109 protein-coding genes and 2 tRNA genes (2 of these 111 running past the window's edge) are annotated in these 115,343 nt (G+C 32.0%); 45 read left to right on the forward strand and 66 right to left on the reverse strand.

The features are described 5' to 3' along the window. The 4 genes from J8L88_RS11780 to folP form a co-directional block, all read right to left on the reverse strand. Window positions 1-85, reverse strand: partial view of a DUF3667 domain-containing protein gene (locus tag J8L88_RS11780; protein WP_027392504.1) — the start only. 692 nt of this gene lie to the left of the window's left edge; only the first 85 of its 777 coding nucleotides appear in the window; its start codon is at window positions 83-85; its stop codon lies beyond the left edge, outside the window. A 32-nt stretch (window positions 86-117) separates the two neighbouring features. Further along, complete coding sequence (locus tag J8L88_RS11785) at window positions 118-912, reverse strand: DUF3667 domain-containing protein (protein WP_051336052.1); 795 nt, start codon at window positions 910-912, stop codon at window positions 118-120. Next, on the reverse strand, window positions 912-1,688 hold the full coding sequence (locus J8L88_RS11790; RefSeq protein WP_211060817.1) for a diadenylate cyclase: 777 nt from the start codon (window positions 1,686-1,688) through the stop codon (window positions 912-914). The genes J8L88_RS11785 and J8L88_RS11790 overlap by 1 nt, the downstream gene beginning before the upstream one ends. A 79-nt stretch (window positions 1,689-1,767) precedes the next feature. Next, window positions 1,768-2,598, reverse strand: a complete 831-nt coding sequence (folP, locus tag J8L88_RS11795; RefSeq protein ID WP_211060818.1) for a dihydropteroate synthase — start codon at window positions 2,596-2,598, stop codon at window positions 1,768-1,770. An 83-nt stretch (window positions 2,599-2,681) separates the two neighbouring features. Here folP and J8L88_RS11800 point away from each other — a divergent pair, with 83 nt between their 5' ends. The 8 genes from J8L88_RS11800 (at window position 2,682) to J8L88_RS11835 (ending at window position 10,896) form a co-directional block, all read left to right on the forward strand. Further along, the gene (locus tag J8L88_RS11800; protein ID WP_027392501.1) at window positions 2,682-3,224 is read left to right on the forward strand and encodes a DUF1599 domain-containing protein; all 543 of its coding nucleotides are present in this window, start codon (window positions 2,682-2,684) and stop codon (window positions 3,222-3,224) included. A gap of 87 nt (window positions 3,225-3,311) precedes the next feature. Beyond that, window positions 3,312-5,051, forward strand: coding sequence for a BT_3928 family protein (locus J8L88_RS11805; protein ID WP_247666468.1), 1,740 nt, complete (start codon window positions 3,312-3,314; stop codon window positions 5,049-5,051). 2 nt (window positions 5,052-5,053) lie between these two features. Then, window positions 5,054-6,124: an ABC transporter permease gene (locus J8L88_RS11810; protein ID WP_027392499.1), complete on the forward strand. Its 1,071-nt coding sequence runs from the start codon at window positions 5,054-5,056 to the stop codon at window positions 6,122-6,124. Between the two features lie 54 nt (window positions 6,125-6,178). Then, the gene (tpiA, locus tag J8L88_RS11815) at window positions 6,179-6,931 is read left to right on the forward strand and encodes a triose-phosphate isomerase (RefSeq protein WP_211060819.1); all 753 of its coding nucleotides are present in this window, start codon (window positions 6,179-6,181) and stop codon (window positions 6,929-6,931) included. Window positions 6,932-7,025: 94 nt separating this feature from the next. Further along, window positions 7,026-7,865, forward strand: coding sequence for a 50S ribosomal protein L11 methyltransferase (gene prmA, locus J8L88_RS11820; protein WP_211060820.1), 840 nt, complete (start codon window positions 7,026-7,028; stop codon window positions 7,863-7,865). 57 nt (window positions 7,866-7,922) lie between these two features. After that, complete coding sequence (locus tag J8L88_RS11825) at window positions 7,923-8,198, forward strand: ATP-dependent Clp protease adaptor ClpS (protein WP_027392496.1); 276 nt, start codon at window positions 7,923-7,925, stop codon at window positions 8,196-8,198. A gap of 610 nt (window positions 8,199-8,808) precedes the next feature. Beyond that, the gene (locus J8L88_RS11830; protein WP_027392495.1) at window positions 8,809-9,654 is read left to right on the forward strand and encodes a M57 family metalloprotease; all 846 of its coding nucleotides are present in this window, start codon (window positions 8,809-8,811) and stop codon (window positions 9,652-9,654) included. A 369-nt stretch (window positions 9,655-10,023) separates the two neighbouring features. Then, window positions 10,024-10,896, forward strand: a complete 873-nt coding sequence (locus J8L88_RS11835) for a M57 family metalloprotease (RefSeq protein WP_211060821.1) — start codon at window positions 10,024-10,026, stop codon at window positions 10,894-10,896. An 80-nt stretch (window positions 10,897-10,976) separates the two neighbouring features. Here J8L88_RS11835 and J8L88_RS11840 read toward each other — a convergent pair whose 3' ends face one another. The 3 genes from J8L88_RS11840 to J8L88_RS11850 all read right to left on the reverse strand — a co-directional run bounded on the left by J8L88_RS11840 (window position 10,977) and on the right by J8L88_RS11850 (window position 15,064). Then, entirely contained in the window at window positions 10,977-13,460 is a 2,484-nt protein-coding gene (locus tag J8L88_RS11840) for a TonB-dependent receptor domain-containing protein (RefSeq protein WP_211060822.1), read from the reverse strand. Window positions 13,461-13,571: 111 nt separating this feature from the next. Beyond that, entirely contained in the window at window positions 13,572-14,483 is a 912-nt protein-coding gene (locus J8L88_RS11845) for a FecR family protein (protein ID WP_211060823.1), read from the reverse strand. A 71-nt stretch (window positions 14,484-14,554) separates the two neighbouring features. After that, window positions 14,555-15,064, reverse strand: a complete 510-nt coding sequence (locus tag J8L88_RS11850; RefSeq protein ID WP_027392492.1) for an RNA polymerase sigma factor — start codon at window positions 15,062-15,064, stop codon at window positions 14,555-14,557. 297 nt (window positions 15,065-15,361) lie between these two features. Between J8L88_RS11850 and J8L88_RS11855 the strand changes: the two genes are divergently transcribed. Next, complete coding sequence (locus tag J8L88_RS11855; RefSeq protein WP_211060824.1) at window positions 15,362-18,775, forward strand: T9SS type A sorting domain-containing protein; 3,414 nt, start codon at window positions 15,362-15,364, stop codon at window positions 18,773-18,775. A gap of 157 nt (window positions 18,776-18,932) precedes the next feature. Here J8L88_RS11855 and J8L88_RS11860 read toward each other — a convergent pair whose 3' ends face one another. After that, on the reverse strand, window positions 18,933-19,349 hold the full coding sequence (locus J8L88_RS11860; protein ID WP_211060825.1) for a hypothetical protein: 417 nt from the start codon (window positions 19,347-19,349) through the stop codon (window positions 18,933-18,935). Continuing rightward, window positions 19,346-20,257 (reverse strand): M28 family metallopeptidase, encoded by a 912-nt coding sequence (locus J8L88_RS11865; RefSeq protein WP_211060826.1) that lies wholly within the window; start codon window positions 20,255-20,257, stop codon window positions 19,346-19,348. Before J8L88_RS11865 ends, J8L88_RS11860 begins: the two co-directional genes overlap by 4 nt. Before the next feature lie 201 nt (window positions 20,258-20,458). Here J8L88_RS11865 and J8L88_RS11870 point away from each other — a divergent pair, with 201 nt between their 5' ends. Together J8L88_RS11870 and J8L88_RS11875 are read left to right on the forward strand one after the other, a co-directional pair. Then, window positions 20,459-21,256, forward strand: coding sequence for a sensor histidine kinase (locus J8L88_RS11870; RefSeq protein WP_211060827.1), 798 nt, complete (start codon window positions 20,459-20,461; stop codon window positions 21,254-21,256). Beyond that, window positions 21,253-21,957: a LytTR family DNA-binding domain-containing protein gene (locus J8L88_RS11875; protein WP_211060828.1), complete on the forward strand. Its 705-nt coding sequence runs from the start codon at window positions 21,253-21,255 to the stop codon at window positions 21,955-21,957. Before J8L88_RS11870 ends, J8L88_RS11875 begins: the two co-directional genes overlap by 4 nt. Window positions 21,958-21,989: 32 nt before the next feature. Here J8L88_RS11875 and J8L88_RS11880 read toward each other — a convergent pair whose 3' ends face one another. Continuing rightward, window positions 21,990-22,718: an NUDIX domain-containing protein gene (locus tag J8L88_RS11880; RefSeq protein ID WP_211060829.1), complete on the reverse strand. Its 729-nt coding sequence runs from the start codon at window positions 22,716-22,718 to the stop codon at window positions 21,990-21,992. Window positions 22,719-22,795: 77 nt separating this feature from the next. Here J8L88_RS11880 and galK point away from each other — a divergent pair, with 77 nt between their 5' ends. Next, a complete protein-coding gene (galK, locus tag J8L88_RS11885; protein ID WP_211060830.1) occupies window positions 22,796-23,947 on the forward strand; it encodes a galactokinase in 1,152 nt (383 codons plus the stop codon). A gap of 2 nt (window positions 23,948-23,949) precedes the next feature. Next, entirely contained in the window at window positions 23,950-24,990 is a 1,041-nt protein-coding gene (locus J8L88_RS11890; protein WP_211060831.1) for a UDP-glucose--hexose-1-phosphate uridylyltransferase, read from the forward strand. Window positions 24,991-25,104: 114 nt separating this feature from the next. On the opposite strand, the gene J8L88_RS11895 is transcribed toward J8L88_RS11890, so the two are convergent. The 4 genes from J8L88_RS11895 to J8L88_RS11910 all read right to left on the reverse strand — a co-directional run bounded on the left by J8L88_RS11895 (window position 25,105) and on the right by J8L88_RS11910 (window position 29,816). After that, window positions 25,105-27,399 carry an FdhF/YdeP family oxidoreductase gene (locus J8L88_RS11895; RefSeq protein ID WP_211060832.1) on the reverse strand — a complete coding sequence of 765 codons (2,295 nt, stop codon included), beginning with the start codon at window positions 27,397-27,399 and terminating at the stop codon, window positions 25,105-25,107. A gap of 668 nt (window positions 27,400-28,067) precedes the next feature. Then, a tRNA-Arg gene (locus J8L88_RS11900) sits at window positions 28,068-28,141 on the reverse strand. A 44-nt stretch (window positions 28,142-28,185) separates the two neighbouring features. Next, window positions 28,186-28,413, reverse strand: a complete 228-nt coding sequence (locus J8L88_RS11905) for a putative signal transducing protein (RefSeq protein ID WP_211060833.1) — start codon at window positions 28,411-28,413, stop codon at window positions 28,186-28,188. A gap of 62 nt (window positions 28,414-28,475) precedes the next feature. Next, window positions 28,476-29,816 (reverse strand): SPFH domain-containing protein, encoded by a 1,341-nt coding sequence (locus J8L88_RS11910; RefSeq protein WP_211060834.1) that lies wholly within the window; start codon window positions 29,814-29,816, stop codon window positions 28,476-28,478. A 378-nt stretch (window positions 29,817-30,194) separates the two neighbouring features. Between J8L88_RS11910 and J8L88_RS11915 the strand changes: the two genes are divergently transcribed. After that, window positions 30,195-30,707: an adenine phosphoribosyltransferase gene (locus J8L88_RS11915; RefSeq protein ID WP_027392437.1), complete on the forward strand. Its 513-nt coding sequence runs from the start codon at window positions 30,195-30,197 to the stop codon at window positions 30,705-30,707. A 61-nt stretch (window positions 30,708-30,768) separates the two neighbouring features. Here J8L88_RS11915 and J8L88_RS11920 read toward each other — a convergent pair whose 3' ends face one another. From J8L88_RS11920 to J8L88_RS11930, 4 genes are all read right to left on the reverse strand, one after another. Further along, window positions 30,769-31,590 (reverse strand): hypothetical protein, encoded by an 822-nt coding sequence (locus J8L88_RS11920; protein ID WP_211060835.1) that lies wholly within the window; start codon window positions 31,588-31,590, stop codon window positions 30,769-30,771. A 127-nt stretch (window positions 31,591-31,717) separates the two neighbouring features. Continuing rightward, on the reverse strand, window positions 31,718-31,867 hold the full coding sequence (locus J8L88_RS23555; protein WP_027392435.1) for a hypothetical protein: 150 nt from the start codon (window positions 31,865-31,867) through the stop codon (window positions 31,718-31,720). Between the two features lie 66 nt (window positions 31,868-31,933). Beyond that, window positions 31,934-33,961, reverse strand: coding sequence for a M56 family metallopeptidase (locus J8L88_RS11925; protein WP_118387047.1), 2,028 nt, complete (start codon window positions 33,959-33,961; stop codon window positions 31,934-31,936). Window positions 33,962-33,965: 4 nt separating this feature from the next. Then, entirely contained in the window at window positions 33,966-34,322 is a 357-nt protein-coding gene (locus J8L88_RS11930) for a BlaI/MecI/CopY family transcriptional regulator (protein WP_211060836.1), read from the reverse strand. Between the two features lie 183 nt (window positions 34,323-34,505). Here J8L88_RS11930 and J8L88_RS11935 point away from each other — a divergent pair, with 183 nt between their 5' ends. Further along, a complete protein-coding gene (locus tag J8L88_RS11935) occupies window positions 34,506-35,459 on the forward strand; it encodes a calcium/sodium antiporter (RefSeq protein ID WP_027392432.1) in 954 nt (317 codons plus the stop codon). A 297-nt stretch (window positions 35,460-35,756) separates the two neighbouring features. Here the strand turns inward: J8L88_RS11935 and J8L88_RS11940 are convergent, their stop codons facing one another. Then, window positions 35,757-36,779, reverse strand: a complete 1,023-nt coding sequence (locus J8L88_RS11940; protein WP_027392431.1) for a glutamine synthetase beta-grasp domain-containing protein — start codon at window positions 36,777-36,779, stop codon at window positions 35,757-35,759. A gap of 219 nt (window positions 36,780-36,998) precedes the next feature. On the opposite strand from J8L88_RS11940, the gene J8L88_RS11945 reads away from it, so the two are divergent. The 8 genes from J8L88_RS11945 to J8L88_RS11980 all read left to right on the forward strand — a co-directional run bounded on the left by J8L88_RS11945 (window position 36,999) and on the right by J8L88_RS11980 (window position 46,783). After that, entirely contained in the window at window positions 36,999-39,185 is a 2,187-nt protein-coding gene (locus J8L88_RS11945; protein ID WP_027392430.1) for a glutamine synthetase III, read from the forward strand. A 335-nt stretch (window positions 39,186-39,520) separates the two neighbouring features. Further along, on the forward strand, window positions 39,521-40,711 hold the full coding sequence (locus tag J8L88_RS11950) for a hypothetical protein (protein ID WP_035084888.1): 1,191 nt from the start codon (window positions 39,521-39,523) through the stop codon (window positions 40,709-40,711). 83 nt (window positions 40,712-40,794) lie between these two features. Continuing rightward, window positions 40,795-41,310: a hypothetical protein gene (locus J8L88_RS11955; protein ID WP_027392428.1), complete on the forward strand. Its 516-nt coding sequence runs from the start codon at window positions 40,795-40,797 to the stop codon at window positions 41,308-41,310. Between the two features lie 20 nt (window positions 41,311-41,330). Continuing rightward, the gene (locus J8L88_RS11960; RefSeq protein WP_211060837.1) at window positions 41,331-42,053 is read left to right on the forward strand and encodes a CsgE family curli-type amyloid fiber assembly protein; all 723 of its coding nucleotides are present in this window, start codon (window positions 41,331-41,333) and stop codon (window positions 42,051-42,053) included. Between the two features lie 16 nt (window positions 42,054-42,069). Continuing rightward, on the forward strand, window positions 42,070-42,477 hold the full coding sequence (locus J8L88_RS11965) for a curli production assembly/transport component CsgF (protein WP_027392426.1): 408 nt from the start codon (window positions 42,070-42,072) through the stop codon (window positions 42,475-42,477). A 6-nt stretch (window positions 42,478-42,483) separates the two neighbouring features. Next, complete coding sequence (locus J8L88_RS11970; protein WP_118387037.1) at window positions 42,484-43,959, forward strand: CsgG/HfaB family protein; 1,476 nt, start codon at window positions 42,484-42,486, stop codon at window positions 43,957-43,959. 13 nt (window positions 43,960-43,972) lie between these two features. After that, window positions 43,973-45,463, forward strand: a complete 1,491-nt coding sequence (locus J8L88_RS11975; protein ID WP_247666469.1) for a carboxypeptidase regulatory-like domain-containing protein — start codon at window positions 43,973-43,975, stop codon at window positions 45,461-45,463. A gap of 138 nt (window positions 45,464-45,601) precedes the next feature. Continuing rightward, window positions 45,602-46,783 carry an AIR synthase related protein gene (locus J8L88_RS11980; RefSeq protein WP_211060838.1) on the forward strand — a complete coding sequence of 394 codons (1,182 nt, stop codon included), beginning with the start codon at window positions 45,602-45,604 and terminating at the stop codon, window positions 46,781-46,783. A gap of 86 nt (window positions 46,784-46,869) precedes the next feature. On the opposite strand, the gene J8L88_RS11985 is transcribed toward J8L88_RS11980, so the two are convergent. Then, the gene (locus J8L88_RS11985; protein ID WP_118387031.1) at window positions 46,870-47,358 is read right to left on the reverse strand and encodes a peptide-methionine (S)-S-oxide reductase; all 489 of its coding nucleotides are present in this window, start codon (window positions 47,356-47,358) and stop codon (window positions 46,870-46,872) included. Between the two features lie 60 nt (window positions 47,359-47,418). On the opposite strand from J8L88_RS11985, the gene J8L88_RS11990 reads away from it, so the two are divergent. Next, window positions 47,419-47,913, forward strand: coding sequence for a DUF1648 domain-containing protein (locus tag J8L88_RS11990; RefSeq protein ID WP_035084879.1), 495 nt, complete (start codon window positions 47,419-47,421; stop codon window positions 47,911-47,913). A 68-nt stretch (window positions 47,914-47,981) separates the two neighbouring features. On the opposite strand, the gene J8L88_RS11995 is transcribed toward J8L88_RS11990, so the two are convergent. Continuing rightward, window positions 47,982-48,158 carry a hypothetical protein gene (locus J8L88_RS11995; RefSeq protein WP_155839637.1) on the reverse strand — a complete coding sequence of 59 codons (177 nt, stop codon included), beginning with the start codon at window positions 48,156-48,158 and terminating at the stop codon, window positions 47,982-47,984. A 109-nt stretch (window positions 48,159-48,267) separates the two neighbouring features. After that, window positions 48,268-48,639: a hypothetical protein gene (locus J8L88_RS12000; protein ID WP_211060839.1), complete on the reverse strand. Its 372-nt coding sequence runs from the start codon at window positions 48,637-48,639 to the stop codon at window positions 48,268-48,270. 122 nt (window positions 48,640-48,761) lie between these two features. Between J8L88_RS12000 and prfA the strand changes: the two genes are divergently transcribed. Then, complete coding sequence (gene prfA / locus J8L88_RS12005) at window positions 48,762-49,838, forward strand: peptide chain release factor 1 (protein ID WP_027392420.1); 1,077 nt, start codon at window positions 48,762-48,764, stop codon at window positions 49,836-49,838. 123 nt (window positions 49,839-49,961) lie between these two features. Here the strand turns inward: prfA and J8L88_RS12010 are convergent, their stop codons facing one another. The 5 genes from J8L88_RS12010 to folE form a co-directional block, all read right to left on the reverse strand. Next, entirely contained in the window at window positions 49,962-50,816 is an 855-nt protein-coding gene (locus J8L88_RS12010; RefSeq protein ID WP_118387025.1) for a polysaccharide lyase family 7 protein, read from the reverse strand. Between the two features lie 492 nt (window positions 50,817-51,308). Continuing rightward, window positions 51,309-52,259 (reverse strand): prolipoprotein diacylglyceryl transferase, encoded by a 951-nt coding sequence (gene lgt / locus J8L88_RS12015; RefSeq protein ID WP_027392418.1) that lies wholly within the window; start codon window positions 52,257-52,259, stop codon window positions 51,309-51,311. 95 nt (window positions 52,260-52,354) lie between these two features. Continuing rightward, the gene (gene yidD / locus J8L88_RS12020) at window positions 52,355-52,624 is read right to left on the reverse strand and encodes a membrane protein insertion efficiency factor YidD (protein ID WP_211060840.1); all 270 of its coding nucleotides are present in this window, start codon (window positions 52,622-52,624) and stop codon (window positions 52,355-52,357) included. Window positions 52,625-52,638: 14 nt separating this feature from the next. Next, complete coding sequence (cysS, locus tag J8L88_RS12025) at window positions 52,639-54,135, reverse strand: cysteine--tRNA ligase (protein ID WP_027392416.1); 1,497 nt, start codon at window positions 54,133-54,135, stop codon at window positions 52,639-52,641. Between the two features lie 44 nt (window positions 54,136-54,179). Further along, entirely contained in the window at window positions 54,180-54,857 is a 678-nt protein-coding gene (gene folE, locus J8L88_RS12030) for a GTP cyclohydrolase I FolE (protein ID WP_027392415.1), read from the reverse strand. A gap of 375 nt (window positions 54,858-55,232) precedes the next feature. Here folE and J8L88_RS12035 point away from each other — a divergent pair, with 375 nt between their 5' ends. Beyond that, complete coding sequence (locus J8L88_RS12035; protein ID WP_247666470.1) at window positions 55,233-56,765, forward strand: T9SS type B sorting domain-containing protein; 1,533 nt, start codon at window positions 55,233-55,235, stop codon at window positions 56,763-56,765. 203 nt (window positions 56,766-56,968) lie between these two features. Continuing rightward, window positions 56,969-60,694, forward strand: a complete 3,726-nt coding sequence (locus J8L88_RS12040) for a T9SS type B sorting domain-containing protein (protein WP_211060841.1) — start codon at window positions 56,969-56,971, stop codon at window positions 60,692-60,694. Between the two features lie 78 nt (window positions 60,695-60,772). On the opposite strand, the gene J8L88_RS12045 is transcribed toward J8L88_RS12040, so the two are convergent. Both J8L88_RS12045 and J8L88_RS12050 read right to left on the reverse strand, forming a co-directional pair. After that, entirely contained in the window at window positions 60,773-62,281 is a 1,509-nt protein-coding gene (locus J8L88_RS12045; protein ID WP_211060842.1) for an OmpP1/FadL family transporter, read from the reverse strand. Window positions 62,282-62,428: 147 nt separating this feature from the next. Then, window positions 62,429-63,496, reverse strand: a complete 1,068-nt coding sequence (locus J8L88_RS12050; protein ID WP_211060843.1) for a hypothetical protein — start codon at window positions 63,494-63,496, stop codon at window positions 62,429-62,431. 99 nt (window positions 63,497-63,595) lie between these two features. Between J8L88_RS12050 and proS the strand changes: the two genes are divergently transcribed. The 4 genes from proS to J8L88_RS12070 all read left to right on the forward strand — a co-directional run bounded on the left by proS (window position 63,596) and on the right by J8L88_RS12070 (window position 66,219). Continuing rightward, complete coding sequence (gene proS, locus J8L88_RS12055) at window positions 63,596-65,074, forward strand: proline--tRNA ligase (protein WP_027392410.1); 1,479 nt, start codon at window positions 63,596-63,598, stop codon at window positions 65,072-65,074. Window positions 65,075-65,153: 79 nt separating this feature from the next. Then, window positions 65,154-65,225: transfer RNA gene (locus tag J8L88_RS12060), tRNA-Glu, on the forward strand. A gap of 35 nt (window positions 65,226-65,260) precedes the next feature. Then, window positions 65,261-65,509 (forward strand): 30S ribosomal protein S20, encoded by a 249-nt coding sequence (gene rpsT / locus J8L88_RS12065; RefSeq protein WP_027392409.1) that lies wholly within the window; start codon window positions 65,261-65,263, stop codon window positions 65,507-65,509. Between the two features lie 146 nt (window positions 65,510-65,655). After that, entirely contained in the window at window positions 65,656-66,219 is a 564-nt protein-coding gene (locus J8L88_RS12070; protein WP_118387013.1) for a hypothetical protein, read from the forward strand. Here J8L88_RS12070 and J8L88_RS12075 read toward each other — a convergent pair. The 3 genes from J8L88_RS12075 to J8L88_RS12085 form a co-directional block, all read right to left on the reverse strand. Then, the gene (locus J8L88_RS12075) at window positions 66,216-67,457 is read right to left on the reverse strand and encodes a glycosyltransferase family 4 protein (protein ID WP_211060844.1); all 1,242 of its coding nucleotides are present in this window, start codon (window positions 67,455-67,457) and stop codon (window positions 66,216-66,218) included. The two genes, J8L88_RS12070 and J8L88_RS12075, sit on opposite strands and share 4 nt — an antisense overlap. Window positions 67,458-67,533: 76 nt before the next feature. Then, window positions 67,534-68,313 carry a zinc ribbon domain-containing protein gene (locus J8L88_RS12080; RefSeq protein ID WP_027392406.1) on the reverse strand — a complete coding sequence of 260 codons (780 nt, stop codon included), beginning with the start codon at window positions 68,311-68,313 and terminating at the stop codon, window positions 67,534-67,536. Between the two features lie 3 nt (window positions 68,314-68,316). Continuing rightward, window positions 68,317-69,411, reverse strand: coding sequence for a Nif3-like dinuclear metal center hexameric protein (locus tag J8L88_RS12085; protein ID WP_027392405.1), 1,095 nt, complete (start codon window positions 69,409-69,411; stop codon window positions 68,317-68,319). Between the two features lie 110 nt (window positions 69,412-69,521). Between J8L88_RS12085 and lpxK the strand changes: the two genes are divergently transcribed. Next, the gene (gene lpxK / locus J8L88_RS12090) at window positions 69,522-70,529 is read left to right on the forward strand and encodes a tetraacyldisaccharide 4'-kinase (protein ID WP_211060845.1); all 1,008 of its coding nucleotides are present in this window, start codon (window positions 69,522-69,524) and stop codon (window positions 70,527-70,529) included. Between the two features lie 104 nt (window positions 70,530-70,633). Here lpxK and J8L88_RS12095 read toward each other — a convergent pair whose 3' ends face one another. Genes J8L88_RS12095 through lipA form a run of 3 tightly spaced genes read right to left on the reverse strand, consistent with a single transcriptional unit; the run spans window position 70,634 to window position 74,784 of the window. Further along, window positions 70,634-72,856 (reverse strand): response regulator, encoded by a 2,223-nt coding sequence (locus J8L88_RS12095; protein ID WP_027392403.1) that lies wholly within the window; start codon window positions 72,854-72,856, stop codon window positions 70,634-70,636. 28 nt (window positions 72,857-72,884) lie between these two features. Then, complete coding sequence (gap, locus tag J8L88_RS12100; protein WP_211060846.1) at window positions 72,885-73,889, reverse strand: type I glyceraldehyde-3-phosphate dehydrogenase; 1,005 nt, start codon at window positions 73,887-73,889, stop codon at window positions 72,885-72,887. A gap of 22 nt (window positions 73,890-73,911) precedes the next feature. Beyond that, the gene (gene lipA, locus J8L88_RS12105; RefSeq protein ID WP_211060847.1) at window positions 73,912-74,784 is read right to left on the reverse strand and encodes a lipoyl synthase; all 873 of its coding nucleotides are present in this window, start codon (window positions 74,782-74,784) and stop codon (window positions 73,912-73,914) included. Between the two features lie 575 nt (window positions 74,785-75,359). Here lipA and J8L88_RS12110 point away from each other — a divergent pair. Further along, window positions 75,360-75,593: a hypothetical protein gene (locus tag J8L88_RS12110; protein ID WP_027392400.1), complete on the forward strand. Its 234-nt coding sequence runs from the start codon at window positions 75,360-75,362 to the stop codon at window positions 75,591-75,593. A 56-nt stretch (window positions 75,594-75,649) separates the two neighbouring features. On the opposite strand, the gene J8L88_RS12115 is transcribed toward J8L88_RS12110, so the two are convergent. The 4 genes from J8L88_RS12115 to J8L88_RS12130 form a co-directional block, all read right to left on the reverse strand. Then, complete coding sequence (locus tag J8L88_RS12115) at window positions 75,650-76,222, reverse strand: RNA polymerase sigma factor (protein WP_027392399.1); 573 nt, start codon at window positions 76,220-76,222, stop codon at window positions 75,650-75,652. 33 nt (window positions 76,223-76,255) lie between these two features. Then, on the reverse strand, window positions 76,256-76,462 hold the full coding sequence (locus J8L88_RS12120; protein ID WP_027392398.1) for a hypothetical protein: 207 nt from the start codon (window positions 76,460-76,462) through the stop codon (window positions 76,256-76,258). 105 nt (window positions 76,463-76,567) lie between these two features. Next, window positions 76,568-77,620: a UDP-N-acetylmuramate dehydrogenase gene (gene murB, locus J8L88_RS12125; RefSeq protein WP_211060879.1), complete on the reverse strand. Its 1,053-nt coding sequence runs from the start codon at window positions 77,618-77,620 to the stop codon at window positions 76,568-76,570. Window positions 77,621-77,652: 32 nt separating this feature from the next. Next, window positions 77,653-78,882 carry a pyridoxal phosphate-dependent aminotransferase gene (locus J8L88_RS12130; protein ID WP_051336042.1) on the reverse strand — a complete coding sequence of 410 codons (1,230 nt, stop codon included), beginning with the start codon at window positions 78,880-78,882 and terminating at the stop codon, window positions 77,653-77,655. Window positions 78,883-78,986: 104 nt separating this feature from the next. Between J8L88_RS12130 and J8L88_RS12135 the strand changes: the two genes are divergently transcribed. Further along, window positions 78,987-80,366, forward strand: coding sequence for an aspartyl protease family protein (locus J8L88_RS12135; protein ID WP_211060848.1), 1,380 nt, complete (start codon window positions 78,987-78,989; stop codon window positions 80,364-80,366). Window positions 80,367-80,419: 53 nt separating this feature from the next. Here the strand turns inward: J8L88_RS12135 and J8L88_RS12140 are convergent, their stop codons facing one another. Further along, on the reverse strand, window positions 80,420-80,824 hold the full coding sequence (locus J8L88_RS12140; RefSeq protein WP_027392395.1) for a DUF1573 domain-containing protein: 405 nt from the start codon (window positions 80,822-80,824) through the stop codon (window positions 80,420-80,422). Between the two features lie 126 nt (window positions 80,825-80,950). Between J8L88_RS12140 and J8L88_RS12145 the strand changes: the two genes are divergently transcribed. After that, entirely contained in the window at window positions 80,951-83,584 is a 2,634-nt protein-coding gene (locus J8L88_RS12145) for a valine--tRNA ligase (RefSeq protein ID WP_211060849.1), read from the forward strand. 53 nt (window positions 83,585-83,637) lie between these two features. On the opposite strand, the gene J8L88_RS12150 is transcribed toward J8L88_RS12145, so the two are convergent. The 6 genes from J8L88_RS12150 to rsfS form a co-directional block, all read right to left on the reverse strand. Further along, window positions 83,638-83,907: an acyl-CoA-binding protein gene (locus J8L88_RS12150; protein ID WP_027392393.1), complete on the reverse strand. Its 270-nt coding sequence runs from the start codon at window positions 83,905-83,907 to the stop codon at window positions 83,638-83,640. A gap of 2 nt (window positions 83,908-83,909) precedes the next feature. Beyond that, window positions 83,910-84,557, reverse strand: a complete 648-nt coding sequence (locus tag J8L88_RS12155) for a phosphatidylserine decarboxylase family protein (RefSeq protein WP_211060850.1) — start codon at window positions 84,555-84,557, stop codon at window positions 83,910-83,912. Then, on the reverse strand, window positions 84,547-85,356 hold the full coding sequence (locus J8L88_RS12160) for a phosphatidate cytidylyltransferase (protein WP_108803398.1): 810 nt from the start codon (window positions 85,354-85,356) through the stop codon (window positions 84,547-84,549). The genes J8L88_RS12155 and J8L88_RS12160 overlap by 11 nt, the downstream gene beginning before the upstream one ends. A 1-nt stretch (window position 85,357) precedes the next feature. Continuing rightward, window positions 85,358-85,969, reverse strand: coding sequence for an LUD domain-containing protein (locus tag J8L88_RS12165; RefSeq protein WP_027392390.1), 612 nt, complete (start codon window positions 85,967-85,969; stop codon window positions 85,358-85,360). 119 nt (window positions 85,970-86,088) lie between these two features. Beyond that, on the reverse strand, window positions 86,089-88,035 hold the full coding sequence (gene ftsH / locus J8L88_RS12170) for an ATP-dependent zinc metalloprotease FtsH (RefSeq protein WP_118386994.1): 1,947 nt from the start codon (window positions 88,033-88,035) through the stop codon (window positions 86,089-86,091). An 11-nt stretch (window positions 88,036-88,046) separates the two neighbouring features. Then, window positions 88,047-88,418 carry a ribosome silencing factor gene (gene rsfS, locus J8L88_RS12175; protein ID WP_027392388.1) on the reverse strand — a complete coding sequence of 124 codons (372 nt, stop codon included), beginning with the start codon at window positions 88,416-88,418 and terminating at the stop codon, window positions 88,047-88,049. Between the two features lie 90 nt (window positions 88,419-88,508). Between rsfS and J8L88_RS12180 the strand changes: the two genes are divergently transcribed. After that, the gene (locus tag J8L88_RS12180; RefSeq protein WP_211060851.1) at window positions 88,509-89,240 is read left to right on the forward strand and encodes a biotin--[acetyl-CoA-carboxylase] ligase; all 732 of its coding nucleotides are present in this window, start codon (window positions 88,509-88,511) and stop codon (window positions 89,238-89,240) included. Window positions 89,241-89,249: 9 nt separating this feature from the next. On the opposite strand, the gene J8L88_RS12185 is transcribed toward J8L88_RS12180, so the two are convergent. Beyond that, window positions 89,250-89,642, reverse strand: coding sequence for an SRPBCC family protein (locus tag J8L88_RS12185; RefSeq protein WP_211060852.1), 393 nt, complete (start codon window positions 89,640-89,642; stop codon window positions 89,250-89,252). A gap of 12 nt (window positions 89,643-89,654) precedes the next feature. Then, window positions 89,655-90,296 carry an orotate phosphoribosyltransferase gene (gene pyrE / locus J8L88_RS12190; protein WP_027392385.1) on the reverse strand — a complete coding sequence of 214 codons (642 nt, stop codon included), beginning with the start codon at window positions 90,294-90,296 and terminating at the stop codon, window positions 89,655-89,657. Between the two features lie 8 nt (window positions 90,297-90,304). Between pyrE and J8L88_RS12195 the strand changes: the two genes are divergently transcribed. Both J8L88_RS12195 and J8L88_RS12200 read left to right on the forward strand, forming a co-directional pair. Further along, window positions 90,305-90,910, forward strand: coding sequence for an NUDIX hydrolase (locus J8L88_RS12195; RefSeq protein WP_211060853.1), 606 nt, complete (start codon window positions 90,305-90,307; stop codon window positions 90,908-90,910). A gap of 81 nt (window positions 90,911-90,991) precedes the next feature. After that, window positions 90,992-91,960 carry a hypothetical protein gene (locus tag J8L88_RS12200; RefSeq protein WP_118386990.1) on the forward strand — a complete coding sequence of 323 codons (969 nt, stop codon included), beginning with the start codon at window positions 90,992-90,994 and terminating at the stop codon, window positions 91,958-91,960. 52 nt (window positions 91,961-92,012) lie between these two features. Here J8L88_RS12200 and J8L88_RS12205 read toward each other — a convergent pair whose 3' ends face one another. From J8L88_RS12205 to J8L88_RS12235, 7 genes are all read right to left on the reverse strand, one after another. Beyond that, window positions 92,013-93,116 carry a DUF4056 domain-containing protein gene (locus J8L88_RS12205; RefSeq protein WP_051336040.1) on the reverse strand — a complete coding sequence of 368 codons (1,104 nt, stop codon included), beginning with the start codon at window positions 93,114-93,116 and terminating at the stop codon, window positions 92,013-92,015. An 18-nt stretch (window positions 93,117-93,134) separates the two neighbouring features. After that, on the reverse strand, window positions 93,135-93,890 hold the full coding sequence (locus J8L88_RS12210; RefSeq protein WP_035084862.1) for a M48 family metallopeptidase: 756 nt from the start codon (window positions 93,888-93,890) through the stop codon (window positions 93,135-93,137). Further along, the gene (locus J8L88_RS12215) at window positions 93,857-94,960 is read right to left on the reverse strand and encodes a glycosyltransferase family 2 protein (protein ID WP_027392381.1); all 1,104 of its coding nucleotides are present in this window, start codon (window positions 94,958-94,960) and stop codon (window positions 93,857-93,859) included. The genes J8L88_RS12210 and J8L88_RS12215 overlap by 34 nt, the downstream gene beginning before the upstream one ends. After that, a complete protein-coding gene (locus J8L88_RS12220; RefSeq protein WP_027392380.1) occupies window positions 94,957-95,577 on the reverse strand; it encodes a 1-acyl-sn-glycerol-3-phosphate acyltransferase in 621 nt (206 codons plus the stop codon). Before J8L88_RS12220 ends, J8L88_RS12215 begins: the two co-directional genes overlap by 4 nt. Next, complete coding sequence (locus tag J8L88_RS12225) at window positions 95,574-96,224, reverse strand: carotenoid biosynthesis protein (RefSeq protein ID WP_158594455.1); 651 nt, start codon at window positions 96,222-96,224, stop codon at window positions 95,574-95,576. The genes J8L88_RS12220 and J8L88_RS12225 overlap by 4 nt, the downstream gene beginning before the upstream one ends. Window positions 96,225-96,361: 137 nt before the next feature. Beyond that, a complete protein-coding gene (locus J8L88_RS12230) occupies window positions 96,362-97,060 on the reverse strand; it encodes a lycopene cyclase domain-containing protein (protein WP_035084859.1) in 699 nt (232 codons plus the stop codon). 25 nt (window positions 97,061-97,085) lie between these two features. Further along, window positions 97,086-97,922: a phytoene/squalene synthase family protein gene (locus tag J8L88_RS12235; protein WP_027392379.1), complete on the reverse strand. Its 837-nt coding sequence runs from the start codon at window positions 97,920-97,922 to the stop codon at window positions 97,086-97,088. A gap of 564 nt (window positions 97,923-98,486) precedes the next feature. Here J8L88_RS12235 and J8L88_RS12240 point away from each other — a divergent pair. Next, window positions 98,487-99,404, forward strand: a complete 918-nt coding sequence (locus J8L88_RS12240; protein WP_211060854.1) for a hypothetical protein — start codon at window positions 98,487-98,489, stop codon at window positions 99,402-99,404. After that, a complete protein-coding gene (locus J8L88_RS12245) occupies window positions 99,401-100,081 on the forward strand; it encodes an ATP-binding cassette domain-containing protein (protein WP_211060855.1) in 681 nt (226 codons plus the stop codon). The genes J8L88_RS12240 and J8L88_RS12245 overlap by 4 nt, the downstream gene beginning before the upstream one ends. 2 nt (window positions 100,082-100,083) lie before the next feature. Here J8L88_RS12245 and J8L88_RS12250 read toward each other — a convergent pair whose 3' ends face one another. Further along, window positions 100,084-101,829, reverse strand: coding sequence for a M14 family metallopeptidase (locus J8L88_RS12250; RefSeq protein ID WP_211060856.1), 1,746 nt, complete (start codon window positions 101,827-101,829; stop codon window positions 100,084-100,086). A 151-nt stretch (window positions 101,830-101,980) separates the two neighbouring features. Here J8L88_RS12250 and J8L88_RS12255 point away from each other — a divergent pair, with 151 nt between their 5' ends. After that, window positions 101,981-103,579, forward strand: a complete 1,599-nt coding sequence (locus J8L88_RS12255) for a SulP family inorganic anion transporter (protein ID WP_027392375.1) — start codon at window positions 101,981-101,983, stop codon at window positions 103,577-103,579. Window positions 103,580-103,592: 13 nt separating this feature from the next. Here the strand turns inward: J8L88_RS12255 and J8L88_RS12260 are convergent, their stop codons facing one another. The 8 genes from J8L88_RS12260 to J8L88_RS12295 form a co-directional block, all read right to left on the reverse strand. After that, window positions 103,593-104,417 (reverse strand): class I SAM-dependent methyltransferase, encoded by an 825-nt coding sequence (locus tag J8L88_RS12260; RefSeq protein ID WP_027392374.1) that lies wholly within the window; start codon window positions 104,415-104,417, stop codon window positions 103,593-103,595. A gap of 96 nt (window positions 104,418-104,513) precedes the next feature. Beyond that, complete coding sequence (locus tag J8L88_RS12265; RefSeq protein WP_027392373.1) at window positions 104,514-104,855, reverse strand: hypothetical protein; 342 nt, start codon at window positions 104,853-104,855, stop codon at window positions 104,514-104,516. Between the two features lie 341 nt (window positions 104,856-105,196). After that, a complete protein-coding gene (locus tag J8L88_RS12270; RefSeq protein ID WP_211060857.1) occupies window positions 105,197-106,390 on the reverse strand; it encodes a DUF1501 domain-containing protein in 1,194 nt (397 codons plus the stop codon). A gap of 10 nt (window positions 106,391-106,400) precedes the next feature. Further along, window positions 106,401-107,795, reverse strand: a complete 1,395-nt coding sequence (locus J8L88_RS12275) for a DUF1800 family protein (RefSeq protein ID WP_211060858.1) — start codon at window positions 107,793-107,795, stop codon at window positions 106,401-106,403. Window positions 107,796-107,851: 56 nt separating this feature from the next. After that, the gene (locus J8L88_RS12280) at window positions 107,852-108,244 is read right to left on the reverse strand and encodes a VOC family protein (RefSeq protein ID WP_118386974.1); all 393 of its coding nucleotides are present in this window, start codon (window positions 108,242-108,244) and stop codon (window positions 107,852-107,854) included. After that, window positions 108,244-108,984 (reverse strand): hypothetical protein, encoded by a 741-nt coding sequence (locus J8L88_RS12285; RefSeq protein ID WP_211060859.1) that lies wholly within the window; start codon window positions 108,982-108,984, stop codon window positions 108,244-108,246. Before J8L88_RS12285 ends, J8L88_RS12280 begins: the two co-directional genes overlap by 1 nt. A gap of 29 nt (window positions 108,985-109,013) precedes the next feature. Further along, complete coding sequence (gene coaD / locus J8L88_RS12290) at window positions 109,014-109,475, reverse strand: pantetheine-phosphate adenylyltransferase (RefSeq protein WP_211060860.1); 462 nt, start codon at window positions 109,473-109,475, stop codon at window positions 109,014-109,016. An 87-nt stretch (window positions 109,476-109,562) separates the two neighbouring features. Then, window positions 109,563-110,540, reverse strand: coding sequence for a D-alanine--D-alanine ligase (locus tag J8L88_RS12295; protein ID WP_211060861.1), 978 nt, complete (start codon window positions 110,538-110,540; stop codon window positions 109,563-109,565). A gap of 94 nt (window positions 110,541-110,634) precedes the next feature. Here J8L88_RS12295 and J8L88_RS12300 point away from each other — a divergent pair, with 94 nt between their 5' ends. The 3 genes from J8L88_RS12300 to J8L88_RS12310 all read left to right on the forward strand — a co-directional run bounded on the left by J8L88_RS12300 (window position 110,635) and on the right by J8L88_RS12310 (window position 112,599). After that, window positions 110,635-111,213, forward strand: coding sequence for a PASTA domain-containing protein (locus J8L88_RS12300; protein WP_035084849.1), 579 nt, complete (start codon window positions 110,635-110,637; stop codon window positions 111,211-111,213). 25 nt (window positions 111,214-111,238) lie between these two features. Beyond that, window positions 111,239-112,288, forward strand: a complete 1,050-nt coding sequence (locus tag J8L88_RS12305; protein ID WP_247666472.1) for an RluA family pseudouridine synthase — start codon at window positions 111,239-111,241, stop codon at window positions 112,286-112,288. A 119-nt stretch (window positions 112,289-112,407) separates the two neighbouring features. Next, a complete protein-coding gene (locus J8L88_RS12310; protein WP_027392365.1) occupies window positions 112,408-112,599 on the forward strand; it encodes a cold-shock protein in 192 nt (63 codons plus the stop codon). Window positions 112,600-112,688: 89 nt separating this feature from the next. Here J8L88_RS12310 and J8L88_RS12315 read toward each other — a convergent pair whose 3' ends face one another. After that, window positions 112,689-114,053, reverse strand: a complete 1,365-nt coding sequence (locus J8L88_RS12315) for a glycoside hydrolase family 71/99-like protein (protein WP_211060862.1) — start codon at window positions 114,051-114,053, stop codon at window positions 112,689-112,691. A gap of 341 nt (window positions 114,054-114,394) precedes the next feature. On the opposite strand from J8L88_RS12315, the gene yaaA reads away from it, so the two are divergent. After that, window positions 114,395-115,156: a peroxide stress protein YaaA gene (gene yaaA / locus J8L88_RS12320; RefSeq protein WP_211060863.1), complete on the forward strand. Its 762-nt coding sequence runs from the start codon at window positions 114,395-114,397 to the stop codon at window positions 115,154-115,156. Window positions 115,157-115,194: 38 nt separating this feature from the next. On the opposite strand, the gene J8L88_RS12325 is transcribed toward yaaA, so the two are convergent. Beyond that, a protein-coding gene (locus J8L88_RS12325) for a response regulator transcription factor (protein ID WP_211060864.1) crosses the window boundary here: on the reverse strand, window positions 115,195-115,343 show its 3' portion. 226 nt of this gene lie beyond the right edge of the window; the window shows 149 of its 375 coding nt (coding positions 227-375); its start codon lies beyond the right edge, outside the window — the gene reads right to left on this strand; it ends in the stop codon at window positions 115,195-115,197.

Below are 115,343 nucleotides of genomic sequence, written 5' to 3' on the forward strand. Positions count from 1 at the left end.
TAGCACCACAGTTAGAACAGAAATTAACATTTTTTATATTATCTCCACAGTTCTTACAATTATTAACTGCAACAGTTTTATCCATTATATATTACGCTTGTTTTTTTAAAATATTAATTAAATAGAAGATGTTGATTCACCGGTCATAACACCTGTTTTCATCATTACAATTGCTACGATTATGCTAAAAATCACAAATAAAACAGACATAATTATAATAAAAAACAAGGTCTTAATTAGCATTTTTTTTAGATTTATCTCATAAAGACTTTTAAGTACGTATGCAATATAAATAATGGAAACGGGGAACTGAACCCATAGAATTAAGTATATGTTTTTAACGGTTAGAAGTAGTGGTAAAGTAATAAAACTTATAACCATAGTAATATGTGAGTACGCATATAAGTAGATTACAAAATGTTCAGTAAGGTTATATTTTTTATAGTTTATAAATACCAGTCGCGATATCAAAGCTAGAATCGGTATGGTTAAAAATGAGATCACAGATTGATATTCAAACGAAAAATCAGAAGCTACTTTTGAGGCTTTAATTTGATTGGCATCTGTAAATACATTCGAGAAGATTACATCTTTATACTTACCGAGAATGAAACTATATAAACTTGATATAGTTAGAGAAATAGCAAAGTAACTAAAAACATTTACATATCTTTTTCTTAGACCATGAATGAATCCGTCAATTACAGTATTCGGTTGGGTGAATAGGTGTATAAATGTTCTTATAAATGAATTGTCAAGATTAAGAAATCGATCACTAAATTCTTGAGTTAAGTTTTTAAATGTGATGCGTTTCGTTATTTTTTTAGCACCACAATCAGGGCAAAAGGAGTAGTGATCAATCTGAAAACCACAATTTTTACAATGATTTATATTAGTTGGGTAGTTGCTCATTATTGTAAATCCCTTGTTATTTTTTCAATCAATTCTTCAGGAGTTTTAAAAATTACAAACTCTCCATTTTTAACATAAGATATTTGCCCCGTTTCTTCACTTACAATTAATGCTAGTGCATCTGTTTTTTCTGTTATACCTATAGCTGCCCGATGTCTTAATCCAAAACGTAAAGGAATGTTTCTGTCGTTAGTCACAGGGAGAATTACTCGTGTAGCAACAATTCTATTATCTTCTACAATCATAGCACCATCGTGTAATGGACTATTTTTATAAAAAATGCTTTCTATTATTGGTGTCTTTACTAAAATATCAAGTTCATCTCCTGATGTTTTTACAAAATCTAATGATGTATTCCTCTTAATTACTATTAATGCACCAGTGAATGTGTCTCCCATTTTCGTGCAAGCTTTAACAATAGCAGCAACATCCGTAAGACTATCTTCTGGAGTGTCTCTAATAAATTTTAGTTGTCTTAGAAATTTTCTTCGTCTTCCAAAATTTGTAGATCCAATCATTAATAAGAATTTTCTTATTTCTTGCTGAAAAACAACAATTAAAGCAAACATTCCCACCCCAATAAACTCTCCTAAGACACTACTTAGCATTTCCATGGCTAGAAACTGCGTAAGCTTCCAAACCAAGTAAATCATTACGATACCTATAAAAATGTTAATTGCTGCTGTTCCCTTAACCAACTTATAGATATAGTATAGCAAGAGTGCCACGAGTACGATATCTAGGACATCTAATATTCTAAGGTTGATTAAATCCAAATGCGGTCTTTTTGTAAAAATAGAAAAATTAGTGAAACTCTGATTTGAAAAGCTTGAAAAAGCATCGTTTTAAAAAACTTTAAGTCTGTACTTTATATTTGTTCATTAGTGTAATACATTCCATAGCTTCTTTTACATCGTGTACCCTTAAAATCGAAGCACCTTTTAGTAACGCAATAGTGTTTAAGGATGTTGTGCCATTTAAAGATTTAGATGGGTCAATTTTTAATGATTTGTAAATCATTGATTTTCTTGATACGCCTATTAGAATTGGTAATCCTTGAAGGTTGAATAAATCAAGTTTTTTTAGGAGCTCAAAGTTTTGGTCGATATTTTTTGCAAAACCAAAACCAGGGTCGATAATAATATCGTTAATTCCTTCTTTTCTGGCTTCGATTATTTTTTTAGAAAAATAAAGCTGCACGTCCTTAATCAGATTATCATATTGATTTAAAGATTTCATGGTTTGTGGTGTACCTTTCATATGCATCATAATATAAGGGACTTTGAGCTTACCGACAGTTTTAATCATCTCTTTGTCTAGACTACCAGCAGAGATATCATTGATAATTGATGCACCAGCTTCTATACATTGTTTTGCAATTTTACTTCTAAAGGTATCAATCGATAAAATAGTATTAGGAAACTTAGAGAGAAGTAATGTAATTATTGGTAAAATTCTATTCTCTTCTTCTTCGATCGAAATATGATCTGCACCTGGTCTAGATGAATATGCTCCAAGATCTATAAAGGTCGCTCCTTCTTGCAGCATTTTTTCGGTTTGATGTAAAATCTGTGATTCGTCTTTGTATTTTCCTCCATCATAAAAAGAATCTGGTGTTAGATTTAAAATACCCATCACTTTTGGAGTAGAGAGATCGATTAAAGAACCTTTGCAATTAATAGTCATAGAAGAGTTTATACTATATTTTTAATGTTTATTTGGTATAATTGCCATATTAAAGCGAAATTTACGCAAAATTCAACAGTAATATGCAAGATACGTCAACACAATATGACGCGGTAATTAAGAAATGTCGTGATCTCTTCATTAATAAAATGAAAGACTACGGTAGCGCTTGGAGAATTCTAAGATTACCATCACTTACAGATCAAATTTTTATAAAGGCACAACGAATTAGAGGTTTACAGGAGAATGCTGTAAGAAAAGTAGATGAAGGAGAGGTTTCTGAATTTATTGGAATTATAAATTATAGCCTTATGGCTTTAATACAATTAGAAAATGGAATTGCAGAACAACCGGATTTGTCGACAGATACAGCTACAGAATTGTATGATAGACATATTGATATTACAAAGACACTAATGATGAATAAAAATCATGATTATGGGGAAGCTTGGCGTGATATGAGGGTTAGTTCATTGACTGATTTAATTATTCAAAAATTGTTACGAGTAAAACAAATTGAAGATAATAAAGGTAAAACATTGGTGAGTGAAGGAATCGATGCGAATTATCAAGATATGATTAACTATGCAGTTTTTGCGATGATCCATTTAGGTGAAGCGAAATAATGCAGGTTTTATAAAATACTGTTAAACTAAAAGTAACAAGATGTAAACCTATTATCTTGTTCAAAATAAATTATAATTACTATTCTAATGATGAAAATACTTGTTGGTTTTTCCAGAATATTTGTAGCAGCTCTTTTCTTATTTTCAGGCTTTATTAAACTTAATGATCCTTTAGGATTCTCCTATAAACTACAAGAATATTTTAGTGAAGGCGTATTAAATATGGAGTTCTTGATTCCAATTGCTTTACTTATGGCAGTATTCCTTTGTATTTTTGAGATAATAGTTGGAATTACGTTGCTTTTAGGGTATCTACCCAAGTTTACGGTATGGTCATTATTGGGTATGATTATCTTTTTTACATTTCTCACCTTTTATTCGGCATACTTTAATAAAGTCACTGATTGCGGATGTTTTGGGGATGCGCTGCCATTAACTCCTTGGGAATCTTTTACTAAAGATATTATTCTATTAGTGTTTATTCTAATATTATTCTTTGGAAGAAAATATATAACTCCTATTCTCCCGGAAGCTTCTCATAAATGGATTGTGTTTGTTTCTTTTACGGCCTGTTTAGCATTTTCGTATCACGTATTAATGCATTTGCCTTCATTCGATTTTAGAGCTTATAAAATAGGAACAAATATAGAAGAAGGAATGTCAGTTCCGGATGGGGCTCCAGAGGCAGAGTTTAAGTACTCTTGGAAGTTTGACGTAAATGGTAAAGAAGAAATTGTAACGACTAGTGGAGAATATCCACAAGTTGATGGCAAGTATATCGGTGTAGAAACAGAAATGATTAATGAAGGATACATACCACCTATTCATGATTTTGCCATTGAAAAAGATGGAGAAGATTATACCACAGAATTTTTAGAAAAAGAAAATGTTGTGCTTATTGTAATGTATAATTTATCAAAAAGTGAAGGAGAAGGAATGAACAAGATAAAAGGGCTTACTGATAAGGCTATGGCTCAAGGGTATGATGTAATAGGTCTTACAGCATCTTCTCCTCAAGAAGTTTCTCAGAAAAAACAACAGTATAATTTAAGTTTTGATTTTTATAGTACTGATGAAACTGCTCTTAAAACAATATTAAGATCAAATCCTGGAATAGTAAAACTAAATACGGGAACCATTACAGAAAAACTGCACTGGAATGATGCTGATCAGTTAATTTTGGAAAAAGTAGAACCGCCTAAACCTAGAATTAATGTACGATTAAAATCTCAGTTAGATAGTATCGCTAAACTAGACCAAAAGTTTAGAAAATTAATGCAAGCTAAGACAGTAGAGGAGCGAGATAGTATTGCTAAGTTAGTTGGAGCAACAGAAAAGGAAGTAACTACAGATCTATGGCAACAACAGAGTGCAATAGATTCTTCGAATACAGTGTTTATAGAACAAATCTTTAAAAAACATGGATACCCTGGTAAAAGTTTAGTGGGAGAACCGACCAATAAAACCGCTTGGTTTGTGATTCAGCATTCTAATAAAATAAATGAATACCTTCCATTGATTAAAAAAGCTGGAGAAGAAGATGAAATTCCTTTTAGGTTAGTAGCTATGATGGAAGACCGACATCTAATGAGCATTGGTGAAGAACAAGTATATGGTACCCAAGGAACAACATTGAATCATAATACGAATACACCAATCAAGATTATTTGGCCAATTAAAGATGTCGAAAATGTTAATCAACGCCGAAAAGATGCGGGATATAATACTACAATAGAGGAATATGCTAAAAGATTATATGGAGATACTTTTAAATATAAAGTCTATACATTAGAAGAGGTCGAAAAGTTGAAAGAAAAGACAAATTAGTAATGACTAAATACTTCTATAAATTTGGGTATGCATTACTTACTTTATTAGGAGTAATTACTGTTATATTTCTTCTGTTTACTATTCTTCCTGGAGATCCGGCGCAAATGATGATGGGACAGAATGAAAATAAAGAACAATTAGACATTATTAATAAAAAATATGGCTTTGATCTTCCTTTGAGTACACAATATAGATATTATCTTAATGATCTTTCGCCAGTTTCATTTCATAGTATAGAAGAAAATGACTTTTCATTTTTTGACACCGAAAAATATACAGGCCTTTCATTATTTACAATTGGTAAAACAAAAACAGTTCTTAAGTACCCATATTTAAGAGAGTCCTTTCAGAAGAACGGTAAAAAAGTAAGTCAGGTGATTAAAGAAACCTTACCAAATACAGCAGTACTTGCTGTGTCTGCTATTTTAATAGCTATATTTCTAGGGATTTCTATGGGTATCGTTAGTGCATTGACTAAGGATCAATGGGCAGATCGATTAATTCAATTGATAAGTACTATTGGTATGAGTGTCCCTTCTTTCTTTAGTGCTATTATTTTTGCTTGGTTGTTTGGTTATGTCTTACACGAGTATACCAACCTTAATATGACAGGAAGTTTATATGAAGTAGATGATTTTGGAGAAGGAACTTATATTCAATGGAAAAATTTAATATTGCCTGCAATAGTTTTGGGAGTACGACCATTAGCAGTAGTAACTCAATTAATGAGGAATTCATTATTAGAAGTGATGAGTCAGGATTATATACGTACAGCTAAGGCAAAAGGCTTATCACTGTTTCAGGTAATTAAAAGACATGCATTAAAAAATGCGTTAAATCCTGTAGTGACGGCTATTTCTGGTTGGTTTGCATCCATGTTAGCAGGAGCCGTTTTCGTAGAATATATTTTTGGTTGGAACGGTCTTGGTAAAGAAATAGTAGATGCATTAAATACATCAGACCTTCCTATTATTATGGGAGCTGTAATCGTAATCTCCTCTGTATTTATCTTAATCAATATATTTGTAGATCTTATATACAGGTGGCTAGACCCTAGAATAAGGGTGTAAGTATCTTTTTTAGAATTGTAACCAAATAAAAACCACACACATAAATTAAAATTAATGAGAACAAAAATTGTAGCAGGAAACTGGAAAATGAATAAAAATCTTGCGGAGACAGGAGTTTTACTTTCAGAATTAAAGGCAAAATTTGAAGATTCACCAGAAGCTAAAATAATCGTAGCTCCAACCTTTACAAATCTTTATTATGCTTTCGAAGAACTTAAAGAAGTTGATATCGATGTAGCAGCACAAAATATGCATCAAGAAGAAAGTGGCGCATTTACAGGAGAGATTTCTGCGGATATGTTAAAAAGTGTAGGTGTAGAAACAGTTATACTTGGTCATAGTGAGCGTAGAGCTTATTTTGGGGAAACAGATGAGTTGTTAGAAGAGAAAGTAAATACAGCGTTGAAGTATAAAATGACTATTATCTTTTGTTTTGGAGAAGAACTAGAAGATCGTAAAAGCGGAAACCATTTTAATGTAGTAGAAGGGCAATTAAAAAATGCTTTATTTGAATTAGATAATGATGCTTGGAAGCATATTGTTTTAGCATATGAGCCAGTTTGGGCGATAGGAACAGGAGAAACTGCAAGTCCAGAACAAGCACAAGAAATGCATGCTTTTATTCGTAAAACTATAGGAGACGCCTTTAATACAGAAATTGCAGAAAATGTTTCTATATTGTATGGAGGAAGTGTAAAACCTGCAAATGCTAAAGAGATTTTTGCAAAACCAGATGTAGATGGAGGACTAATAGGAGGAGCTTCATTAGACCCTGATAGTTTTGCAGCTATCGCTAATTCATTTTAAATTATATTTTTGAAAATAAATAAGAGGTATTCGTAGGTGCGAATACCTTTTTTGTTAGTCAAAGTATTAACTTTGCTGCCTAATTTAAATAAAGATGACTACACCTATATACATAGGCTATTATTTTAATATTTCACCATTGCAGCCCGCTACAGAAATTCTGATAGCAGAATTAGGGAATGCTGGTTTTGAGAGTTTTGTTGAAACAGAAAAGGGGTTAGAGGCCTTTATCCAAAAGGAGGAATGGAAAGAGAGTATTTTAGATGACATTTATATACTAAGCTCCGATGAATTCGAAATTACTTTTTCTACTAAAGAAATAGAACAGGTAAATTGGAACAAGGAGTGGGAGAAGAATTTCACTCCAATCGTAGTCGATGATACTTGTGGTGTAAGAGCACCTTTTCATGAAAAGCCAGAATTACAATATGATATCGTGATAGAACCGAAAATGTCCTTTGGAACAGGTCATCATGAGACAACTCATATGATGATTCAGCACTTACTTAAACAAGATTTACAAGATAAAAAGGTTTTAGATATGGGATGTGGAACTGGTGTTTTGGCAATTTTAGCAGAGATGAAAGGAGCACAACCTATAGATGCAATCGATATTGATAATTGGTGTTATTTAAATACAATTGAAAACGTAGAGCGAAATAATTGTAAACATATTACCGCTTATGAAGGAGATGCTGCGTTATTACTGGGTAAAAAGTATGATGTAGTGATAGCTAATATTAATAGAAATATATTGTTGAAAGATATTTCTACCTATGCCAATACATTATGTACTGATGGTGTTCTTTTGTTAAGTGGTTTTTATAAAGAGGATTTAGAGTTAATTACGAAGCAATGCAAAGACAATAATTTGGAGTTTGTTGAGTGTTTTGATAGAAATAATTGGATAGCAGCTGGTTACAGGTTAAAATAATGTGAGAGACGATAATTTTTTCTTTTCGAAATAGTATATTTGCATAAAATTAATGAGATGAGCACTCAAGAAAAGGTTTTAGAAGAAGTTTTAGAAAAAACAGTAGAACAAAATAATAATGAAATTGTTTTGTATAACGATGATGTCAATACATTTGATCATGTCATTGAAACATTAATATATACGTGCGAACACACACCAGTTCAAGCAGAACAATGTGCAATGTTAGTTCATTATAAAGGAAAATGTACGGTAAAGACAGGAGTTTACGAAGAATTGGTGCCTAGATGTTCCAAGTTACTTCAAGCTGGATTAAGTGCCGAAATCGTATAGAAAAGTATATTCATAGGAATAATTGTTCAATAACATTGTTTATTGAACTTTTTTTTGCCCAAAAATTACAATATATATCATGATGATACTAAGTTATTGAGGTTCCATATTTGTCTATTTCTTTAGAAGAATGAAGTTTTATAAGATTAGACCACATATTTTTTTTTGAAAAACAAGTGCTAAAGCCGATATTAATTTTTTTTTAACACTTTTTAGTTAAAAATTTATAATATGAAAGAAAAAGACTACATTTTTTGTGAAAAATAAAATACTTATGAATTCTATAACATCTCTTATATTATCATAATTTTTTGCTTAATCGCTAAGTTGAGTGCTAATTTTAAATATGCATTTAATCGGTTTTATTGTGTAATTTAAGGATATGTATTTGTTATTAATTACACTACTTTATTGAATTAAATATATGTATTTGCCTTATTATTAGAGGATTGTTTAAATATTTAACTGATATTTTAAAAAAATTATCATATCTTCAACCCGCTTAAAATTTAAAAAGGTTCAAAGCTTTACTAAATTAAATGCAGGCAAAATAAATTTTGTTGAAGATTTATTTTGTTAATAGTAACTACACAAACTCAACTTTTTAAAAATGAAGAAAATCAAAGTATTAGCGCTTTGCGCTATCGCGGCTGGTGTAATCACATCTTGCCAAAAAGACGAAATTAACAACGAAACACAACCTGAAACTGCAGCATTGACAAAAGCCCATTTGGATGCACTTGCTGATGCTGGACTTAATATTGCGGATGCCGAGTATTTTACAATGGAAGGTCTTCCAGGAGATCCAGCTGTACAAGGTGTTAAAGCTTCTGATGTTTTTATTCCATTAACAGAATTAACTTCTGGTATGCACGCATTAGGTAATGCAGAAGACGGAGTTAATAAGCAATACAGAACTAACAATTTGGTTACTGGTTCCAATCGTAGCTTTAGAGTTGTTGGATATACGGGATCTTGTTGTGCGTTAACGAGCAAAATGAGAACTGCTTTACAATGGGCTGTTAATAATTATAATAGATTAAATACATCTCTTAACTTATCTCTTGTTTTCCAAAGTAACTTTAATAACACCGATATGGTTGTTTATAATAATGGCCGTAGTGGTGGAGGTGGATCTGCTGGATTCCCATCTGGTGGACAAGCATTTAAAAGAGTTCAGATCAATGCTGGTACGGATTCTTTTAGTACAAATGTAGTAGAGCACGTAATGACTCACGAAATCGGTCACTCTGTTGGATTCCGTCACCAAGATTGGAGAACTCGTCAGAGTTGTGGACAAAATACTAATGAAGGAACTGCTGGAGTTGGAGCAATCTTAATTAACGGTACTCCAAGTTCTGATAGAGCGGATTCTATAATGTTAGCTTGTTTTAGTTCTGGAGAAGACGGAGAATTCACAAGTACAGATATTACTGCTTTAAACGCTTTATACTAAAACTAAGTATACAGTAAAAATTATATAAGATAAAGGCTTTGAATCTTTTTATAAGACCATCTTGATAAAATTTCAAGGTGGTTTTTTTTATGAAGGATATTGAAAATAAGATTGTTATAGATTTGTTTTCTTAAATTATGGAATTGGTATTTTCGTGCCTTTTTAAGGTTTTTTAATAAATTTATTTTATAGTTTTTTCGTATTTGTAATAAATTATTCAAGGTTTTTGTTGTTTCATTGAAATAAATGTATAACTTGCAAGCTGCAAAAATTTTCAAAAAAGTTCAAAGCTTTCACAAAAATATTTGCTTACAGAATAGATTTTAAAACGGATCTATTCTGTAATAATACACAAACTCAACAATTTAAATGAAAAAATTAAAATTTTTAGCGCTTTGCGCTATGGCTGCGGGTGTGGTTACATCTTGCCAAAAAGACGAAATCACAAATGATGAACAACCAGTTTCATTAGAATTAAGTAAAGATTTACAGGATAAAATATGGGCTACAGGAGTTAATCCTGGTAATGCTACTATTGAAAAGATTACACTTCTTAATGGAATAGAAGAGGAATACGTTCTTTCTGGAGATATTATGATGAAACTTTCTGAGATTGAGAAAGGAAGTTATGATTTAGAAGATTCAGAAGATGGTGTTAATAAGCAATACAGAACGAATAACTTAGTTTCTACTGCTAACAGAACTATTGATATTTTAGGATATACAGGATCTGGTAATGCATTAACGAGTAATATGCAGACAGGTTTACAATGGGCTGTTAATAACTATAACAGAATTAGTACTACTTTAAATTTTAGATTAACTTTTGGAACTAATTTCCAAGCTGCTGATATGGTTGTTTATAACAATAATGGTAGCGGAGCTGGTGGTCAAGCAGAATTTCCAGAAGGAGGAAGACCAGGAAAGTTTATCCAAATCTTAAATGGAACTGGAACTTTCGGTGGAAGTAACGTAAATAATGTTAATGAGCATGTAATCGGACACGAAATAGGTCACGCTCTAGGTTTTAGACATACTGATTATGCTCGTAGAAGATGTGATAACAGTAACGAAGGAACTGCTGGTAGTATCGGAGCAATTAATATTCCTGGTACACCTACTGCAAATCAGTGGGGTCAGAGCGGTTTAGATTCAGGTTCTTTAATGATCTCTTGTTTTGACGGCAGTGAAGATGGAGAATTTAGTAGCTTTGACATCGTAGCTTTAGAATATTTATACTAATAATAAATTATAGTATAAAATAAAGCTTTGAACTTTTTATAGACCATTCCAAACTTGTTGTTTGGGATGGTTTTTTTGTTTTAAAAATCTATTCTAAAAGATATATTAGGTGTAATTCCGGCAGAAAAGGTGTTTACTTCTTGCAGTAAGTAAGTGTTATTATCAAATCTAACACTATATGTTCGATTTAAAGTATTCTCTCTATCATAAAGATTAAATAAGGATAAACCTATTTTGCTTTGCCAAGCGTCATTTTTTGATAAATTAAATTTATAAGAGGCAGAAAAATCTAAACGATGATAAGTGTCTAACCGATCACTATTGACTTCTCCGTAGTCAATAAGAATAAATTCATTAGTTTCTGTAATACCTAAAGCGGGAGTATAAGGTCGACCAGTTCTTGCAGTCCATCCTAATGAAAATTCGAAATTATTCCATTGATAGCTGTGTATCCAAGATAAGTAGTGTTTAATGTCAAAATTACCTCGAAAATATTGGTTGTCATTTACATTTTCAAATCTGAAATCTTGATCTGTGTATGAATACCCAATCCAAGTTCTATAATTTTTTATTCTTTTTTTGATTAATACATCTATTCCAAAAACTTTACTTTCTCCCGTTTCTAAGTCTAAAACCCCATTAAAACCATTAGCAAATGAAGTAAGTCCGCTAGTTGATTTATGATATCCTTCAATATCAATATACCAGTCGTTTTTGTTAATAGTAAATCCAGTAGATATTTGATCACTACTAAGCATGGATACAAACTCTGAATCCGCCAATAACCATATTTGATTATCTAGGTTAAAATCATTTGGTAAATAATTAGATATTTGGCTAATTACTTGATTCTTTCTTTCGGCAGCCAATTTTGTTATGATGTTTTTTGATAGGTTGACCTCTAAGTTTATTCTAGGTTCCCAATATGTTTTATTAAGAACAGAGAAATAATTACCTCTAAATCCGGCGCTTATTTTAAGTTTTTCATTGGCGTTAAATTTATATTCTCCGAATATGGCATGGGTAATATTACTGTTACTTTCATCAAAAGAAAAATTGTCAAAAGAATAGTCAGCTTTATATGCTACATCATTGGTTGAAAAATCATAACCAGAAGCAAAACTGTGTTTAGTATTTATTGTCCAATTAGTATGAATAGAGGCACCAGAATCTCTAATTGTATTCTCCTCTACTATATTATTATCAAAGAACAGAAACCCATCAATACTTGCTCTAGATTCTCTTAATCCGTTATAGTTAAAATCATAATTAGAAAAATAGATATTAGCTGAATGAGAAAAATTATGGTTCCACTTTTTTTCCCATTTTATATTAGCTCCTTGATTTACAAATTCTAAATTGTCTTTTTGGATTTCATCAAATGGTTCGCTAAATCCTTGGATATTTTTAATGTTGAGTGTGTAGTTAAGGTCATTATTGGTAAAAATCGAACTAATTACTAATTTGTCATCTTTAGATAAGTCTAGAATTGCTTTGACAGTTAGATCAGTAAAATAAAATACGTTTTCATTTTCTACAGTTTCTTGATCCAGTTTTTGATTGTCTACAAAAAATCGAATACTTTGAAACGCACGATCAGAATAGCTGCGAAATGTAGATGTTTCAATAAAGTCAGTAAACGCTCTTCTTGCGGATATAATCACGCCAAAATCATCATCAATAGGAGCTTCGATATAAGCATCAACATTAGTCATATTAAAACCAAAACCAAAGCCGAAATCTTTTGGAATCTCATTTTTGGATTCGATATCTACAACTCCAGAAATTCTATTTCCATATTTAGCTTCAGTACTGCTTCTGTAGAGTTTAATGTTTTCAGTTATGTATGGATTGAAAATGGATAATAAATCAAAAAAATGACCTGAACTATACATTTTTATTCCATCCCATAAAATTAAATTATGATCAGGTGTGCCACCTCTAATATGTAATCCAGAAGCGGTTTCAGTAGGGCTTTGAATACCAGGAAGAAATTGAAGTGTTTGTAGTACATCGGGTTCTACTAGTCTAGGTAAAATTCCTAGCTTACTGGGGTCTATGTTTACTGCACTACTAGCTCCTTGTCTAGATATCCCAGAAGTCACATACTCTGTAATTACTACTTCGCCTAATTGGAAATCATCCTCGGATAGTAGTATTTTGATACAATCACTATTTTCTAATTCTTTAGCAATAAACTGTTTGTTTTTGTACCCTAAAAATTGGATATTAATGGTGTCATTGGGGTTTGATAAGAATAATTGAAAATAACCTTTATGATTTGATGTTGTAGATTTAGCTTGGTTTTTATTATTAATAAAAGCTTCTGGTAGCGGTTCTTTTGTTAAGTTGTCTAATAAATACCCACAAATTGAAATTCTTCCTTTTTGATTCTTTTTTCTTATTACATAATACCTGTCATTGATTTTTTCAAAAAGAATAGAGGTTTGAGATTGAATCTCTTTAAGAACTTCTTCTAGAGATGTTATTTCAGAAATATTGATTGATTCGTTTTTTACTATTTCAGGATTAAAGGAGAATTTAATTTCATTGGATTTTTCCAAGATTTTTAAAAACTCTTGTAGTGATATATTCTCATATCTTTTGTTGACCGTAGTTTGAGAAAAACAGTTAATATAAATAAGTACAAAAAAAGATAAAAAAAAAGATTTCATTTATTCCTTAACGAGAACTATGTGGTTTTCGTTGTTAAAAGTATATGAAATTTCCATAGGAACAAAGATTGTTTTTAAAGCTAGTTCAATATCATTGTGATTGTAGCTACCTGTAAAACGTTTATCTTGATTAATGTTTTTCTTATCAAAAGAAATTTTAAACTGATTTTCTAAAGATTGTATTACTTGTTTTAAGGGAGTGTTTGTAAAGGTTGTTTCTCCAGACATCCAACTAGGTTCCGTTATTTCGGTCTCCCAATTTTCAACTATGTTATCTGCAACTCTAAAGGCTTTTCCTTTGGTAAGAATAACTTCTTTAGCAGTATTATGCTCTATAGCTTTTACTTTACCTTCAGAACATATTACCTCGAAATAATCTTTTTGTGCATTAACATTAAATTGTGTTCCTAGTACTTTAACCTTTCCGGATTCAGTTTCTACAACGAAATTAGATCCTTTTTTAACTTTGAAAAAAGCTTCTCCTGTCAGGGTAACTTTTCTGTGATTTTCCCAATCTGATTCCTTGAATTTTAATTCCGATTTTGAATTTAAAACGACTTCAGATCCATCTAAAAGCTCAATGGTGATTTGTTCTCCATAATCTGTAGCGTGAGTAGTAGTATTGTTAAAGAAAAAAAAGAGTCCTATAAGAGCTAGCAGGGCCGCCGCGGCGCCATAAGTCCATTTAGTAATAAAAGTTCTTACTTTTGGTTTTTCTTGTAATTCATTTTTAATAGTGTTAAAAACTTCTTTCTTGTTGTAGTTAGGAGATTGTAATTTATCTATTTTATCAATAATAGTGATGTATTTTTGATAATCTTTTGATTTTTCAAATTCCGCTTTCTCCTTATCATTTAGATCGTTATTTAACCACCTTGCTAAAAATGTCTCGTCTGAATATGGATTTTTCATTAATTTTTCTTCTACTTCGTTTAGGCTTCCTTAATTATTAACAGGCTTATACTATATTACCCTACAAATGATTACAAAATATCTCCTAATTTTTGCCTTAAGCTTAATAAAGCATAATGTATTCGCTTTTCTATAGCTTTAACGGAAACTCCTGTAATTTCGGCAATTTCTTTATATGATTTTTTATCAATTCGTGATAATAAAAATGTTTCTCTTTGTTTTTTGGGGAGACTATTTATTGCATCATTAAGCTTAATCATAAATTCTTTCTCTTCAATAATAAATTGAGGATCTTGATTGTTAAGATCTGAATGAGGTCTTTGTTCGTATCTTAACACAACCTTTTTATGAGCAATATGATTTAATAAGTTGTTATTTGCTACTGTGTATAAATAAGATTTGGCTTTGAAAAAAACTACTTTTTTACAGTTCTTCCATAACTTTATAAATGCATCTTGTATTATATCTTCTGCTAAATCAATATCTCCACATTTATAATAAATAATATTCCGCAGTGACTCAGAACAATCATCAAAGATTGATTCAAAATTTTTTTCATCACAAACAGATTTCTTTTCCATATATTTTTCGAAGATATTTATTTTATTGATATATCAAAACAGAATATAGTTTACTCTCTAAAAAATAGTACTCTATCTTTTAAGAAACACATTTTATGATTTTTAATTTTATGTATTAATGAGAAAATTATGATATTTTAAGTGAAATAGTGTATTTGATTGATTATCAGTATGTTTTTAGTTTTTGGTTTTGAAAAAAAATAGAGTATGTTAGCGAGGTAAAAAAAACAGTAGAAAAGTAGGGTTTTATCTTTTTTACCTGTTTATTATAGAAGTAACTCAACAAAATTTGTTAAAATGAAAAAAATTATTCTTTTAGTTGTAGCATTATCTTTCTCTTATTTGGGTAGTGCTCAGTTTAATTCAAAGGCTCCTTGGATGAAGGAGTTAAATGCGCAAAAAAAGTCCTCTGGGACAGATGAGCCCCTTAAGTTTCAGGAAATTGTTGATGCGTTCAATGAGTATTGGAAGGATAAAGATCATACCAAAAAAGGTTCCGGATATAAGCCTTTTAAAAGATGGGAAGATTTTTGGAAAGACTGCTTAAACGATGATGGAACTCTAATGACTGCAAAACAAATATGGGATTCTGGATTACAGAAAAAAGCATTACAAAGTAAAATGGCTGATGATAGTAATTGGGTAGCATTAGGGCCAGATGATATTATTGATAGATCATTTTCAAGTGCAAATATTGGTAGGGTAAATGTTGTTATTGTGGATCCAGTTGATACTAATAAATATTATGCAGGAACACCTGCTGGTGGAATATGGAGATCTTTAGACGCAGGAGCATCTTGGACTCCTTTGTCTGATGAATTACCACAGATTGGGGTTTCGGCGATTGCTATAGATCCTGTAGATACCGATATTATATATATCGGAACTGGTGATGATGATGCTAACGATACCGTTAGTGTTGGAGTCTTGAAATCAACGGATGGAGGTCAGACTTGGAATACAACAGGATTAAATTTTACAGTATCTAGTGCTAATAACGTTAGTGAAATATATTTAGATCCAACTGATAGGAATAAAGTATTCGTTTCTACAAGTAGAGGATTTTATAAGTCGACTAATGCTGGGACTAGTTTTGTTAGGGTTTTTAATTCAGACTTAAATGATATGAAATTAAAGCCTGGAGATTCTAACATCATTTATGCTGTTTCGGATTCACAAGTTTTTAAATCTGTGGATAATGGAGATTCTTTTTTAACTATCTCTAGTGGATTGCCACTTTCAAGTACAAATACAAGATATGCTATTGATGTAACACCAGCTGATCCTAATTATGTTTATGTATTAAGTGCAGGAGCTGGTAGTGCTTTTCAAGGGTTGTATAAATCAACTGATAGTGGTACTACATTTACAAAAACTGCTACTACTGAAAATGTTTTCGGAGCAGGACAGGCTTGGTATGATATGGCGTTGGCTGTTTCTGATACTGATGCTGATGAGGTTTATACAGGAGAGTTGGATGTTTGGAAATCAACAGACGGAGGTGATAATTTCACTCAGGTTAATAACTGGTCGGTAAGAACAGCATCTTATACGCATGCGGATATTCACTTTTTAAGATTTTTTAATGGAGAATTGTATTGTGGTAGTGACGGAGGTATTTTTAAATCTACTAATGGTGGAACGACTTTTTCTGATCTAACGCAAAAAATGCAAATAGGACAGTTTTATGAGATAGCAGTTTCTAAAGCTAATGGAAAATCTAAGAAAATGGCTGGAGGTTTGCAGGATAATGGAAGTTTTGGTTTAACAACCTCTGGAGAATGGAATGTTTATGGAGGCGGTGATGGAATGGATGCGGCTATCGATCCTAATAACGATAATAATTATTATGGTTTTATGCAAAATGGTCAGAATCTTTGGATATCTACTAACGGTGGATTAACTCAAACTGCAAGAGTTGCGCAACCATCAGGTTCAACAGGAAATTGGATAACTCCTCTTTTAATGAATAAAGAAAGTGAGTTATATGCTGCTTATAATGCTATTTATAGATTAGATGGTAATGCTTTTACTCAGGTTTCCCCTAATTTCACAGGCAGTTCTGACACTAGAAACAGAATAGATCAATTTGAAATAGACCCTTCAAATTCTGATATTATGTTTGTTACAATTAATGAAACAATGTGGAAAAGTATAGATAGAGGTCTAACTTTTTCTGAAGTTGAAACTTTTGCTCTATCTGTTACTTCTGTAACGGTACATAGTAGTGATAGTAATATTGTTTATGTTACTACTTCTGGGAGATCAGGTAAAGTGTATGTATCTAATAATGGAGGGGAAGATTTTACTGATATAACAGGAGATTTACCAAGTATTCCTAAGCTTGTTATTAAACATCAAGATTTACATTCAGATAATCCCTTATTTGTAGGTACCTCTACTGGTGTATATAGAACAGATGATACTACTCCTGGCGTATGGGAAGCATTTGATAATAATTTACCAAATGTTCCTGTTAGGGATTTAGAAATTAATGTAAACGATGCCAATATTACGGCGGCTACTTATGGTAGAGGTGTTTGGCAATCAACAATACCAGTTGAATTAGCACAAGATGATATTCGTTTAGTAGCAATCAATTCTCCAGGAACAGAAATTAATTGTGGAGCAATATCTCCATCATTTACTGTTAAGAATAATGGAGTAAATCCAATTTCTTCAATTGCTATAGAATATATTGTAGATGGTAATTCTAATACAACTTCTTGGACGGGTAATATTAATTCTAACGAAACAGCAATTATAGACTTACCTGAAATGAATTTAGATTTAGGAATTCATAGTATAAGTGTTATCGCCTCGGTTACTAACGATACTAATGATGGTAATGATTCAATTGAAGTGAGTTTTAATACAAATAGTAGTTTTGATATCGCTCAAGGAGTTAATGATTTTGAGGATAGTGAAGATGAGTTGTTAACTAGTGGAGGTGTTTTATGGGAGCGAGGTGTTCCTGCTGGAGCTATTTTAAATACAGCTGCTTCTGGGCAGAATGCGTACGCAACGAATTTGGATGGTAATTATATTGATGGTACAACCAGTTATTTAGTTTCTAATTGTTATGATATGACAACTGTAGGAGATAATCCTGTTCTAAAATTTAATATGGCATTTGATATTGAATTAGATTGGGATTATATCAATGTTGAGTATTCAACTGATGGGGGAGCTGTTTGGAATATTTTAGGAACTGCTAGTGACCCAAATTGGTACAATAGTAATACTGCGGTTAATTTAAGTAATTGTTCTACTTGTCCTGGAGCTCAGTGGACTGGAAGAGATGCTACTATGAAAGAATATAGTTATGATTTATCTGCTTTTTCAAGTGAAAATAATTTCGTTTTTAGATTTAACTTCGTATCAGATGGTGCAGTTAATAATGAAGGAGTAGTTATTGATGATGTAATAATTGAAGGTAATACATTAAGTGTTGGTGAATTTGAAAATACTCCTGTGTTGAGTCTTTTCCCAAATCCTTCTAGCGATGTGTTTAATATCCAGTGGAGAAATGCTAATAATGTATCATATACAGTTACAGATTTAGCTGGAAAATTAATTGCTTCTAGAAACGCGGTTAGTTCTTCTGAAAATACTGCACAAATTAATTTATCTAGTTTTGCGAAAGGAATGTATTTCTTAAATGTAAATTTAGATGGCGTAGAAGAAACAATGAAGCTTATTAAGAACTAAGAATATTAATGATTTAGAAATAAAATTTCTAAAGCTGTTATAATTTTACAAAGGCTACCAGATAATAAAATCTGGTAGCCTTTTTGTTTAAGATGATTCGTTATCAAATTTTTATCGATATCATTATTTAATATAAAAGTTAAAATATATTATTAGATTAAATGTTGTGAGGTTTTTTATTTAATATCGGAAATATTAGTTTCCTCTTAATGAATAATAAAATACCTAAAATGAGGTATGATATGCTTTTTAATCCATACCCTATGGTAAATTGATAATATGCGCCTGATGGAATACCTCCACCTGGTTCTATGAGAATTAAAGCATTCAAAAATATTCTAATGACACCATAGCAAATAATCAGGATGCTCCAGTACTTTATGATTTTTTTTAAAGTTTTTTTCTGGTTTAAAAAAATATAACCAAAAGGTAAGAGGAAAATAATACTGAGCAATAATGGGTAATATAAACCTATAATCATGTACTCTAATCCTTTGTTAAGAATGAGTACAAAACTAATTAGTAATAGTATTTCGTATATATTATATTTTACAAACTTTTTTGATGATTTCATTGCACAAGAGATTTAAAAATTTGAAAAATAAATTCTGTAGATGATGCTAAATACTCAAAATTTACGGTGTCATAAGTATCCATATTAGTATGGATATAAGGTGTTGTGTCTCGTTTAGCATACTCTTCTGTGATTCCGAGGGTATTAAATCCTAAATCAATGAAAGATTGATGATCCGAGGATCCTATTTTAGTCACCTGAATAGGAATGTTATATTTTTGTGCGTTTCTCTGATATAAATTTTTTAGGATAGGTGATGGGAGTTCTATTTCAATACCAAGATTATTATCGTCATCCCAACCCATCATATCTATCGTATGAATAGAGTGTATTTCTTTACCACTATTTTTTAACATTTTGGCATATGCCTTGCTTCCTACTGTTCCATCTTCTTCTTGATCAAATAGTACCACGATAAAGTTTTTATTACGTGTTTTAAGTTGCATAAGTTTATATGCAATTGTTAAACTCAGAGTAACTCCTGTTGCATTATCAATAGCTCCAGGACAATTTCGTTCAGAATCATAATGACTTCCAAATAAGATGTATTCTTTACTTTTTGTTGTTGCAGGTAATATGGCCGATACATTGACCCCATTCATCGGTTGTAAAAACAGATCAAGAAACAGGTTTCCGTTTGTGGTTTTGTAACGATGGTTTTCGACTTTCCATCCTATTTTGGATAGATAATTAGATAAGTAGTCAGCAGTTAATTTACGTTCTTCTGGTGATGCTCTTTGTGTTATATATATGTTTTCATTTATAGGTTTTTCTCCTGTAAGTTTCATCATAATTTCTTTTTGTATTAATATCGTATCTAAGTTATTCTCCGAGTCAGTTTGAGTGAAACTTAAAAATGGTATAAGAACAAGGTTATATCGTATAATTTTTAGAAGTAGTTGCTTCATATGGCGTTTGGTTTTATCCAAAGGTATAAGGGGCATTTTTAATATTCTAAATATTATGACAGATACCAATAATAAGAGGGTCAATTCTTAAAGTATATATATAAAGATCAATTCATACAGTATTTTAAAGGATTCGACGATGATTTTAGCTTGTCTGTCCAATTGGTTGATTTAGAATGTCAAAAACAATACTTTTGATAGATGTTACGACCTTTTCTTAAATATTACCAAATCATAATTCCTCTTTTAGTGATAATTATCTCTTTGATTGGAATGGTTCGATTTAAGAGATTAGGAGAAATGTCTCGACTTGAGATTCATGATTATTATTTTCGTGTATTTCAGCTTGTGTTTTTTCTTTCTATTGTGTTTTTTGTAGTGCGCTGGGTCTTTAATCTTTGGAAAGAATACCAGACGTTAAAGAATGATAAAAATGAAGCAGAACTTATGCTCTTGAAGAGTAAGATAGACCCTCATTTTTTCTTTAATACATTAAACAATTTGTACGGTTTAGCTATAGAAAAATCTGATCAAGCTCCAGAAGTAATATTAAAACTTTCTGAAATCATGCGATATACTATTTATGAAGGAGAACATAAATACGTAACGTTAAAAAAGGAAATTGAATATCTAGAGCAGTATTTAGAAATTCATAAATTACGATACAAGAAGCAAGTTGATATTTTTTTTGAACAGAAAATTGATGATGATCAAGTAAAAATAGCCCCTTTAATGTTTATTATTTTATTAGAGAATGCCATAAAGCATGGAGCCGAAAGTATGGTCGATAGTGCATACATTAGGATAAATCTTACTGTTATGGGAAATGATGTGTGTTTTGGAATAGAAAATAATTTTAAGTCAAGAACTGAAAAAGTAACGGGTATTGGTTTGAAGAATTTAAGAAGAAGATTGCAGTTATTATACCCTAAAAGGCATGAATTAGTAATGATATCTCGTGAAACCGAATATAAGGCAATACTTAAAATTAAAATATGATTAGATATGTTATTTTAGATGATGAGCCAATTGCACATCGCATAATAGAAGGTTTTGCACAAAAGCTAAATCAATTAAAAAAGGTTGGGAGCGCTTATGATGCTTTTGAAGCTATTACTATGCTGCAAAAAAATAGTGTAGATCTTTTGTTTTTAGATATAAATATGCCTGAGTTAAGCGGATTCGAATTTTTGAAAACTCTTTCTAATGCACCTAAAATAATTGTTACTTCTGCGCATAAAGAATTTGCTTTAGAAGGATACGAATTTGATATTACTGATTATTTATTAAAACCATTTTCTTTTGAGCGATTTCTAAAGGCTGTTAATAAAGTAATTCTTTTTAAAAAGAATGAGATATACATAAAAGGTCCTGAAAAGAATCAATATATATTTATTAAATCAGGTAAGAAACAATATCAAATATCTTTAGATGATATTCTTTTCATTGAAGCTTCTGGGAATTATAGTAAAGTTTATTTAATAGATGAAATGGTTCTTACATTACGTAAAATTTCAACTTTCGAGAAAGAGTTACCAGTTAGATTTCTGAGAGTTCATAATTCTTTTATTGTATCTAAAAATAAGGTAAACGCTATAGAAGGGAATAAAATCATAATAAACGATCATAACGTTCCAATTGGTCAAACTTATAAGAGTACTATAAGTAGATTATTTACTTCTGGAGGTAATCAATTATAATTATTTTAAAGGCGAATTGAGTTTTATAAGGCTTATTGAGTACTGTTTTTTAGTATTGGCGCATCAAAACCATTTGATTTAAGCTGTTCATATTTTTCAGGATCGAACTGATATAAAAATGCACCTTTTTTAGATGAAGATTTATCTTTTTTCTTTGTGTTTTTTAATAAATCTAATGATAATATCTTTTTTCTGAAGTTACGTGCATCAAATTTTTTTTGAAAAATTTCTTCGTATAATAATTGTATTTGAGGCAAAGTAAAGTTATTAGGTAGTAGTTCGAATCCTAACGGGAAAAATTTAGCTTTATTCCTTAATCTTTCTAGTGCATCGGCAACCATTGTATTGTGATCCAATATAAGATTAGGTAATTCATTTAATGGGAACCAAAATGCTCCGTGTTTCTCAACTAGATCCTTATTGTCTTGATCTATTCGGATCAAAGCATATTGTGCTATACAAATACATCTAGCTCCAGGATCTCGATGTACGTCTGAGTATGTTTTCAGTTCTTCAGTAAAAATTTGTTCTAGGCCTGTAATGTCTTTTAAAATTCTATTAGTTGCTTGGTCCGAGTTTTCATCAGATCTAACAAAACTACCAATTAATGACCAAGAACCTCTCAAAGGCTCAATTTCTCTCTTAAAAACTAGAAGTTTTAAGATTCCATTGTCAAAACCAAAAATAATACAATCAATAGCAACAAATATTTTCTCTTTGTTCTCGTACCATCGATTCTGTTGATTTTTAGCAAAATCCATAAAAATATTATTGATAAATATAATAAATGTATTTTTTACATTTATTATATTTGTTACTTAAATTTGATATCTATATCATGAACAAAGAAAACAATTTTAATCCTGAGATCATAGTTGATTCTCCTGGACGTATAAACTTCATTGGCGGGCATACTGATTATAATAATGGATTTGTACTTCCTGCAGCAATTGACAAAAAAATAAAATTCGAATTTAAAAAGAACGGAACATCCAATATATGTAATGTTCTGAGTAAGAATTATAATAAATTTCTTGTTGTCGATCTTGCTAAAATCAAGCCCAGTAAAGAAGGTTGGGAGAATTATATTCTTGGAGTATTACAACAATTATTAGATCGATCAGATCGTGTTAGGGGATTTGATTGTGTTATAAGTAGTGAATTACCTATAGGATCTGGATTAAGTTCTTCCGCGGCCTTAGAATGTGGATTTGCTTATGGAATTAATGAATTATTTGATCTTAAATTATCGAAATTAGAAATAGCACAGTTATGCAGAGATGCAGAACATGAATATGTAGGGACTAAATGTGGAATCATGGATCAATATGCCTCTGTTTTTGGCAAAGAGAATATGGTTTTGTTTTTAGATTGTCTCTCTTTAGAATATCAGTTGATTCCTATGCAATTAATAGATTATAGTGTTTTAATTATCAATACTAATGTAGAGCATAACCTTTCTACCAGTCACTATAATAAAAGAAGGGAAGAGTGTGAAGAAGGAGTTGAGGTGATTAGAGAAAAATACAGCTCGATTTCTTCTTTAAGAGAAGTGACGCTAAGTATGTTGGAAGAAGTAAAGAAAGAAATGTCACCTGTCGTATACCAAAGATGTTTATATGTCATCCAGGAAAACGAGCGCGTACAAAAAGCAGCAGAATATTTAAAAAGTAACAATTTTAAAAATTTCGGAGAACTGTTATATCAATGTCACGAAGGATTAAGATATCAATATGAAATTAGCTGTAATGAACTGGATTTTTTGGTTGATTTCTCTAAAGGAAAGAACTTTGTTTTGGGTTCAAGAATGATGGGAGGTGGTTTTGGTGGATGTACCGTTAATATAATTCATAAGGATTTTGTAGATACCTATATAGAAGAAATAGGCTGGGCTTATGAAGATAAGTTCAATGTAAAATTAGATGCTTTTAAGGTAGCACCTAGTAACGGAACAAGTCACCAGTTACTTACTGTTAAAGAAAATCAATAAAGATGGAAGAAGTGATAAATAATAATCCGCATAGAAGATATAATATATTGACAGGAGATTGGGTGTTGGTATCTCCTCATAGGACTAAAAGACCTTGGCAAGGAAAACAAGAAACTGTGATTGTAAAAAAAATGGCTTCTTACGATGAGACCTGCTATTTGTGCCCAACAAATACGAGAATGAGTGGTAATAAGAATCCAGATTACAAAGATCCTTTTTCTTTTGTAAATGATTTTTCTGCATTATTATCAGATACTCCAGAACAAAATTATGATAACGGTCTTTTACAAGGTAGTTCTGAGCGAGGCATTTGTAAAGTGGTTTGTTTTTCACCTGATCATTCATTGACATTGCCTTTGATGAAAGAAGAAAACATACAAAAGGTAATTAAACTATGGAAAAAGGAATATAAAGAACTAGGAGAACTGCCATATATTAATCACATACAGATATTCGAAAATAAAGGAGATGTTATGGGATGTAGTAATCCGCATCCACATGGTCAAATATGGGCTCAAGAATCCATCCCTCTGGAATCTTCTAAAAAGACAAAACAACAGGATGAATATTGGGGTAAACATCAAAAGAGTTTGTTGCTATCTTATCTAGAGCAAGAACTAGAGACGAAAGAAAGAATAATCTTCGAAAATGAGGACTTCGTTTCTTTAGTTCCTTATTGGGCAGTGTGGCCTTATGAAACTTTAGTGTTGCCAAAAAGACATATACAGAACCTAAATCAATTAACAGAAGAAGAGATTGTCTCTTTTGCAAGTATTATTAAAGACATAACCATTAGATACGATAATTTATTTAACGTGAGTTTTCCATATTCTGCGGGGATTCATCAATCTCCTACTGATCAGGATAGTCATCCAGAATGGCATTTTCATATGTCATTTTACCCGCCATTATTGCGGTCAGCAACTGTAAAGAAATTTATGGTTGGTTATGAGATGTTTGCAGATCCGCAACGTGATATTACGGCAGAACAAGCAGCAGAAATGCTAAGGTCTTTACCTTCTGCACACTTCAGTAATAAGTAACGTTAGATTCTTGATGTAAGGTGCGTCAAGAATATATTTTGATTATTTCTGATTTCTATCCAAAAAAAGAAAAGGTGTTTGTTTGGAGTGTTGATTTTGTAAAATATATGACATTTATTTCTTTACTATTTTTACTACAACAGATTTACTAATAGGAGTATTGCTTTTATCAGCATAATGGTTATGCGGCACTAAGATATTTGTTTCCGGAAAGTAAGTAGCAATATTTCCTTTTGGGATATTATAAGATATTATTTTGAAATTTTCGGCTTTTCGAGTTATGGTATCATACGTACTGGTTAGATCAACAATTTCTAATGGAATAAAACCAAATTCTTTTATATCATCTGAGTTCATTAATACTACTCTTCGTTCATTAAAAATGCCACGGTATCGGTCATTCATTCCGTAAATGGTAGTGTTAAATTGATCATGTGAGCGTATGGTCATCATCAGAAATTCATCCTGTTGTAGTTGATGAGTGGGTAAGGAGCAATTACTAAATTGTGCCTTTCCATTTGGTAGTTTGCTAAAATCTAATTTGCGTACATTATTTGGTAAGTAAAAACCGGATCCTTTGGATTTTTCTTCTAATCCTTTAAAATCGCTAATAACTTCTTGCAACTTTGTTCTAATAGAAGTATAATCAGTACTTAAATTTAACCAGTCTACTGAATGGTTTCCTTTAAAATATGCGTGTGCAATGCTTCCAACAATTTCAGGTTCACTTTTCAGGTTTTCAGAAGGTGGTTGTAGCATCCCTTTTGATCTATGTACTTTACCCATACTGTTTTCTACGGTAAAAAACCTTGGTTTTCCGTCTTTTTTGTCAAATTCAGACCTTCCTAAAGTTGGTAGAATCAATGATGTTTTACCAGCTGTTGTATGTGTGCGGTTTAGTTTAGTGCTTACCTGTACTGTTAATTCGCAATTTTGTAAAGCATCTGCTGCATATTGCGTATCGGATACTGCGGAGACAAAATTTCCGCCTAGAGCAAAAAAGACTTTAGCTTTCCCTTCATGCATAGCTTTTATTGAGTGTACAGTATCTAATCCTTCTTTAGTAGGTGGTGTAAACCCAAAAACTTTTTTGACCGCATCATTAAATGCTTTTGATGCATGATGCACGATTCCAACAGATCGATCTCCTTGTACATTGCTATGACCTCTAACAGGGCATGTTCCTGCTCCTGGTTTTCCAAGACTTCCTTTTAATAATAATAAGTTTACACATTCCTTGATGTTCTCAACTCCATTCTTATGTTGTGTAAGCCCCATTGCCCAGCAAATAATGATTCTTTGTTTATTTGCTAATAAGTTTACTACTTTATTTATTAATAAAACTGAAACTCCAGATTGTTTAATGAGTTCGTTTTCATCGAAACTCTGTAAATGCTCTAAAAACGATTGATAGCCTTGTGTATAAGTTTCAATAAAATTATGATCGAAGATATCATTAGTTTCCTGATCTAGCGCTGCAAGTTTTATTAGAATAGCTTTTAACAAAGCTACATCTTGATTTATTTTTACTTGCAAGTGAATATCTGTTAGTGCTTCACCACCAGCGATAATACCTTTTATTTCTTGAGGATTTTTAAATCGGATAAGTCCTGCCTCTTCAAGTGGATTTATACTTACGATTTTGCCACCTTGCTCTTTGCACTTTTGTAACGCTGATAGCATACGAGGGTGATTGGTGCCTGGGTTTTGTCCGAGTACCATAATTACTTCGGCTTTTTCAAAATCATCTAAAGTAACAGAGCCTTTACCAATTCCTAAAGTTTCTTTTAGTGCTACGCCACTTGACTCGTGACACATATTAGAACAGTCAGGCATATTATTAGTACCAAAAGCTCTTATAAAAAGCCCGTACAAAAAGGCAGCTTCGTTACTGGATCTGCCAGAAGTATAGAACACAGCTTCATTAGGGTCATTTAATTCGTGTAGTTGTTCTGCAATTAAGTTAAATGCTTTGTCCCAACTTATAGGTTGATAATGGATGCTGTCTGGGTATAAAACCATTGGTTCTGTAATTCGTCCACTCTTTCCGATTTCATAATCTGTCCATTGCGAAATTTCTTCTACAGAATACTTTGAAAAAAAATTGGCATCAACCTTTTTATTGGTAGCTTCTTCGGCTAATGCTTTTGCGCCATTTTCACAATATTCGCCTACTTTAGAAGGTTTTTCTGGATCCGGCCAGGCACAACCTGGACAATCAAAACCTTCCTTTTGATTCATTTGAGCGAGTCCTGTGAAAGATTTCACTATTCCCATTTCTTTAAAAGCGTGCTTGAGCGCTACTGTAACTGCTTTGGTACCTGCAGCATATGTCGAAGGTTCCTTTAATATTAACTTAGAAAATGCTGTTGATCCAGTTACGGAAATGTCTCTTTTAGAATGACTCATCTAGATTAAAGAAGAAATTAATAAAATTTAATATACAATTATTGATGTAATAAATACAATAGTTCTTGAAAATAAATATTACTAGGAAATGTGTTTACTGAAGTAAGCTTGTAGCTTAAAAGATGAATTAGGCTATGTATGTAATAGTAATGTTCTGGGATGTAGTTTTTTGCTTTCTCAAGTTTTCTAATGGTAAAAAAGCCTGCAAAAAAATGCAGACCTTTTATCGATGCTCCCCAGGCATCTAGAGTTCAAACTTTTCGATGTACGAATTGTTTGAAATTGAAAAATCGAATTTTATCAATTACTGTCTTGAAAAAAATGAAGTCAATTTTATTTTCTTGTTAAAGTACGAAGTGCGCAACCGTGGTCTTGAGTATGACCGCATTCGCCTGCGTAGTATGTATAGATCATGTTTCCGCCGATGATTTGTTTAAACTCAAGCTTAGAAATGACTTCTTTGTTTAGTTTTAGTTTTTGCAGTTTACTGTTTTTTTTCATCTTTATTAATAGTTTAAAGGATTATTTAATTACCGATAAAACTATGCCTGAAGAGGGGTGAAATGGTGAAGCCTTATAAACTTTTACTTTTAAAATGATAAAACGGTATTTAGGAGAATAAAAAAAGCGGACAAAAAGTTAATTTTAACTTGTTTGTCCGCTTAAAGTGACCTCGGCAGGATTCAAACCTGCAACCTCTTGAGCCGTAATCAAGTGCACTATTCAGTTATGCTACGAGGCCTTTTTTGCGGGTGCAAATATATGAGTATTTAATAAAATATAAAACTATTTTGAAATTTCTTTTTTAAAATTTTCAATGATTTCACTAGCTTTTTTGGCATCATCGTTATAAATGAATAGCTCAGTTGAACCTTCAATAGCTCCAAAACCTGCTAACCTTCCAGATTCTTTGTGATCTTTTATAATAAAATGAATATTTATTTCATCTAATAAATAAGCTAGTCTGTTAATTATGATAGATGTTCCTGTATATATATTTATATGCTTTTCCATATGTATTATGTTTATTTAGTTATTAGCGGAATGAAAATGTTTCATTCCGCTTTTTTTTAATGTTACTCTTTGGATGTTTTTTGTGACATCATCTTTTTGGCAAGATCAGCACCAATCAAAGATTGTAGTAGGTTGCCGTTGGTTCCCGATTTACTTCCATCTTGGATATAAATCTCTGGAAGCTGTAAATCTTTAAGCTGTTTCGCAACATTGACAGAGGTTTTAAATTCCCACTCCGCTCGTTCCTGTGGCGTAAGTCCTGCTGTTACTAGTTTTGCGTTTTCATAAGATTGTGCATCGGCCATGGTTTTCTGAGTTTTGGCCTTAAACTGTGCCACCTCATAATTTTTACGCTCCTCAATAAGGTTAAATTCTGCTACTTTGGCTTTTGTTTCGGCTTCAATAGTTTTCTGAATTTGCTCTTTTTCTAATCTAGCTCTTTCTGCGGCTTTTTCAGCTTCACCTCGTGCAGTTTCTTTTTGAGCACGATAAAATTCACGTTCTGCTTGTTGTTTTTCTAACTGAGTCTGCGCAACTTCTTCTTTTTGTAACTGAAGACGTTTGTCAAATTCTGGTTCCCAGTCTATTTCTGTAACAACAGCTTGTACAACCGTTAGACCGTATCCTTTTAACGAGTTTCCTTTTTCTCTAACAGGTTCTCCATTATGATATTTAATTCTAAAACGTTTTTGCTTTGATTCCTTGTTAACAATTGTTCGGACTGTAGCACTATCACCAATGGTTTCTCTGTTTTCATTAGCAATAAACTCCTCTAGAACATACATTCCATTTTCTAATTGATCTTTAAAATATCTATCAAAATCCGAAGCTTGTCCAGATATATAATCTTGAGCATCCATAAGCTTACAGGTGTTTTTAATAGATTGGTCGATATTAGGAATGATTCTGGATCTAATCAAGTTTCTTTCGGTTTTGTTACGATCAGCAACAGATAAAAATTGATTTTGATCTGCTGTATTGATACTGATAACTACCGAAGTTGCAATTCTGGCTTTTACTGCATCACTAAACGCCCAATATTTAGCTTTGTCAACATTAGCGTATTTACTTTGCTCTCCTAATTCATTTTTCTTGTTAGGGATTACATATTTAATAGGTAATTCGAATTGAATAGGGATTAATCGTCCCCACATTTTAGTATGTATTCCTTGATGTACAACCGCTTTTTGACTCCCCCAAGGATACTGAACTGCATAAGCGGTTCCTGGTTCTGCATAAAAGAACATTCCCGAAATTACACTCATGACTAATCCAATTATAATCATTGAGATATTTCTTTTTCGAGTGAATTTATGTAGTGTTTTTGATTCTTTAAAAAAAGGTTTGATGATAAAGATGGTGATTCCTATAAACACCATGATAATTCCTAGATATGTTAGCATAGTTATGATGTATTAAATTTTATTAATTAATTATTTAGTTAATAAGTGTACATCGTTGACTACATGATTTCTATGCTTTTAATAGTGAAAAAGTTGGTTTAATTAATTCTCGTGCATGTAAGATATATAGGTTGTTGTAATTAGAAAAATATTTATATTAAAATCTATAGAGGTAAATTGATACTGTAAGCTTAAAGATGATTTTAGTTTTGGATTGAAACCTAATATGTTTATTTGTTGTTTTAAATTGTAATATAATATTTATTTTTTTAGGTATAAATGTAATTTTTCAAGAGGTGTTTTTGAGATGATTTTTTAATTGTAGACCATTTTCATAATTTTTGGTACTCTTTTTTCTAATTTCATTATTTTGCGTTCATGAATTTAGAAGAATTAATTAGAGATGTTCCTGATTTTCCGAAGGCTGGTATTGTTTTTAAAGATATTACACCGCTTTTAGCGAACTCAGAAGCTTTAGTGTATTGTGCGGATCGATTAGCTGAACAATGTCCTACGGGTGTAAAAATTGATAAAGTTATTGGTATTGAAGCAAGAGGTTTTATGTTAGGCTGTATGATTGCAGAACGATTAGCCGCGGGTTTTATTCCGGTGCGTAAGAAAGGGAAGTTACCTTCTGAAGTAATTTCAAAAAGCTATGGGTTAGAATATGGAGAAGATATTTTAGAGATCCATAAAGATGCAATCAAACCGGGGGATAACATTTTGATACATGATGATGTTTTAGCAACGGGAGGGACAGCAAATGCTGTTTGCCAACTTGTAACAGAACTCGGTGGAAATATAGTACAATGTAATTTTATAATGGAATTAGGCTTTCTAAATGGGAAGGAAAAACTTAACTGTAATGTAGCTTCGTTGTTAAGTTATTAATAAAAAAGAAACAGCTTTCAGTATTATAACCTGAAAGCCGTTTCTTTAATAATTTGGAATCTTATTTTTTAGAAGTTGCGATAATAGCACCGTCTTTTGCTTTGTCACCATATAAACTTATTGCAGTAGTAGCTTTTAGGAAGTCTACTGCTTCTAGTTTATCTGCTTTAGCTAATTCGTCCAATGTTTTAAAATCAGATTCTTTTCCGTCAATGATTATTAGCTTTTCTATGTCTGGATCATCTATAAAACTAAACTTTTTAGATTTGCTAAAATGCGAAGGGAATTGTTGTCCATTAAAAATTAGGTTTCCGTTTTCATCTTCTTCAAATTCGAAAGAGTTCATGATTTGATTTTTTAAACTACCTATATCAAAATGTTTTCCATTAAAAAATATGGAGTCACCTTCTTTGTCAAAATCAAAGTTAAATCTAAAGTTTTGGTTTTTTAAAATACTATCTAAATCAAAGTTTTGTTTGTTAAAACCAATCTGGTTTCTCCAAGAAGAAATGTCAAACATGCCAGAGTTAGTAATGTAAAGATTTCCATTTTTATACCCAAGCTCAACATCAGATATGGGTTCGGATGATGATGAGGAGTATTTGCTCTTAGCATTTCCTTTTTTTAGAACAATGTTTAAACTAGTGATTTCATTTTGACTATTAAACTCTATATTTTCAATAATTAGTTCAATACCATTTTCTAAAAAAAACATTTTAAGGTCCTCTAACTCCTTTTCAGTGGTGTTCTTGTTTATTGTTGCTATAATTTCATTAAACTCAGATACTAACTGTTGAGGTGTGTTTGTAGTCGATCCTGAGGTGAATGCTGATAGGGAAAGTATACCTAGTATACCCATTCCAAAAATGATCCATTTTTTCATACTAAATATTATTTTGATTTTCGATTTTTAATTGAAATGAATTCAATATAAATACGAAAAAGGAAAATGGATGTTGCAGAATATAATTCTTTCTTATCTGAGCTTGTTGTTTGTATTTAAGTGAATACTAAAGAGCTCTTTTGGTTACATATAATCTCCAACCAAAAATTAGCATTTGTAGTTTAGAAGCTTTACTAAGATCCAGTTGTCGTTTTGTAAAACTAGGAAGTAATAGTTTGTTTAATTTTGCTAAAAATATAAAAAGCTGTTTTTTCATATCTCTAAAATAAAAAAACTCACTTAAATTTAAGTGAGTTTTTAAGTAATTGTGATATTGATTTCGTTATTTCAATATAACTTCTACAACACCATTTTCTCCTTTAGAACCAAATTTAGTGATTGCTTTTAAGGATTTATAGACATTTACAGATGCTATATTATCCGGATTTATGTTGGTGAGTTCACTGTATTTAGATTCTTTTCCATTAATAAAAATTAAGGGCTTCGGTTCGTTGTCATTAGATGATCCAATTTGGATATCCTCTTTATCTATTCTAATATCAAAACCAGTTTCTTTTTTCGCGCTCTTTTTTGTTGTAATATGAATGACACCATCTTCTCCTTTTTTTCCATATTTCATTACATTTTCTTTTCCTTTGGATACATCTATACTTTGTATCTCATCAGTCTTCAGCTTTTTCACTTCTTTTTTACTAGCTTCTTTTCCATCGATAATGTATAAAGGGTCTTTATCAGAATCATTATCAAAATCAAAAAGTGTTTTGCTACCGTTGGAGTGAAAAGATAAATGACTTTGATTGTCATCAGTTTTTATGAAAATTGTGTTTTTTCCATCTTTTTTTCGTGATACTTTTCTTTTTTTCTTTTTATCACCTTCTACAATAAAAATACTTTCTTCGTCATCATCAGAATTAATTTCTATAATATGTGTATCACTATGTTTACTTCCCTTATTCTTGCTGATCCAAATGTTATTGCTGGATTGTCCGATGTTTATTTTGTCTTCTTTACTATTATAGGATAAAACTAATGGTGTAATTGGAGAATCATTTGATAATGAAAAATTAGCATTACTGTTTTTAGATGATACATCAACACTTATACTAGTGATGTCATTATTACTGTCGCGTTCGACATCACTAAAAGTCACTTTTACGTTATATTCATTTTTTAAAATCCGCTTTATTTTTTCAAGATCTTTTTTTGTGGATTTCTTATTGATTACAAACTCAATCGTATTTTTCTTACTTTTTGCAAGGACTTCTTTTTTTACACCGGTTTTGTTTTCTTCAATATTTTCTTGTTTAGGGAACTTGGTTGATAGGATTACTTTTTCTTTGTTAGGTGTATTATTGGTTGGGTACTCTTTTTTAGAATCCTCTTTCTTTTTTACAGGAAATTTCTCCTTTTTAATAATATTATCAGTTTCATTAGGTGCTATATCTTCTATAGTAGTTGTGGCTTGATCAGAAGTTTTGTTTTGGATATATTGTATTTCTGTTTTAGTGTTAAAACTCCATAAAAATAAACTTAGCAATGGTAAGATGATTGTTGCTTTCCATAAATTTTGATTTTTTGATTCCTTTTTGTTTAGCATAACGATTCGTTTTTTGATTAATGATTGATAAAAATTATTGGTGATAGATGAATAATTATTAGATGATACTTTGACCAGTGTTAATTGATACTCTTTTTTTGAAGGAATATCTCGTACGGCCTCTTGATCAGCGATAAATTCTAAATTTTGCTGTAAACTTTTTTTGTATATCCAAGAAAAAGGGTTGATCCACTGAAATATCACAAAAACATTGGCGATCAGTATATCTAGTGTATGATATTGTTTGGCATGAATTTTTTCATGTTTTATGATCATTTCTAGTTCTTTAGATTCGTGTAATGTGGGATTGAATATGATGTATTTAAAGAAAGAAAATGGAGCGATATCTTCTTCGGTTTTTAAGAAAGAAAACCCATTATTTCGTTTATTAGGACTTTTTTTAAATATCCTTTGTAAGGATACAAGTTGAAAAATAAATCGTATTAATAAAATGGAGGTAATAGTGATATATGTGCTAAAGATTATAACCCACCAGTCTATCGACGTTGTCTGATTTTCGGAAATAGAAGCAGTTGAAGAATTAACTTCTATTATCTGAAAATTAGGTTGTTCTATAAATTCTATTGTTGTGAATTCTAAGAGTGGTAGTAATAGAGCGCTTACAATTCCTGTAAGTAAGAAGTGTCTATTAACTGTAAAGAAAGTGTCCTTTCTTAAAAGAAAAAAATAAACAAGATAAAATAAGGATAATACAATACTGGACTTAACTAAATAGATTAAAAAAGCTTCCATAAGTTTATTTTTTTTGTTCGATTACATCTAAAATCTCTCTCAACTCTTCTGCGGTTATTTTCTCTTCTTTAGCAAAAAAAGAAACCATGTTTTTGTAAGAGTCATTAAAGTATTGACTCATCGCTTTACTAACAAAGTTGTTTCTGTACATTTCTTTTGTAATAACAGGGAAGTATTGGTGTGTTTTTCCATATGCTTTATGATCAATGTACCCTTTTTCTTCAAGGTTTCTTATGATAGTCGATACTGTATTATAATGAACAGTATTTTTTAATTCAGCTTGAACCTCTTTAGCAAAAGCTTTTTCTAATTTCCATAGCGCTTGCATGATCTCCTCTTCCTTATTAGTAAGTTTTTCCATTTTATCTTTTTATATGAGCTCAAATATATAACTACATAATTAGTTTCACAACTATTTTTATAGTTATTTAACTATTTTAATAGTTTTCATTTGTTTTTTAAGCAGAGTTACTACTAAAAAATGATTGTTATATTCATTACATATGGTATACTTATTTTATATTCGCAAACAAATTAACAGCATATGATTCAGAGTGTACTTTTTGTAATTATAGGATTTGTACTTCTTGTAGTTGGAGGAGAATATTTAGTGCGTTCTTCGGTAGCATTGTCGTTTAGATTAAAGCTTTCAAAAATGGTGATAGGCCTTACAGTAGTCTCTTTTGCTACTTCTGCGCCAGAGTTGTTAGTTAGTTTACAGGCTGCTTTAGGAGGCTCTGCTGATCTTTCTTTGAGTAATGTGATTGGATCAAACGTTGCTAACATTGGGTTGGTTTTAGGTATTACTGCATTAATTGGTCCATTGGCTATAGATAAAGATTTTTATAAGTTTAATTGGCCAGTGATGATGCTTTTGTCTTTAGTACTTTATTTTTTCTTAGATAATGATGGTGTTCTTACCAGAGTTGAAGGAGGGGTATTATTAGGATCACTTTTTGTGTATATGTTTTTGTTGATAAGAAGAGCAAGAAAGCACGCTGATAAAACGGTAGAAGATGTTGATGATTCGTTAGAAAAGATATCTAATTTTAAAATGATTCTCTGGTTGCTCATTGGTGGTGTAGCTTTGTATTTTGGTTCAGAGTTGTTAGTAGAAGGAGCCAAGGATATAGCAACTAGAATGGGAGTTAGTGAAGCTGTGATTGGTCTTACGATGGTTGCAATTGGGACTAGTGTTCCTGAATTGGCAGCTTCAGTAATTGCAGCATTGAAACAAGAAAAAGCAATTTCTCTAGGAAATCTTATAGGTTCTAATATTTTTAATATCGCATCTGTTTTAGGTGTTACTTCTTTAATTCAACCTATCGCTGTAACAGATACTCGTTTAATGAATATAGATATATTTTGGATGTTAGGATTTGCAATGATTTTATTGCCTTTGGCATTTATTCCTAAAAAAATGGTTTTAGGTAGACCAAAAGGATTTTTGATCTTTTCTTGTTATTGCGTATTTATTGCCTTGGTTTTTTTAAAGTAGATAGTTTTATGTAAGCTTAATGGTTTCTGTTAGTTTGTTTTAAATTGATTTATTTACTGTTAGTTTGATTTTTTCTTGCAATAGAAATTTATACACATATATAGTTATTGCGGGATGTAGCTTATTCTTTTTTTAGGTTTAATAAGATGTAATCTTTGTTTTTAATGAGTTATTAGTACAATGGTAGTTTAAATTGGTATTTTATTTAGGATAAGAGAATAAAAAAGCCTTCAAAGTACTTTGAAGGCTTTTTTGCGTTTAACAAACTTTTAGTTAGTTACACTTGCATCAAATCAATTATGCTGTTACTGCTGAAATATCAGCTGTTTTAACAGTCTTAACGATTCTAGCAGCGATTTTATAAGGATCACCATTAGATGCAGGACGACGATCTTCTAACCATCCTTTCCATCCATTCTCTACAGTGATAATAGGAATTCTTATTGAAGCTCCTCTATCCGATATTCCGTAAGAAAATTCATTAATAGATTGAGTTTCATGTTCTCCTGTTAATCTTTGGTCATTAAATTCACCATAAACAGCGATATGCTCCTTAGTTACTGGTCTAAATGCTTCACAAATAGTTTCGTAAACTTCTTTAGAACCACAAGTTCTTAATACTTCGTTAGAGAAATTAGCGTGCATACCAGAACCATTCCAGTCACCTTTTACTGGTTTTGGGTGGTATTCAATATAGTATCCATATTTTTCTGTAAGTCTATCTAGTAGGTATCTAGCTACCCATATTTCATCCCCCGCTTTCTTAGCTCCTTTAGAGAATAATTGAAATTCCCATTGTCCACTTGCAACTTCTTGGTTGATACCTTCGAAGTTAAGGCCAGCATCAATACATAAATCAGCGTGTTCTTCTACAAAGTCTCTACCGTGAGTATTTCTACCTCCAACAGAACAATAATACATACCTTGTGGTCCAGGATATCCTCCAACAGGGAAACCTAAAGGTAATTGAGTGTTTTTGTCCATAATAAAGTATTCCTGTTCGAAACCAAACCAGAAATCACCATCATCATCAATTGTAGCTCTTGCGTTGGATTCGTGTGGAGTTCCATCAGCATTAAGAACCTCAGTCATTACTAGGTATCCATTTCTTCTTGTTGGATCTGGATAAATAGCAACTGGTTTTAATAAACAGTCAGAAGATCCTCCTTCTGCTTGTTTTGTAGAACTACCGTCAAAAGACCATACAGGACAATCTTCAAGCTTTCCACTAAAATCATCTTCAACTTTTGTTTTACTTCTTAGATTAGCAGTTGGCTTATAACCATCTAACCAAATGTATTCTAATTTAGCTTTACTCATAATTAACACTTTATAAATTGAACTCTTAAAGGTTTCAAAATTAGTTTTATTTTGTGATAACGGAAAAAAAATAGGGGGTCAATTGTAGTTTTTTTATTAATTTTTATCAACACCCTACTTTTTTGCAGGGTATTTTGGTTTTATTTTAATTTTTAAAGAGCATTTTTTTAATATCAACAATAAAAACTTCTTTTATATTTGTAAAAAACTTATTCAATTATGTCAACACTTAGATTCCAAGCATTAAAAGAAGCATTAAATCGTAGTTCTGTGGTAATTACAGAAACAGAACGTAGATCTGTCTTGTTTGGGGAGAATGTATTTAATCAATCAACGATGCTCCAATATTTAACTAAGGACGCTTATAGTAGCGTGATGGATGCGATTGATCATGGAACTAAGATTGATAGAAGAATTGCCGATCAGATTGCATCTGCAATGAAGGATTGGTCATTGTCAAAAGGAGTAACTCATTATACACATTGGTTTCAACCTCTTACAGGAGCAACTGCGGAAAAACATGATGCATTTTTCGAAACTATAGGTAATGGTTTAGGGATAGAAAAGTTTGGTGGTGGTCAGTTGGTACAACAGGAACCTGATGCTTCTTCTTTTCCTCATGGTGGTATCCGTAATACATTCGAGGCTAGAGGTTATACTGCTTGGGATCCTACATCACCTGCATTTATTTATGGAACTACTTTGTGTATACCAACTGTATTTGTTGCTTACACAGGAGAAGCTCTAGATTATAAAACGCCATTGTTAAGGGCTTTACATGCAGTTGATACTGCAGCTACAGCAATTGCGAAGTATTTTGATAAAAATGTAAAAAAAGTAAATGCTTCATTAGGATGGGAGCAAGAATATTTTTTAATAGATCGAGCTTTAGTAGAGTCTCGTCCGGATCTTGTAATGACTGGTAGAACTCTTTTAGGTCATTCTTCTGCCAAAGGGCAGCAGTTGGATGATCATTATTTTGGGAGTATTCCTAATAGGGCTTTGGCTTTTATGAGAGATTTAGAAATTGAATGTATGTTATTGGGTATTCCTGTAAAAACTAGACATAATGAAGTAGCTCCGAATCAATTTGAACTTGCTCCTATTTATGAGGAAACTAATCTAGCAGTTGATCATAATTCTTTATTAATGGATATTATGGAAAAAGTTGCTTCTAGGCATAATCTAAAGGTTCTGCTACACGAAAAACCTTTTGCAGGAGTAAATGGATCCGGTAAGCATAATAATTGGTCATTAAGTACGAATACAGGTGTAAATTTATTAGGACCTGGTAAAACACCAATGAGTAATCTTCAGTTTTTAACATTTTTTATAAATACAATTAAGGCTATTAATGAGCACGAAGAGTTGATGAGAGCAGGAATAGCTTCGGCTAGTAATGATCATCGGTTAGGAGCTAATGAAGCCCCACCTGCTATTATGTCTGTTTTTATAGGAGAGCAACTTACTTCTGTCCTAAAAGAATTAGAAGGTGTTACTGACGGTAAGTTATCTCCAAAAGAAAAAACGGATTTAAAGCTTAATGTAGTTGGTAAAATTCCTGAAATCTTGTTAGATAATACGGATCGTAATAGAACATCTCCTTTTGCGTTTACTGGAAACAAGTTTGAATTCAGAGCAGTTGGATCTAAAGCGAATTGTGCTAATCCGATGACAATACTAAATACTATAGTGGCAAAACAACTTGTGGAATTTAAGAAAGAAGTTGATGTGCTAATCGATAAGAAAAGTCTAAAAAAGGATGAGGCGATCTTTAATGTATTAAGAGAGTATATTAAGCAATCTAAAAGTATTCTTTTTGAAGGTAATGGATATGGAGAGGCTTGGGAGAAAGAAGCTAAAAAGCGAGGTCTTAGTAATAATAAAACAACTCCAGAAGCATTAAAAGCCAAGGTTTCTAAAAAAACAATAGACCTTTTCGAAGAAATGGGTGTAATGAATAAAATAGAAGCAGAGGCACGTTATGAAATCGAAATCGAAGAATATGTAATGCGTATTCAGATTGAAGGTCGGGTATTGGGTGATGTAGCAAGGAATCATATTATTCCTACAGCGATTAAGTATCAAAACATGCTAATTAGTAATGTTTCTGGATTAAAAAATCTCTATGATAAAGATTTTAAGAAATATGCAAAAGAACAGATGGAGATTATAGAAGAAATTTCTAAACATATTGGTGAGATAAATACTAAAGTCAATGAAATGACCGAAGAACGAAGAAAAGCTAACAAATTATCTAATATAGAAAAGAAGGCCTTAGATTATTGTAAGAAAGTAAAACCTCTCTTTGATCAGATTCGATATAGTTGTGATGAATTAGAGTTGTTGGTAGATGATGAGTTGTGGCCTTTAACTAAGTACAGAGAGCTTCTTTTTACTAGATAGGTAAGAATTTACTGACCATTTATTTTTTTTGTTTTATTCTTAACAAAAAATTAATATCTGTTAAACCCTTGACAAAATCATATAAAACTCTGGTTTTTATGGCTTTTCCGTAATGCATTTTGTCGAATTCTTACAGAATATGTAAAAATACCCTTAAGGTTTTCATAAATTTGCTTTGTTCGGCAATAGCGCATAAATATTATTTGCAGAACGACTCCCCCAGATTTTTTATAAGGAAAGAGCGTTAGGTATTGATAAATATCTATCACTCAATCGTACGCCCCAAAATGTTTATTGAGAATTGAATTATTAATCAAATTTAATATATTTTACGTATGAAAAAAGTAATTTTTAGTCTAGCAACTTTATTAAGCGCGTCAGTGATGGTTGCACAGTCAAATGCTAGTAGCGTTGATCAATCGGGTGATATGAATGCTGCTAACATTACGCAAGTAGGTTTAGCAAATACAAACACTACAACTCAATTAGGAGCAGGTAATAATGCAGAAGCTATTCAGGGTAGTGAAGCATTCGCTTCTAGAAACGGAATTGTTACTCAAATGCAAACAGGAGATAAGAATAGCGCATTCGCTCAGCATGAAGAGGACAGAAATGAAGTTTATCAAGTACAAATAGGAAACGGAAATACTGCTTCTGCTACTCAAAATTTATTAAATTTTGGTGGAGATAATCTTTCTGAGCAACTTCAAGAAGGTAATGGTAACAATGCTACGATCTCTCAAGAAGGAGCTGGTTTCTTCGGAAATGGATCATTAAATTATGCTGGTCAAGGTCAGTTTGGAGATGCTAACACAGCAACTACTTCTCAAGGAGGTGAAGAAAACTTTAGTTTAATTATTCAGGATGGTTCTTTTAATACAGCTTCTATGGCGCAAGTAGGAGATGTTAATACTGCTGACCAGAGACAAGTTGGTGAAGCTAACTTAGCAAGTGGAGAGCAGTGGGGAACAAATAATACGTTAATTCAATCACAAACTGGTGGAGGTAACGTAGCTACTTCATTACAAGGTAGTAGTTTCTTTGATTCTAGAGGTGGTGTTGTTGATCAATTACAGTCTGGAGACGAGAATGAGGCATTTGCTCAACACGAAGAAGATAATAATTTTATTATTCAAACTCAGTTAGGTGATGGAAACTCTGTTTCTGCAACTCAAAATTTAGCATTTTTCGGTGGAGATAATATTGCAAGTCAGTTCCAATCAGGTAATGGAAATGTTGCTTCAGCTTCTCAAGAAGGTGACTTCGGTATTTTCGGAGAAGGAAACTTAGTACTTCAAGGACAAATAGGAGATGAAAACATTGCAGAATCTTTACAAAATGGAGCTAGTAATATCAGTGATATTTTCCAATTAGGAGATTCTAACTTTGCACAAGATACTCAGTTTGGAACAGGTAACACTACTTTTGTAACTCAAACTGGAGAGTCTCATAGTAGTATCATTCTTCAAAGTGGAACAGGTAACGCTGCTGTTGTAACACAGAGCGGTTCTGGAGGAGAGCTTTAAGAAATATTTTTAATATATTTGAGAGAGTTACACTGACCTTTAGTTAGTGTAACTCTTTTACTACTTTTAAAACCCTTTTACTAATGAAAAAATACTTCACATTTTATATCATAGCGTTAGGCTTATTTCTCTGTGGAAATTCCTACGCTCAGAATAGCGAGAACCGAGATGAATCATTGGTAGGGAGTCAAGAACGATTCATAACACTGAATCAAATAGAAAGTAATACTAATGTGCAGCTTGCAAGGGAGAGTATGATAAATAATAGCGCAGTATTTATCCAGCAAGTAGGTGCTAATAACCAGGTGTTTTCTAATATAACAGCGGAGCGGTCCGATATTCGTTTAAGTCAGAATGGAGAGCAAAATTTAATTGATATAAATGAAACTTCTCGCGAAATTGAAAAGTTAATAACTCAGAACGGTAATAATAATTCAGTAATAGATTTTTCATTTAACCGAGATATTTCAACAAATCTCGAAATTCTTCAAGAAGGAGATAATCTGTCATTCGAACGATTTGGTAGTAACGAGCTAACTAAAAATTTAAAGTTTAAAATGACGGGTAATGCTCGTACAATTATTGTTAGGAGTTTTTAAACGATATTTTATTACTTCTTATGAACTTTAAACTGGTCATACTGTTTTTTTTGGTATTTCAATTCTCGAATGGTCAGCATACCAATATAGAAGTAGTCGCTAAGATTAAAACAGAAAGAATAGATGATATTGTTTCTATTAGTGCAGAAGCGACAAATGCTACAGAGGTTTATAAAAGTTTAAAATATACATTTTCAGTTTTTAGAACAGACAGTAAAAATAATGTTACTAAAAACAATCAAGAAGAAAGATTTACATTAGAAGCTAATGAACAAAAGAGTCTTGCTGCTACATCTGTAGGTGTCGATGAGCAAGATAAAATTGTGATACTTTTGTTGATTTATGAAGAAGAAACAATAGTGGGTAAAGATCGAATTGCCTTTAATGAAGAAACGAAAAAAAAAGAAAAAGAAGAAGAGTACGTAGAAGATGATGGTATCGAATTAAAAGGTATTGTTATTGAAGAAACAAAAACAAAACCTGGAAAGGATTTTTATGAGTTTTTTTATAATTCTTATACACTGAATAGAATAAATGGTTCTAAAATAGTTGGAGTTTATGAAAAACTTAGTTTTGGTAGAAGTACAATTATCCAGGTTAAAATAGAAGATAGAGTCATTCATGAATTCCTTGGAAAACCAGATGTAGAATATTTAGAGCAAATGTCTAAAATTTCAATACGTCGGGTCTACAAATATTTTAAAGATCTTAAAAAACAAAAAAGAGATATTTTTCAGTATTAATTACTTATTAAAACATATGAAGTCAATCATAGTAACTACTTTGCTTGTTTTCTCAGCTTTTCAATTTAGCTATGGACAAGACTTAGTATATCGGCCAAAAAACCCTGCTTTTGGAGGTGATACTTTTAATTATCAATGGCTGTTAAGTTCTGCAGAGGCCCAGAATACATTTACAGATGAAAATGATCCGAACGCTGATGATAGATCAGAGTTAGAAAGATTTACAGAAAGTCTAAATAACCAATTATTAAGTCAGATATCCAGAACTTTATTTAATGAACAATTCGGACAAGAGGGACTAACTGAAGGTACTTTTAGTTTTGGAACATTGTTTATTGAGATTTTTCCCTCTGGAGAAGGATTGGTGATAAACATTTTAGATACTAGCACCGGAGATCAATCTCAAGTAATAATTCCTAATTAATTTTTAATGCGTCATAAGTTTTATCAAGTAATTCTAGTAATTTCTTGTGTCATATTGTTGTCCGGATGTGGAACCTATTTTAATCAGCCTATTACAATAGAACAAGCAAGAATTGGGGAGGATACACAGTTTACTCAGACTTTAAGAGATTTCCCCAGGCCTACGGAACCTGTAGTGGTAGGAGTGTATAAATTTAGAGATCAAACAGGTCAGTATAAGCCTACTGAAGCAGGAAGTACATTTAGTACCGCTGTTACTCAAGGGGCAACTACCATTTTGGTAAAAGCCTTAGAAGATTCTAAGTGGTTCGTACCTATCGAAAGAGAAAATCTTAGTAATTTATTGAATGAGCGAAATATTATTCGTTCTACTAGAAAAGAATATAGAAAAAATAAAAATTCTAAAGAACCTCAATTACCACCATTATTGTATGCTGGAATTATTTTGGAAGGTGGTATTGTTTCCTATGACTCTAATATCATTACGGGAGGATTGGGAGCAAGATATTTTGGAATAGGTGGTTCTACTCAATATAGACAAGATAGAATTACGGTATATTTAAGAGCTGTTTCTACATCAAGTGGTAAAATTTTAAAAACAGTTTATGTCTCTAAAACAATATTATCACAGGCATTAGATGCTAGTTTTTTTAGATATGTTAAGTTCAGTAGATTGTTAGAAGCCGAAACTGGTTTTACCAAAAATGAACCCGGACAGATAGCGGTTTCTGAAGCGATAGAAAAGGCAGTTGAAGCCTTGATAATAGAAGGTATAGAAGATAAGCTTTGGAGTTCCAAAGCAGAACCAGAAAAAGTAAATGCGTTAGTAGCAGATTATAATGAAGAGAAGAATGAAGCACATAATACTGGGCTCTATGAACGATATTTTAAAGAAAGACGAGGAGAAAAATCATTATTCGCTAACGGAGGAATGGCTCTTATTAGTGGAGATTATAATAACGCGGATTTATCATATTCCATAGGAGTAGGAGGTAAGTGGTATTTTAATCCATACTTAAATGCTAATGCAAGTATTAGTAAGTTTGAATTGCGAAATGAAGGAGCATTCTCAGAGGGGTTTCATGCAATTGATGTAAATGCAGAGTTGACTCTATTGCCTTTTGAAAAACTTACACCTTATTTCTTTGGAGGAATGGGAACTGTAAATAGTGATGATTTTGATAGAACCTTTTTTAAATTTCAATATGGAGGAGGTATCGAATATTTAGTCTCTGATCATATAGGAGTGTCGCTAGGTGCTACCCATAATCTTGTATTAGGTGATAAGTTAGATAATGTTACTCAAGGTAAAAGAGATGATCAATATTTTAATTTTTCTTTAGGTTTAAATTGGTATTTTAAAACTCCTTTGAAAATGGATAAAGAACTTCGTAAACAAAAACGAAGAGAAGATAAAGAGCTTAGAAAACTAAAAAAAAGAAATCGACAAGTAATTGAAAATGGTGAAGTTCCTAAAGGATAAAACCCTGATGAAAATGAAAAAATACATAATAAAAATAATAACAGTATTTATGGTTTTTGCTATCACTTCGTGTAGCGAAGATACAATAGATTTAGAAGGTTTGGGTGCTGTTAGAGGAAGAGTCGTGGCCGTGGGAACCAATGAGCCTCTAGAGAATGTGAAAATATCTACAAACCCTTCTTCAAGCACAGTTTTTACTGATGCTGATGGAGAATATATTATTGAGAATATTCCTTCTGGTGATTATTCTCTTGCCGCTCAGAGAGATGGATTATTAGCGCAATTTGAAGCGATATCAATTATTGCTGATCGAGAGTTGGAGATCGTTTTTGAGATGGATGTAGAGACGGCTGGTAATAGAGCACCTGATGCTGCAATCTTAGATTCGCCAGCAGATAATTCTGTAGATCAACCATTGGAGGTTACATTAGTTTGGACAGGTTCTGATCCTGATGATGATGCTCTTACTTATACGATTACTTTGCGTAATGATGAAAACTCTGAAGTAGAAGTTTTTGAAAATATTACGGATACAACCTATACGCTTACCAATCTTTCCTATAAGGTTAAATATTTTTGGCAAGTAAGTAGTAATGATGGGATAAATGATTCTGTAAACAGTAGTAGTTTTGCTTTTGAAACTATGAGTCCTCCAAATAATCGAATTGTGTATACGAGATCAATCGATGATAACGGAGTAATTTATTCTGCGGATGAACAAGGAAGTACAGAGATCCAACTGACATCAGAAACTAAGAATAGTTTTAGGCCTAGACGTCATGTGGGAACAGGTAAGATTGCTTTTCTACAATCTGTTGGTTCGCAGACGCATTTGTTTACAATGAATGAAGATGGTTCTCAAATGATGCAGGTTACTTCTCAAGTTTCTGTTGCTGGATTTAATTTAGGAGAAATCGATTTTTCTTGGACAGAAAATGGTGCTAAATTGTTGTTCCCTAATCAAGATAAATTATATAGTATTAATGCTGATGGAAGTGGTCTAGTTTTAGTTTATCAAACCTCTAACGGAGATCTTATTTCAGAAGTAGATACGAATGATAATAATAATGTAATTGTACTTAAGACTAATAATTTAGAAGGTTACGAGGTAACGATTTTTACGATCAATACATCAGGAACTGTTCTTGATACAATATTGTCAGGAGTTTCCGGAGCTGCAGGAAGTATAAATCTTTCTGTTGATGGGACTAAACTTTTATATAGTCGTGATATTTCTGGTTTTGAAAGCAGTGAATATAGACAATTAGATTCTCACATATTTATATATAATTTTGATGATAGTTCTAATTTAGATATCTCTATTGAAAAACCGGCTGGGACTAATGATTTGGATGGAAGGTTTTCTCCAAATGAAGCTTCCGTTATTTTTGTAAACACTTCTAACGATGGAATATCACAAAAAAACATACAAACAATGTCAATTTTAGAAATAGCTAATAGAGCTGATTTAATTACGAGCGCTTCTATGGCAGATTGGGAATAATATCTTTCTAGAGATACATGTTTTGTGTCCCAAATTCAAGAATATTAATACTTGAATTTGGGATTTTTTATATTGAGTTTAGTGATTGAGGTAAATTCAATTATCTTTGCGGTTTACTATCCGTTTAATACTGTAATAATGAGTCAAGAAGTAAGTAAACGCTACGCTCAGCGTGGAGTTTCGGCATCTAAAGAAGATGTTCATAGTGCTATAAAGAACATAGATAAGGGTCTTTTTCCAAAAGCATTTTGTAAAATAGTTCCGGATTACCTTACTGGTGACGAGGATTATTGTTTGATAATGCATGCGGATGGAGCAGGTACCAAATCTTCTCTGGCTTATATGTATTGGAAGGAAACAGGAGATGTTTCTGTATGGAAAGGTATAGCTCAAGATGCTTTAATAATGAATATAGATGATTTATTATGTGTTGGAGCAACTGATAATATTATGTTGTCTTCTACTATTGGAAGAAATAAGAATTTGATTCCTGGAGAAGTAATTTCTGCAATTATTAATGGAACTGAGGAGTTATTAGAGGAATTAAAAGGTTTTGGAGTTACTATCCATTCTACTGGTGGAGAAACCGCTGATGTAGGGGACTTAGTGCGAACAATTATAGTAGACTCTACGGTAACAGCTCGTGTAAAGCGTAAAGATGTTATTGATAACGCTAATATAAAAGAAGGAGATGTGATAGTAGGTTTGGCTTCTTTTGGTCAAGCGACTTACGAAAAAGAATATAATGGCGGTATGGGGAGTAATGGTCTTACTTCTGCTCGTCATGATGTATTTCATAAGATTTTGGCGGAGAAATATCCTGAAAGTTTTGATGCTGCAGTACCTTCTGAATTGGTGTACTCTGGAAAAACAAACCTTACAGATGAGGTAAAAAACGCACCAATTGATGCTGGTAAATTAGTATTGTCTCCAACGAGAACTTATGCACCTATAATAAAAAGTATTTTATCTAAGTTTAATAGTTCGGACGTTCATGGAATGGTTCACTGTAGTGGAGGAGCTCAAACTAAAATTTTGCATTTTGTAGATAATTTACATATTATTAAAGATGATTTATTTGATGTACCTCCTTTATTTCAGTTAATCCAAGAAAATTCTGGTACGGATTGGAAAGAAATGTATCAAGTTTTTAATATGGGGCATCGAATGGAGTTATATGTATCTCCAGAAATTGCAGATGAAATTATTTCAATTTCAAAAAACTTTAATGTAGACGCTAAAATAGTTGGACGTGTTGAGGGATCAGATGAAAAGAAACTAACAATAAATAGCGAATTCGGAACATACACTTATAACTAAATTATATTGTTGGATTGTCCTATCTGTATAAAACAAGTATAAAACTTGTGAATACTAATTTTTCAAAATCTTTAAGGATTACCTGTTTAAAAATTCATTTTATCCCAATACTTGTTTCTAAGAAACTCTAATTTGGGTTGAATATATCGTATGCAAAACGGTTTTTTTGGGTCCTTCTTGTAGTAGTTGGTTAATTCTGTTCTCGAAGGTTTAAAAGAATTAAATTTTAAAACTTTTGTTATTAATCGATTTTGAAAATTTTCATTTAGTTGAATAATAATTGTTTCAATAATTGGCTTTTGTTCATTTTTGAAATAATAAATCGCACTTCGGTATTTTTCTCTAAAACTATGATTAGAGGTGCTTTTGTGTGTAAGTAAATGAATTTCAATTAAGTCCTTTAGACTTATTATTTCGGGTGAGAATACTATGATTACAGCTTCCGAAAAAGAGTTGTTGTTTCCAGTGCTTTTTATATAACCTTGTTCAACGGAGGTTATACCTTTTAAGGATTGAAAAACGGCTTCTGTACACCAGTGACATCCTCCACCTAGTCCTATTTTTAAATTACCCATTACATTCAAAAATCGTAATTTAATTTCTAATTATTATATTGAATTTTATAAAGTTATATTATGGGTAATCCAATTATTAAAGTTGAAAAGGGATTGATAGATGTTTTGTTAGAAATAATAATGCTAATTGGTTTGATTACTTTGATTTTAATTCCGTTGTTTTATTATAAAGATCTTCCAGAAATGATTCCAACTCATTTTAATGCAAAAGGAACTCCAGATGATTATAATTCTAAATCCATGATTTGGTTTCTTCCGATTATTGGTTTGTTTCTCGCGGCAGGTCTTTTTGTTTTAAATAAATCACCTCATGTTTTTAATTACCCTAAAGCATTTACTAAAGATAATGCATCTAAATATTACAGGAATAGTACGAGGCTTATTCGAGTGTTAAACCTAACTATTACCTGGACTTTCGTTTTTATTTTATATAAATCTGTTCAAGTTGCATTAGGTCATTCTGAAAATTTAGGGATATGGTTTTTACCAGTTTTTCTAATTATTATTTTTGGAGCTATTATTTACTTCGCTTTAGGGGCAAGAAAAATAGCATAGATTTTCAAGAGTCTAGATGTTTGTGTCTAGACTCTCGAATACAGAATTTAGTTGTTTTGCCTAGTTTATTATGATCCTAGTTCGTCATTGAACCGAACTGTTTTGGTTTCTGTTTCTTCTTCTTTTGTCTCTACAAGTTCAATTGTGTTCTCATCATTAAACTTTCCTTCTTTTTTTTGAAAAAAGATAGGTACAGGAATCATAGTTACCATAATAATGAATAGCAGTAAGACGATACGTCTCATAATTTTTTTTAACCTTTTCATTTTAGGAATAATGTAATATGTACTACCAGTTGTTGGTAATGGTGTAAATAATTATTTTTTTTGGCTAAAAAGCCTTTAAAGAAAGGGATTACCCTATATGAAAAGAATTTTCCTCAGAAGTGTAATTAGTGTTCTTTGGAAAGAATATTTTATGTTTTAAAGTTAAAGAAATAGTATTGCTAAATTCTTTACCCTTAACAATGTGGATGCTATTATGGAATCTTACTAAGAATTGTAAATCAGAATTATAATATCTAAATTTCTGGTCACTCTTTATGACTTTGTTGTAAGAAGTAGTTTTAAGATTATTTTCCTTAGAAGAAATTACTAATTCGATAGTATTTTCATAAGAAATTGGTTGGGTATAATTTGTATAGCCACCAATACCTAAGAAAAGTAAAAGTGTGATAAACCAACTAAAAAGTAGTTTGTGATTGTATGTGTACGAGCCTTTTAGCATTTGAAGGATAAAAATACAACTTTTTTATATTAATAATTATACCCCAGAATATTAAAAGTCAATATGACCTTTGGACAAAAAAACGTATTTTTGTAAATTCTACTTACAGGATAGATAGAACTATGATTGATAAATTAAATATTGTAAAGCAACGATTTGATGAGGTAACAGATCTTATTATTCAACCAGATATTATTTCTGATCGAAAAAGGTATGTGCAGCTCAATAAAGAATATAAAGATCTAAAAGCATTGATGGATGAGAGAGATCATTATATAGAGTTGACTGATAATAAGAAAGAAGCGGAAGAGATCATTGCAGATGGTAGCGATGCGGAAATGGTGGAGATGGCAAAAATGCAATTAGAAGAGGCCAAAGAAGAGTTACCAGCTTTAGAGGAAAAAATACGGTATATGCTAGTGCCTAAAGATCCAGAAGATGCTAAAAACTGCGTAGTGGAGATTCGTGCCGGAACGGGTGGTGATGAAGCAAGTATTTTTGCTGGTGATTTATTCAGAATGTATACCAAGTATTGTGAAGGTAAAGGATGGAGTACTAGTGTGGTAGATCTTAGTGAAGGAACTAGTGGAGGGTATAAAGAAATTATTTTTGAAGTAAATGGTGAGGATGCGTACGGAACAATGAAGTTCGAAGCAGGAGTACATCGTGTACAACGTGTTCCTCAGACGGAGACTCAAGGACGAGTGCATACTAGTGCAGCAACTGTTATGGTGTTGCCAGAAGCAGAAGAGTTTGATGTAGAGCTCGATATGACAGAAGTAAGAATTGAACGAACTACGTCTACAGGTCCTGGAGGACAATCTGTAAATACCACATATTCTGCGATTAAGTTGCATCACGAGCCAACAGGTATGATTGTTAGTTGTCAGGATCAGAAATCATCTCATAAAAACTTAGAAAAAGCTTTAAAAGTACTACGTTCTCGTTTATATGATATTGAATTAGAAAAGAAACAAGCTGCTGATTCAGAAAAACGTAAGAGTATGGTTTCTTCTGGTGATAGATCTGCAAAAATTAGAACATATAATTATCCGCAAGGTAGGGTAACTGATCATCGTATAGGATTAACTTTATACGATCTTGGTAATATTATTAATGGAGATATCCAGAAAATAATAGATGAGTTACAACTGGTAGAAAATACAGAGAAACTAAAAGAGTCTAACGAGGTATTCTAATCGAATAGAGTTGGGTGATATTTATGGGATTGAAAAAGGTTGTGTAAAAATATTTGCACAACCTTTTTTCTGAATAATTTTGGTTAAAAAAAATCGATCACTAGTCAATAAGAAATTGAATTATTATGTCCTGTTGGTAGCAAATGAAATTGTTTCCACTCTTTGACGTGTATTATTCGAACCTCCATCAGGCATATAGGCTCCATGCTTCCAATAAAAATTACCATCTAATCTACTCCAGTCAGAATCAAAACTAAAAGTGTTTCGAGCTCTTTCTCCAGTGTCTAGGTTGTCAATTCTTACATCTAGATTTCGTGAGCCATTAGGGGTCTCCATTCTAATTCTGTACCGATCATTTTGTCTGAATGGGATGGTTTCTGCAGCGGTTGTAGTACTAGATCCTGTAGGTGCATTCGTTCTTTGTAGGCGAATTCTTCCGTTTTCTGCCACTACAGTTGCATATGGTCTACGAGCGTCTCCATGATCATTATGTAGTTGTGCTAAAATAAGTTCGTGTCTGTTGTCATAACCTCTAACATCAAAGGTGAGATCTAATCGATTTCTACGATCCATATCAATATTGGTTTGATCTCTATATTCGGCTCTTCTTCTTTCATTACCATTTGGACACTGTAAGATTAATCGACTACCGTCAACATAAATGTAATCAGTGATGTCAAAACCATTGTCGTTAGGATCATCCTTATATTCGCGTTCATTCCAATTATGAGCTCCTCCACCATCATTGTCAACTTGAAAATCATCATTACTGGAGTAAGAACTATCAAAATCCCAAGGAGTATCAGAAGATGCTTTAGAGAGATTATTAAGATCGTTGTCTTCTGCAATATTGGTTATATCCGTATCCGATATAGCTTCTTCTTCACATGAAATAGCAGTCAATAAAAGAACAATGAGTACTGTTGGTTTAAATAATAAATTGATAATATTTCTTTTTTTGTAAATTAAAATTGTCATAATCGTAAAATTAGTAGTTATAATTTGTGTTATATTTATTTGGTTAACCAAATTATATATTGGTCAACCAAAAACAATAAAAAAAATGTTAATTTCACGCTTTTAATGTATTTATTAACAATAATTAACTAATAAACTTGTAAAACACATGGTGTAGATGGTTTTTTTTGAGAATATCAAATATTTGAATATTAGTTTATAACAAGGTAACTCAGTTGAATATGTTTCTGTGTATATGTAATTTTATGCATATTGTTTCTTCTGGCGACAAATCTGCAAAAATTAGAACATGTAATTATTTATAAAGTAGGATAACCGATCATCGAATAAGATTAATTTTATAGGATCTTGGTAATATTATTAATAGAAATATCCGTAAAATAATAGACGAATTATAATTCGTAGAAAGTAGAGAGAAACTAAAAGAATCTAATGAGGTTTTTAAATAGAATAACCTAGTTATTACTCTCTTTTTTATAAATGGCGTGTTTTTTATTTTAAAGTATATGACTTTGCGTCTTCTTTAATTTTCTTAGCTGTTACTACAAAATAGAGTCCAACTAATATAAAAGGTATGCTTAGCCACTGGCCAGTAGAAAGTATTCCGTTAGGTCCATCTCCAAATCCATCCTGGCTTGTTTTTACATATTCTACAATAAAACGAACAATGAATATAAGCATCATATACATTCCAAATAAAAACCCTCTGTTGTTTCGTTTGTCTGTTTTCCAGTATAATAGCCAAAGTATTAATGATACAAAAATATATCCAAATGCTTCGTATAATTGAGCGGGGTGACGATATGGAATTGCTTCTAGTAGATTAGCAAATTTAGGATTGTTTACAATAGCGGAGTACGCTTCATTAATATTTTTAATTCCTGTTTCTCTTACAACTTCTCCTTTGCTTAAACCATCCCTTATAAACTTTACTCCAAAGGCAGAGTCTTCGGAAGGTTCTCCGATAATTTCTGAATTAAAAAAGTTTCCTAGTCGAACAAAAATTCCTCCGAAAGCTGCCGGAATCGTTACCCTGTCCATAATCCATAAAGGATGTTTTTTTAAAACATTTTTAGAGTAATAATACATAGCTATAATAAATGCTATAGCTGCCCCGTGACTTGCAAGTCCTCTAAATCCTATAAATTCAAATGTTGGATTGAATTTAAAAGGTAAAATGATTTCTAGTAAATTATTTCTGTAATAATCCCAATCATAAAAGAATACATGACCTAATCGAGCTCCTAATAAAGTACCTATGACTGCATAGATAAATACAGAATCTAGTTTTTCCATTGAAATTTTTTCACGGATATATATTTTCTTCATTAAATACCATCCTAATGAAAAAGCAACTACAAACATCAGACTGTAAAAACGAATAACAAAAAAACCAAGATCAAATCCTTCTATAGGATTCCATACTATTTTAGAGAATATCATGTGGAAAATTATTTTTCTAGGGTAAATATAGGTATTTAATTGAACTCAAAATTATAAATAAAACATTAATGAGATAAACAGGTGTGGGGATAAGTTTAACTTTTCCTTTTTTCTTTGGTGTCGGCATCCGGAACTGGGTCATATCCACTACCTCCCCACGGGTGACAACTAAAAATACGTTTTATGGCTAGTTTTCCACCTTTAAACAATCCATGCTTTTCTAGTGCCTCTACAGTGTAATGCGAGCAAGTAGGTTGATAACGACAGGTAGCAGGAGTTAAAGGTGAAATTACATGTTGGTATAATTTCACAACTCCAATAAATGGTAGTATTAAAACCTTTTTTAAGGTTAAATTTGAACCCAAAATAAAATATTAAATTAATTTAGAGTAAAAGTAGTTCCCTCACGGCCATCCTTTAGTTGAATTCCCATAGCTAATAACTCGTCTCTGATTTTATCACTAGTTGCAAAATCTTTATTTGCTCTTGCTTCTGCTCTTAGATGAATTAATAATTCAACCGTACTAGAAAGTTTATCGCTAATATCGGAAGAAGCTTCGTTAACATTTACCAATCCTAAAACATCGAATACTAGTTCACTTATTTTAGTTTTTAGCATTTCATAATCTTCTTTTGATACAGAAGATTTTTCTTCTTTTATTGAATTAATGAATTTTACCGCTTCAAAAAGTTTAGCAATTAGAATGGGACTATTAAAGTCATCGTTCATAGCAGCATAACATTCTGTTACCCAATTCTGAACATGAAATCCTTCTGTAGTGTCACCTATTTTTAGATTTTCTAAAGTTTCAATTGCCTCCATGAGTCGATAAAAACCCTTTTCTGAAGCTTCTAGAGCATCATTAGAAAAATCTAAGATACTTCGATAGTGCGCTTGAAGCATGAAAAATCTAGCAACGCTAGGGGCGAAAGCTTTGTTAAGTTTGTCGCTTTCTCCATTAAAAATTTCAGCTGGCGATAAGATGTTTCCTGTTGATTTAGACATCTTTTTACCATCGAGAGTTAACATATTAGCGTGCATCCAGTAATTTACAGGACTAACACCACAAGCTGCTTCTCCTTGGGCGATTTCACATTCATGGTGTGGAAACTTAAGGTCCATTCCGCCTCCGTGAATATCAAATTTTTCGCCTAGATATTTAGTACTCATTACCGTACATTCTAGATGCCATCCAGGAAAACCATCACTCCAAGGAGATGGCCATCGCATAATATGCTCCGGTTCTGCTTTTTTCCATAAAGCAAAATCCTGAGGGTTTTTTTTATCACTTTGTGCAGTTAATTCTCTGGTATTAGCAATCATATCTTCAAGATTACGACCACTTAATTTTCCGTAATCATTAGTTTCATTGAATTTTTTAACATCAAAATATACAGAGCCATTCGTTACGTATGCAAAACCATTATCAATTATGGATTTAATCATTTCAATTTGTTCAACAATATGACCTGTAGCAGTTGGTTCTATGCTAGGAGGTATGTTGTTAAATTTCGCTAAAATGTTATGGAAATCTAAAGTGTATCGCTGCACTATTTCCATAGGTTCTAATTGTTCTAATCTTGCTTTTTTAGAAACTTTGTCTTCTCCTTCGTCTGCATCATTCTCTAAATGTCCTGCGTCTGTTATATTTCGAACATAACGCACCTTAAACCCTAAATGTTTAAGATATCTGTAAACCAAATCAAAAGAAATAAAAGTTCGACAATTTCCTAAATGTACATTACTATAAACGGTTGGGCCACAAACATACATTCCAATATTACCTTCAGTAATTGGAATGAATTCTTCTTTTTGACCCGAAATTGAGTTGTAAATTTTTAGTTTTTGAGTTTTGTACAATGGAGCTATTGCCATGATTTTAATGAGTTCTTGTGATTATTGATTGAATAAATATAAAATTAAAACGTGGTGTCTAATTTAATGTAGTCTAGGAATTCTCTGCGTACAGCTTGATCTTTAAATTTCCCTCCAAATTCGCTAGTTACTGTGCTGCTTTCGATATCTCTTATTCCTCTAGAATTTACGCATAGATGTTTTGCATCTATTACACAAGCAACATCTTTGGTGTTTAGGACTACCTGAAGATCCTGAACAATTTGCATAGTTAAACGTTCTTGTACTTGAGGGCGTTTTGCATAATAATCTACTATTCGATTCATTTTAGATAATCCCACAACCGTTCCGTTAGAAATATATGCTACGTGAGCTCTTCCTATAATTGGGAGTAAGTGATGTTCGCAAGTAGAATATACTGTGATATTCTTTTCTACTAGCATCTCTCCATATTTGTAGTTGTTGTCAAAGGTAGAAGCCTCTGGTTTTCTTTGTGGATGCAAACCAGAAAAAATTTCATTCACAAACATTTTCGCAACTCGTTGGGGAGTTCCTTTAAGACTATCATCATCAAGGTCTAATCCCAAAGTTTCCATAATATGCTTTACATCTTCTCTAATTAAAGCGATTTTTTCTTTATCACTTAATTTAAATGCATCTTCTCTAAGAGGAGTTGTTGCGCTAGTAGCTACATGATTATCACCTAGCGCTTCAATAGCTTCAAGGGCCTTGTCTATCTTCACAAGTTCAAAATTTTATTATTATCAAATAAAAAGAATTATGAGTAGAAACATCAATAAATTAAATTACTAATTATTACTTTTCAATCAGTATTTTCTATTCAAAATTGAAAGTAAAATTATTTACAATTCCAACGTATTCTTTTTCTAAATTTCCTATAGTTTTAGTGTTGATTCTTATCAATAAATCTAAGTGATTTCTCGAAATCGAATAAAATCAACTATAAACAGGCTGCAAAGATACGATTTTGTCTTTTTACTTAGTGAAAGCTATGTTAACAATTATAAATAATATGATACTTTTATACGCACTATATATTAAAATTAGTAAATTTAATTCCTACACAAGAAAATAGACGAACCTACGTTATATAAAACATGACAAAATTACTACCTCAAATCTTATTATTGTCTGTACTGTTTTTTTTTAATAGTACACTAACAAACGCGCAGGACTTTGATGTTGCCTGTAGAAACGCTCAGCCATTCTGTTCAGATGCTTCTTTAGAACTAACATTTCCCAATACAATTGGTGATATTGATGGGTTAGGAGAAGTTGGATGTTTAAACACTACGCCAAATCCTTCTTGGTACTTTTTGCTTATTGATGAATCCGGAGAACTGGTTTTTGATATAAGACAATGGATGGATACCGATGGAGATAATCGTTTGGATCGTGATGAAAGACAGCTTGATGTTGATTTTATTGCATGGGGGCCTTTTCAAACTTCTTTCATTATTAATTGTGATGACGAGTTGTCAAGAGGGTGTGATCTTAATGGAGATGGCGATAATATTAGGCCAGCAGAATGCGTAAATAATGCTGATGAACCTGATTTTTATATCGATGATGAAGATAATACAAACATTGTAGATTGTAGTTATGCTAGAACATCAGATGATAATTTTATAGAAACATTTACAATACCAAATGCTCAGACAGGAGAATTTTACATAGTATTGATTACTAATTTTTCTGATGAAGCGGGAGTAATACAATTAGAGCAGACAAATCTTGGAGAAGATGGAGCAGGAACAACCGATTGCAGTGTGCTAGAGCCAGGTATACCTCAGGATAGGATTGCTACTTGTGGAGAGTTTCCTTTAACAATAGAAGGAAGGTTTCCTGCAAGTACTGGACCTCCAGCTGTACCTGCTGCGGAAACTTTTCAATGGTCTAGAGCGGATTTAGGAGATACAAATTTTGTGGATATTCCAGGTGCTACTTTTCCTTTTTACGATAATGTTACTTCTAACGGGATTTATAGATTAAGAGGTTTTGATGCCAGCGGTATAGAAGTGCCAGATTCTCCTGATCAAGTTTCTGTGTTAGATGTTTCTCAAATTACATTTCAGGTTGGGTATACCATTACAGAAGAATCGTTTGCGGGGAGTTATACTATAACGGCAGAAATATCTACGGACCCAATCGTAGAGGCAGAAGGATTTACTGATTTTGAATATCGATTAGATAGAGATGTAAATATGGATGGTAATTTTGTAGAATCTAGGCCTTACCAATCTTCGCCAATATTTGAAGGGGTCCCTCCTGGGGATTATCGTATCGTTGCTAGATATGTTAATTGTCCAGATAATGAAAGAACATCTGTTGATATTATGATCTTAGGGTATCCTAAATATTTTACTCCTAATGGAGATGGTTTTCATGAAACATGGAATTTAATCAATCCAGAAGATCAACCTACTCCCGCATTGGTTTATATATTTGATAGACATGGAAAATTGTTGAAACAATTGAATCCAACTGGAGCTGGGTGGGATGGTACTTATAATGGAAATTTAATGCCTTCTTCGCAGTATTGGTTTAGGGTGGAGTTTAATGAACAGTCCGATCGTGATCCGAATAGAGGAAGAAGGGTGTTTGCAGGTAGTTTTTCTTTAATTAGATAATTTAGAATAGATTTATTTTGTAAACTTTTAGGATTAAAAAAGGTTTTTAAATGTAGTCTATTGATATAATAATTTTGGTTACTACACTATTCCGGTTTTATTATATTATTTGTTAGGGTTTCTTGTAGTATGATTGTTTTTATATAAGAAAGCCTTGGATTTTATAAACAAAGCTATTTTATCATTTATTTTAAAGACTGGTAATGAGTAAAAGAATACCTGTATCGATATTATTTTTGTCATTTTTCATTTATACAAATTTTAGTATAGCACAAGGTTCTGTTTGTGCTGATTCTGTAGGGGATAATGGTGCTGATCCTTTTTGTAGTACTACTGGTATTGTTTTCCCGAATTGTAATAGTACTAATAGTAGCTGTGTAAATAGCTCTGAAATTGGTCCTAATTATGGATGTTTAACTACACAACCTTTCCCTGCTTGGTATTATTTGCAGATAGATGATACAGGAGCATTGACTTTTCGCATTTCGCAATCTACTAATGAAGATGGGACTGGTACCCAATTGGATGTGGATTTTATATGTTATGGACCTTTTACCGACCCTGTTTCTCCTTGTACTGCTGAGCTAACAGCGGGTAATACTGTTGATTGTAGTTATTCGCCAGACGCAGTAGAAGCGATGAATATTCCAGCTGCAACTGCTGGAGAGTTTTATCTTGTATTGATTACTAATTTTTCAGAGCAACCTGGTTTTATAAATTTTCAGCAAACTGGGGGTACAGGTTCTACAGACTGTTCTATACTAGAAGCAGCGCTAGGGCCTAATCAGGATATTTGCGGTTCAGACCCTGTTGTATTGGATGGTACATCAGATGGAGCTATCAGATATGAATGGTCTGTTTATAATGAGACTACCATGGTATTTGATATTATTTCGGGTGAAATTAGTCCGACATATACAGTTACAACATCAGGGAGATATCAGTTGCTTATTGAAGATGTTGATGGTAATACAGAAGTTGATGAGGTTGTGATTACATTTTATACTCCTCCTATTATTGCAAATACACCTCAGAATTTATCGGCTTGTGATGATGATGGAAATGGAATTGAAACTTTTGATCTTACTCAGAATACATCTGTTATTTTAGGTGTTCAAGATCCAACTGAATTTACAGTGACGTATCACTTTACGCAGGAAGATGCGGAAAATTATACAGGCGCAGCAGGTGATAATATTATTACCGATCCAGATAATTTTGTAAATACTGTAGCAGACCAAGTTGTATGGGCTAGAATAGGTGGAATGAATCAAATATGTTTCGAAATAACTTCTTTTATGTTGAGGGTATATGAGAATCCTGTAGCGAATGTTCCTATGGATATAGAATTATGTGATAATGTATTGGATGGTAATGATACTAACGGTGTTGTAGAATTTGATCTTTCTAATATTGCATCAGAAGTTCTGGGAACTCAGAATTCTGCAGGTTTTTTAGTTTCTTTATATGCATCTCAAGCTGATGCGGATGCTGGTGTTTTAGGGACAGAATTACCTAATAATTATACCAACATAGCTAATCCTCAAACTATATATGCGCGAATTGAAAATGTTTCTGAACAAAGTTGTTATGAGACTACAAGCTTTCAATTGATAGTTAACCCCCTTCCAGTGGTAGTGCCAGTAGTATCTTTATTACAGTGTGATGATGATACTGATGGTATTTCGTTATTTAATTTGTCAGAAGCAAACACGCTAATTTCTTCAAATGCTGCTAATGAGTTCTTTTCGTATTATCTTACCGAGACTGCAGCAATAAATGCTGATCCTGCGGATCAAATTATTAACTTTACTACGTATCCTAATCCCATTCCGATAAATAGTACAGTGTTTTCAAGGATAGAAACTGATAAGGGATGTTTTAGAACGGCCCAGGTAGATCTAGTAGTATCTGCAACGCAGATTCCTGCAGGTTTTGGATTATCTTATAGAACTTGTGATAATATCGATGTAGATAATGATGACGCTAACGGGATTGCTACTTTTGATTTTAGTGATGCTACAAGTCAAGTTACCGCGCTATATCCTTCAGGACAAAATTTAGTCATTACATATTATGAAAATTTAGCAGATGCCTTAGCAGAGGAGAATGCAATCGTAGATCCGACGAATCATAGAAATGATGCATCACCTTTTATTCAAAATTTATATGTACGAGTTGATGATGGTACTAATAACGGATGTCTGGGTTTAGGACAACATATTCAGCTAGAGGTTGTAGGGTTACCTGAAAATAATTCAGTAACTGATTTTGTTTTATGTAGTGATGATCCTAATCAAGCAACTTTTGATTTAACAGAAAAAGATGTCGAAGTGATTGGTTTTCAAGCGGGAGCATTATTAGTTAGCTACCATAGAACACAGAATGAAGCTATAAATAATACAGGACAGATTACAGGTGCGTTTATGAATGAGTCTAACCCGCAAACAATATGGGTAAGAGTACAATCAGATGATAATAATAATGGAGCTGCAGATGTTGATGAGTGTTTTAGGTCTACAATTTCATTCGATTTAGAAGTACTGCATAATCCAGAATTAATTAATCCTGATCCTATTAGTTTATGCAGTGATCAGGTTGATACTGTTTATAACTTAACCCTTAGAGAAGACCAGATTACAGGAGGTGCTACCAATATTGTTTTATCATATTATGAGTCCCAAAACGATGTAGATAACGATAATGTTATTCCTAACCCTGCTTCTTACCTGAGCACTACATTAACTAGAGATTTAATAGTTGTGGGTAGAGATACAGATAATAGTTGTTTTTCTAGTGTAACATTGCAATTACGTACTACATTGTATGATGATTTTGATTTGTCTCCAACTTCATTGGAAACTTGTGAATCAGATCAAGAGGGTGTGGGGATTTTTGATCTTACTTTGACGGTACAAGACATTCTTAATTTAAATGATGCAGACATATCTAATGATTTGAGTATTTCTGATTATGATATTGATTATTATGAGTCGATGCAAGATGCTGAATTAGGTAATACTAATACAATTTCATCTCCTTCAGCATATCAGAACGTACAAATATTTAATCAAGTGGTTTATGTGCGTGTTGATCCATTAGCGATGGGTAATGATTGTTTTAGGGTGATTCCAGTTCAGTTGATTGTTAATGCACTTCCTGACTTTACTTTAGAAGAGGAGTATGTACTTTGTTTAGAAAATGATGGTGTGATTATTAACTTGATTCCAACAGATGTGATCGATACAAACTTAGATGATACTGTTTATGATTTTCAATGGTATGTTGGAGCTACAGCAGCAACAGGAAATGAGATTCCAGGAGAGATCGAACCTACTTATAATCCCACGACTGCGGGTCAGTATGCTGTATTAGTCACTAATAATAGTACAATGTGTGTTTCGGTAGTAGTAACAACGGTTGTAGAGTCATATCCACCTCAAATAGAAGATTTTGCTGTAGAGTTGCTTTCTGGTGCTTTTTCTGATAATGCTACTATTGAGGTAATGGTAGATTCTGATGCAATAGGGGATTATGAATATAGATTAGATACTGGCGATTGGCAATCTTCTCCGGTTTTTACTAGAGTGACTAGAGGAGAACATTTTGTGTATGTAAGAGATGTTTTTATGTGTGGCGAAATTGAACTTCCAGTAGAATTTGTGGTTGATTACCCAAGGTACTTTACGCCTAACGGAGATGGTTTTCACGAGAGTTGGGGGATTGTAGGAAACGATAATGTTCAGATTAATGGAATTCTAATTTTTAATAGATCAGGAAAACTTTTAAAGGATCTGGGGTCTTTAGGTACGTGGGATGGAACTTATAATGGAAATTTGTTACCATCAAGTGAGTATTGGTTTAAAGTGAGGTATACAGAAAATGGTGTTATGAAAGAATTTAACGCTAGTTTTTCTTTAATAAGATAGAGGATAATATACAGGAAAAGCAAAAAAGGAGTGATGAACATCAACTCCCTTTTTGCTTTTAAAGCGACTTATTTTTTTTTATAAATTTAAACTTAAGGTGAAAGTTAGGTTATCTCTGTAACTTTCTACTGTTGCAAAATTTGTGAAAGATGTATTTGGATAAAATTGTTCAATACGCTCCTGTTCTGAATAGTCATATGCGACATCAAATTTTACTTTCCCGAAGTTATAACCAATACCCATAGAGAGTCCAGTTCTATCTCCCAGAATGAATTCATTTTCATATGGACTTTCTTCATAGCTATAACCACCTCTAAAGCTCCAGTTGCCATTTCTTAATTCTCCTCCTATTCTAAGGGTAGAAGCTCCTTGTAAACTATTTTCAATTTGTCTATTTATATCAGAAAAATTCACGCCTTCATCAGAATCAAATTCGGTAGATGAATAATCTTTATATGAATAATCTAAACTAATTAACCCACGTTTTCCAAAAAGAACCGCAATACTTCCAGTTGCTTTTGCTGGAGTACGTAATTGATATTCTGGAAATATGTTTATTACGTTAGGATCTAAATTAATTCTTCCATTTACTCCGTCGGTAACTACTCTTTGCGTTGTTTCTTCTTCGATATAATACCAAGTTGGAGATTCTAAAGAAGCACCTAGTCTAAGCATGTGTGAAACCTTTAGTATTCCTCCTACTTGTGCAGAGAAGCCTGCTCCAATAGTAGATAGCCTATTTGTAAAAATAATTTCATTAACCACACTTCCTGTATTATTATTGAATTCGTCAAACCTCGTGATTTTATCATAGTTAATAAAGTGCGAATTAAGGTTAACTCCAACATAAAATCTATCGTTTATTTGGGCTCCTCCATTAATGGTGAATTTCCCATTTAAACCTGTACTTTCGTAATGGTAATCCTGGTCAAAAACTCCTGGAGCTACATTTGAGAAATATGATGTGTTATTGGAGTCTGTAAGATCATTTCCTTCGATAATAAATGATTCGTGACCAAGAAATGCTTGTTGAGCTCCATAACCTTCTGTTTCTCCTAAAAAACTGTAAAGATCGTCTGGACTTTCTCCTGCTCTAGGGGTTAATAAATCGAGAGGAATGCCTTGTGCTTCTGCTAGAAAAAAATTATCGATTGAATTGTTGCTTCTTCCGAAAGCAAATAGTTCTTCGGCAAAATCTGTAGTTTGATCATATGCAATACCTAATGATACCTTATTAAGGATAGTTGATTCATTACGGTTATTGTATATGAATACAGCACCTATCTGATTAAAGTTAAAATTAGAAGATGATGTTTCGCTAAAACCATCAAAATAATTTGTATCATTTTGGATATTTGACGAGGATAATGTTATTGAACCAGAGGAACCTAAAAAGACTGCTGATCCTGCAGGATTTATTTGTAATGCAGACATATCTCCTCCTAAAGCACCAAATGCGCCACTCATTCCTCTAAAACGTGCAGTACCTAAAATTTCTTGTTGAGAATATCTTACTGCATCTGTAATATCTTGGGCATTTATGAAGGATAGAGATAATAGACCAACGAATAAAAATATCTTTTTCATATATGTTGCAATATTTGATTTAACTATTGTTACTACACAACAGATTATGGATTTAGATAAGACACAATTTTTAATCGATTGTATATCTATCTAAATCCAATAAACTTTATTTTTTTTGAAAATTTTTAAAGAATTTAAAAGTGGATTTTAACCTCTTCCGCCACGGCTTCTTCCTCCTCCACGGCTACCGCTAGATCTAGATCCGCTACTTCTACTAGATCCGCTGCTTCTGTAAGATCCAGAACTTCTGCTGCTACTTCTAGATCCAGAATAACTCCTTGTACCTGAACTTCTGGAACTTCCTCTGTATGATCTAGTGCTGCTTCTATTAGCATTGTTTGATCTTGATCGCGAGTACGCGCCATTATTTGATGATCTAGTTGCTCCAGAATATGTTGAGGTTCTTGTTCTTCTATTATTGTTAGCGGAGATTCTTCTTCTATTATTGTAGCTACTGCGATTATTGTACGAGCGACTTCTTGATCTATTATTGTTATAGTTTCTAGATCTACTATTGTAGGCACTTCTGCTTCTGTAATTCCCTGCATAAGCATTTCTAAATCCTCGATTTCTAAAACCTCTATTGTATGCGATTCGATTTCTTCCAAACGCACCATATCCATAGTTATAATATGGAGGACACCAAAATCCACCACCATACCAATATGGATTTCCCCATCCAAATCCAGCATTCCATCCCCAGCCGGCGTTCCATCCAAAACCAGGTCCCCATCCAGCATTCCATCCCCAGGAGTTATATCCCCAGTTATTCCATCCCCAGCCTATTCCAGGGCCCCAGGCATTCCATCCCCAGTTATTCCATCCAGTATTTATTATGTTTACAGAAACTTCATCATAATCACTTCCCCATGCAGGTTGTCCGCCTTCATAAGCTAAAGCTACATTTGTCGTATCAGAAGCGTTGTAGTTTTCACTAGAATAAGAATCTATATCAGTGAAAATGGCATCTTGCTCCATAACATTGTCAATCTGAGCAGATTTTTCTGAAAAGTAATTAGAATAATAATTTGAACTAGTTTCGGTTTTGGTAGCGGTTGGTTGTGGTTCATAACTTCTTTGGCTTCTTGCTTCGCCATAAATACCATCATCATAAGATACATACTCATAAGAACCGCAAGATGTCAACATAAGTAGAGAGGCTGCAAGGAAGGTCCCAACAGCTCCATTTTTTTTAAAATAATTTTTAAGTCGCATATCTCCTTATTTTATTGTTGAACAATACAAATTTAGTTAGTTTTGCCCTAACTATTTTTTATTTAACAAAGTCACAACATTTGTGCCAAATAGCAGATTATGAGCAAAAATCTAACAAAACGTAGTGAAGATTATTCTAAATGGTATAACGAATTAGTCGTAAAGGCTGATTTAGCTGAGAATTCGGCGGTAAGAGGGTGTATGGTAATTAAACCCTATGGGTATGCAATTTGGGAGAAAATGCAAGCGGAATTAGATAGAAAATTTAAGGAAACTGGACATCAAAATGCATATTTTCCTCTTTTTGTTCCTAAAAGTCTGTTTGAAGCAGAAGAAAAAAACGCTGAAGGGTTCGCAAAAGAATGTGCAGTGGTAACTCATTATAGATTAAAAACTGATCCAGAGGATACCTCAAAATTAATAGTTGATCCAAAAGCTAAATTAGAAGAAGAGTTGATTGTTAGACCTACTTCTGAGGCAATTATATGGAATACCTATAAAGGATGGGTCCAATCGTATAGAGATTTACCAATTTTAATAAATCAATGGGCAAATGTTGTTCGATGGGAGATGAGGACTCGTTTGTTTTTAAGAACAGCGGAGTTTTTGTGGCAAGAAGGGCATACGGCTCATGAGACAAGACAAGAAGCAATTGCTGAAACTGATCAAATGAATAATGTATATGCTGATTTCGTTGAGGACTTTATGGCAATTCCGGTAATTAAGGGAAGAAAAACTGAAAGTGAACGTTTTGCAGGAGCTGAAGATACGTATTGTATTGAGGCATTAATGCAGGATGGGAAGGCCTTACAGGCAGGAACTTCACATTTCTTAGGCCAAAATTTTGCCAAGGCTTTTGACGTTAAGTTTACTTCAAAAGAAGGAAAACTTGATTATGTATGGGCTACTTCTTGGGGTGTATCTACTAGATTGATGGGGGCTTTAATTATGACGCATAGTGATGATAATGGATTGGTTTTACCGCCTAATCTTGCTCCAATACAGGTGGTTATTGTTCCAATATATAAAGGAGAGGAACAATTGAATCAAATTTCTGAGGTAGCAAATGAATTAGTTAATGATTTAAGATCTAAAGGTATTTCTGTGAAATTTGATAATAGAGATACGCATAGGCCAGGAGCTAAATTTGCACAATACGAACTTCAAGGAGTTCCATTAAGAATAGCTATTGGGCCTAAAGACCTAGAAAAAGGTACGGTAGAGCTAGCAAGACGAGATACTCTTTCTAAACAATTTGTAGATAAGGATCAGGTTGTAGACACGATTGAGTCTTTATTAAAAGAAATTCAAGAAAGTTTACATCAAAAAGCTACTCAATTTAGGGATGAGCATATTACCGAGGTTGCTTCATTTGATGAGTTTAAAGAAGTTTTAGAAAATAAAGGTGGTTTTATATCAGCTCATTGGGATGGAACGGCAGAGACAGAGCAAAAGATTAAAGAGTTGACCAAAGCCACTATACGATGTATTCCGTTTGATGCAAAAGAAGAAAATGGTAGTTGTGTATATAGCGGAAACCCCTCTAAAGTAAGGGTGTTATTTGCAAAAGCATATTAATTTTAGAAAAAAATAAAATAACACTTGCGCCATTAAAAAATAGTTGTATTTTTGCATCCGCAATTAGACAAACAACTATGGCCCGTTCGTCTATCGGCTAGGACGCCAGGTTTTCATCCTGGTAAGAGGGGTTCGATTCCCCTACGGGCTACGAATTTTATAGTAAAGAAATTTAACAAAGAAAAGATGGCAAATCATAAGTCAGCATTAAAGAGAATTAGAAATAGTGAGACTAAGCGTCTTAGAAATAAATATCAGCACAAAACTACACGTAATGCTATCAAAAAATTGCGTGAAGCTGATAAGAAAGAAGCTGAGACTTTGTTTCCTTCTGTAGTTTCTATGATTGATAGATTAGCAAAGCGTAATATCATACATGATAACAAGGCAGCTAATTTAAAGTCAAAACTTGCTAAGCACGTAGCTGCTCTTTAATAAAAAGAGAATTCTTAAAAGATATTAAGCTTCTTCACATCAGTGAAGAGGCTTTTTTTGTTTTCAATAATCTATTTTTTTTGTTTTTATTATTAATTGTTTGTAACCTGAATTTGTTTGATATCGTCTTATGAGAAAGTTGTAAGATGAATTCTAAATTTTCTTATTATATAGAGCTTGCTGCTAGATGGTATGTTTTTATGTTAATTACCATATATGGATCTGGTAAGTTGTTGGGAGGGCAGTTTTACAGAAGAGGTGTTTTACCCGAAGAAATAGCTATGATTCCTTTGTCTGAAGTAGGAGGGTTTGATCTAGCTTGGACTTTTATGGGGTATTCCTATTCTTATATATTGTTTATTGGTATTTCGCAATTGATTGGAGCCTGTTTATTGTTGTTTCAGAAAACAAAGTTATTTGGGGTTTTTGTTCTCATGCCAATTCTTATTAATATAATTGTTTTTGATGCTATATTTTTTGATACATATGGAGCATTGGCGAGTGCAATGCTTTATCTTTTGTTATTGTTTTTAGTACTCTTTCTTAATAGGGTTAGGGTTTTAGAAATAATTAGAGTTCTCTTAGGTTATAGGGCAAAGTTTGATGATGAGTTAAAGTTTAGTACTCTGAAAACAGTTGGTTTTGTGTTTTTATTAATGGTTTTACTTTTTGGGATTGATCAGTTTTTTGTAAACCTATTAGGGCATTAGTTGTTCTTGTTTTTTTCTTCAATCCACCGAGACATAAATTCAGTGCTTTTCATGGTGTGATGTTGTAGCATTGAGCCAATGAAATTTTGATGACGATGCTCTTCTAAATTATCTTTTAATTTAAAGATTCGCTGAATTAGTTTATTGCTAAGTTCTTCTTTTTTGAAACGAGTGTTGATGATTTCTATTCCATTTTGTTGTGCTTGATTCCAGATATTTTCATTGTTGTATAGTTTGATGGCTGCTTTTGCAAATTCTTCTGGTTTATCTTTGATAAAGCCATTCCAGTCTGAGTCTTCTCCAAGCATCCCTTCTGCGCCTATAGTTGTTGTTATGCTAGGTGTTCCGTTTAGCATTGCTTCTGATAGTTTTCCTTTGATTCCTGCGCCAAAACGTATAGGGGCGATACATATACGTGCTTGCTGCATAACTTCTGCAGCGTTTTTTGTCCACCCTTTTATATGAAATCCTTCTTTTGGATTGTGTAGTTGAGTGGCTTTTGGTGGTGGGTACGCTCCATAGATGTGAAGTTCAGTTTCCGGAAGTTCTTTTTTTATCAGCGGCCAGATAGTTTCTTTTAAATATAAAACACTATTCCAGTTAGGTTCGTGTCTAAAGTTTCCGATAGTTATGAAGTGGCTTCTTTGGTTGTAGGGCTTCCAGTTATTTTTTGTTTGAGTGTTAATTGGGTCTAGTAGAAAAGGAAGGTATTGTAATAGTTCTTTTCTTATGTTGAATTGATTTCGTAAGATGTCTATTTCTTTACTTGATATAATTAAAGAGATATCAGAACGATAAATGCTGGCAATTTCTCTTTTTGCCATATCGCTTGATTTTAAATTAGAATATGTAAAGTCAATCTTTTTTTTTAAAGCTTCTTCTCTTGTCTTTCTTAGGCTGTGAAGATCTTCTGTGTTTAAGATCCTTAAAGCTTTCGGACAATGTTTAGCGATTCTCCATCCAAATTGTTCTTCGGACATGAATCTGTCAAACATAACAAATTGAGGTTTTAGGTTGTTTATAAAATTGTCAAAACTATTGTCATTAATAGCTATGGTAGTTTTGGTGACGCCAAGTGCATTAATGTCGTGCATGTGTTCACTTTCAGCAGCGGTACTTGCAAAAGTTATTTTAAAACCTTTAGATATGAATAGTTGAATTAGTTGAAGCATTCTACTTCCGGCAGCGGAGGAATTAGGTTCTGGCCATACATTGCCTATTATTAAGATGCTATCCATTTTTGATATTGTAATTTTTTAAAATAAAAAAAGCCTCAGAAACATCTGAGGCTGTAATATTATATAAAAAATTGGTTTATGACAATTTAGAAAACATTGTCTCCATTTTTTCTTTTTCTTCTTGCGCTAACTCTTGGTCTACTAAGATACGTCCACTATGTTCATCTGTGATGATTTTTTTTCGTGAAGCAATTTCCATTTGAACCTGTGGCGGAATAGTAAAGAAAGAACCTCCAGAAGCTCCACGCTCAATAGGTACAACAGCTAGGCCATTCTTTACGTTATTTCTTATTCTTTTATATGCTGCAACTAGCCTTTCTTCAATGTTGTTTTGGAAATCTTCAGATTTAGCAATTAAGGCTAATTCTTCTTTTTCCGTTTCTGCAAGTATTGCATCAAGCTCTCCTTTTTTGTGAGTAAGGTGCTTATTTCTCTCTGTTAAACGATCTTTAGTTTGATCTATAATCTCGTTTTTCTGGATGATTTGAGCTTTGAACTCTTTAATATGCTTTTCAGATAACTGAATTTCTAATTCCTGAAACTCCATTTCTTTGCTTAGAGAGTTGTACTCACGATTGTTTCGTACATTTTTTTGCTGCTCTCCGTACTTTTTAATTAAAGATTTAGCTTCTTCGATTAGGTTCTTTTTAGTCTTAATACCTTCGTCGATAGTTTCAAGATCAGCATTGAGTTTGTCTAATCTTTTGTTTAATCCGGCTACTTCATCTTCAAGATCTTCTACCTCTAATGGAAGCTCTCCACGTACATTTCTGATCTCATCAACTCTAGAGTCAATTAATTGCAAATCATACAATGCTCTTAATTTTTGCTCAACAGTAACTTCTTTCTTTGCCATATTTTATATGTATTGAATGGGATTGGTATTTTTATCCGATAAAATGATTGCAAAATTACTGATTTTTTTTCTAAGATAACTAACAATTAAGTTTTTTGTGTACTGTTCGCTTTCATAATGACCAATATCTGCAAGAATTAGTTTGTTCTCGGCTTCGTAAAATTGATGATATTTTAAATCCGCGGTTATAAATATATCTGCTCCAGCTGCTTGTGCATTTTTTATAGCAAAGCTACCGCTTCCTCCTAGTACAGCAACTTTTTTTATAGGTTTGCCTAATAAAGAGGAATGCCTTACACATCCCGTTTTAAATATCTTTTTAATATGCCTTAAGAATGTTGTTTCTTCTATTTCATTGGGTAATTCACCAATCATTCCCATTCCAATATGCTGATTTTTGTTTTCTAAAGTTGTAATTTCATATGCAATCTCTTCATAAGAATGATTTTTACGTAATGACTTTATGATAGTACTTTCTAAGTGTTTTGGAAATGTGATTTGTATTTTAGTTTCTTTTTCGTGATGTGTTTGCCCAATTTTGCCGATAGATGGATTGGTGTTTTTGGTTGCTTTAAAAGTTCCTATCCCATTGGATGAAAAACTGCAATTTTCATAGTTTCCAATAGTTCCTGCTCCTGCCTCGAATAATTTTGTTCGCAAGGAGTCTGCTTCTTTTTCGGGAGCAAAAGTTACTAGCTTCTTAATACTACCGCTTTGAGGGATTAAGATTTTACGATTTATCAATCCAAGTTGTTCACATATCATATCATTTACTCCGTGATATGCGTTATCCAGTGCAGTATGGATAGCAAAAATCGCTATATCATGTTTAATGGCTTTCATAACTACTCGTTCTACATAGTTATTGCCATTAAATTTTTTGATCCCTTTAAAAACAATAGGATGAAAGCTTACTATAAGATTACAGTTTTTTTCTATTGCTTCATCTACGATTGTTTCTAAAGTGTCTAATGTTACAAGAATTCCTGTAACTGTAGTGTTTTTATTTCCAACTAATAATCCTACGTTATCAAAATCTTCGGCATAACTCATAGGAGCTAAAACTTCAAGGTGTTGTATAACCTCTTTAATTTGCATTGGTGTCTGTTTTTGAAATATAAATTGAATGTAAAAAAACTTTTGTCAATAATCAAAGTTTCGTTTTATACATTTGCTATTATCATATTGTAAAAAGTAAGTTTATACATTTGAATTTATTAAGAAAAATACTTTTGCCGATCGTTCCTGTGTATTATTTCGTAACCTGGTTACGAAATAAGTTGTATGATTCAGGAATTAAGAAATCTGTTTCTTATGATTTTCCTGTGATAGCAGTGGGGAACTTAAGTGTGGGAGGTACCGGTAAATCTCCAATGGTTGAATATCTCATTAAGTTATTAAAGGATGAGGTGATTCTGGCGACATTGAGTAGAGGGTATAAAAGAGAGACAAAAGGATTTCAGTTAGTTCAAATAAATTCTACAGCTAAAGAGGTAGGAGATGAGCCATTACAATTTAAAACTAAATTCAAAAATGTTACAGTGGCTGTTGATGCTGATCGACGTAATGGAATATCAAACTTAAGAAATCAAGAAATAAGTCCAGAAGTAATTTTGTTGGATGATGCTTATCAGCATCGAAAAGTAAAAGCGGGTTTTTATATTTTGCTTACTCCTTATTATGATTTGTACAGTGATGACATTGTTTTGCCAACAGGGGATTTAAGAGAGCCTAGGAGTGGAGCTGATCGAGCGGATATAATTATAGTAACTAAATGTCCGACTACAATAAGTAGTGAGTTAAAGGAAAGTATTACAAAAAAGATGAATATCAAATCTACTCAGATTTTATTGTTCGCTACGATCGATTATGGTTCTGATATAATTAATAGCTCTAGAGAACGATCGGTATCTTCGTTAAAAGATACTTCGTTTACATTAGTTACAGGAATTGCAAACCCAAAACCTTTGTTAGAGTATTATTCTTCTTTAGGTTTAGATTTTACGCATATTAATTACCCGGATCATCACAATTTTACAGAAACCGAGCTTGATCAATTAAAAAAGCATGATTATATAGTTACAACTGAGAAAGATTATATGCGATTGGCTCCTAGTTTTTCCGAGGAAAAGTTATGGTATCAGCCGATAGAAATGAAATTTATTGATGATCAGAATGTTTTTGATACCCGAATATTAGAGTATATAAAAAAATGAGGTCTTAAAATAAGACCTCATTTTGTGTATTTTGGCTAACTCAAAAAAATAAAAAATGCTCTTCATTGTTTTTGAGTTAGATAATTATCAATAGGTGTGCCAAACTATGAACTTATTGTTTTTTTTGATAATGCTTTGTGTAATTTGGTAAAAAACTCTTCTGTCTTATAGGGTTTAGGAATAATATCATTGAAGCCATTATTGTAGAACTCATCTAGATTATCATCTAACGTTACTGCTGTTAATGCTACAATAGGTATTTCTGTATTGAACTCTCTAATTTGCTTTGTTGCTTCAATTCCACTTATTCCTGGCATGTGTATGTCCATAAGAATTAAGTCAAATTCATTATTTTTTGTTTTATTGATTGCTATATCTCCATTATCAGCAACATCACATATCATTTTGTTTTTCTCTAGTATTTTTCTTGTTATAAGTTGGTTGATTTTATTGTCTTCTACCACTAAGACCTTTTTATCGATCATTACGCTATAATCAATTTTCTTAGCTTCTTCTTGGTAATTAGAAACAACATCTTCAAACACATCAAATTTCAGATCAAAATGGAATCTAGATCCTTGTCCAAGTTCACTTTCTAATTTAATTTCGCTATCCATTAATGACAGCAAGTTCTTTACGATAGATAGTCCTAAACCTGTACCTCCAAACTTTCTGTTGATTTGCACAGATCCTTGTGTAAAGTTTTCGAAAATACTTTGTTGTTTTTTGTCAGAGATACCAACGCCGTTATCTCTAATTTCGAAATTTAGAAAAACTTTGTTTTCTATGTGGTTGATCATTTTAACCTTGATCCAAATATCTCCGTTTTGTGTAAATTTAATAGAGTTACCAATAAGATTAATTAGTATTTGAGATATTTTTAGAGGATCTCCCTTAAGTTTAGATGGGATTGATTTATCAAACTCATAGTGAAGTTTGTTATTTCTATCTTTAGCAGATTTTCCTAATGCTATTAAAACATCATTAATTCTTTTCTGCAAATTAAAAGAAGTGTTTTCGATCTCTACTTTATTTGCTTCTAGTTTATTTAGATCTAAAATGTTATTTATTAAGGATAGTAGGTATTCACCAGAAAACTTAAGCGAATTAAGATGTTCTTTTTGATTGGGAGTTGGGCTTTCTTCTAGTAATAAATGTGTTAATCCAGTTACAGCATATAGTGGTGTTCTAAGTTCGTGTGTTATTGTGGATAAGAATTGTACTTTGGCTTCACTTGCTCTTTCCGCATTTTCTTTTGCTAAAATAAGTTCAGTGTTTTTGTTTTGTAGAAGCTCATTTGCTCTTGCTCGGAGGTTGTTGTTTTTGTATAGAGAAAGTGTAAGTAACGATAGTATTGTTATTAGTGCGATACTTAATATAGTGGTAAGTCTTCCTAGCTTTAATGATTTCTGCTGTTGCTTATTCTCTTCCGTAAGTTCTTCAATCTTTACTTTGTCATCACCTATATTTAGTTTAGCTCTTGCTTCTTGCGCAATTATTTCTTTATTGATGTTAAATAAAGAGTCTTTAAATTGTTGATGAAATCTTAGATTTATTAGAGAAGTTTTGAAATCTTCTTTCTTTTCATAGATTTTGCTATATAACTCAAAACTTTCCGACTGTATTTCGGAATATCCCATTTCAGTTCCAATTTGCATAGCTAAATCATTCGTAGCAATTGCTTCATCAAGGGAACCTAAGACCATTTGAGCTTTGGCTTTGTTTGTGTATAATTTAGCTTTATAATAAGATTGTCCTAGGGATTCGATTTTAGGTAACCCTTTATTAAAATGAATAATTGCTTCTTCTGGTTGATTCATCTCCAGAGCGAGAAGTCCAATATTGATTTTAACAGGACCTTCTAGAGTTTCTAAATTATTTTTTTTAATTAATGAAGATGCAAGTTGTAAATGTTTTTCCGCATCTGTAAATTCTTTAAGCTTGGTGTGTATCGATCCACAAACGTTGTAAGAATTTGCTAAAGCAATTTCATTTTGTTGCTCGTTTTGGATTTCTATTGCTTTTTTTATTTGCTCTTTGGCGCTTTTTAGGTCTCCTAGTTCTAGGTATAATTCAGCAAGCACTCGATTGGTTTTTGCTCTGTATGTTTTGTCTTGATTTGCTACTGCCAGTTCCTTTGCTTTTGTAATATTGTGTAAAGCATTCGACAGTCTAGCTGTGTTGATAGCTTCCGATGCTTTAACAAGATAGTTTTCAATAGCATTTTTAACCTGGATACTATCCTTGGAATCTTCAATTTGCGAATAAGCAATGAAGTTACATCCAAGTATGAATATGATAATAAATTTTTTGATTCGGGTTGGCATTTTCCTTGAAATAACTCAACTAATATAGTTATTTCTTACAAATGTTGACAATTAAATCTATTATTCTGTTGCTATATCCTATTTCATTATCATACCACCCTATGATTTTTACCATTTTTCCGATAACAGAAGTCATTAGAGAATCAAAAATGCAAGAATGTGGGTTTCCTAATATATCAACGGATACAATAGGGTCTTCGGTATAAGATAAAATTCCTTTTAAATGTGATTCAGAAGCTTTTTTGAACGCTAGATTTATTTCCTCGATAGAAGTTTCTTTTTTTACATTAAATGTAATGTCAGTAAGTGACCCATCTGGAACAGGAACTCTAATTCCACACCCACCAATAACACTACTTAATTCAGGAAAAACTTTTGTTAATGCTTTAGCAGCTCCTGTCGTAGTCGGAACTATGGATTGACTGGCGGCCCTAGCTCGTCTTAAATCCCGATGTGGTTGATCGTGTAAACTTTGATCGGTGGTGTAACTATGAATTGTTGTTATGTACGCTTGTTCTATTCCACAAAGTTCGTCGATGACTTTTATCATAGGAGCGGCATTGTTAGTTGTGCAAGAGGCATTGGAAATTATTGTTTCATTTCCATCTATGATATGATCATTTACTCCTAGAACAATAGTTTTTATGGAATCTTCAAGGGGAGGTGCGGAGAGTATTACTTTTTTAGCTCCCGCTTTTATATGATCCAGAGCAGCTTCTTTTGTTTTAAATTTTCCTGTGGCTTCAACTACGATATCAACATCATAATTTTTCCAATTACATTCTATAGGATTTTTTTTGTTTAATAATGGGATCGATTTGTCTCCAATTATTATATGATTCTCAGTGTATGAAATATTTTGCGATAATACTCCGTGGATACTATCATATTTAAGTAAGTGACTTAATGTTTTAGTATCTGCAAGATCATTTATAGCAACAACTTCAATATCCGAATTGTTAATCAATAATCTAAAAAGATTTCGACCAATTCTTCCAAAACCATTGATGGCTACTCTAATAGGTATATTCATTAAATAATTTCTTCAAAAAATATTAGGTCAGATGCTTTTGTGCCTTATAAGAAGATCTGACTAATGCTCCACTTTCTACATGTCTAAATCCCATTTTTAGTCCAATCTCTTCATATTTTTTAAATTGATCTGGAGTAATGAACTGTTTTACAGGTAAATGTTTTTTGCTAGGTTGCAAATATTGTCCGATAGTAACAATGTCTAAGTCTACTGATCTCAGATCTTTTAAAACTTGTATGACCTCTTCTTCTGTTTCTCCAAGTCCAAGCATAATACCACTTTTGGTGCGGCTAATACCATTGTCTTTAAGATATTTTAGAACCTGAAGACTTTGCTCGTATTTAGCTTGTATGCGAACTTCTCTAGTAAGTCTTTTTACGGTTTCCATATTATGGGAAACTACTTCTGGTTTAACAGCAACAATACGATCTATGTTTTTTGTTTTTCCCTGAAAATCTGGGATTAAAGTTTCTAAAGTAGTTTCAGGATTCATTCTGCGAATGGCCTGGATTGTTTCTGCCCATATAATTGATCCTCCGTCCGCTAAATCATCTCTGTCCACAGAAGTTATTACAGCATGTTTTATATTCATTATTTTTATAGAACGAGCCACTTTCTCGGGCTCTTCCCAATCTACTGTTTCCGGTCTTCCTGTTTTTACGCCACAAAAACCACAAGAACGAGTACAAGTGTTACCAAGTATCATAAATGTGGCAGTTCCTTCACTCCAACATTCACCCATGTTTGGGCAACTACCAGAGGTACATATAGTATGTAAGTTGTATTTGTCAACTAAACCTCTAAGTTCTGTATATTTTTTTCCAGTAGGTAGTTTTACCCGTAGCCATTTTGGTTTTCCTTTAGGAGGAGTTACAGAAGTAACATCATTATTCATACTTAGCAATGTTTTATGCAAAAATACGAAGAAAGCTCATATTAAAATATAGTTTTCAATATTCTTAAGAGTTTCTGAATAAGTATTTTATTTGGAAATATTTTGGAGTATCTATTACTGTAAATAATCAGTATAGAATTTGCGTATAAATAAATTTTATCCTTAACATAAAATTTACTCATACACAATATAAAATCTATGTATTTGTTTTGTGTTAATAATATGATAATGATAGTATCATTATGGAAAATTACTCAAAAGGGAAATTTTGGGTAAAAAAACAGAGAAATTTTTTATTAAATAGATGTTGAAAAAAATACTTATAAAATTATTTTTAAACACTGATAATCAGGTTGTTAATTTGATTAAAACGCTCTATTTGATATATCTTTAGGGATTTTTTCTTATTAAAATTATGGCAAAACCGTAATTTTAATAAGGTTTTTATGGATTAATAAAATTTCTTTTCCTATTTTTGAAACACATAATTTATAGTATCATACTTTAAATCATGGTTAAAATTAGCTTAACCCCATTTTTTATTCATTAAAAAAAAGTTAAAAAACCAATTAAAAATGTCAAAAGAAGAATTAGAACAACAGAAACAATTACAGAAAAACAGAAAGAGAGTTGAAAAGTGGTTAATTAATAATCAAAATTTTATTAATATAACCGGAATTGAAAAAGAAATATCTGCGCCGAAAGGACTGGTCCAAAAGTTTATCAAATATGATAAGAAAATAAATGATAAGTGGATTAATCCTTTACACGAAGTGTTAAAAAGAATAGCGACTTTTAGTCTCAGATAATACAAGTGATTTATTTGTAGCAAATGAAAGAGGAATGATTGGTTTTATAAACTGAATTATTTCTCTTTTTTATTTGTTATTATTTCAGAAAGAAGTTTTCTTGCCCTTAGCAGTTTTACCTTGATATTATTCATTGGTTCATCTAGGACTTCTGAAATTTCTTTATAACTTAATTCTTGAAAATATCTTAAGTTTATTACTTCTTGGTAGTGTGGTTTTAGTTGTTTGATGTATCTAAGTAATTGGGCTAGGTTTTGTTCTGTGATTAATTTGTCTTCGGGAGTTGGGGTATCATCAATGATCTTATACACAACATCATCTACCTCTCTAGTAGTTTTAGAACGGATAGAAGCATTTTTTTTTCGTAAAAGATCTATATGGATATTTTTCGAAATTTGAATTATCCAAGTTTTAAAGTTATACTCCTCTTTAAAAGTGTCTATTTTATCAAATGCTTTTGAGAAACTTTGGATAGTAATATCTTCTGACTCATATTCGTTTTGAGTCCGTTTTAATTGAAAATTAAAAACATCATTCCAGAAAGTGTCTAACAAATAATTAAAAGATGCTTGTTTGCCTTCTTTAGCTTTTTTAATGTGATCTGAAAGAGTTAAAGATTCTTTTTCCAATGAAGTGCTTTTGAACGAAAGTATTTTTAAAAACTACTTAGAATGTCCTGTTTCATTGCAGTTAGCATATTGATCAGGAGTTTTTCCACACATAGAACAAGACTCACCTTCTTTGTTTAGAAAAGGACTTTGGCTTGCACAAGTTCCGGCAAATTTTCCATCTTTTTTAGCCCATAATTTAATTGCAATTCCTGCAAAAGCAGCTAAAAGAAGAGCTACTGTAAGTAGTACCAATTTCATAATATTATTCTCTCAAAATTCTTATGCAAAGATACGAAGAAAAACTACCTGAAAATATGATTTTAAAAAAATTACATACTTCATAAGGTTAAAAATAACTATTACTTAAATTATGTTTACCTCTGTTTCTAGAGAAATATCAAATTTTTCTTTAATAGTGTTCTTTATTTTTATTGAAAGCTCTAGGATTTCTTGTCCATTCGCATTGTTATGGTTTACTAATACTAATGCTTGCTTATCATGTACTCCAGCATCTCCCCATCGTTTTCCTTTAAATCCCGATTGTTCTATAAGCCATCCCGCAGGGACTTTTATATTTTGTTCGTCTACTTGGTAGTGTGGTATATCTGCGTATGATGTTTGTAAATTATTAAAAGCTTCTATCGAAATTACCGGGTTTTTAAAAAAGCTTCCGCTATTTCCTATAATAGCGGGGTCAGGTAATTTGCTTTTTCGAATAGCGATTACTGCTTCCGAAACATCTTTAATAGTTGGGGTGTTAATGTTTTTATCTTTTAGAGCATTTTCTATTGCGCCATAACTGGTGTTTAGACTGTGTTCTTTTGTAGATAATTTAAAGGTAACTTTGGTAATTATATACCTTCCTTTTAATTCACTTTTGAAAACGGAATTTCGATATCCGAAACTACATTGTTCTTTATTAAAAATTCTTTTTTTTCCGGTAGTTAAATTTATCGTTTCGCAACTAACAAAACTATCTTTTAGTTCTACCCCATATGCCCCAATATTCTGTATGGGAGCACTACCTACATATCCAGGGATTAATGAAAGGTTTTCTAAACCCCCATAATCATTATTGATACAGTATTGAACAAAATCATGCCAATTCTCTCCTGCAGAAGCAGAAACTAATACATGATTATCTGATTGTTTAGCAGTACTTATGCCTTTTATTGCAATATATAATACTAAGGATTCTAGATCTTTAGTTAAGAGCATATTGCTTCCTCCACTGAGAATAAAAATGTCCTTATTCTTGTGAATAGAAAGTGTCTCTATAAGCTCTTTTTCAGAATTGATTTTTATAAATTCTTTAGCTTTTACATCAATACCGAATGTATTGTGTTTTTTGAGAGATTTGTTTTGTTCTATTTTCAAAAAGGATATGGTTTTAGTTGTACGCGATTTTTTACTTATTCTGAAAGTGAAATATATGATTATTTATCATTTTATAGGCTAACTTTCTCTTTGATGATGCTAAAAGATTTTTGATCAGTATATTTTGCTAAAGCGAGTTTTAATATATTAATCGCCTTTTTTAAATCTCTTCTATTTAAAACATACGCAATTCTAACTTGGTTTAATCCTTCATTTGGACTAGAGTAAAAACCAGCAGCAGGAGCAAGCATAACGGTTTCGTTATTTACATGAAACTCATCTAAAAGCCATTTGGTAAAATGATCCGCATCTTCTATTGGTAATTCTGCAATGCAATAAAATGCGCCATTAGGTGTTGCTACTTTAACGCCTGGAATCTGTCTAAGTCCATCGACAAGCGTGTCTCTTCTGATTTTATATTTTGCTACAGTTTCGGTGTAATATGATTCTGGAGCTTCTAGCGCAGCTTCGCTGGCGATTTGAGCAAAAGTGGGAGGACTTAATCTTGCTTGTGCAAATTTCATTGCTGTTTCCATGACACTTTTATTCTTACTAACCATACAACCTATTCGTGCTCCACACATACTGTAACGTTTAGAAACTGAATCAACTACTATTGCGTGATCGTCAAGAATTCTTTCTTGTAAAATCGAGTAATGTTCTGAGTCATCATATACAAACTCTCTGTACACTTCGTCAGAAATTAAAAACAAATCATATTTTATTGCTAAATCAGCAAGCTGTTTTATTTCTTCCTTACTATAAAGATACCCCGTTGGATTTCCTGGATTACAGATAAGTATAGCTTTGGTTTTTGGTGTAATAAGTTTTTCAAAATCTTTTATTGGTGGTAGTGCAAAACCATTATCAATCTGAGAAATTACAGGAACAACAGTTACCGTTGATTGTGTAGAGAAACTATAGTAATTAGCATAGAACGGTTCAGGGACGATAATTTCGTCTCCTGGATCTGTAATACTACCCATTGTAAAGATTAACGCTTCGCTTCCTCCAGTGGTAACCAAAATATCATCTGATGATATCGTAATATCATGTTTAGCGTAATAACCAGCTAGTTTTTTTCTAAAGCTCTCAAAACCGGCAGAATGACTATATGCTAAAACATCTAGTTTATGATTTCTTACTGCATTTAAGGCCTCTATAGGAGTCTTTATGTCCGGTTGTCCGATATTAAGATGAAAAATATGCTTTCCTTCTTTTACCGCTTTTTCTGCAAAAGGAGCTAATTTACGAATTGGAGATTCGGGCATCGCTTTTCCTTTACTTGATATTACAGGCATTCCATTTAATTTAAAAAGTAAAATAGCGGTAAATTTCTTAAATTATTTAGGATTTAAGTTAATTATTATCAGGAATTTTCAAGTATTTTTCTATATTTATTGGAATGGAGATTTTGTACTGGGATTTTTATCATTTTCTTAAAGAGAAAGCCCTAATTCTATTTTTGCTTGTTTCTTTTACACTAAATGCTCAAGAAGGTTTTAAACTACCACAAGGTCAGACTAGTGATAAGATTAAATTTGAACTAGCTAATAACCTTATTATTATCCCTGTTGAGCTCAACGGAGTTAAACTATCTTTTATTTTAGATACAGGAGTAGGTTCCACTATTTTATTTAGTATTGATAAAAGGGAGTCTTTAGAATTAAAAAATGCTTCTAAAATTTACCTTAGAGGTTTAGGAAATGAAGCCCCTGCAGAAGCCATTAGATCTACCAATAATTTATTAAAAATAGGAGAAACGTATAGTGATGATCATACAGTTTACATGATTTTTGATGAGTCTATGAACTTTTCCCCTCTAATGGGTTTTCCAATTCATGGTATTATCGGATATGATTTTTTTAGAAAATTCATTCTTAATATTAATTATACAAAAGAGTATATAAAAATTTATGACCCGGAATCATATAGGTATAAGAAATGTAGAAAATGTTATCAAACTGATTTAGATTTAAGTAATGGTAGGAAAAGGCCATTGATTAAGGCTAAGTATAAAACAAGTGTTGGGTATTTGGATGTTAATCTTTTGCTAGATTCAGGATCTAGTTCTGCATTATGGCTTTTCGAAAACTCTGAAATTAACCTTAAAGCTCCGAGTGATTCTTTTGATGATTTTTTGGGTACAGGATTTAATGGAGAGATATATGGAAAGAAAACAAAAGTAAAAGGTTTAGCTATTGGAGATTTCGAGATCAAAGAGATAACAGCTTCTTTTCCAGATTCTCTGTATATACAGGGAATTTCTTTAAAATCACGTCAAGGTTCTATTGGTGGTAGTGTTTTAAAAAGATTTAATATGATTATTGATTATCCTAATAAAAAAATAACTTACAAGAAAAATAGTTTTTTTGATAAACCATTTCATTATAATATGAGTGGTCTTACAATTCAACATAGTGGGGTCAGAGTTTTAAAGGATTATAATATCCGTAGAAGTCCTTCTCGTCCTTCTTTAGATTTTGTAACAAAAGATAATGGTAAGATTTCAATCAATGTATTTAAAGCCGATGCAAGTTCCTTTGTATATTCATTACAGCCAGAATATAAGATTACTGAAGTTAGACCTGATTCTCCTGCTGCGATAGCTGGATTGTTAAAAGGCGATAAGGTCTTAGAAGTTAATGGTAGAGCATCACATTTGTACAAGCTCTCTGATATGAATGATTTGTTTTATTCAGAAGAGGGAAAAAAAATTACAATTAAGGTAGAGAGATTGGGGGTGGTCATTAAATTTACCTTTTATCTTAAAAAAGTGATATAAAAAAAGGTTTTACGAATAAGTCGTAAAACCTTTTTTTAGTATGTTAATTCTTTTTAATTCTTTTTTTCAAGAACACTCTTTGTGTCGTCTAATACCGTACCTTTTATTTTTATTGCTTTAGTAGATTCTTCTGCGTTAGAATAAACTGTTATTGTTTTACGAATTGGACCAACACGTTTTGTGTCATATTTTACTTCAATTACTCCTGTTGCTCCTGGAGCAATAGGATCTTCAGGTTTTTTAGGTATGGTGCAACCACAACTAGAATATACTCTGGAAATAATTAACGGAGCATTTCCTGTGTTTGTGAACTCAAATTGGCGAATTCCATCACTACCCTTGGAAATTTCCCCATAATCAATCACTTCTGTTTTAAAATCGATTTTCGCTTTGGCATCCTGAGCGTTTAGGGTAATTCCCAGAAAACCAATAAATAAAATCATCATTACATTTTTCATAACGTAGGTTTTTATAATGTGTAAAAGTAGTTACTTTTTATTCAACTTCAAAATTGCAAAAGACTTTCAAGTTGTCGTATATAATAATTACTTTTGCACTCTAAAATCCAAAAATCGGACCAAACTATGGCTTTAGCAGGAAAATATGATGCAAAATCAGTAGAAGACAAGTGGTATAACTATTGGATGGAAAATAATTATTTCCATTCTGAAGTTGATGAAAGAGAGGCATATACTATAGTCATTCCTCCGCCAAATGTTACAGGAGTATTGCACATGGGGCATATGCTTAACAATACAATACAAGATGTATTGATCAGGAGAGCTCGTCTGAAAGGATATAATGCATGTTGGGTTCCAGGTACCGATCACGCTTCTATTGCTACAGAGGCTAAAGTAGTTGCAAAATTAAAAGCAGATGGGATTGATAAAAATGATTTAACAAGATCAGAGTTTTTGGAACATGCTTGGGAATGGACTCATAAGCATGGTGGAATAATTCTAGAACAACTTAAAAAACTGGGAGCATCTTGTGATTGGGAACGAACGGCTTTCACAATGGATGACAATTTGTCTGCATCCGTGATCAAAGTTTTTGTTGATTTATATAATAAAGGTCTTATTTATAGAGGGTACCGAATGGTTAATTGGGATCCTGAAGCTAAGACTACTTTGTCTGATGAAGAAGTAATTTATGAAGAAAAACAAGGAAATCTTTATTATTTAAAATATAAAATCGAAGGAAGTGATGATACATTAACGATCGCTACTACACGTCCAGAAACAATAATGGGTGATACGGCTATTTGTATTAATCCAAATGATGAACGTTTTTCCCACCTGAAAGGAAAAAAAGCAATAGTGCCAATTGCTAATAGAGCTATTCCTATTATTGAAGATGAATATGTGGATATGGAATTTGGTACTGGATGTTTAAAGGTAACCCCTGCTCATGATCAGAATGACAAAGTTTTAGGAGATAAGCATAAATTAGAAGTTATAGATATCTTTAATGATGATGCTACTTTAAATTCGTTTGGGTTACATTATGAAGGTAAAGATAGATTCGTAGTAAGAAAAGAGATCCTTAAGGAGCTTGAATCTATAGGCGTGCTAGAAAAAACAGAAACACATCTTAATAAGGTAGGGACCAGTGAGCGAACTAAAGCTGTAATAGAGCCAAAATTGAGTGATCAATGGTTTTTAAAGATGGAAGGTTTGGCAAAACCTGCGTTAGATGCTGTTTTGGATAAGGATGTTAATTTAGTTCCAGAAAAGTTTATAAATACTTATCGTCATTGGATGGAGAATGTGCGAGACTGGAATATATCTCGTCAATTGTGGTGGGGGCATCAAATACCAGCTTATTTTTATGCTGATGGTAAAGAAGATTTTGTTGTTGCAGAAACTAGAGAAGAGGCACTTGCTTTAGCAAAAGAAAAAACAGGAAACGTTGCTTTAACCGATGCTGATTTAACTCAGGATCCTGATGCACTTGATACCTGGTTTTCATCTTGGTTATGGCCAATGAGTGTGTTTAATGGAATTTTAGAGCCAGATAATAAGGAAATCAATTACTATTACCCTACCAACGATTTAGTAACTGCACCAGAAATTTTATTCTTTTGGGTGGCAAGAATGATTATTGCTGGTTATGAATATAGAAAAGAAAAACCTTTTACGAATGTATATCTTACGGGTATTGTAAGAGATAAGCAAAGACGTAAAATGTCAAAATCTTTAGGAAATTCTCCTGATCCATTAGATTTAATTGATAAATATGGAGCAGACGCTATCAGAGTAGGGATGTTATTAAGTTCGCCAGCCGGAAATGATCTAATGTTTGATGAAGATTTATGTGATCAAGGAAGGAAGTCCTTTGTAAATAAAATTTATAACTCTTATAATCTTATTAGTGGCTGGGAAGTAGATTCGATTATTGAGCAACCAGAAGCTTCTAAAGTGGCGATAGAATGGTATCGATCTAAGTTTCAGAAAGCATTGATTGAATTAGAGGATGCTTATGCTAAATATAGGATAAGTGACGCTTTGATGATTACATATAAGCTAGTTAGAGATGATTTTAGTAGTTGGTTGTTAGAAATGATTAAACCGGCTTATCAGGCTCCAATTGATGCTAAAACGTATAAAGAAGTGATTGAGATCTTAGAGGATAATCTAAAAATTTCTCATCCTTTTGTTCCTTTTATTTCAGAAGAGATCTGGCAAGATATTACTAAGAGAACTCCAGAAGAAGCTTTGATAGTATCTAGTTGGCCTCAGATTACTACTGTAGATAAAAATCTGATTAAAGAATTTGAAGTTGCTAGTGATGTAATTTCTGGAATTAGAACGATTCGTAAAGAAAAGAATATCTCATTCAAAGATACCATTGAGTTATCAATAGTAAATAGTGAAAATACTCCAAAAACTTTTGATTCGGTTGTGTCAAAATTAGGTAATGTTTCTTCTTTGGTTTATGTAGGGGAGAAGGTGGATGGAGCGCTTTCCTTTAGAGTTAAATCTAACGAGTATTTTGTTCCTATATCTGGAGCTGTTAATGTTGAGGATGAGATTAAAAAACTTACTGAAGAATTAGCATATACCGAGGGGTTTTTGAAATCTGTTCAGAAGAAACTTCAAAATGAACGATTTGTAAACAACGCTCCTGAGCAAGTTATTGCTAATGAAAGAAAGAAAGAAGCAGATGCGGAAGCTAAAATAGCTACTCTAAAATCAAGTCTTTCTGGGTTGCAGTAGTAGATAAATAGCATATAGAATAAAAAAAGCACTTTTTTATAAAGTGCTTTTTTTTATATATCCGTAATGTATTTATTTACAATCTCAATGTATTTTAGTTTAGCTTCTTTTGGGGTAAGATTTTTAACTTGAAAAAGAGCATTTAGTTTAAATGCATTTCTCAATTCGCTATTCCCAGACGGAGTATAAAAACCTTCTGTATGCATTGCTTGTTTATAGTACGCATAGAAATGTAACATAACATCAGGAGGTAATTCTATAGTAGTACTACTGGCTTTATCAAAAGCCTTTTGGAAAGCGATATTTAATTCCTCATCGGTCATACTTATACATTAGCGATAATACTTTCTCCACCTCTAACTTTTTGGTTTAAAGTTACATTAACTTCTGTACCAACGGGTAGATAAACATCAACTCTAGAGCCAAATTTTATGAATCCACTATCAGAACCTTGTGTTACTTTTTCACCTTCTTCTGCATAATTTACAATTCTTTTTGCTAAAGCTCCAGCGATTTGTCGATAAAGTACTTCAATAAAATTGTTTTTTACAACTACGGTAGTTCTTTCGTTTTCTTCTGACGCTTTAGGGTGCCAGGCAACTAAGTATTTACCAGGATGGTATTTACTGAACTTAACCTCTCCATTTATTGGGTGTCGGGTTACGTGTACATTAATAGGAGACATGAAGATAGAAACCTGTAATCTATTTTCTTTAAAATACTCTTTTTCGAATACTTCTTCTATTACGACTACCTTCCCATCTACTGGTGCTACCACAGTATGGTCATTGATATCAGTACGTCTTTTCGGGTTTCTGAAAAATTGTAATATCAATATCAGAAAAACTAGCGTAACAGAAAAAATTGCAATAATCCATTCATCTATCTGAATTGATACATACGATGCTGCATTTATACCAAGAAAAAGCACTATTGCTACTGATATAATTTTATAACCTTCTTTATGAAACATATCTTAATATTTGTAAAAATGCGTATAAAAATGGACTCGCAAAAATAATACTGTCTAAACGATCAAAAATGCCACCATGCCCAGGCATTATTGATCCACTATCCTTTACTCCAGCTTGTCTTTTGAACTTGGATTGTATAAGATCTCCAAGAGTACCAAAAATACTCATAATTATACTTATAATCAACCAAAGAGGTATTGATAAAGTGTCTGAAAATATTGCTAGTAAATATCCAGCTAATAAAGTAAAAAGAAAACCTCCTATAAAACCTTCGATGGTTTTTTTTGGTGATATACGTTCTAATAATTTGTGCTTTCCAAAATTTTTACCAACTAAATAAGCAAAGGTGTCATTTGTCCATATCATAAGAAGAGGTCCTGCTATCATAATAGGATCATATGCATCGTTATAACACGGGATAAGTGTTAGAAAAACGATGGATGTGATAAGGAAAAATATACTAGTAAAATATTTTCTTTTTTCGAACATTGGAATGATCCTGATAGTTATAAGATCACGTACTAAGAATAATTGAGTAATAATGGTAAGTCCAAGAGTTACTAAAATAACCGATAAAGGTATTTTTAGATTTGGAGTATGGAATAAAAGTAAAAATCCAATAAATATAATATAAAGCCAAGTATTTTTTAGATGAATTAATTTTTGAAACTCATAAATACAGATAATTCCAAAGATTAAGAATACTCCAATAAAGGTATATTTAGAAATAAATATAGAAATTAATAGTATCGAGATGTATAAAAATCCCGATAAAGACCTTGTGAGCAGTTCCTTCATATTATAAATCTTCCAGCAGCAGCAAATATAGATTTTTTGAGCTACTTCCGTAACTTAAGAAGTCTTTTTCTTTTTGTGGTTCGAAGTTTTTTATAGTAGTAATATTCGAAGGAATTGAGTTTTTGTTTTTTTCTTTGATTCCTTTTAAACCTTCTCCAATACTTTTAACTAGTTGGCTAGTAGATGCTAGTATGATAAAATCATCTGGTAGCTCAGTTAACTTTTTTTCTCTAAGTTGATTAGAAGATATAAGAATGGCTCCACTATCTGCTATTAGATATTCGCAAGTGGCAAAAAAGAAAGAGGCTGGAGATTTTTTTATATAGTTAAGGTTGAAACCAGAAAACTTATGTTCTAATCCCATGTCGAAACAGCAAACATCTTTTTCATACCAATCATTTTCTAAAAGGATCTTATCAAAAGAATCTAGAACTTCTTTGTCACTATCACAATATAAAAATTTGCCTCCATTTCTTTTGAAATTAATCATAAAACTTTCATCAACCGGAAGGTTGATTTCTGGCATATATTTACTGCGATCTTCAGTGTGTCGTTCCTTACTCTTTTGGTCTGATTTAGATTTTGAGGAAAATATTCTTCTAAATAGACTCATTTTTAGATTCGATAGGGGATTTACGGGTTAACAATACTTTCAAAGATAAAAAAATCTTAATCTAAATAGAGTGTTAGATTAAGATTTTTTTAATTTACTAGTAAAATCGAAATAATCGTTTATGATGGTTCGATTATAGTTTCTTCTTTTTTATCAAACGGACGTTCTCCAAAAATCTTTTCAAGATTGTCTTTGAAAATTACTTCTTTCTCTAATAAAACTTCTGCAAGTTCAGTAAGTTTATCTTTATTATTCTCCAGAAGTTTGATAGCACGTTGATATTGCTGTTCGATAATATTGGAAATTTCTTTATCAATAAGTTCACTGGTCTGTTCGCTATATGGTTTCGTAAAACCATATTCATTTTGTCCAGAAGAATCATAATAGGTTAGATTTCCTATTTTATCATTAAGACCATATATAGTAACCATTGCACGTGCTTGTTTTGTTACCTTTTCTAAGTCACTTAATGCTCCAGTTGAGATTTCATTAAAAATCACTTTTTCTGCAGCACGACCTCCAAGAGTAGCGCACATTTCATCTAGCATTTGATTAGGACGTACAATAAGTCTCTCTTCAGGAAGATACCAAGCAGCTCCAAGTGATTGACCTCTTGGAACAATAGTAACCTTTACAAGTGGTGCAGCATGTTCTAACATCCAGCTTACGGTAGCATGACCAGCTTCGTGAAAGGCGATTGCACGTTTTTCTCCAGGTGTGATGATTTTGTTTTTCTTTTCTAATCCACCTACAATTCTGTCTACAGCGTCAAGGAAGTCTTGTTTTCCAACAGCCTTATTTCCTTTACGAGCAGCAATAAGAGCCGCTTCATTACAAACATTAGCAATATCTGCACCGGAAAAACCAGGTGTTTGTTTTGATAAGAAGTCAGTATCTAATCCTTCTTCTTTTTTAAGAGGTTTTAAATGTACTTCGAAAATTTCTTTACGCTCTCTTACATCAGGAAGGTCAACATAGATTTGTCTGTCAAAACGTCCTGCTCTCATTAATGCTTTATCCAATACATCAGCTCGATTTGTTGCAGCAATAACAATAACGTTTGTATTTGTTCCAAAACCATCCATTTCTGTTAATAACTGGTTTAGTGTATTTTCTCTTTCGTCATTTGATCCAGAAAAATTACTCTTACCTCTTGCTCGACCAATAGCGTCTATCTCATCAATAAAAATAATTGCAGGAGATTTTTCTTTGGCTTGTTTAAATAAGTCACGAACCCTAGAAGCTCCTACACCAACAAACATTTCTACAAAATCAGATCCTGATAATGAGAAAAAAGGAACTTTAGCCTCTCCAGCAACTGCTTTTGCTAATAAAGTTTTACCTGTTCCAGGAGGTCCTACTAATAAGGCTCCTTTTGGTATTTTACCTCCTAATGAAGTATATTTTTCAGGATTTTTAAGAAAGTCTACAATTTCTTGCACTTCTTCTTTGGCTCCTTCTAGACCGGCTACATTTTCAAAAGAAACTTTTACATCTGTATTCTGATCAAAAAGTTTAGCTTTTGATTTTCCAATATTGAAAATTTGGCCACCAGCACCTCCGCCAGCGCCACCGCTCATCCTACGCATGATAAATATCCATACTCCGATAATAAGTGCAAAAGGAAGTAAAGTAATAAATATATCACCCCACATATTGCTTTCTGTATCATAACCTACCTCTGTAGCTACTCCGTTTTCACTTTTTATTCTAGCGATTTCATTTTCGAAATTCTGTAGATCTCCAAACTCAAATTCATAGTCCGGGTCATTTGGACTAGTTGGTAAAATTGAATTCTTTTTATTTTTAGTATGTTTTTCTTGACTTTTTGCTTCTTGTGTCAAGAAAACTTTAGCTTTACGTCTATTAATGATTGATACACGCTCTACTTCGCCGTTACTTAAAAAGTTGTTGAAGTCGGAAGGAGTTGTTTCGGGAGCAGATCCCATGTTTCCTCCACCTAAAAAATTTAATGCTAAAAAACCAACAATTATAACACCATAAATCCAATATGCGCTAAACTTTGGTTTTTTATTTGGTTCCATTTTTTTATTCTCTTTAGCCATTTACGCTTTTTTTAATAGTTTGTTTCGATAGTTGTAGTTTTAGCATCGCCCCATAATCCTTCGATGTCATAAAATTCTCTAATATGCTTTTGAAAAACATGTACAACTACATTTACATAATCAATCAGTACCCATTCAGCATTTTCACCTCCCTCTACATGCCAAGGTTTATCTTTTATTGATTTGCTAACTGTTTTTTGGATGGAATTAACAATGGCGTTTACTTGAGTATTAGAGGTTCCATTGCAAATAACAAAATAATTACAAACTGTATTTTCGATTTCTCTTAGATCTAAAATAGTAATGTCATTACCCTTCACTTCTTCAATACCTTTAATAATTTGGGTTATTAATTGATCAGTACCGATTTCTTTTTTAATCATGCATTTTTTTAATTTGTGTAAAGTTATTACTTTTTATGGTTTTAATGTCTGTATTTCCGGACATTTGTAAAAACTTTCACATCGTTATTTATGGATATAATCAAAGTTGATGCCATTGGCTCTACAAATACTTTCCTGAGGGATATGAATCGGGAGAAATATTTAACAAAATCTACTTGCGTTGTAGCGAGAGAACAATTGGAAGGTAAGGGACAAATGGGAACAACTTGGCAAAGTAATCCAGGAGAAAACCTTACGTGTAGTGTGTTTGTGCCGATTAATGACCTTGATGTTATGGAACAGTTTTATATTTCAATGACTGTTTCATTAGGTGTTTATGATGCTTTGGATTTGTTAAAGTTGCCTAAGTTATCTATTAAATGGCCTAACGACATTCTGTCAGATAAGTTAAAGATGTGTGGTATTTTAATTGAGAATGTTGTTAATAATGGCAGATTACGAGGTGCAATTATTGGTATTGGTATAAATGTAAATCAACAGGATTTTGATAATCTTCCGTTAGCGGGATCTCTAAAAAAAGTTTTAGGTAGGAGTTTTGATATAGATGAAGTATTGTCTGTTTTGTTAGCAAAACTAGAATATAGATTTTCTATACTTCATAATTCTAATTTCCAAAATATAAAAAGAGAATATGAATCTTTACTATTCAGAAAAAATAAACCCTCTACATTTTTGGATGTAAAGGGGGATTCTTTTGTTGGTATTATCCAGAATATTACTTCAGCCGGAAAGCTTCAAATACTTCTAGAAGATGAGGTTATACAAAGTTTTGATCTAAAAGAAATAAGACTGTTGTATTAATAATAGTAATTAAATCTTACTAATATTTTCACTTAAAGTATTAATGAAGTTTTGAATAGGTTTTTTGATCATCATCCCCATCATAGCATTGAATTGTCCTTCAAATATAAGTTGCGTTGTACTTTTTCCATTTTCTATATCCACAATATTAGCTGTAAGTGTAAATGGCAGTTTTTCGCTAGCTGCTCCAAGAATAACGGTTGAGTGTTCTGTGCTTCCTTTTTGTTCTAAAACAATTTCTGGCATTCCTTTTAGTTGAAAAAGAAATCTTGAGTCATTTAATTTTTCAAATTTTTGTTTGCTTTCAGGCATCAATTGTTCGAAGTTTTCAACTTTTGTTAAAAATTCAAATACTTCTTGTTGAGTTTTTTCTACAGTTACTGTAGGGCTTTCTAAATTCATCGAAATAAAAATTTATTGATTCCACTCTGCTGGATTTGTTCTCCAACTTTGTAGTGTTTTTTGTTCTTCTTGCGTAATGTAATTAGTGTCTAATGCTTGTTCAAGAAGATTTTCATAATTGCTTAAAGTATGCAAAGATAATGCCGCTTCTTCGAAATTTTCTGAAGCTATATCAAAACCATAGTTAAAAATAGCTACCATTCCTTTTACATTTGCATTTACTTCTTTTAATGCTTTTACAGCATTAAGACTACTTTTACCAGTGCTAATTAGGTCTTCTACAACAACAACATTTTTACCAGAAGGAACGATTCCTTCTATTTGATTTTTTCTTCCATGTTTTTTTGCTTCTGGTCGAACATAGATAAATGGAAGGTTTAAGTGTTCTGCTACTAGCATACCAATACCTATAGCACCAGTTGCGACACCGGCAATAACATCTGGTTTTCCATATTTTTCTTCAATAAATTTAGCAAGGTGCTCTCGTAAAAAATTGCGAATAACGGGATATGACAAGGTAACACGATTATCGCAGTAAATTGGAGACTTCCATCCAGAAGCCCATGTAAAAGGTTCTTGTGGTTGTAATTTAATTGCGTTAATTTGCAACAGTAGTTCAGCGGTTTTTTTAGCTGTATTTTTATCAAAAATCATAGTTGCAAATGTATAAAGTTTTTGTGAATAATACGCCTATTATTCTTTCAACAAAAGAGTCTGTTGAGGATTGCGAGACAATTCATATCAAAGATGTAGATTTTCCTAAAATTATAAGGGATATTTTGCTTAAAGAAAATAAGGGCAAGGAGGTGAAATATCATTTTCATCATAAAAACGAGGAAAAGTTATTAGATCATTTGTACACAAAGTTGCCTGTAGTAATAGCAGGAGGCGGTAAGGTGTATAATTCGAAAAAGGAGATTCTTTTTATTCACCGTAATGGTAAATGGGATCTACCAAAAGGGAAAGCTGAGAAAAAAGAAAACATCGAAACAACGGCGGTTAGGGAAGTAGAGGAAGAAACAGGAGTTACTGGACTGGAAATCACTAAATTTTTATATAGAACCTATCATGTTTTTAAAAGAAATGGAGAATTTAGGTTAAAGGTTACCTATTGGTTTGAAATGAAAACTGAATATAAAGGAATCTTAATACCTCAGAAAGATGAAGGGATTATGAAGGTTAAATGGAAAGATGCAAAAAAAGCTCGAAAGGCACTTAAGGATTCATATGCAAATATTAGACAGTTGTTTTCACATGAGTATTTGTGATAATAAGTTTACTTATTTATGATTAAGAGATGTAGTATGTTTATTAAGAGGTCCTGTATTCGACATGTTTTTTTAATGTTAATGATAAACTTACAGGCTCAATCATATAAGGAATATCCTCCTGTGATTGAAGATTTTAATAATGATAATGTACTAGATACCTTATATTCTTTTTATGAAAGTGGGAGTACATTTGGAGGGACTGATATTAAAATTGTGAATGGAAATAGTAATGAAGTCTATAAATTCAGTGATTTTGGTTGTTATTGTGAGATGAAACGTATTTATCCTGTTCCTGCTTTATTAAGTAAACCTGAAAACAAACCATTCTTGTCAGTTATTCAGAAAAAATTATTTTCAGAACCAAGGAAAAAACCAGATTCTTCTCTTGAGTGGATTTTTAAAGGGTATTCTTCAAAGAAAAAGATATCTCAAAATAAATACTTTAACTTAATTATTTATCCTAAAGTTGATTGGAATACTGAAAAGATTAAAATCCCTGATAATTATTCTCTTGTCTTAAATAATGATACGTTAAATTTATTATTAGACGAGAAAGATTCGTTGTTTCATGTGAAAGATAAAATAGCCTTTTTATCCTATTGCGGGAATTGTCATTTTTATAATAAGTCTTCTCCAGAGTTAGTCGTAAGCGATAATGAATATAAAATATATAAAACCTCTCACGGAATTTTTGTTAAAAAAGGAGATTTACAAAAATGGTTTTTAGTGAATGATCTTAATTTAACTGGCAGTCCTGAAAAATTAAGATGGGATTCTGTATTACAAGTAGTCTTAATTGATAAATATTTAATTATTCAATTTTCCGGTGCTCCAGATATGTTTGATAGTATATTTGTAGGTAATATAGAAACAGGTGTTTTGGGGAGATTAAAATATCCATTTAGACGTAATGTTGAAGATTATGAAGGGAGTTTAGTAATAGGGGATAACATTAGGTATAGTAATGAGGAGGAGGAATCTTTTTTTGTTAACTCTAAGGATGTTTTTAAGGAGTTGGAAAGATTATATAATACTATAAAAAAGTAGACTTCTTTTATTTCTAGTTTATAGAGATTATTACTGCAATATTAGAAGATTGCTATTTCCTAGAACTTTCTTCTCTTTCGTCGAAGGTGTTTTGTTCCATGATTTGTACTTCATTAGCGATTCTTTTCATTAAGATGCTAAAGTCATCTTGATTTATGAGATTGCTTTCTCGATTTGGAAAAATTTCTTCTACAGGAAATCTATAATTAAGGTCAATTGTAAATTGATAGAAATTGGTAAGAGGTTCTCCTTTAGTGTTTAAAAGGGGTACATCTAAGACAATAGCGTCAGTACTGTTGCTTGTCTGATTAGGAATTATCCAAGGACGGCTGGAATGAAGTATATCGGGGTCACGTTTTAACGTGATTTTAGAACTAGGGATTCGTTTTTTATTTGTGTACCACTTGTTATGAATAGCATCATATGCATCATAGGTTTCTTTTGCTGTTTTAACAACTCCTAAACTGTCCAATGTGGTTCCAATATTCAATGTTGCCGCCTTATTAAAAGGTAGTTTTGAATGTAAAGTTTTCATTCCTACGTGTATCCCAAGTAAGTTAGAGTATACATCCTCAACTGAAAAACTAGAAAATTTTTCTGGTATAAATGGGATGGTTGATGCTCCAAACCAAGTAGAAATCTCATGCCAGAGAGAGAGATCGTATGTTATCTTTCCTGCCAATAAAATAGAATCATCGGTGCTTAGATCTTCGGGTATATTTAAGTATAAAGTTTTACGACCAGCTTCGTTACGTAAAGGTATGGTTACTTTTCCTTTTCCTTTATAGTGTACGATAGTAGTGTATAAATAACGAGTCCAATCTATTTGATCTCGTAAGTGGCCGATGTCTATAAAACCACCTTTATTAGTATAGATAGTTCCCGTTCCTTCATCCTTATTACCCATATAATGATGTTCGTTCAAATCATCAATACTAATAACTTGATCAATCGAAACAAATGGTATTCCCCATATTTTTAAATCATATCCAAAAGCACAACAAGCCCTTATAATTCTAGGGGGAGTTTTACTTAGATTAATACTGTTATCTATTGGTGTGTTTTGGGCATTAATGTTTATGGAAGTAATAAAAATGCTTAAAAATGTAAAAATTTTTACTTGTTCTAATGTTGTCCTATAAATAATAAATTTCATGAAGTAGGATGATAAATATTATAGATTATTACGTTTTATCATATCAGGATAGAGTTCATCTTCAACCCACATAAAGTTTGGGAATATTCGCATTATTTTCTCATAACATAATTTGGCTAACTGTATTTGGTCCGTAGCTTCATAAGCCTGCCCTAGAGCCGTCATTGTGTTTATGTACATCCAATTATTTACAACCAATCCTTGTTTTTCAAAGCTTTTAACTGCCTTAATGTAGTATTTAATCGCTTCTGCTTTATCTCCACCAAAAGCAGACGGGCGGTAATACATAGAGTTTCCTTTTTCGATATTTCCTTGAATATTTTCTGGGTCAAGTTCAATAGATTTATCTATGTATCTCATGCTTTTTCTGCCTAGGTAAATAGCCTTTAAATTAGAGATACCAATGGTAAATGCGATATAAGCTCCTTTGTAGGCTAATAAAGTTGCATTTTCTGGGGATTTCTCTAGTAACTTGTCTATAATTCTTTCTGATTTATCGATGTATTCCTCAGCTGTATCATCTTTTTCTGCCCCAATTAACCAAGCGGTATAGCCATAGTAGTAACTGATAAGCTCTAATTGTTCTTCGAAATTATTGGGATTAGCATTTTTTTCGCAAGAATGCATTAATTCGTACCATTTATCCATTTTACCTCTTGAATAAGCTTTGTAAATTGGATCACGATAAGGGCTTTGAGAAAAGCCTAATTGCATTGAAAACAGTATAGTTATGATCGAAATTATAGATCTTGTAATATATTTCTGTCTTTCCATATTAGTTTTTTCTGTTTGTTATTGATGAGCCCCTTAATTATTATTAAAAGAAATATAATATGCTGTGGTAGGACTAATAGTAGGTTTAGAACAATTGATTGTTGACTTGCTAGCATGACAAAAAATCGAATGAATACAATGCCAAAAAGATAAGCAATTAGCCACCATAAACCCATGTATAGGTATACTACGAATGGTGCGATAGTTGTTAGTATTCCAAAAGTAATAGTCACTAAAATACTATTACCAAAGAATTGGAATATGTTTTTTATAAATCCTTCAATAGCTTCATCTAATCCAACATACATTCTACAAGAAATATCATTATCTCCTAAACGTGTGTCGCTGGCTAGTTTTTTTTGTTTAAATAGTCTTATAATAGCTATATCTTCTACTTTGTTAGATTTATATCTTTCGTGAGGCCATATTTCTTTGTATGTAGCAGCTTTAAACATCATAAATTGACCATTAGCCGCTGAAAAAATTTTATTTTTTGATCTTCTTATTAGGTAAATTGGAAGGATGCTTAATAAAACCCAATTCATTAAAGGTACCGAAACTTTTTCGCCAAAAGATTTAACTATTTGCTTTGGAAATATCGATAGTAAGTGTAGGTCGTGTTGCTGAAGATAACTAATGCTGCGTTTGATTACCCCTTTTTTTACACTTACATCTGCATCTAAAAAAAGTAATATGTTACCAGTAGCAGCCTTTGCGAGTTGATGGCAAGCATGGTTTTTACCTAGCCAACCTTTTGGAAGCGTATCCCCATTTAGTAATTTAATGTTAGGTTTGAGGGCTGCCCAGTGTTTAATAATACTCTCCGTTTTATCCGTCGAGTGATCATTATAGACAATGATTTCTAGCTCATTATATTGGAATGTTGATAGTTGTTCTAGTAGAGTTCCGATATTTTCTTCCTCATTACGAGCTGGTATTAAAATAGAAACAGACGGAACAGAAGTTAATGAAGTTGTTTTTGGTAAATACGCAAACGAAAGGTAATTAACAAATGCTACCAGCAATCTGATACTAAGTAAGATTATTAAAAAATAACAGAAATAGATCATTTTACACCTTGTTTTGTAAAACACACTTCTGCAAAACGATTAAACTGTCGTTCTACATCTTCGGCATTTGTATTTTTAGTAATAGTATGTGTTTCATAGTACGCAGATATATCTGGCCTTAGTTTAGTGCCATAATTAATAAGGTTAATATTGTATACCAATTGGAAATCATTTTTAGTATTTGCTAAAATATGAGAAAGTAACCCTTTTTCAAAAGTAAATTCTTTTGTGTAGATACTTTGGATTCTCCCTTGAGGGAAAAATAAAAATAGATTTTCTTTGTCTTCTAGCATTTCGACAGCATAATCAAGGCTAGCGATACTAGACTTTTTTCCTTTATTGATTGAACTTGCACCAATTTTGGTGAGCATCATGTTTTTTTTCAATTCTTTTTCAAGCATCATAAAGTTAAACCTTCGTTTAAAGACTTTTAGATTTAATAAGATTTGAATAAAACCATCATAAAAAGAGAAATGATTACTGATCATTAAAATAGGAAGGCCTTTTTCTTCATATTCACCTTTATATTTAATACTACTAAAGAAAAATCCTATTAGTATTTTGGTATACAAATAAGAAAATTTCACCCAGTATTTATTATGATTCGCTCGTATCATTTCAGTGTGTAAATATGGTGAATAACTAAAATTATAAAAAAGCCAAATTGAATAAAAAATAACCAACGTGCAGGGCGATTGTTTGTTTTTATGTTGAACTTCTGAATTACCCAATTAAATAGTAAAGCTAATAGAAACCAAGCTATGTAGTTATTTACAGGAGGTTCATTGTTAGAAAACATCCACATATCTATCAACGGAGCTGCTTTTTCTAATAGGATATCGTATAATACCATTAATAATGCAGCGCCCACAATGATCAAACTATTTTTTGATGTGTATTTAGATATTATTCCGTTCGATGCATATGTTAAGAAGACCCAATTAAGACCAATAATAACTGGTACGTCTATTATTTTAATACCAAGTCCTTGACCATAAGTGTAAGTTCCAAAAATTTTACCGGTTGCTACACCAATAATTTCGATTAGTATACCTGATATAAATATACTAGCTAAAACTATGATCGTTTTTAAACTCCATTCTTTGTGATGGGAAAAGACCGCTGCAGAAACAAGCACTAAGGTATATGGCGTAATTAGTATAAATAGATCATGAGTAATAGGTGTGAAATACAAAACTAACCCTACGCAATAAAAAACTATAAAAGTTATAGGAAGTCCCTCATTAATAATGTATTTAATCATCCGATTCATCTATCATGAGAGTGTTTTATTAGCAATAATTTTAGTGCTTGCTAAACAGATTGATATTTCATTAAATGAACAAACATGCTCACCAAATAAATACAAGCCATGAATTCTGAAATCCTTTAATGCAATTTTCATACCTGTTTGTTTTTTTTAGCTCTCATTTCAAAAATATGAGTGAGCATTAAGGGGGATAAAAGCAATGAAAAATTATAAAACATATCTTCGAGCGGAATTGAAAGAACATGAATTCCTAGTATTACTTCTGGATTATAGTCAAAAACGGCTTGCTCAATTCCTGTTCCAGTTAGTATTCCATTAATAATGAAAAATGGAATAAGTAAAATTGGGTATATAGCTAAATAATATTGTACTACTTCTCTTGTAAAATAATAACCCAATAGGAGTATTATTGGTAAAACAAGAAAATTAACAAAAGTGTACGTGAGATCGTAGTTTAATAATGAGGTTGTAAGGGATGCGATTACAATTAGAATGGTTAAAATTTTAGTCCATTTCTCATTTACTTTGAATTTAGGGAAATGAAACTTAACCGCATAAAAAGAGAATGCGCAAGCATACGGAATTGCAATAAAAAATAGATATTCTTCTAAAGGAAGCTTTTTTATATAAATCCCAGAATTATAGATTGGATTAAAAAACCAACATCCAATATGAGTAAAAATGATATCCCAAGCAACAAAAACAACCATGGTTATTAGTATTGCTGGAATTAAATATTTCCAACGCTTATATAGTTTAAGATTTTTCTCAAAACTCAAAGCCAGAGGTCCAGCGAGTGATATGATAAGAATAATTAGATAAAGAGACATAGTTCGTAAAGTTTAGTATTGTGTTCTATGCCAGTTTAAGTTTGTTACTGATGTAAATAGACGCTAATGTCCATATTTTAGATCTATTTGGTATACGAATTCGTTCATTCAGTAATTTCTCAACAGGTGTATACTCTATTTTGGTGGTAAGCTTAGTGTAATAAAGATATGCTGCATAAACTCCATTTTTTGAGTTGTCCGGAAGTTCTTTAATACCTTCTAGAGCCACTTTGAAATCTTCATTAATATATTCAATAATTTTTTTCTTGATATTTTCAGTTAGTTCATTATCCCGTAAGATAGGGAAGTAGATGCGATGTAACTGATTAATATCATCGTTGATGTCACGCAAGAAATTTACTTTCTGAAAAGCAGAGCCTAAACGCATTGCAGCGGGTTTTAAAGCCTGATAACGTTCTTCATCACCGTTTACAAAAACCTTAAGACACATTAATCCTACTACATCTGCAGATCCATATATGTATTCTTTAATCTCATTATCATCAAACTCTTTCTTTGATAAATCACTGCGCATGCTTTTTAAGAAGGCCTGGATTAACTCATCATCAATGTTGTATTTTCGAACAGTTATTTGAAATGAGTTTAGTATTGGATTAAGACTTATACCTTGATCATAAGCACGGTAATAATCTTCTTCAAAATTCGAAAACAAAGTAGTCTTATCGTAATCGTGGAATGTATCGACAATCTCATCGGCAAAACGTACAAATCCATAAATACTAAATATGCTATCTCTTATTGATTTGTCAAACAGTTTGATACCCATAGAGAATGAAGTACTATAATTTTGTGTAACTATCTTACTGCACTTAAATGATACATCATCAAATAATCCCTTCATTTCCCGTTTTTTAAATTTTTTTAATGCAATTTTGCATTAGCGGAATATGATTTTTCCTCTTTACTTTAATCTATTTTTTTACTTGATAGCAATCAGTTCAATAGATTGTTTAAGCATTAAAACTATTTAATTCCTAATTGTTGTTTTCTAGTATTTTGATAAGTTAATATCATTTGCAAAAGTAATCATCTTTTTCAAACTACCCCACTTTTTAAATTTGCAATAAAACTATTCAATAAACCTTCTATAGAACAGTTTCATTATCGTTAAGGTTTAATAATAAAACGTTGTAAATATTTGTTATAATTCAACAGGTACATGAAAATAGTGCTAAATATTATGATAAAAGTTTATTGATTAATTATATGAAGCTATATGTTGTTGAATAAGTTTTCTGTTACCTATGGTTGTGTTTTTTAAGTCACTAAGATTTTTTTAGGTAAATTAAAACGATAGTTAGTCTTTTTAGAAAATCTTTTTTCGAAGTCAGATATTTGGGAACATTGTAACTTTTATGGCTAAAACATGACCAATGATAGAGATTCTTTTTTTAATAAATAACTTTTGAAATATTATTATCAATTGCAATGTAAGCGACTTTACCGATCTTTTAAAGATTTTGGTACAGAGCCAATAATAGGGTATCCTATTATTATTGTACTGTTTTATTGGTTGTCAATATTTTTTTTTAACAAAGTACCTTATGCATCTTATTTTTATATAGCATTGAGTGCCGCTTTTGTTTATTCGTTTAGTAGCTCTGGACATAGTGATTTTATAAAACAACATTTTTCAAGTTACAATCTCAAAAAAATCAAATTGCTTAATAGTTTGCTAGGAACATTACCGTTTGCAATATTCTTGTTGTATAAATCATATTATGTGGAAGTAGTTTTTATGCTTTTATTGACATTGTTAGTTTCGTTGTTTAAGAAAAGAAGTAAAGTTTCTTTAATAGTACCTACACCATTTAGTAAAAAACCTTCTGAGTTTATAATAGGGTTTAGAAAAACTTTTTGGATATTTTTATTGATATATGGTTTAGTAATTATTGCTGTTGTTAAAGGTAATTTTAACTTGGGTTTATTTGCTATCGTAGCTGTATTTTTGACCTGTTCTGGTTACTACATGAAACAGGATCCAGAATTTTATATATGGGTACATGCAATGAATTCTAAAGAATTTTTAATGCATAAAGTATTAATTGCTATCAAATATAGCTTTCTGCTAACTATTCCAATGTTTGTGTTTTTATCTGTATTTTATTTGAATCAGATACACATAGCAGTACTTTTCTTAATGTTAGGTTGGGTATATTTGATAATGTTTGTATTTATGAAATATGCTTTTCGGAGTCAAGGGTTAGAGATTATGCAAGGAGTGATTGGAGTATTGTGTATTTTGTTTCCTCTATTAATGATAATAACATTACCTTATTTTTATAATAAAGCTTTGAATAACTTAGATCTTTTGCTAAAATGATATCAATAAAATCTTTAGATAAGTATTACGGTAATAACCATGTCTTGAATGATGTTAATCTAACATTTAATCCTGGCGAAGTTCATGGTTTAGTAGGAGAGAACGGAGCTGGAAAAACTACTTTGTTTAGATCTATTTCTGGGATGGAAAGTTTTAATGGTTCTATCGACTATGATGCAGGTAATATGAAGAATGTAATGGGGTTTTTACCTACAGATCCTTATTTTCTTTCTAAAATTACAGGAAAAGAGTATTTGCAATTATTATGTAATGCTAGGAATATTAAAATTAATGATTTTAGCGAAAAAAATATTTTTGACTTACCCTTGCAACAATACGCAGAAAGGTATTCTACAGGAATGAAGAAAAAATTAGCGTTAACAGGTATATTATTGCAGAATAATAATGTTTTTATTCTAGATGAACCTTTTAACGGAGTTGATATATATAGCAATACTGTCATTAATGAAATTCTTATTAAGTTAAAACAACTTAATAAAATAGTAATATTATCATCCCACATTTTTTCAACACTTTATGAAACTTGCGATTATTTACATTATCTAAAAAATGGTAGTATCACAAAAAGCGTAGATAAAACTCAATTCGAAAGTATCGAAAAAGAGATGCAAGCATCAGGAATTAAGGTTAAAATAGATAAACTAAATCTGACATAAAGTTATTTTAGGATTCGATAAATAGGATAGCGCATATGTGCTTTCTCATAATTATCAGATTGTTTATGAATCCAATCTAATTGTGCATACCAGTTTTTAGCAAATACAGTGTCATTTTTCTTCTCTTCAAACTTTTGTTTAAGATTACTGTCATTTTCCAATAATTCTAATGCTTTGTCTTCCCAAACATAAGGAGAAAACCCTTCTTTTTGTTGTAAAATGGTATCAAAGAAGTTCCAGTTGAAAAATGAATCTGGGGCTTCAGGTTCTAATGTTTCTAGTAAATACCTAAAGCCTTTTTGATTTGTAGGGATTATATAATCTCCTTTTCGAAAAGTTATTATTTCGGTGCTTCTTTTGACTGTAGTTTCATAATGAAGATAATGTCCTTCATATGGCGTTTTTCGACTTTTATAATCTTTTATATGGTATACTTCTACAGAGATTGTAGTGTCTTTTTGTACAGCTTTGTATGATATTTTGTTAAGGTCTAATTTATCAATGACATTCCACCAACCTTTAGGTATTATATATGAAGTTGGAATAGTAATTTCGGAAGTTGGAGAGAAATAGTTTTGGTATCTAACCTTTTTGGTGTAGGGTTTATTTTGATCATATTTTAAACGTTTAGCACCTGTGATTTCGCTATTTATATATAACCCTTCGTATCCTTTAAAATCGAAATTAGTAGCGTTGGTAGTGTCTACTTTCCAATTTACCGGATATGTATTTTGTTTTGGTAAGTCGGTAAAAGCTTTTTGCCGAAGATCTTTTATTTTTTCTCCATCTTTTTCGGTGATATCGATCATAGATTTCATTAATTCATATGTCCCTAGTACTCTTGGTTTATATGGTTTTAGCATATGAGTTTCTACCATCATTCCTAAGGTATTCCATAGCGTTGTGTATCCTGTAGAGTATCTAGGAAAATCCATGAATTGTGTCCATCCTTTATCTGGTGTTGTTCCCCAAACATTTACATAAGGTGTTATGTCCCAATTTTTGTTGGATAGCGATTTTTCTAACTGTGGATGCATTTGGTTGTGTAAATAATCACCAAGATTTCCGTTTAGTTTATTGTGTTGAGTAAATAGATGTGTTAGTATGTACTGGTAGTCGGCACCATTACTAACGTGATTATCAATAAAAACATCTGGTTGCGTTAAATGAAAAACCTCTGCAAACGTCTGTGCATTTTTTGTGTCATTTTTTATAAAATCTCGATTTAAGTCATAATTCCTGGAGTTCCCTCTAAAACCATATGCTTTAGGACCATTTTGATTAGTTCGAGTTCCAGAATTTCTATTTAACGCACCTCCAATATTGTACACCGGAATTGTAACTAAAACAGTATGTTCTGGCGTTTTGATCATCCCTTTAGCAATATCTCTAAAAAGAAGCATAGTTGCATCAATACCATCACTTTCTCCAGGGTGAATTCCATTGTTGATCAATAAAATACGTTTGTCACGTCTTATTTTTTCGAAATCAAATATTTGATCTGGATTGAGTGTTACTATATGAAGCGGGTGGCCACTATCCGTACTTCCAATTTCTTGAATATTGATTTCTGGGTAGACTTTGGATAAATTTTGATAATAGGTAATAACTTCTGGATATGTTGGAGTCTCTGTGCCATTACTTTTTTCAAAAATAGTGGTAAAATCAAAGTTTTCGGCAGTATCTTTTTTAGTAGAATTACAAGATATAATCAACAGTGAGCTGATAATGAGAGTGATGGTTCGCATGAGCATTATGAGTTAGGCATAAATATACTAAGTTTTATATTTTTAAGATCTTCTATAACGTTTTAGTTTTGTTTTGGTAATAGATAGGTTATGATTTTACTTGTCAGGACACAAAATAACTGTATTTTTGCACCCTCAAAATAGACTGATTATGACTGAGTTTGTAAGAAAAAGAGTGGCAAATGCCAAAAATGATATTCTATCAGGATTGACTGTAGCTTTAGCTTTAGTTCCCGAAGCGGTAGCCTTTGCATTTGTGGCTGGTGTAGATCCTTTAGTGGGTTTGTATGCGGCATTTATGATTGGATTAATTACTTCTATTTTTGGAGGGCGTCCTGGAATGATTTCTGGTGCTACTGGAGCACTTGCTGTAGTTATGGTGAGTCTTGTGGCAGAAGGAAATGCTATGGGAGCAGAGGGTGAACAATTAGGATTGTATTATCTTTTTGCTACAGTTATCTTAATGGGTGTTATCCAAATGCTCGCTGGTGTTTTTAAGCTTGGTAAGTTTGTGCGTTTAATACCTCATCCAGTGATGATGGGATTTGTCAACGGATTAGCAATTGTAATTTTCCTTTCTCAGTTAGGAATGTTTAAGGAGTATGTTCAAGGAGAAAAAGCTTGGATGCAGGGATCGGGATTGTTTTTAATGCTGGGATTAGTTGCTTTAACAATGTTGATTATGTGGGGACTTCCTAAAATAAAAGCTACTGCTAAGTTTCCTGAAGCTTTAATAGCTATTTTGGTAGTTTCGGCTATTGTAATCTTGGGTAAATTGGATGTTGCTACAGTGGGTAGTTTTATTAAAGATGGAGGAGGAGAAGGTCTAAAAGGAGGATTACCACAATTTCAGTTTGATATTTTTAATAAAGTCCCGATGACCTGGGAAACATTTAAGTTTATAGGGCCATATGCATTGATTTTGGCTGCAATTGGGTTGATAGAGTCGCTAATGACACTTAATCTTATTGATGAACTTACAGAAACCAGAGGAAATTCTAACAGAGAATGTCTTGCGCAAGGTGGTGCAAATATAGTTACAGGTCTTTTCGGAGGAATGGGTGGCTGCGCTATGATTGGACAATCGATTATTAATATAAAAGGTGGTGGACGTACTCGTTTATCAGGTATTGTTGCAGCAGTTACTTTGTTAATGTTTATACTGTTTGCATCTGGATTAATTGAGCAAGTTCCTATTGCAGCGCTTGTAGGTGTAATGTTTATGGTAGTGATAGGTACATTTGCTTGGTCTAGTTTTAGAATACTAAATAAAATTCCTTTAACAGATGCAATTGTATTGATCTCAGTTTCTTCATTGACTGTGTTTTTTGATTTAGCAGTTGCCGTTATTGCAGGAGTAATTATGTCTGCATTGGCATTTGCTTGGGAAAATGCGAAAAAAATTAGAGCAAGAAAGCACATTAAGGAAGATGGGACTAAAGTTTATGAGATATGGGGGCCATTATTCTTTGGAAGTATTCAGGCTTTTAACTCTAAGTTTGATGTGGCAAATGATCCAGAAAATGTAGAAATTGATTTTATCGAATCTAGAGTTAGTGATCATTCAGCATTAGAGGCTATTTTTAACTTAGTAGGTAAGTATGAAGAAGCAGGTAAAACAGTGCGTGTAAAACATTTGAGCGAAGAGTGTCAGGCTTTGATGATTAAAGCTTCTCCAAGATTGGCAAATGTTATAGAACATGATATTGATGATCCGAGATATCATGTGATGGCCAAAGTTATGAAATAAGGTTTAGATATATTTAATCAACTCTTTCTAGAAGATACATATGTTCATTAAGTATTTCTTTTGCACTAGCTAATTGAGATTCTGGATTATACTGTTTGGATAATTGATACTCATCGATATGTTCTTTTAAAACATATCCATCGAGATTTTCATAATATGAATTTGGAATAGTCTGATGAGCAAATGCATCATTAGCGTCATTATGAGAATCAAAATAATTAAGTAATCTTTTATAGACCTCTAGTTTTTCAATTTCAGGGACATACGATACGCTACCTATAAGATCACCTTGTTTTTGTAATCCTTTAAATACGGTAAAGAGTTTTTGAGTAATAGTTTTATTTAGAAAAAATAATACACCTTCCAGTACTATAAAAGTAGGTGCTTTTGTAATCATTTTTTTTAATGAACTAATCATCTTTTCTTCAGAATCTAGATTAAAATCAAGACTTAGATATTGAACATCACGTTTTGGTAATTTACCTTCTTGAGTCCACAAATCTATTTTACTCTTTTTGTATTCAATAATATCTGCTTTGTCAATTTCAATGGTTGATACATGATCATTCAGTAAGAATTGGTACATACTAAAGCCTGCTCCAAAATTGATCAGTGTTCCTCCATTGTTTTTGTCAAAAAAAGATTTCAATCTTTCGTAAAAGTATCTATTCCTAATACTGTGTAAGATAGGTTCTTCCTTAGATATCGCTTTAGTAATTGATGGTATAAGAGCTTCTGTTTTAGGATTGTTCCATAATTTAGCATAGATATCTTTACTTACATTCTCGTGATATGAACGGTATGTGGAAACAATAAAAGCGGTTTCATGAATTTGCATACATAAATGTAAGCTTTTCTAAACTTAACTAAAAAAAAACACCACTATATCAAGCAAGAAAATAGTGGTGCGGTTAGTGTATATATATTCAAAAAATTATGGCAATAATCCAGTAATCTGTGTGCTATCAGTAATTGTAGAGTCCTTATCTTTTAGGTTGTTGTTAGCTAAACGGGTAGTTTTTTCGCTATCATTGATAAAACCGTTTTTAATCATTAAGGTCTTATAGAAATCAGTTTTAGTTTCTACGCTGGTAGTTTCTACTTTCTTAATTTTAATATCAAAATTATTCACAGCAATTAAAGTCTGATAAAAATCAACTTTAGTATTCTTTACATTATTAGATTCAGCTTTTGTTGGTTCTGTAGAAGTGGTCTCTTGAGCACTAATTGTAGAAAGAGAAAACAAAACAAAAATGGAAAGAATTATAGTTTTCATATTTTTTGGGGCTTAATGAATTTACTACTTGATTTGTATCAAATTTACAATCAAATAGTTATGTAATGAAATGATTTGACATGTTTTAGATGAAGAGTTGTTTTGTGTCGACAAACAACACATTTTTTACGGTTTTACCGTAAAAAATGTGTTGTGTTTTTTGTAGTTCTTCCTTGTTTTTAGTTTTGATAAAGTGTAAAAGCATTGATTTTTAGTGAGTTTTGTCTTGTTTTTATTTAAAGTACTAAGGCCTGTATTTTGGTATAAGTTTTTTAATTTTGTAACTAACTACTTACATAGTATGCAAAAGGGTTTGATTCGTTGGAAAAACTTGTAATACTTTATACAAAAGAAAGCTTTTTGAAATAGTTGTCCAAGACTTGTCGATCGTTAACCTCTAACCAATTATTTAAAATTGTGGCATAAATACTTCTAAAATCTATCGTATACTTGATATCTCCATTAGCATCAAGATTTGATAAATTTGGTAATTCATTATAGACACCTACTTTTTTTAATGAACCTCCTATAGCTATTACATTATTGGCAGCTCCATGATCGGTTCCATGACTTCCATTTTGTTTTACTCTTCTACCAAATTCTGAAAAAGTTAGTATTAGCGTATCTTTAAATCGATCATTCTTTTTAAGATCTTTTACCAAAGCTCCAATTGCTTTAGAATATACACTAAGCAAACGGTCTTGACTATTTACTTGATTTACGTGACTATCAAAACCACCTAGAGAACTATAATAAACCCGTGTTTTTAATCCAGATACTATAAAATCAGCTATCGTTTTTAGATTTCTGCCAAATGTTGATTGTGGATATTCTATATTGGTTTTATAGATTTTAGAAGTGTTATAAATGTAAGCTGCGGATGAATGAGTCTCTAGCATTGTTTTATATAGATACCCTTGATTATCCTCATCCAGCATTTCTTTATTAGTATTCTTCGCTAGATTATTAAAAAAAGGTTCTCTTGTTGTTCGATGTAATTGGTTAGGGTCAGAAACAGCAATACCATTTAAATCTTTTCCTTTCATAGCAAGTGATAGTGAATTATCCACCTCTATTGCTTGATACGGATGCTGGCAATTAGCATCGAGATATCTGCCTACCCAACCAGAGGATAAATACTGGTTAGTATCACTAGCCGTTTGCCAGATGTCCGTACTTCTGAAATGAGACCGATTAGGGTTCGGGTATCCTACATTATTAATTATAGACACTTCTCCTAGATCATATAACTCTCTTAATTCTTTCAAGTTATTGTTAAACGCCAAATCATCTGTTATTTTTAAAGTTTCTATTGCTTTTTTAGAAATGGTAGGTCTTAAACGATAATAAATATCATTATTAATAGGAATAATACTATTTAGACCATCATTACCACCTGATAGTTGAATAATGATTAAATTTTTATATCCTGATAATTGTTCTGGTGTTAAAAATTCCATCCCTTTCAGGAATGAGGGAACTAATGCTATTCCTGATGCAAAAACTGATTGTCTTAAAAAATCTCTTCTGTACATAATTAGGGTTTTAGCAAAGTTGATATTCTGGTAAACTCATTAATTCAACTATAAAATTTTTAGTGTCTTTAGAATCTAGTTTGTTTACAACCATTTTTGCACCATTTGATAATTCTGGCTGTATTATAAAATCAATTAATTCTTCTTTATTTTCTTTTTCCAATGAAGCAAGAAAGGACTGCCAATTAGGGGTAGCTTTGGTTTTTCTCTGCATTTTTGATTTTACTTTATTATAGAATTTTTCTCGCATCATTGCTGTAGTTCCATCATCATTGTTATTCCACTCAATAACTCCGTTGTTTAGGGTTACGGATGCCAGTTTTAAGCGTAGCATTAAAGTAGAGCTGTCGATCCAAGATTTTCCACCAGGCCATCCAGCTACATTAGGTGGTAAAAATAAAGTTTGATTTAGTTTACGTTGAAGGTATAATAGTACTTTTGGATCCTTATAGGCTACCCTAAACGGTTTACTTAGTCCGACAAGTAGTTCTACAGGTGATTTTATTTTGACACCTATGTTTTGAGGTTCATAAAACCAATCACTTAAGAATATGGTTTTCATTAAAGTTTCGAGATTGTAATTGGAGTTATAAAAGATATTTGTTAGTTCTTTTATATGAGAAGGTTCTATTTTTTCATTAACAAAGTATCGATATATCTTTTCAACGAGATATTTCGCTGTCTGTTTTTGTTCTAAAAGAATTTTGATAACATCTTCGCCTTTAAAATCACCAGTTTTTCCTAGGATAGTTTTAGAACCAAAATCGTGATGTTTTTGTCTAAACACAAACGCTCCACTTTTATTAAAATTCCACCCAGTAAAAGCCCTTGCGGCTTCTTTTATATCTATTTCTGTGTATCCATTATCTTGTCCAAGTGTGAAAAGCTCCATAACCTCTCTGGCAAAATTCTCATTGGGATTATTTTTTCGATTTTGCCTATTGTTTAGAAATAATAACATGGCAGGAGACTTAGAGACTTCGATCAACATCTCTCCAAAGTTTTCTAATGCATGCTTTCTTATTATATTGTTTAAATGCAATGCTGCTCTTGGTGTTTTTAATCTAACAGCAAAATGATTGTGGAAAAACAATGTCATCTTTTCTCTTAAGACATGTTTGGTTTCTACTAATTGTTTTAACCAAAGAATATTAAGTTCTAACAATTTTTTATTGCGAAGTTTTCGTAACTCTTTTCGTTCTTCTCTAGATAAATCTCGTGGATTTTTTAGTAAAGCTCCAAAATCAAGGGATAGATCAGTGCTTTGTCTGCTTTCTGAAAACAGATGATTTACTATTTCGTTTTTAGAAAATTTTCTAACATTTTTTAATTCTGAAGAATCGATTCCAAAACCAATACGCCAATAGAGATGTTGTATTTGTTTATCTGTTAAAGAAGTATTCATGATCGCAGTCTTTTTTAGTAAGACCGTGATTTAGGAAAAAGGTTTAAATGAGAAATTTACTTTTTGGGTTTTATAAGGTCCCACTTGTTTCCATATAAATCTTCAAAAACTACCACAGTTCCGTAGATTTCTTCTCTGGGTTTTTCTAAGAAAATAACTTCTTTTGATTTCATCGTATTGTAATCTCTCCAAAAGTTATCAGTTTGAAGGAAAAGAAAAACCCTTCCGCCGGTTTGATTTCCAATTGCTTTTTTCTGTTCTGCAGTGGTTCCTTTTGCTAGTAAAATAGAGGTTTCTGAGTCGTTTTCTGGAGCTATGGTTACCCAACGTTTATTATCAAGTTGGATGTCTTGAATTAATTGGAAACCTAGTTTTTCGGTATAAAATCGGATTGCTTCATCATATTCTCTGACAACAATACTGATGGTTCCAATTTTTCTTTTTTTCATTAATTACAGGTGATTTCGCTTAATATTGTGGTTTCGTCAATTGCATCATTTTGATTGATATTTTCAGAGAATAAAACAAATCGATCAAGTGCATGAAAGGTAGATCTAGCCGAAACCTCCATGGTGTAAGTGCCAGGCGCATCAAATTCTACAAAAATATCATGAGCATCATTATCACTAGTAGAGGATTGCCATTTCCATTGATCCGCAGGGCCGCTTTTGTATATTTTAAACCAGCCATCTTTGCTAGAACCATTTGGAGTAGGAGATTGACCCGTATCTGCAGGGTAGACTACACTTTCTCCTTTTTTTCCATAAAACTTTGAAGCATCTGCAAATCGCAACCATGAATCATTGTGTTCAGAACCTGATGTTCCATTAGTTATTCTGGATCTCCAGATAAACCGATAAACACCTGGATTGGAAATTTTTATTTTATAAGTAAGAAGACCATTTCCAGGAGCTCCTAAGAATTGATTTTCTTTCCATACCAAGTAATGTGTTCCTAAGAATCCTGTAGTAGTGTTTTCTTTTATCCAATCATTATGGTCTTTAATACTTTCGAATTCGACGGCTACTAATCCGTCTTTTTCTTCATAAATCGCACTATCAGGGTTTTGGCAAGTTATAGGATCAATAGTATCATCATCAGATTCATTATCATTATCACTGCTACAAGCATAAAAAAGAGTAATAATGCTAATAATGAATAGTTTACTGATGTTAAGTGTGGTTTTCATGTAGGTATATTTTTGGGGTTTTACGAATTCTATTCTTTTTTGACAATTACGGTATCTGGTACCAAACCTGTATAATCTCCATTGTTTCTTATAACGTCTCTTACGATTGAAGAAGATATATAGCTTTTACCTGATGATGTTAGTAAAAAGACAGTTTCAATTTCAGTTAGTTTTCTGTTTGTATGAGCAATGGCTTTTTCAAATTCAAAATCAGCTGGATTTCTTAATCCTCGTAGAATAAAATTAGCATCTTGCTGTTTGCAAAAATCTACTGTAAGTCCTTTGTAAGTCATTACTTTGATTTTAGATTCATCTTTAAATGCTTCTTCAATAAAATGCTTTCTTTCTTCAAGTGAAAACATATATTTTTTTTCAGCATTTACACCAATTGCTAGGATGATTTCATCAAAAAGAGTTAATCCTCTTTCTATTATATCGTAATGTCCCAAAGTTATAGGATCAAATGAACCAGGGAAAACAGCTCTTCTCATAAGTGATTTCTCAATGTTAATATAAAGATTAGGTAAAGTTACAAAGTTTAAAATTAGTATAATCTTAATTTCTAATGTACTTACTTATTATCCTTTTATTGCTTCTTTTATAGTATTGGTTAGTAAATCTTGTAAGCTAATCCCTGCCGCAATTGCTTGTTGTGGTAAAATACTTGCTTCACTAAATCCTGGATTAGTATTCATTTCGATAAAATGAGGTTCTCCATTGTGAAAAATGTATTCACTTCTCGAAAAGCCTTTCATTTTAAGTATTTGATATACTTTTAATGCTAGATCTTTTACTTTTTTCTCATCGTTTTCATTCAATCTAGCTGGTGTAATTTCTTGTGATTTACCTAAATATTTAGCTTCATAATCAAAAAAATCATTTTCAGAAACAATTTCAGTAATTGGTAATACAGTATCTTTTCCTTTGTAGGTAATCACTCCTACAGAAACTTCTGTGCCGCTTAAGAAAGATTCAATGATAATTTCATCATCTTCTTTATAAGCTATATCTATTGCAGAAAGTAATTCATCTTCTTTATTTACTTTAGAAACTCCATAACTACTGCCTGCTTTATTAGCTTTTACAAAACAAGGCAATCCTACTGTATCAATAATAGCTTTAGGGTTTATAGTATCTCCTTTATTTAGAAAATAATTTGTGGCAGTTGGGATACCATAAGGTTTTAAAGTACTGATACAGTCTCTTTTATTAAAGGTAAGTGCTGCTTGATAAAAATCACAAGCAGTTTGCGGAATTCCTATAAGCTCAAAATAAGCCTGTAATAATCCATCTTCTCCTGGAGTCCCATGAACAATATTGAAAGCAGCATCAAAAGTAATTTTAGAACCATCTAAGTGTAATGAAAAATCATTTCGATCTATTGAAGTTTTTTCATTATTATCATTAACGTAATACCACAAATCTTTGGTTATATGAATACGATAAGGTTCATAGATGTTTTTGTCCAAATGTTTGTATACTACATTTCCACTTTTAATAGAAATGTCAAATTCACTGGAATAACCTCCCATAAGGATGGCAATATTTTTCTTCATTGAATAAGGTTTACAAACAAAAATATCATTTATCTGACAACAAAAGCTAAAAAGTTTCCGTTTTTATATCTTTGCCGAAACTATCAATTGATACATGGAATTTTTTAAAGGACTTTTGAGATTTATTTGGAGTAAGACATTTCTTATTCAACTAGTAATAGCTGTCGCTATGACTGCAATCTTATGCTTTATTGCACTAAAATGGTTGGATAGCTCTACAAACCACGATCAGCGAATAGTGGTTCCAAGCTTAAGTAAGAAGTCATTAGATGAGGTTAAAATGCTTGTGGAATCTAAAGATTTACGATTTGAAGTTCAAGATTCTGCAAATTTCAATCCAGATTTCCCTAGATATTCTGTCATAGAGCAAAACCCTCCTGCTGGAAATATGGTAAAGGAAAATAGAAAAATCTATGTTACTTTAAACCCATCAGGTTATCGTAAAATTGAAGTTCCAGATGTTATACGTAAAACTAGAAGACAAGTAGAGCCAAGATTGGTAGCTTTAGGTTTTAAGATTGGAACTATAACATTTAAACCCGATCCATCAGATCAAGTATTAGAACTTAGATATAAAGGAAAGAGATTAAAGCCTGGAGATAAAATAATGAAAACATCAACTATTGACTTAGTAGTAGGAGATGAGAGTGGGAATCTAAGACTTCCTCAATAAAATTAAATTCTTAAAGAAAATACTTTTGCAAGAGAATCCGAATATTGAAGAATTAGGGCCTAGTGAGGATGACCTATATGAACATCATCGTTTTGTTGCTGGCGCAGGTCAAGTTCCGCTTAGAGTAGATAAATTTTTGATGAATTTTGTTGAAAATGCTACTCGTAATAAAATACAACAGGCAGCTAAGGCTGGTAGTGTTTTTGTCAATGATATCCCTGTAAAGTCAAATCATAAAGTGAAACCAAATGACGTGGTTAGAGTTTTGTTTGCTCATCCCCCTTATGAGAATTTGTTAACTCCAGAAAATATTCCTTTAGATATTGTATACGAGGACGATGTTTTGTTGGTGGTTAATAAACCTGCCGGAATGGTAGTACATCCGGGTCATGGAAATTATTCAGGAACCTTAATTAATGCACTAATCTATCATTTCGATAATCTCCCAAATAATAGTAGTGATCGTCCTGGATTGGTTCATCGAATAGATAAAGATACTAGTGGGTTATTGGTAATAGCAAAAACTGAAGATGCTATGACACACTTGGCAAAGCAGTTTTTTGATAAAACTTCGGAGCGAGAATACGTTGCCATCGCTTGGGGTAATATAAATGAAGATGAAGGAACTATTGAAGGTAATATTGGGCGCCATCCTAAGAATAGATTACAAAACACAGTTTTTGAGGGAGATGAAGCCGATAAAGGAAAACCAGCAGTTACTCATTATAAAGTTATAGAACGTTTAGGGTATGTAACCTTAGTTTCTTGCAAATTAGAAACAGGAAGAACTCACCAGATTCGTGTACATATGAAGCATATAGGGCATACATTATTTAATGATGAACGCTATGGAGGAGAAAAAATTCTGAAAGGAACCACTTTTACTAAGTATAAACAGTTTGTAGAAAATTGTTTTAAGGTGTTACCGCGGCAGGCCTTGCATGCTAGGACTTTAGGGTTTGTACATCCCGTAACCGGCGAGAAAATGCATTTTGAAACTTCTATACCTGATGATATGGCGCAATGTGTAGAGCGTTGGAGGAATTATGCTAAGAATCAATTGGATGTCGAGTAAACTTTTACTACAAAAACTACTAAGGTGATATATTAAATAAACGTTACTAAAAACTTTATTTTGAAATAAATAGGGATTGCTCGGTAAATAATATTATCTTCGCGCTTTAATTATTTATAATGAACAAAGGAACAGTAAAATTTTTTAATGACTCCAAAGGATTTGGATTCATCACAGAAGAAGGATCAAACAAAGACCATTTCGTACACATTTCAGGCTTAATCGACGAAGTTCGTGAAGGTGACGAAGTAGAGTTTGAACTTAAAGAAGGTAAAAAAGGAATGAACGCGGTAAACGTGAAAGTATTATAATATATACATTTTGACTTTTTTAAAACATAAGCCCGTCTTTTAAGACGGGCTTTTTTTGTTTATAAATGATTGTTGTATAAAATGTTTAATTATAGAAACCGATTTACAGCTTTAATAATTTTATCAGCTCGTACCATATTTTGTTGTTTAATATATTTATAGGTCCTGTCAAGGTATTTTTGGGCTGTAATATTATTCTTAAATTCTTTTCTAGCTGCGTATAGATCTAATGCGACATTTAAGTCAGTTGTAGTGAATTCTACGCCAGTATATTGCTGTAGGAGTTGTAGATACATAAAACCAAATTCTTCTGTTGGTTCTATCATAGTTCCTTCGCCAAAATCATTCCAAGTAATTATTTGAATAAAATCTGAAATTTCATGATGTGTATAGTTTAATGTTTCTGCAAATATTTGACCTTGGTTATGATCTATACTCCATGAGTTGATCCCTTCAGACCAACCACCTTCTTCGTAAAAACTGTTAAAACCTGGATATGATGATCCTACTATAGTTAAATTCTCGGTTGGATAATAATTATAATAATGTTCATGCGCTAGTAAGTGATCCTTGTCTACCCATAGGAATTCCCCAGTTGCATTTTCTCCTACTAAATTATTTGCTGCCCATAATGTTAGAAAATCTGGACGATTATCTGTTGGTAATATATCAAAAATAGTATCCCATTCTGGTTGAGTTGTAATATGATGCGGACCAAATACAAATAATAGATTTTTATTATTATGTTTTATATAATTGGGACTAGAAAAGTATGTGTCATTAATATATAATAAATCTTCTTGTACGGCTTCAATAGGACTAGGAGATAGGTTTTGGTTAAAGGATTGAACTGCTACTCGGTCTTCATACATAATTGAAAAATCAAAATCTAAATCTTCTAATCTTGTTATAAAACTTTCCGTAGCATTTTTGATTTTTTGGTAATCGTGTAGATCTTTACTTCCATACCAATCGAATATCACCCCATCAATACCTGCTAATTTCATCATTAAAAAATGATATTCTTGTAAATCAGGATCGCTTGAAGAATAAGGACCAATTGCTGGATAATAGTAGGAAGCAATTTCTCGTTTGCCGTTTTCTTTAATATTATCGGGGTTTTGATTTGTCATGGTCCAATGCTGACCCCAGTATCCATCAAAATCTTTGTTCTGGAACCATGGCATATAATGCATATAAATTTTTTTAGGATTTTCTTTTTCTACATTCATTCCGGATACGTCTTTTATATATCCGTTTTTTGCTAGTTTGATGATTTCTAGCTCTTCATCTAGTACTTTTTTTAGTTGTGCATTCGTATAAGTTGTATCCTGAACAGCTAAAGGAATTGCTTGTTCTTTTTCGGTTTTTAGTATTTCATCCTTTTCACAAGAATAAAATAAAACAACTAAAAAAGTAATAGAAAGGCATTTGGTTGTAATTCGTAGTTTCATGTCATATATGTTTATTTATTTAATAGAATATGTGAGCTTGCTATTAAATAAGATAAATAGGTGTGTTATTGATTGAAAAAATATCAATCAAACTATATATGACAATTGTAAATTTTTTTGAATAAATTACGTTTAAAACGTTATAAAGTTAAGGGATTTTTTCTGTTAAAAAAAATATAATTTCCTTTTTGTTAGTTAATTAGGTTTTTGGTGTTGAAAAAAAGTATTCTTTTAGTTTTGTTAGAATAGAACATGTCAATACTTCAATAGACAAGAATTACCTGGGCTGATTTTATATGTCGACTTACTATTGTATTTTTGGGAAAACAAAAGTTATCGGAATGAAAATCGTAATATCTCCTGCAAAGTCTTTGGATTTTGAAACGCCTTTGCCTACTAAAAAATATTCGGAACCATTATTTTTGGCTGAAGCAGAAAAGTTAAATTCAGTTCTTCAGAAAAAAACTCCTAAAAAATTGTCAGATTTGATGAATATCAGTGATAATTTGGCGCAACTAAATTGGCAACGTAATCAGGATTGGAACCTTCCTTTTACAGCAGAAAATGCGCGACCTTCTGTGTACGCATTTAAAGGAGATGTTTATCTAGGACTAGATAGCTACAATATTCCAGAAGATAAATTAGATGTTTTACAAGATAAATTAAGAATACTATCCGGTTTATATGGAATTCTAAAACCTTTAGATTTAATGCAACCTTATCGATTAGAAATGGGAACTAAGCTTAAGGTAGGGCGTAAAAATAACTTATACGAATTTTGGAAAAAACAGGTAACCGAACAAATTAATGAGGAATTACAAGAAGATGAGTTGTTTGTAAATCTGGCTAGTAATGAATACTTCAGTGTTATTGATAAAAAGACGTTAAAAGTTCCTATTATAACTCCACAGTTTAAAGATTGGAAAGGTGATAAATTAAAGATGATTAGTTTCTTCGCGAAAAAAGCCCGTGGTATGATGGTACGTTATATTATTGATACAGGAGCAGAAGCCATAGAAGAATTAAAAGGATTTAATTATGATGGGTATAGCTTTAGTGAAGAGTATACAACAAAAGAAAATGAGCTAGTTTTTGTGAGATAGAAGGATAACTTTAATGTTTTTTTATTCCTAACTAAAATTTATTTATCTAATAAGAATTCGATTCTTGATATTATTTCTTCGGTAGAAAATGGTTTTATAATGTAATCATCGCATCCCATTGAATACCCGTCTTTTTTATCATTGATCTCTCCCTTGGCAGTAATAAATATGATTTTTACGTTTGATA

Source organism: Aquimarina sp. MMG015 (genome assembly GCF_018100855.1).
Lineage (GTDB): Bacteria > Bacteroidota > Bacteroidia > Flavobacteriales > Flavobacteriaceae > Aquimarina > Aquimarina latercula.

What these genes read in the sequence shown, in the direction of transcription:
- J8L88_RS12180 (WP_211060851.1), top strand. Translation starts at nt 88,509, where the DNA reads ATGGATATAATCAAAGTTGATGCCATTGGCTCTACAAATACTTTCCTG.
- J8L88_RS11945 (WP_027392430.1), top strand. Translation starts at nt 36,999, where the DNA reads ATGTCAACACTTAGATTCCAAGCATTAAAAGAAGCATTAAATCGTAGT.
- J8L88_RS12260 (WP_027392374.1), bottom strand. Translation starts at nt 104,417, where the DNA reads ATGCAAATTCATGAAACCGCTTTTATTGTTTCCACATACCGTTCATAT.
- J8L88_RS12265 (WP_027392373.1), bottom strand. Translation starts at nt 104,855, where the DNA reads ATGAAAACTATAATTCTTTCCATTTTTGTTTTGTTTTCTCTTTCTACA.
- pyrE (WP_027392385.1), bottom strand. Translation starts at nt 90,296, where the DNA reads ATGATTTTTGATAAAAATACAGCTAAAAAAACCGCTGAACTACTGTTG.
- J8L88_RS11825 (WP_027392496.1), top strand. Translation starts at nt 7,923, where the DNA reads ATGAGCACTCAAGAAAAGGTTTTAGAAGAAGTTTTAGAAAAAACAGTA.
- J8L88_RS11800 (WP_027392501.1), top strand. Translation starts at nt 2,682, where the DNA reads ATGCAAGATACGTCAACACAATATGACGCGGTAATTAAGAAATGTCGT.
- J8L88_RS12145 (WP_211060849.1), top strand. Translation starts at nt 80,951, where the DNA reads ATGGCTTTAGCAGGAAAATATGATGCAAAATCAGTAGAAGACAAGTGG.
- J8L88_RS11890 (WP_211060831.1), top strand. Translation starts at nt 23,950, where the DNA reads ATGGAAGAAGTGATAAATAATAATCCGCATAGAAGATATAATATATTG.
- folP (WP_211060818.1), bottom strand. Translation starts at nt 2,598, where the DNA reads ATGACTATTAATTGCAAAGGTTCTTTAATCGATCTCTCTACTCCAAAA.
- J8L88_RS12300 (WP_035084849.1), top strand. Translation starts at nt 110,635, where the DNA reads ATGGAATTTTTTAAAGGACTTTTGAGATTTATTTGGAGTAAGACATTT.
- J8L88_RS11880 (WP_211060829.1), bottom strand. Translation starts at nt 22,718, where the DNA reads ATGGATTTTGCTAAAAATCAACAGAATCGATGGTACGAGAACAAAGAG.
- J8L88_RS23555 (WP_027392435.1), bottom strand. Translation starts at nt 31,867, where the DNA reads ATGAAAAAACAGCTTTTTATATTTTTAGCAAAATTAAACAAACTATTA.
- lgt (WP_027392418.1), bottom strand. Translation starts at nt 52,259, where the DNA reads ATGATATTCTCTAAAATAGTATGGAATCCTATAGAAGGATTTGATCTT.
- J8L88_RS12205 (WP_051336040.1), bottom strand. Translation starts at nt 93,116, where the DNA reads ATGAAATTTATTATTTATAGGACAACATTAGAACAAGTAAAAATTTTT.
- J8L88_RS12070 (WP_118387013.1), top strand. Translation starts at nt 65,656, where the DNA reads ATGAATTCTAAATTTTCTTATTATATAGAGCTTGCTGCTAGATGGTAT.
- J8L88_RS12255 (WP_027392375.1), top strand. Translation starts at nt 101,981, where the DNA reads ATGACTGAGTTTGTAAGAAAAAGAGTGGCAAATGCCAAAAATGATATT.
- J8L88_RS11810 (WP_027392499.1), top strand. Translation starts at nt 5,054, where the DNA reads ATGACTAAATACTTCTATAAATTTGGGTATGCATTACTTACTTTATTA.
- J8L88_RS12310 (WP_027392365.1), top strand. Translation starts at nt 112,408, where the DNA reads ATGAACAAAGGAACAGTAAAATTTTTTAATGACTCCAAAGGATTTGGA.
- yaaA (WP_211060863.1), top strand. Translation starts at nt 114,395, where the DNA reads ATGAAAATCGTAATATCTCCTGCAAAGTCTTTGGATTTTGAAACGCCT.
- tpiA (WP_211060819.1), top strand. Translation starts at nt 6,179, where the DNA reads ATGAGAACAAAAATTGTAGCAGGAAACTGGAAAATGAATAAAAATCTT.
- gap (WP_211060846.1), bottom strand. Translation starts at nt 73,889, where the DNA reads ATGAATATACCTATTAGAGTAGCCATCAATGGTTTTGGAAGAATTGGT.
- J8L88_RS11925 (WP_118387047.1), bottom strand. Translation starts at nt 33,961, where the DNA reads ATGGAAGCTTTTTTAATCTATTTAGTTAAGTCCAGTATTGTATTATCC.
- prmA (WP_211060820.1), top strand. Translation starts at nt 7,026, where the DNA reads ATGACTACACCTATATACATAGGCTATTATTTTAATATTTCACCATTG.
- proS (WP_027392410.1), top strand. Translation starts at nt 63,596, where the DNA reads ATGAGCAAAAATCTAACAAAACGTAGTGAAGATTATTCTAAATGGTAT.
- J8L88_RS12050 (WP_211060843.1), bottom strand. Translation starts at nt 63,496, where the DNA reads ATGCGACTTAAAAATTATTTTAAAAAAAATGGAGCTGTTGGGACCTTC.
- J8L88_RS12165 (WP_027392390.1), bottom strand. Translation starts at nt 85,969, where the DNA reads ATGAGTCTATTTAGAAGAATATTTTCCTCAAAATCTAAATCAGACCAA.
- ftsH (WP_118386994.1), bottom strand. Translation starts at nt 88,035, where the DNA reads ATGGCTAAAGAGAATAAAAAAATGGAACCAAATAAAAAACCAAAGTTT.
- J8L88_RS11980 (WP_211060838.1), top strand. Translation starts at nt 45,602, where the DNA reads ATGAGTCAAGAAGTAAGTAAACGCTACGCTCAGCGTGGAGTTTCGGCA.
- J8L88_RS11835 (WP_211060821.1), top strand. Translation starts at nt 10,024, where the DNA reads ATGAAAAAATTAAAATTTTTAGCGCTTTGCGCTATGGCTGCGGGTGTG.
- J8L88_RS12185 (WP_211060852.1), bottom strand. Translation starts at nt 89,642, where the DNA reads ATGAATTTAGAAAGCCCTACAGTAACTGTAGAAAAAACTCAACAAGAA.
- J8L88_RS12110 (WP_027392400.1), top strand. Translation starts at nt 75,360, where the DNA reads ATGTCAAAAGAAGAATTAGAACAACAGAAACAATTACAGAAAAACAGA.
- J8L88_RS12195 (WP_211060853.1), top strand. Translation starts at nt 90,305, where the DNA reads ATGTATAAAGTTTTTGTGAATAATACGCCTATTATTCTTTCAACAAAA.
- J8L88_RS11985 (WP_118387031.1), bottom strand. Translation starts at nt 47,358, where the DNA reads ATGGGTAATTTAAAAATAGGACTAGGTGGAGGATGTCACTGGTGTACA.
- J8L88_RS12280 (WP_118386974.1), bottom strand. Translation starts at nt 108,244, where the DNA reads ATGAAAAAAAGAAAAATTGGAACCATCAGTATTGTTGTCAGAGAATAT.
- J8L88_RS11920 (WP_211060835.1), bottom strand. Translation starts at nt 31,590, where the DNA reads ATGAAAAAATGGATCATTTTTGGAATGGGTATACTAGGTATACTTTCC.
- J8L88_RS12130 (WP_051336042.1), bottom strand. Translation starts at nt 78,882, where the DNA reads ATGCCTGTAATATCAAGTAAAGGAAAAGCGATGCCCGAATCTCCAATT.
- J8L88_RS12120 (WP_027392398.1), bottom strand. Translation starts at nt 76,462, where the DNA reads ATGAAATTGGTACTACTTACAGTAGCTCTTCTTTTAGCTGCTTTTGCA.
- J8L88_RS11905 (WP_211060833.1), bottom strand. Translation starts at nt 28,413, where the DNA reads ATGGAAAAGCATATAAATATATATACAGGAACATCTATCATAATTAAC.
- J8L88_RS12235 (WP_027392379.1), bottom strand. Translation starts at nt 97,922, where the DNA reads ATGAAGGGATTATTTGATGATGTATCATTTAAGTGCAGTAAGATAGTT.
- J8L88_RS11895 (WP_211060832.1), bottom strand. Translation starts at nt 27,399, where the DNA reads ATGAGTCATTCTAAAAGAGACATTTCCGTAACTGGATCAACAGCATTT.
- J8L88_RS11870 (WP_211060827.1), top strand. Translation starts at nt 20,459, where the DNA reads ATGTTACGACCTTTTCTTAAATATTACCAAATCATAATTCCTCTTTTA.
- J8L88_RS12285 (WP_211060859.1), bottom strand. Translation starts at nt 108,984, where the DNA reads ATGAAAACCACACTTAACATCAGTAAACTATTCATTATTAGCATTATT.
- J8L88_RS12220 (WP_027392380.1), bottom strand. Translation starts at nt 95,577, where the DNA reads ATGATACGAGCGAATCATAATAAATACTGGGTGAAATTTTCTTATTTG.
- prfA (WP_027392420.1), top strand. Translation starts at nt 48,762, where the DNA reads ATGATTGATAAATTAAATATTGTAAAGCAACGATTTGATGAGGTAACA.
- J8L88_RS11935 (WP_027392432.1), top strand. Translation starts at nt 34,506, where the DNA reads ATGATTCAGAGTGTACTTTTTGTAATTATAGGATTTGTACTTCTTGTA.
- J8L88_RS11805 (WP_247666468.1), top strand. Translation starts at nt 3,312, where the DNA reads ATGATGAAAATACTTGTTGGTTTTTCCAGAATATTTGTAGCAGCTCTT.
- J8L88_RS11910 (WP_211060834.1), bottom strand. Translation starts at nt 29,816, where the DNA reads ATGCTAACATATCTAGGAATTATCATGGTGTTTATAGGAATCACCATC.
- lipA (WP_211060847.1), bottom strand. Translation starts at nt 74,784, where the DNA reads ATGAATAATGATGTTACTTCTGTAACTCCTCCTAAAGGAAAACCAAAA.
- J8L88_RS12135 (WP_211060848.1), top strand. Translation starts at nt 78,987, where the DNA reads ATGGAGATTTTGTACTGGGATTTTTATCATTTTCTTAAAGAGAAAGCC.
- coaD (WP_211060860.1), bottom strand. Translation starts at nt 109,475, where the DNA reads ATGAGAAGAGCTGTTTTCCCTGGTTCATTTGATCCTATAACTTTGGGA.
- J8L88_RS12045 (WP_211060842.1), bottom strand. Translation starts at nt 62,281, where the DNA reads ATGAAAAAGATATTTTTATTCGTTGGTCTATTATCTCTATCCTTCATA.
- J8L88_RS11955 (WP_027392428.1), top strand. Translation starts at nt 40,795, where the DNA reads ATGAAAAAATACTTCACATTTTATATCATAGCGTTAGGCTTATTTCTC.
- J8L88_RS12270 (WP_211060857.1), bottom strand. Translation starts at nt 106,390, where the DNA reads ATGTACAGAAGAGATTTTTTAAGACAATCAGTTTTTGCATCAGGAATA.
- J8L88_RS11865 (WP_211060826.1), bottom strand. Translation starts at nt 20,257, where the DNA reads ATGAAGCAACTACTTCTAAAAATTATACGATATAACCTTGTTCTTATA.
- J8L88_RS12010 (WP_118387025.1), bottom strand. Translation starts at nt 50,816, where the DNA reads ATGACAATTTTAATTTACAAAAAAAGAAATATTATCAATTTATTATTT.
- J8L88_RS12210 (WP_035084862.1), bottom strand. Translation starts at nt 93,890, where the DNA reads ATGGAAAGACAGAAATATATTACAAGATCTATAATTTCGATCATAACT.
- J8L88_RS11855 (WP_211060824.1), top strand. Translation starts at nt 15,362, where the DNA reads ATGAAAAAAATTATTCTTTTAGTTGTAGCATTATCTTTCTCTTATTTG.
- J8L88_RS12315 (WP_211060862.1), bottom strand. Translation starts at nt 114,053, where the DNA reads ATGAAACTACGAATTACAACCAAATGCCTTTCTATTACTTTTTTAGTT.
- J8L88_RS11785 (WP_051336052.1), bottom strand. Translation starts at nt 912, where the DNA reads ATGAGCAACTACCCAACTAATATAAATCATTGTAAAAATTGTGGTTTT.
- J8L88_RS12075 (WP_211060844.1), bottom strand. Translation starts at nt 67,457, where the DNA reads ATGGATAGCATCTTAATAATAGGCAATGTATGGCCAGAACCTAATTCC.
- J8L88_RS11930 (WP_211060836.1), bottom strand. Translation starts at nt 34,322, where the DNA reads ATGGAAAAACTTACTAATAAGGAAGAGGAGATCATGCAAGCGCTATGG.
- J8L88_RS12230 (WP_035084859.1), bottom strand. Translation starts at nt 97,060, where the DNA reads ATGTCTCTTTATCTAATTATTCTTATCATATCACTCGCTGGACCTCTG.
- J8L88_RS11860 (WP_211060825.1), bottom strand. Translation starts at nt 19,349, where the DNA reads ATGAAATCATCAAAAAAGTTTGTAAAATATAATATATACGAAATACTA.
- J8L88_RS11950 (WP_035084888.1), top strand. Translation starts at nt 39,521, where the DNA reads ATGAAAAAAGTAATTTTTAGTCTAGCAACTTTATTAAGCGCGTCAGTG.
- J8L88_RS11995 (WP_155839637.1), bottom strand. Translation starts at nt 48,158, where the DNA reads ATGAGACGTATCGTCTTACTGCTATTCATTATTATGGTAACTATGATT.
- J8L88_RS11960 (WP_211060837.1), top strand. Translation starts at nt 41,331, where the DNA reads ATGAACTTTAAACTGGTCATACTGTTTTTTTTGGTATTTCAATTCTCG.
- J8L88_RS12160 (WP_108803398.1), bottom strand. Translation starts at nt 85,356, where the DNA reads ATGAAGGAACTGCTCACAAGGTCTTTATCGGGATTTTTATACATCTCG.
- J8L88_RS12245 (WP_211060855.1), top strand. Translation starts at nt 99,401, where the DNA reads ATGATATCAATAAAATCTTTAGATAAGTATTACGGTAATAACCATGTC.
- rpsT (WP_027392409.1), top strand. Translation starts at nt 65,261, where the DNA reads ATGGCAAATCATAAGTCAGCATTAAAGAGAATTAGAAATAGTGAGACT.
- J8L88_RS12200 (WP_118386990.1), top strand. Translation starts at nt 90,992, where the DNA reads ATGATAAACTTACAGGCTCAATCATATAAGGAATATCCTCCTGTGATT.
- J8L88_RS11915 (WP_027392437.1), top strand. Translation starts at nt 30,195, where the DNA reads ATGAATTTAGAAGAATTAATTAGAGATGTTCCTGATTTTCCGAAGGCT.
- J8L88_RS12035 (WP_247666470.1), top strand. Translation starts at nt 55,233, where the DNA reads ATGACAAAATTACTACCTCAAATCTTATTATTGTCTGTACTGTTTTTT.
- J8L88_RS12155 (WP_211060850.1), bottom strand. Translation starts at nt 84,557, where the DNA reads ATGTTTCATAAAGAAGGTTATAAAATTATATCAGTAGCAATAGTGCTT.
- J8L88_RS12140 (WP_027392395.1), bottom strand. Translation starts at nt 80,824, where the DNA reads ATGAAAAATGTAATGATGATTTTATTTATTGGTTTTCTGGGAATTACC.
- J8L88_RS12250 (WP_211060856.1), bottom strand. Translation starts at nt 101,829, where the DNA reads ATGCGAACCATCACTCTCATTATCAGCTCACTGTTGATTATATCTTGT.
- J8L88_RS12040 (WP_211060841.1), top strand. Translation starts at nt 56,969, where the DNA reads ATGAGTAAAAGAATACCTGTATCGATATTATTTTTGTCATTTTTCATT.
- J8L88_RS11965 (WP_027392426.1), top strand. Translation starts at nt 42,070, where the DNA reads ATGAAGTCAATCATAGTAACTACTTTGCTTGTTTTCTCAGCTTTTCAA.
- J8L88_RS12085 (WP_027392405.1), bottom strand. Translation starts at nt 69,411, where the DNA reads ATGCAAATTAAAGAGGTTATACAACACCTTGAAGTTTTAGCTCCTATG.
- J8L88_RS12095 (WP_027392403.1), bottom strand. Translation starts at nt 72,856, where the DNA reads ATGCCAACCCGAATCAAAAAATTTATTATCATATTCATACTTGGATGT.
- J8L88_RS12215 (WP_027392381.1), bottom strand. Translation starts at nt 94,960, where the DNA reads ATGATCTATTTCTGTTATTTTTTAATAATCTTACTTAGTATCAGATTG.
- J8L88_RS12150 (WP_027392393.1), bottom strand. Translation starts at nt 83,907, where the DNA reads ATGACCGATGAGGAATTAAATATCGCTTTCCAAAAGGCTTTTGATAAA.
- J8L88_RS12000 (WP_211060839.1), bottom strand. Translation starts at nt 48,639, where the DNA reads ATGCTAAAAGGCTCGTACACATACAATCACAAACTACTTTTTAGTTGG.
- J8L88_RS11990 (WP_035084879.1), top strand. Translation starts at nt 47,419, where the DNA reads ATGGGTAATCCAATTATTAAAGTTGAAAAGGGATTGATAGATGTTTTG.
- rsfS (WP_027392388.1), bottom strand. Translation starts at nt 88,418, where the DNA reads ATGATTAAAAAAGAAATCGGTACTGATCAATTAATAACCCAAATTATT.
- J8L88_RS11975 (WP_247666469.1), top strand. Translation starts at nt 43,973, where the DNA reads ATGAAAAAATACATAATAAAAATAATAACAGTATTTATGGTTTTTGCT.
- J8L88_RS12295 (WP_211060861.1), bottom strand. Translation starts at nt 110,540, where the DNA reads ATGAAGAAAAATATTGCCATCCTTATGGGAGGTTATTCCAGTGAATTT.
- J8L88_RS11830 (WP_027392495.1), top strand. Translation starts at nt 8,809, where the DNA reads ATGAAGAAAATCAAAGTATTAGCGCTTTGCGCTATCGCGGCTGGTGTA.
- J8L88_RS11845 (WP_211060823.1), bottom strand. Translation starts at nt 14,483, where the DNA reads ATGAAAAATCCATATTCAGACGAGACATTTTTAGCAAGGTGGTTAAAT.
- galK (WP_211060830.1), top strand. Translation starts at nt 22,796, where the DNA reads ATGAACAAAGAAAACAATTTTAATCCTGAGATCATAGTTGATTCTCCT.
- J8L88_RS12080 (WP_027392406.1), bottom strand. Translation starts at nt 68,313, where the DNA reads ATGGCAAAGAAAGAAGTTACTGTTGAGCAAAAATTAAGAGCATTGTAT.
- J8L88_RS12225 (WP_158594455.1), bottom strand. Translation starts at nt 96,224, where the DNA reads ATGATTAAATACATTATTAATGAGGGACTTCCTATAACTTTTATAGTT.
- J8L88_RS11970 (WP_118387037.1), top strand. Translation starts at nt 42,484, where the DNA reads ATGCGTCATAAGTTTTATCAAGTAATTCTAGTAATTTCTTGTGTCATA.
- J8L88_RS11940 (WP_027392431.1), bottom strand. Translation starts at nt 36,779, where the DNA reads ATGAGTAAAGCTAAATTAGAATACATTTGGTTAGATGGTTATAAGCCA.
- J8L88_RS11850 (WP_027392492.1), bottom strand. Translation starts at nt 15,064, where the DNA reads ATGGAAAAGAAATCTGTTTGTGATGAAAAAAATTTTGAATCAATCTTT.
- J8L88_RS11875 (WP_211060828.1), top strand. Translation starts at nt 21,253, where the DNA reads ATGATTAGATATGTTATTTTAGATGATGAGCCAATTGCACATCGCATA.
- cysS (WP_027392416.1), bottom strand. Translation starts at nt 54,135, where the DNA reads ATGGCAATAGCTCCATTGTACAAAACTCAAAAACTAAAAATTTACAAC.
- J8L88_RS12275 (WP_211060858.1), bottom strand. Translation starts at nt 107,795, where the DNA reads ATGAATACTTCTTTAACAGATAAACAAATACAACATCTCTATTGGCGT.